At 70.8% G+C, this 98877-nt stretch carries 81 protein-coding genes and 2 pseudogenes (1 of these 83 cut by a window edge); 36 read left to right on the forward strand and 47 right to left on the reverse strand.

Annotated elements, in window-relative coordinates:
* The 4 genes from ACFVJQ_RS28510 to ACFVJQ_RS28525 all read right to left on the reverse strand — a co-directional run.
* Window positions 1-49, reverse strand: partial view of a lysine N(6)-hydroxylase/L-ornithine N(5)-oxygenase family protein gene (locus ACFVJQ_RS28510; protein WP_385788179.1) — the 5' portion only. It extends 1256 nt beyond the left edge of the window; only the first 49 of its 1305 coding nucleotides appear in the window; it begins with the start codon at window positions 47-49; its stop codon lies beyond the left edge, outside the window.
* Window positions 6-1448 (reverse strand): lysine decarboxylase DesA, encoded by a 1443-nt coding sequence (desA, locus tag ACFVJQ_RS28515; protein WP_385510181.1) that lies wholly within the window; start codon window positions 1446-1448, stop codon window positions 6-8. The genes ACFVJQ_RS28510 and desA overlap by 44 nt, the downstream gene beginning before the upstream one ends.
* 154 nt (window positions 1449-1602) lie before the next feature.
* Entirely contained in the window at window positions 1603-2460 is an 858-nt protein-coding gene (locus ACFVJQ_RS28520) for a siderophore-interacting protein (protein WP_385510182.1), read from the reverse strand.
* Between the two features lie 132 nt (window positions 2461-2592).
* The gene (locus ACFVJQ_RS28525) at window positions 2593-3639 is read right to left on the reverse strand and encodes an ABC transporter substrate-binding protein (RefSeq protein ID WP_385788184.1); all 1047 of its coding nucleotides are present in this window, start codon (window positions 3637-3639) and stop codon (window positions 2593-2595) included.
* A 758-nt stretch (window positions 3640-4397) separates the two neighbouring features.
* Here ACFVJQ_RS28525 and ACFVJQ_RS28530 point away from each other — a divergent pair.
* Window positions 4398-4517 (forward strand): annotated as a pseudogene (locus ACFVJQ_RS28530) (threonine/serine dehydratase); the annotation flags it as partial.
* Window positions 4518-4564: 47 nt separating this feature from the next.
* The gene (locus tag ACFVJQ_RS28535) at window positions 4565-4828 is read left to right on the forward strand and encodes a hypothetical protein (protein ID WP_385788380.1); all 264 of its coding nucleotides are present in this window, start codon (window positions 4565-4567) and stop codon (window positions 4826-4828) included.
* A 231-nt stretch (window positions 4829-5059) separates the two neighbouring features.
* On the opposite strand, the gene ACFVJQ_RS28540 is transcribed toward ACFVJQ_RS28535, so the two are convergent.
* The 5 genes from ACFVJQ_RS28540 to ACFVJQ_RS28560 all read right to left on the reverse strand — a co-directional run bounded on the left by ACFVJQ_RS28540 (window position 5060) and on the right by ACFVJQ_RS28560 (window position 11717).
* Window positions 5060-5962, reverse strand: a complete 903-nt coding sequence (locus ACFVJQ_RS28540; RefSeq protein ID WP_385510186.1) for a hypothetical protein — start codon at window positions 5960-5962, stop codon at window positions 5060-5062.
* 102 nt (window positions 5963-6064) lie between these two features.
* Complete coding sequence (locus ACFVJQ_RS28545; RefSeq protein WP_385510187.1) at window positions 6065-7225, reverse strand: acyl-CoA dehydrogenase family protein; 1161 nt, start codon at window positions 7223-7225, stop codon at window positions 6065-6067.
* Window positions 7226-7231: 6 nt separating this feature from the next.
* Window positions 7232-8179, reverse strand: coding sequence for a hydroxymethylglutaryl-CoA lyase (locus tag ACFVJQ_RS28550; RefSeq protein ID WP_385510188.1), 948 nt, complete (start codon window positions 8177-8179; stop codon window positions 7232-7234).
* Window positions 8176-10092, reverse strand: a complete 1917-nt coding sequence (locus ACFVJQ_RS28555) for an acetyl/propionyl/methylcrotonyl-CoA carboxylase subunit alpha (RefSeq protein ID WP_385788188.1) — start codon at window positions 10090-10092, stop codon at window positions 8176-8178. Before ACFVJQ_RS28555 ends, ACFVJQ_RS28550 begins: the two co-directional genes overlap by 4 nt.
* 8 nt (window positions 10093-10100) lie before the next feature.
* Window positions 10101-11717, reverse strand: a complete 1617-nt coding sequence (locus tag ACFVJQ_RS28560) for a carboxyl transferase domain-containing protein (protein ID WP_385510191.1) — start codon at window positions 11715-11717, stop codon at window positions 10101-10103.
* A gap of 86 nt (window positions 11718-11803) precedes the next feature.
* Here ACFVJQ_RS28560 and ACFVJQ_RS28565 point away from each other — a divergent pair, with 86 nt between their 5' ends.
* The 3 genes from ACFVJQ_RS28565 to ACFVJQ_RS28575 all read left to right on the forward strand — a co-directional run bounded on the left by ACFVJQ_RS28565 (window position 11804) and on the right by ACFVJQ_RS28575 (window position 14576).
* The gene (locus ACFVJQ_RS28565; RefSeq protein WP_385510192.1) at window positions 11804-12394 is read left to right on the forward strand and encodes a TetR/AcrR family transcriptional regulator; all 591 of its coding nucleotides are present in this window, start codon (window positions 11804-11806) and stop codon (window positions 12392-12394) included.
* Window positions 12395-12510: 116 nt separating this feature from the next.
* Window positions 12511-13668, forward strand: a complete 1158-nt coding sequence (locus ACFVJQ_RS28570; protein ID WP_385510193.1) for an acyl-CoA dehydrogenase family protein — start codon at window positions 12511-12513, stop codon at window positions 13666-13668.
* Between the two features lie 35 nt (window positions 13669-13703).
* Window positions 13704-14576: an acyl-CoA thioesterase gene (locus ACFVJQ_RS28575; protein WP_385510194.1), complete on the forward strand. Its 873-nt coding sequence runs from the start codon at window positions 13704-13706 to the stop codon at window positions 14574-14576.
* Here ACFVJQ_RS28575 and ACFVJQ_RS28580 read toward each other — a convergent pair.
* Window positions 14569-15357, reverse strand: a complete 789-nt coding sequence (locus ACFVJQ_RS28580; protein WP_385510195.1) for a phosphatase — start codon at window positions 15355-15357, stop codon at window positions 14569-14571. The two genes, ACFVJQ_RS28575 and ACFVJQ_RS28580, sit on opposite strands and share 8 nt — an antisense overlap.
* A gap of 76 nt (window positions 15358-15433) precedes the next feature.
* A complete protein-coding gene (locus ACFVJQ_RS28585; RefSeq protein ID WP_385510196.1) occupies window positions 15434-17029 on the reverse strand; it encodes a PucR family transcriptional regulator ligand-binding domain-containing protein in 1596 nt (531 codons plus the stop codon).
* A 182-nt stretch (window positions 17030-17211) separates the two neighbouring features.
* Between ACFVJQ_RS28585 and ACFVJQ_RS28590 the strand changes: the two genes are divergently transcribed.
* From ACFVJQ_RS28590 to ACFVJQ_RS28600, 3 genes are all read left to right on the forward strand, one after another.
* The gene (locus tag ACFVJQ_RS28590) at window positions 17212-18669 is read left to right on the forward strand and encodes a sodium:solute symporter (RefSeq protein ID WP_385510197.1); all 1458 of its coding nucleotides are present in this window, start codon (window positions 17212-17214) and stop codon (window positions 18667-18669) included.
* 65 nt (window positions 18670-18734) lie between these two features.
* Window positions 18735-19703, forward strand: a complete 969-nt coding sequence (speB, locus tag ACFVJQ_RS28595) for an agmatinase (protein ID WP_385261177.1) — start codon at window positions 18735-18737, stop codon at window positions 19701-19703.
* Window positions 19700-21385 carry a thiamine pyrophosphate-binding protein gene (locus tag ACFVJQ_RS28600; protein WP_385510200.1) on the forward strand — a complete coding sequence of 562 codons (1686 nt, stop codon included), beginning with the start codon at window positions 19700-19702 and terminating at the stop codon, window positions 21383-21385. The genes speB and ACFVJQ_RS28600 overlap by 4 nt, the downstream gene beginning before the upstream one ends.
* A gap of 6 nt (window positions 21386-21391) precedes the next feature.
* On the opposite strand, the gene ACFVJQ_RS28605 is transcribed toward ACFVJQ_RS28600, so the two are convergent.
* The 5 genes from ACFVJQ_RS28605 to ACFVJQ_RS28625 form a co-directional block, all read right to left on the reverse strand.
* Window positions 21392-21751, reverse strand: coding sequence for a peptidase inhibitor family I36 protein (locus ACFVJQ_RS28605; protein WP_385788196.1), 360 nt, complete (start codon window positions 21749-21751; stop codon window positions 21392-21394).
* Window positions 21752-21950: 199 nt separating this feature from the next.
* Entirely contained in the window at window positions 21951-22754 is an 804-nt protein-coding gene (locus ACFVJQ_RS28610) for an endonuclease I family protein (RefSeq protein ID WP_385788199.1), read from the reverse strand.
* Window positions 22755-22921: 167 nt separating this feature from the next.
* Window positions 22922-23764 (reverse strand): alpha/beta fold hydrolase, encoded by an 843-nt coding sequence (locus ACFVJQ_RS28615; protein ID WP_385510203.1) that lies wholly within the window; start codon window positions 23762-23764, stop codon window positions 22922-22924.
* Window positions 23761-24354, reverse strand: a complete 594-nt coding sequence (locus ACFVJQ_RS28620) for a TetR/AcrR family transcriptional regulator (protein WP_385510204.1) — start codon at window positions 24352-24354, stop codon at window positions 23761-23763. The genes ACFVJQ_RS28615 and ACFVJQ_RS28620 overlap by 4 nt, the downstream gene beginning before the upstream one ends.
* A 136-nt stretch (window positions 24355-24490) precedes the next feature.
* Window positions 24491-24862 carry a hypothetical protein gene (locus ACFVJQ_RS28625; protein WP_385510205.1) on the reverse strand — a complete coding sequence of 124 codons (372 nt, stop codon included), beginning with the start codon at window positions 24860-24862 and terminating at the stop codon, window positions 24491-24493.
* 139 nt (window positions 24863-25001) lie between these two features.
* On the opposite strand from ACFVJQ_RS28625, the gene ACFVJQ_RS28630 reads away from it, so the two are divergent.
* From ACFVJQ_RS28630 to ACFVJQ_RS28650, 5 genes are all read left to right on the forward strand, one after another.
* Window positions 25002-25856 carry a serine hydrolase gene (locus ACFVJQ_RS28630; RefSeq protein WP_385788203.1) on the forward strand — a complete coding sequence of 285 codons (855 nt, stop codon included), beginning with the start codon at window positions 25002-25004 and terminating at the stop codon, window positions 25854-25856.
* Between the two features lie 76 nt (window positions 25857-25932).
* On the forward strand, window positions 25933-26949 hold the full coding sequence (locus ACFVJQ_RS28635) for an esterase-like activity of phytase family protein (protein ID WP_385788206.1): 1017 nt from the start codon (window positions 25933-25935) through the stop codon (window positions 26947-26949).
* 77 nt (window positions 26950-27026) lie between these two features.
* Window positions 27027-30746, forward strand: coding sequence for an ABC transporter ATP-binding protein (locus ACFVJQ_RS28640; protein WP_385788209.1), 3720 nt, complete (start codon window positions 27027-27029; stop codon window positions 30744-30746).
* Between the two features lie 80 nt (window positions 30747-30826).
* Window positions 30827-31219 carry a hypothetical protein gene (locus ACFVJQ_RS28645; protein WP_224734606.1) on the forward strand — a complete coding sequence of 131 codons (393 nt, stop codon included), beginning with the start codon at window positions 30827-30829 and terminating at the stop codon, window positions 31217-31219.
* A gap of 95 nt (window positions 31220-31314) precedes the next feature.
* A complete protein-coding gene (locus tag ACFVJQ_RS28650) occupies window positions 31315-32733 on the forward strand; it encodes a S28 family serine protease (RefSeq protein ID WP_385510209.1) in 1419 nt (472 codons plus the stop codon).
* Window positions 32734-32759: 26 nt separating this feature from the next.
* Here the strand turns inward: ACFVJQ_RS28650 and ACFVJQ_RS28655 are convergent, their stop codons facing one another.
* The 3 genes and pseudogenes from ACFVJQ_RS28655 to ACFVJQ_RS28665 form a co-directional block, all read right to left on the reverse strand.
* A complete protein-coding gene (locus tag ACFVJQ_RS28655) occupies window positions 32760-33395 on the reverse strand; it encodes a hypothetical protein (protein ID WP_385788214.1) in 636 nt (211 codons plus the stop codon).
* 130 nt (window positions 33396-33525) lie between these two features.
* Window positions 33526-35364: a glycoside hydrolase family 3 protein gene (locus ACFVJQ_RS28660; RefSeq protein ID WP_385788217.1), complete on the reverse strand. Its 1839-nt coding sequence runs from the start codon at window positions 35362-35364 to the stop codon at window positions 33526-33528.
* 287 nt (window positions 35365-35651) lie between these two features.
* Window positions 35652-35875, reverse strand: a pseudogene (locus ACFVJQ_RS28665) (LysR family transcriptional regulator); the annotation flags it as partial.
* A 262-nt stretch (window positions 35876-36137) separates the two neighbouring features.
* Between ACFVJQ_RS28665 and ACFVJQ_RS28670 the strand changes: the two are divergent.
* Window positions 36138-36764, forward strand: a complete 627-nt coding sequence (locus ACFVJQ_RS28670; RefSeq protein ID WP_385788220.1) for a GNAT family N-acetyltransferase — start codon at window positions 36138-36140, stop codon at window positions 36762-36764.
* Window positions 36765-37504: 740 nt separating this feature from the next.
* On the opposite strand, the gene ACFVJQ_RS28675 is transcribed toward ACFVJQ_RS28670, so the two are convergent.
* The 5 genes from ACFVJQ_RS28675 to ACFVJQ_RS28695 all read right to left on the reverse strand — a co-directional run bounded on the left by ACFVJQ_RS28675 (window position 37505) and on the right by ACFVJQ_RS28695 (window position 40954).
* On the reverse strand, window positions 37505-38305 hold the full coding sequence (locus ACFVJQ_RS28675; protein ID WP_385788223.1) for a sugar phosphate isomerase/epimerase family protein: 801 nt from the start codon (window positions 38303-38305) through the stop codon (window positions 37505-37507).
* A 31-nt stretch (window positions 38306-38336) separates the two neighbouring features.
* A complete protein-coding gene (locus ACFVJQ_RS28680) occupies window positions 38337-39278 on the reverse strand; it encodes a GNAT family N-acetyltransferase (RefSeq protein WP_385788226.1) in 942 nt (313 codons plus the stop codon).
* 76 nt (window positions 39279-39354) lie between these two features.
* The gene (locus tag ACFVJQ_RS28685) at window positions 39355-39954 is read right to left on the reverse strand and encodes a dihydrofolate reductase family protein (protein WP_385510216.1); all 600 of its coding nucleotides are present in this window, start codon (window positions 39952-39954) and stop codon (window positions 39355-39357) included.
* A gap of 96 nt (window positions 39955-40050) precedes the next feature.
* On the reverse strand, window positions 40051-40476 hold the full coding sequence (locus ACFVJQ_RS28690) for a nuclear transport factor 2 family protein (RefSeq protein ID WP_385788229.1): 426 nt from the start codon (window positions 40474-40476) through the stop codon (window positions 40051-40053).
* 73 nt (window positions 40477-40549) lie between these two features.
* Window positions 40550-40954: a winged helix-turn-helix transcriptional regulator gene (locus ACFVJQ_RS28695; RefSeq protein WP_385510218.1), complete on the reverse strand. Its 405-nt coding sequence runs from the start codon at window positions 40952-40954 to the stop codon at window positions 40550-40552.
* Between the two features lie 132 nt (window positions 40955-41086).
* On the opposite strand from ACFVJQ_RS28695, the gene ACFVJQ_RS28700 reads away from it, so the two are divergent.
* On the forward strand, window positions 41087-41935 hold the full coding sequence (locus ACFVJQ_RS28700) for an NAD(P)H-binding protein (protein ID WP_385788232.1): 849 nt from the start codon (window positions 41087-41089) through the stop codon (window positions 41933-41935).
* A 212-nt stretch (window positions 41936-42147) separates the two neighbouring features.
* Here ACFVJQ_RS28700 and ACFVJQ_RS28705 read toward each other — a convergent pair whose 3' ends face one another.
* Entirely contained in the window at window positions 42148-43194 is a 1047-nt protein-coding gene (locus ACFVJQ_RS28705) for a LacI family DNA-binding transcriptional regulator (RefSeq protein WP_385510220.1), read from the reverse strand.
* 321 nt (window positions 43195-43515) lie between these two features.
* Between ACFVJQ_RS28705 and ACFVJQ_RS28710 the strand changes: the two genes are divergently transcribed.
* Window positions 43516-44667, forward strand: a complete 1152-nt coding sequence (locus ACFVJQ_RS28710) for a Gfo/Idh/MocA family protein (protein WP_385788235.1) — start codon at window positions 43516-43518, stop codon at window positions 44665-44667.
* Between the two features lie 34 nt (window positions 44668-44701).
* Here the strand turns inward: ACFVJQ_RS28710 and ACFVJQ_RS28715 are convergent, their stop codons facing one another.
* Entirely contained in the window at window positions 44702-45898 is a 1197-nt protein-coding gene (locus ACFVJQ_RS28715) for an RNA-guided endonuclease InsQ/TnpB family protein (RefSeq protein ID WP_385788238.1), read from the reverse strand.
* Window positions 45899-45927: 29 nt separating this feature from the next.
* On the opposite strand from ACFVJQ_RS28715, the gene ACFVJQ_RS28720 reads away from it, so the two are divergent.
* The 6 genes from ACFVJQ_RS28720 (at window position 45928) to ACFVJQ_RS28745 (ending at window position 54260) form a co-directional block, all read left to right on the forward strand.
* A complete protein-coding gene (locus ACFVJQ_RS28720) occupies window positions 45928-46086 on the forward strand; it encodes an Arc family DNA-binding protein (RefSeq protein ID WP_385510223.1) in 159 nt (52 codons plus the stop codon).
* An 84-nt stretch (window positions 46087-46170) separates the two neighbouring features.
* Complete coding sequence (locus tag ACFVJQ_RS28725) at window positions 46171-47340, forward strand: dihydrodipicolinate synthase family protein (RefSeq protein ID WP_385510225.1); 1170 nt, start codon at window positions 46171-46173, stop codon at window positions 47338-47340.
* 32 nt (window positions 47341-47372) lie between these two features.
* A complete protein-coding gene (locus ACFVJQ_RS28730) occupies window positions 47373-48173 on the forward strand; it encodes a sugar phosphate isomerase/epimerase family protein (protein ID WP_385510397.1) in 801 nt (266 codons plus the stop codon).
* Window positions 48174-48304: 131 nt separating this feature from the next.
* Window positions 48305-49159, forward strand: a complete 855-nt coding sequence (locus ACFVJQ_RS28735; RefSeq protein ID WP_385510226.1) for a hypothetical protein — start codon at window positions 48305-48307, stop codon at window positions 49157-49159.
* Complete coding sequence (locus ACFVJQ_RS28740) at window positions 49156-53517, forward strand: caspase family protein (RefSeq protein WP_385510227.1); 4362 nt, start codon at window positions 49156-49158, stop codon at window positions 53515-53517. Before ACFVJQ_RS28735 ends, ACFVJQ_RS28740 begins: the two co-directional genes overlap by 4 nt.
* 5 nt (window positions 53518-53522) lie before the next feature.
* Window positions 53523-54260: an MOSC domain-containing protein gene (locus ACFVJQ_RS28745; RefSeq protein ID WP_385510228.1), complete on the forward strand. Its 738-nt coding sequence runs from the start codon at window positions 53523-53525 to the stop codon at window positions 54258-54260.
* Window positions 54261-54497: 237 nt separating this feature from the next.
* Here ACFVJQ_RS28745 and ACFVJQ_RS28750 read toward each other — a convergent pair whose 3' ends face one another.
* A complete protein-coding gene (locus tag ACFVJQ_RS28750; protein ID WP_385788244.1) occupies window positions 54498-55091 on the reverse strand; it encodes a DinB family protein in 594 nt (197 codons plus the stop codon).
* 65 nt (window positions 55092-55156) lie between these two features.
* Between ACFVJQ_RS28750 and ACFVJQ_RS28755 the strand changes: the two genes are divergently transcribed.
* Entirely contained in the window at window positions 55157-55597 is a 441-nt protein-coding gene (locus ACFVJQ_RS28755; RefSeq protein WP_385788247.1) for a GNAT family N-acetyltransferase, read from the forward strand.
* Between the two features lie 198 nt (window positions 55598-55795).
* Here ACFVJQ_RS28755 and ACFVJQ_RS28760 read toward each other — a convergent pair whose 3' ends face one another.
* The 6 genes from ACFVJQ_RS28760 to ACFVJQ_RS28785 all read right to left on the reverse strand — a co-directional run bounded on the left by ACFVJQ_RS28760 (window position 55796) and on the right by ACFVJQ_RS28785 (window position 62683).
* On the reverse strand, window positions 55796-56773 hold the full coding sequence (locus ACFVJQ_RS28760; protein ID WP_385788250.1) for a helix-turn-helix domain-containing protein: 978 nt from the start codon (window positions 56771-56773) through the stop codon (window positions 55796-55798).
* A 60-nt stretch (window positions 56774-56833) separates the two neighbouring features.
* Window positions 56834-57223: a D-ribose pyranase gene (rbsD, locus tag ACFVJQ_RS28765; protein WP_385510232.1), complete on the reverse strand. Its 390-nt coding sequence runs from the start codon at window positions 57221-57223 to the stop codon at window positions 56834-56836.
* The gene (locus ACFVJQ_RS28770) at window positions 57220-58122 is read right to left on the reverse strand and encodes a ribokinase (RefSeq protein WP_385510233.1); all 903 of its coding nucleotides are present in this window, start codon (window positions 58120-58122) and stop codon (window positions 57220-57222) included. Before ACFVJQ_RS28770 ends, rbsD begins: the two co-directional genes overlap by 4 nt.
* 70 nt (window positions 58123-58192) lie before the next feature.
* Window positions 58193-60142: a substrate-binding domain-containing protein gene (locus tag ACFVJQ_RS28775; RefSeq protein ID WP_385788253.1), complete on the reverse strand. Its 1950-nt coding sequence runs from the start codon at window positions 60140-60142 to the stop codon at window positions 58193-58195.
* Window positions 60132-61652: a sugar ABC transporter ATP-binding protein gene (locus ACFVJQ_RS28780; protein WP_385510235.1), complete on the reverse strand. Its 1521-nt coding sequence runs from the start codon at window positions 61650-61652 to the stop codon at window positions 60132-60134. The genes ACFVJQ_RS28775 and ACFVJQ_RS28780 overlap by 11 nt, the downstream gene beginning before the upstream one ends.
* Window positions 61649-62683 carry a LacI family DNA-binding transcriptional regulator gene (locus ACFVJQ_RS28785; RefSeq protein WP_385510237.1) on the reverse strand — a complete coding sequence of 345 codons (1035 nt, stop codon included), beginning with the start codon at window positions 62681-62683 and terminating at the stop codon, window positions 61649-61651. The genes ACFVJQ_RS28780 and ACFVJQ_RS28785 overlap by 4 nt, the downstream gene beginning before the upstream one ends.
* Window positions 62684-62861: 178 nt before the next feature.
* Here ACFVJQ_RS28785 and ACFVJQ_RS28790 point away from each other — a divergent pair, with 178 nt between their 5' ends.
* Both ACFVJQ_RS28790 and ACFVJQ_RS28795 read left to right on the forward strand, forming a co-directional pair.
* Complete coding sequence (locus ACFVJQ_RS28790) at window positions 62862-65120, forward strand: ATP-dependent RecD-like DNA helicase (protein ID WP_385788257.1); 2259 nt, start codon at window positions 62862-62864, stop codon at window positions 65118-65120.
* A gap of 197 nt (window positions 65121-65317) precedes the next feature.
* Complete coding sequence (locus ACFVJQ_RS28795; RefSeq protein ID WP_224736656.1) at window positions 65318-66607, forward strand: citrate synthase; 1290 nt, start codon at window positions 65318-65320, stop codon at window positions 66605-66607.
* A gap of 623 nt (window positions 66608-67230) precedes the next feature.
* Here the strand turns inward: ACFVJQ_RS28795 and ACFVJQ_RS28800 are convergent.
* Together ACFVJQ_RS28800 and ACFVJQ_RS28805 are read right to left on the reverse strand one after the other, a co-directional pair.
* On the reverse strand, window positions 67231-69495 hold the full coding sequence (locus ACFVJQ_RS28800) for a heavy metal translocating P-type ATPase (RefSeq protein ID WP_385788260.1): 2265 nt from the start codon (window positions 69493-69495) through the stop codon (window positions 67231-67233).
* 107 nt (window positions 69496-69602) lie between these two features.
* Window positions 69603-69842 carry a heavy-metal-associated domain-containing protein gene (locus ACFVJQ_RS28805; RefSeq protein ID WP_129802521.1) on the reverse strand — a complete coding sequence of 80 codons (240 nt, stop codon included), beginning with the start codon at window positions 69840-69842 and terminating at the stop codon, window positions 69603-69605.
* Between the two features lie 148 nt (window positions 69843-69990).
* Here ACFVJQ_RS28805 and ACFVJQ_RS28810 point away from each other — a divergent pair, with 148 nt between their 5' ends.
* Entirely contained in the window at window positions 69991-71034 is a 1044-nt protein-coding gene (locus ACFVJQ_RS28810; protein ID WP_385788264.1) for a zinc-dependent alcohol dehydrogenase family protein, read from the forward strand.
* 19 nt (window positions 71035-71053) lie between these two features.
* Here ACFVJQ_RS28810 and ACFVJQ_RS28815 read toward each other — a convergent pair whose 3' ends face one another.
* Window positions 71054-71254 (reverse strand): helix-turn-helix transcriptional regulator, encoded by a 201-nt coding sequence (locus tag ACFVJQ_RS28815; protein WP_385788267.1) that lies wholly within the window; start codon window positions 71252-71254, stop codon window positions 71054-71056.
* 331 nt (window positions 71255-71585) lie between these two features.
* Between ACFVJQ_RS28815 and iolC the strand changes: the two genes are divergently transcribed.
* From iolC to mmsA, 5 genes are read left to right on the forward strand one after another with little or no spacing between them, the layout of a single operon-like run.
* Window positions 71586-72554 (forward strand): 5-dehydro-2-deoxygluconokinase, encoded by a 969-nt coding sequence (gene iolC / locus ACFVJQ_RS28820; RefSeq protein ID WP_385788270.1) that lies wholly within the window; start codon window positions 71586-71588, stop codon window positions 72552-72554.
* Window positions 72551-73432: a deoxyribose-phosphate aldolase gene (locus tag ACFVJQ_RS28825; protein WP_385510243.1), complete on the forward strand. Its 882-nt coding sequence runs from the start codon at window positions 72551-72553 to the stop codon at window positions 73430-73432. The genes iolC and ACFVJQ_RS28825 overlap by 4 nt, the downstream gene beginning before the upstream one ends.
* A gap of 7 nt (window positions 73433-73439) precedes the next feature.
* Window positions 73440-74261, forward strand: coding sequence for a 5-deoxy-glucuronate isomerase (iolB, locus tag ACFVJQ_RS28830; protein WP_385510244.1), 822 nt, complete (start codon window positions 73440-73442; stop codon window positions 74259-74261).
* Window positions 74258-76135, forward strand: a complete 1878-nt coding sequence (gene iolD / locus ACFVJQ_RS28835; protein WP_385788273.1) for a 3D-(3,5/4)-trihydroxycyclohexane-1,2-dione acylhydrolase (decyclizing) — start codon at window positions 74258-74260, stop codon at window positions 76133-76135. The genes iolB and iolD overlap by 4 nt, the downstream gene beginning before the upstream one ends.
* 14 nt (window positions 76136-76149) lie before the next feature.
* Entirely contained in the window at window positions 76150-77652 is a 1503-nt protein-coding gene (gene mmsA / locus ACFVJQ_RS28840) for a CoA-acylating methylmalonate-semialdehyde dehydrogenase (protein WP_385788276.1), read from the forward strand.
* 71 nt (window positions 77653-77723) lie between these two features.
* Here the strand turns inward: mmsA and ACFVJQ_RS28845 are convergent, their stop codons facing one another.
* Window positions 77724-79151 (reverse strand): condensation domain-containing protein, encoded by a 1428-nt coding sequence (locus tag ACFVJQ_RS28845; protein WP_385788279.1) that lies wholly within the window; start codon window positions 79149-79151, stop codon window positions 77724-77726.
* Between the two features lie 259 nt (window positions 79152-79410).
* On the opposite strand from ACFVJQ_RS28845, the gene ACFVJQ_RS28850 reads away from it, so the two are divergent.
* The 3 genes from ACFVJQ_RS28850 to ACFVJQ_RS28860 all read left to right on the forward strand — a co-directional run bounded on the left by ACFVJQ_RS28850 (window position 79411) and on the right by ACFVJQ_RS28860 (window position 83934).
* Window positions 79411-82059: a CocE/NonD family hydrolase gene (locus ACFVJQ_RS28850; protein WP_385788282.1), complete on the forward strand. Its 2649-nt coding sequence runs from the start codon at window positions 79411-79413 to the stop codon at window positions 82057-82059.
* Window positions 82056-82919, forward strand: a complete 864-nt coding sequence (locus ACFVJQ_RS28855; protein WP_385788285.1) for an ABC transporter permease — start codon at window positions 82056-82058, stop codon at window positions 82917-82919. The genes ACFVJQ_RS28850 and ACFVJQ_RS28855 overlap by 4 nt, the downstream gene beginning before the upstream one ends.
* Before the next feature lie 214 nt (window positions 82920-83133).
* Window positions 83134-83934, forward strand: a complete 801-nt coding sequence (locus tag ACFVJQ_RS28860; protein WP_385788288.1) for a chaplin — start codon at window positions 83134-83136, stop codon at window positions 83932-83934.
* 112 nt (window positions 83935-84046) lie between these two features.
* Here the strand turns inward: ACFVJQ_RS28860 and ACFVJQ_RS28865 are convergent, their stop codons facing one another.
* Together ACFVJQ_RS28865 and ACFVJQ_RS28870 are read right to left on the reverse strand one after the other, a co-directional pair.
* Complete coding sequence (locus ACFVJQ_RS28865) at window positions 84047-85312, reverse strand: NAD(P)-binding domain-containing protein (protein ID WP_385788371.1); 1266 nt, start codon at window positions 85310-85312, stop codon at window positions 84047-84049.
* Window positions 85313-85314: 2 nt separating this feature from the next.
* Entirely contained in the window at window positions 85315-86571 is a 1257-nt protein-coding gene (locus ACFVJQ_RS28870; protein WP_385788291.1) for an ATP-grasp domain-containing protein, read from the reverse strand.
* Window positions 86572-86739: 168 nt separating this feature from the next.
* Between ACFVJQ_RS28870 and ACFVJQ_RS28875 the strand changes: the two genes are divergently transcribed.
* Window positions 86740-87951, forward strand: coding sequence for a glycoside hydrolase family 26 protein (locus ACFVJQ_RS28875; RefSeq protein ID WP_385788294.1), 1212 nt, complete (start codon window positions 86740-86742; stop codon window positions 87949-87951).
* A 32-nt stretch (window positions 87952-87983) separates the two neighbouring features.
* Here the strand turns inward: ACFVJQ_RS28875 and ACFVJQ_RS28880 are convergent, their stop codons facing one another.
* Genes ACFVJQ_RS28880 through ACFVJQ_RS28915 form a run of 8 tightly spaced genes read right to left on the reverse strand, consistent with a single transcriptional unit; the run spans window position 87984 to window position 97406 of the window.
* Window positions 87984-88637, reverse strand: coding sequence for a lipopolysaccharide biosynthesis protein (locus ACFVJQ_RS28880; RefSeq protein ID WP_385788297.1), 654 nt, complete (start codon window positions 88635-88637; stop codon window positions 87984-87986).
* On the reverse strand, window positions 88634-89788 hold the full coding sequence (locus tag ACFVJQ_RS28885) for a glycosyltransferase (RefSeq protein WP_385788300.1): 1155 nt from the start codon (window positions 89786-89788) through the stop codon (window positions 88634-88636). Before ACFVJQ_RS28885 ends, ACFVJQ_RS28880 begins: the two co-directional genes overlap by 4 nt.
* Before the next feature lies 1 nt (window position 89789).
* Window positions 89790-90554: a polysaccharide deacetylase family protein gene (locus ACFVJQ_RS28890; protein WP_385788302.1), complete on the reverse strand. Its 765-nt coding sequence runs from the start codon at window positions 90552-90554 to the stop codon at window positions 89790-89792.
* Window positions 90538-92220: a lipid II flippase MurJ gene (locus ACFVJQ_RS28895; RefSeq protein ID WP_385788305.1), complete on the reverse strand. Its 1683-nt coding sequence runs from the start codon at window positions 92218-92220 to the stop codon at window positions 90538-90540. Before ACFVJQ_RS28895 ends, ACFVJQ_RS28890 begins: the two co-directional genes overlap by 17 nt.
* Window positions 92217-93560 carry an O-antigen ligase family protein gene (locus ACFVJQ_RS28900; protein WP_385788308.1) on the reverse strand — a complete coding sequence of 448 codons (1344 nt, stop codon included), beginning with the start codon at window positions 93558-93560 and terminating at the stop codon, window positions 92217-92219. Before ACFVJQ_RS28900 ends, ACFVJQ_RS28895 begins: the two co-directional genes overlap by 4 nt.
* 5 nt (window positions 93561-93565) lie before the next feature.
* Window positions 93566-94993 (reverse strand): exopolysaccharide biosynthesis polyprenyl glycosylphosphotransferase, encoded by a 1428-nt coding sequence (locus ACFVJQ_RS28905; RefSeq protein ID WP_385788311.1) that lies wholly within the window; start codon window positions 94991-94993, stop codon window positions 93566-93568.
* Window positions 94990-96279 (reverse strand): glycosyltransferase family 4 protein, encoded by a 1290-nt coding sequence (locus tag ACFVJQ_RS28910; protein ID WP_385788314.1) that lies wholly within the window; start codon window positions 96277-96279, stop codon window positions 94990-94992. The genes ACFVJQ_RS28905 and ACFVJQ_RS28910 overlap by 4 nt, the downstream gene beginning before the upstream one ends.
* A gap of 50 nt (window positions 96280-96329) precedes the next feature.
* Complete coding sequence (locus tag ACFVJQ_RS28915) at window positions 96330-97406, reverse strand: DUF3344 domain-containing protein (RefSeq protein WP_385788317.1); 1077 nt, start codon at window positions 97404-97406, stop codon at window positions 96330-96332.
* A gap of 350 nt (window positions 97407-97756) precedes the next feature.
* Between ACFVJQ_RS28915 and ACFVJQ_RS28920 the strand changes: the two genes are divergently transcribed.
* Entirely contained in the window at window positions 97757-98389 is a 633-nt protein-coding gene (locus ACFVJQ_RS28920; protein ID WP_385788320.1) for a hypothetical protein, read from the forward strand.
* Window positions 98390-98877: the final 488 nt, after the last annotated feature.

Raw genomic sequence — 98877 nt, forward strand, 5'->3', positions numbered from 1 at the left:
TGGTGTCAGGAAGCGCGGTCAAGGGATTCTCCCAGGTACTGCTCGGCATGGCCGGCGATCAGATCGAGGACGGCGGCGATGTCGGACGCCTTCGTCTCGGGGTTGAGCAGGGTGAACTTCAGGTAGTGACGGCCGTTCACCTTGGTGCCCGCGACGATGGCCTCACCGGAGGCGAACAGGGCCTTGCGGGCGTAGAGGTTGGCGCGGTCGATCTCGGCGGGGTCGGTGACGGCCGCCGGGATGTAGCGGAAGACCAGGGTGGACAGGGTCGGCTCGACGACGACGTCGTAGCGCGGGTCGGCGGCGAGCAGTTTCCAGCCCTCCTCGGCCAGGTCGCAGACCTCGTCGAAGAGCTGCCCGATGCCGTCGGCACCCATCACCCGCAGCGTCATCCACAGCTTGAGGGCGTCGAAGCGGCGGGTGGTCTGGAGGGACTTGTCGACCTGGTTGGGAATACGTTCCTGCACCATGCGGCGCGGGTTGAGGTACTCCGCGTGGTAGGTGGCGTGGCGCAGCGTGGCCGCGTCGCGGACCAGGACCGCCGACGAACTCACCGGCTGGAAGAAGGACTTGTGGTAGTCCACGGTGACCGAGTCGGCGCGCTCGATGCCGTCGAGGAGGGCGCGGCGGGTGAGCGAGGTGAGCAGTCCGCAGCCGTAGGCGGCGTCGACGTGCATCCAGGCGCCGTACTGGGCACACAGCTCGGCGATCTCGGGCAGCGGGTCGATGGAGCCGAAGTCGGTGGTGCCGGCGGTGGCGACCACTGCCATGGGGACGAGACCGTCCCTCTTGCAGCGCTCCAGCTCATGGGCGAGCGCGACCGTCTGCATGCGCTTGTCGTGGTCGACGGGGATGGAGACCACGGAGTCCTGGCTCAGGCCGAGCAGTTTCGCCGACTTCTTGACGCTGAAGTGGCTCACCTCGGAGGCGAAGATGCGCAGTTTGGCGAAGGAGTCGGTCTTGGCCTCCTCGCGGGCCAGCAGCAGCGCCTGGAGGTTGGACTGGGTGCCGCCGGAGGTGAACACACCGTCGGCGGCCGGGCCGAGGCCGATGCGCTCGGCGGTCCAGTCGATGAGCTTGCGCTCGATGAGGGTGCCGCCGGCCGACTGGTCCCAGGTGTCGAGGGAGGAGTTGACGGCGGAGAGGATCGCCTCGCCGAGCACGGCCGGGATGACGACCGGGCAGTTGAGGTGGGCCAGGTAGCGGGGGTGGTGGAAGTAGATCGCGTCCCGGAGGTAGACGTCCTCCAGTTCGTCCAGGACCGCGGCGGTGTCGTGCAACGGCTTGTCGAGGTCGATCTGCTCGATGCGGGGAGAGAGGGCGTCGACCGTGACACCGGTGAACGGACGGGTGGTGGTGGCGAGTTTGGCCGCCACCCGCTCGACTCCCTCGGTCACGGAGCGGCGGTACTGCTCCGCGGTCGTGTCATTGAGCAGGTGCGAGCGCATGTGGGGGTCCTCCGGTGGGGACGGTCCGTGCGGGACGGGTGAGGGGCGGAGCCCGCGGGGATCAACTTAGGTTAGCCTAACCTAAGTATCGTTTACGAAACGTCAGCCCCACCGTGATCACGATCACTCCGGACCGCGGCCTGCGGGGCAGCAGTTACTCGCCCTGCTCGCGCAGCTGCTCCTCGGTCAGCCCCTGCCGCCAGTAGCCCACGAACGTGACCCGGCGGCGGTCGATGCCGCGTTCGCCGACGAAGTGCCGGCGCAGCTGCTTCACGCAGGACGACTCGCCCGCGATCCACACGTACGGGTGCTCGGCGGGCGGCAGTTGGGCATCCCTGAGCGCGGCGAGGGCCATGGGGGACCCCTCGCCGCGCGACTCGTCCTGGACGAGCCAGGTGACCTCGGCGTCGGCCTCGGTCACCAGGTCCTGGATGTCCTCGGCATGGTGCACCTCCAGCCAGACCCGGGCGCGGGTGCCGGCCGGCAGCGACTCGAGGATGGCGGCGGCGGCCGGTACGGCGGTCTCGTCACCCCAGATCACCACCAGGTCGGTGTCCTCCGGCGGCCGGAACCGGATCGCCCGGTTGTCCGCGATCGCCGGGCCGAGCAGCAGGACCCGGTCACCGGCGGCGGCCCGCGCGGCCCACCGGGAGGCGGGACCGGCGGGCACGGCGGCGGCGGCTTCGACACCGTGGAGCACGAAATCGATGTCGATCTCATCGGGGTCGCGGCGCAGCGCCCGAAGCGTGTACGAACGCATCACCGCCCGCACGTCATCGGGCAGTGCGCGCCAGCCCTGCCACCAGTGATCACCGAGCTCGATGGGAACCTGCGGCTCACTCTGCCCCGGGTGGGGCAGGAACAGCGACAGGGACTGGTCACACCCGTCGGAGTGGAAGTCCCTCAGATCGGACCCGCCAAAGGTGACCCGGACGAGAGACGGCCCGAGCCGCCTCGTCCGTACAACGTGAAGAGAAAAGAAACGGAACGGGTCGGCTACGCCGGTCGGCATCAAGGCTCCTGAGTCATGTCAGGGGGTTGGTCGCGCCCCTCAGGGGCGCGGGGCTGTTTCGATATGCGGCTCCGCCGCGTGGGCGCGACCAGCCACAACCGGCCCGCACTTCCCCCACAACCGCACCCCCGCTCAGCTGACCTTCTTCGCCTTCTCGATCGCCTCGGCCAGACTCGTCAGCAACGGCGTGCACTTGTCGTACGACAGAATCGGCTCGGGCGAACGCGCGATGACCTGCCTGGCCTTGACCGCGGGCAGCTTCTTCCAGGTGCTCTCGGTGATGTCGGCGGGCTGGATGGTGGAGGAGCGGTCGTCCATGATGATGATGTCGGCCGGGTACTTGTCGACGTTCTCCCAGCTCAGGGACTCGAACCAGCCGCCGGTCGCCTCCTTGGCCTTCTCCGAGGGCTCGACGAAGTTCACGCCGAGAGCCTTGAAGTACTCCAGGTCGATGGAGAAGTTGGTGCCGGAGACGTAGAAGAGCTGATCGCTTGCGGAGCCGGCCAGCACCTTGATGTCGGGCTTGGCCTTGGCGGCGGCACGCAGCCGGGCGGCGGCCTCCTCGAACTTCTTCTTCGCCTGGACGGCCTTGTCGGCCTTCATGTCCGCGCCGAGCGACTCGGCCAGCTCCCACATGCGCTGCAGCGGCTCGGTCATCTGGCGGTCGTAGACGGAGATGGCGACGCTCGGGGCGAGCTGGGCGATCTTGTCCTTGGACTCCTCGGGCACGGACCAGAGCGTGCCCGCGTCGTCGAACGTCGTGGTGATGAGAACCTCGGGCGAAAGGGTCGCGTACTTCTCTACGTTGAGCTTGCCCCACTCGTTGCCGAGGACCGTGACCTTGCTGACGTCCAGATCACCGGCCTGGACGTCGGGCTTGCCGTCCGTGGTCGTGGTCGGGCCGAAGACGCCCTTGACCTGGATGCCGTAGTCGTAGAGGGCGGCGGCGACACCGGTGAACGCGACGATGTTCGCGGGCACCTTGTCGAGCTTCACCGTCTCGCCGCGGTCGTCCTTGAACGACCAGGGGCCGGACGCCTTGGCGGACGCCGTCGAGTCCGAGCCGCCGCTGTTCGTGTCTTCGTCGCCGCAGGCTGCGAGCACGGCGCCGAGGCCGAGGGCACCGCCGGCGGCGAGGATGCCGCGGCGGGTGAGGTGGGTGGCACGGGCGTTGGGCATGGGTGTGGCTGCTTTCGAACAGGGCGGAGCGCCGCCGGACAATTCGAAAGGTAGGTTAGCCTAACCTCAGATCTTGTCCAGGGGTGGGCCCTGGCAATCGAAACCTGTGATCCCTCCATGGGCTTCACAGCTTCCCGGGACAAGGCCCAACTCCATTGCAATCAATGGCCGTTGGGATTCTTGGTCGCCTTTCCCGCCTCGACCAGGGCCTGGCCCGGCTGGAGCCGTTATTGCCGCAGGGCATCAAGCCGGGCCGTCCGCCGGTGTGGACGCGGCAGTTGATGGATGGCAACGGTGTGACCGGTGAGCCCGTGCCCGCCGGGTGTCTGGCAGTCGTGTCGGGTCCCCATTGCGTGGCCGGAGGGAGAGTCCGTCGCGGCAGTTGGTCGGGGCACGACTGCTTGCCACGGCGCGTTTGGGCGTCACGGCGGTCCTGCCTGGATGAGTCGCCCGAAGAGCTCATGACGCACTGTGAGGAGTATCGGCAGGTGACAGCCCAACACCTGCTCCGGGCGCTGTGGCACCCATGGCAGACGCGGTTGCGGATGCGCGCGTACCTTCGCGCGGTGCGCCAAGACGTCGACGCGCTCCATCGTAGACAAGAAGCGGCGATGTCCGTCCTGGCTCAGCCGGGGTACAGCGATGCCCTCGCCGAGCGACTCGGTCGCCTTTCGGGTCAAGACCCATAACGCAGCAACAAGGGGTGAAGGTCCGGTGGACCATGGCCGCTCGGGCAGGCCACCGTGGCGGCCGAGATCGTGGCCGACGCACCCGGTGTCGACGCGATCGCGACGGCCGTCGGCGGCGGTGGTCTTGCAGCCGGTACCGCACTCGGGAGTGCCGGGCGCCGCGTCGTCGCCGTCGAACCGGAGCGCTGCCGCTGCCTGCACGACGCGCTCGCCGCGGGAGAGCCGGTGACTCGGCCGTGGACTCCGTCGCCGCCTCCGCGACCGGTGCGAGCCGGGTCGGAGTGGTCCCCTTCAGTGTGCTGGCCGCGCACGACGTGTCGTCCGTGCTGGTCGGCGATGAGGAGATCCTTGAGGCACGCGACCGGCTGTGGGAGGAGTGCCGGATCGCGGTCGAACCGGCTGCGGCCGTCCCGTTCGCCGCGTGGCTGGCCGGCCGGGTTCCCGGAGACCTGCCATGCCTGGTCCTCTGCGGCGCGAACGCCGACTGGACCGCCGAGTGAGGGGACGTTCACGCACCGGGGAGGTACGGGTGGGTGGCGCACCCGGCCGGCGACTGGAGGACGGCCCGGTCACCTGGGTCAGCCGCTAGGAGATGAACTTTCTTCCTGACTGGGCTTGTTCTTAACCTCCGGCCTCGAACGGCGCCTCGATACCTCGGTAGACAAACGCAAGCCAAGCGGCAGCCGTCTGCTTACGGGACCGGCGCCTTGGCTGCGTTACGGCGCTTGCGGCTACGCCTCCCCGAACAGCTCTTCCGCACTGGCGGCGGTGAGCGCCCGGTCGAACCAGGTGCCGAGGGTGTCCAGGTCGGTGCAGCTGGTGATGCGCTCCCGGGCGGCTTCGGGGATGTCGATGCCGCGGAGCTGGAGGATACGGAGGATGTCCTCGGCGCGGCTCTCGGCGCGGCCCTTGGCCTTGCCCTCGGCGATGCCCTTGTTGATGGATTCCTCGATGATTGTGCCGCGGCCCGGGAAGCGGGGGGTGTACGTGGCCATCAGGTGCCTCCAGAATGCGCGGGTCTGGGCGTCGCCCAGGCCGATCTCGGTGTATTCCGCCCAGTCCTGCGCGGTCTCGCCACCGGTGTTGACGAGCGCCGTCGCCAGCGCGTCAAGTATCGCAGGGAGGGCGGGGTCCTTGGCGTGGGTGAGGGCGGAGAAGACGGAGAGGGGGATGTCGTGCGCCGCAACGTCCGGGTCGGTGATTGCCGGGAGGTTGTCCGGGCCCAGGACCAGTGGGAAGACCGCCATGCTGGTGCAGGTGGGCAGGCCGATACGGATCGGTTCCGCGGCCCAGGACGCGGTGGCCTTGTCCTGACACATGACCAGGAGGATCGGTGGCAGTTCGTACTTGGCGTAGAGGTGTGCCAAGTAGTACGTCCAGCTGTTGAGCTTGTCCGGGTCCTTCCTGCCCTGGGACTCCACGGCGAGCAAATAGCTTCCGGCGTCCGCGGTGTCGAACCGGAACAGGGTGTCCACACGGCGTTCCAGCGGCTTGATCTCCGTGAGATCGGTGTCCAGACGCTGGATCGCCATGGGCTCCGGGAAGGCGATGCCGGCCTTCGGGAGGGCCCGGGCGAGCAGGCCCGGGTCCTCCCTGAAGATCTGGTGCAACGCCTCGTGTGCTGAGCTGACCATGTGACGGAACGTAGTGGGACGCGTGCGTTCCGGCGGGTGAACGGAGCAGGTTCAGCCGTACGGGTGACTTTGCCTGTGGTCTATGCCGAGGCCGCTGGGTGTTCAGCCCGCCAGCCCCAACTCCCGCGCGATCAGCATCCGCTGCACCTCGCTCGTTCCCTCCCCGATCTCCAGGATCTTGGAGTCGCGCCACATACGGGCCACCGGGTACTCGTTCATGAAGCCGTAGCCGCCGTGGATCTGGGTGGCGTCGCGGGCGTTGTCGACGGCGATCGTGGAGGAGTAGAGCTTCGCCAGGGCCGCCTCCTTCTTGAAGGGTTCGCCGGACACCAGGCGGGACGCCGCGTCGCGCCAGGCCAGGCGGGCCGTGTGGGCCTTCATCTCCATGTCGGCGATCTTGAACTGGATGGCCTGGTTGGCGCCGATCGGGCGGCCGAAGGCGTGGCGTTCCTTCGCGTAGGTCACCGACTCGTCCACACAGCCCTGCGCCAGGCCGGTGGCGAGGGCCGCGATGGCGATCCGGCCCTCGTCGAGGATGCGCAGGAACTGGGCGTAGCCGCGGCCCGGTTCGCCCAGCAGGTTCGCCGCGGGCACCCGGACGTCGGCGAAGGACAGCTCCCGGGTGTCCGAGGCGTTCCAGCCGACCTTCGAGTACGGGGCCGCGACCGTGAAGCCAGGGGTGCCGGACGGGACGATGATCGCCGAGATCTGCGGCTTGCCGTCGGGCTCCCGGCCCGTCACCGCCGTCACTGTCACCAGACCCGTTATGTCCGTACCCGAGTTGGTGATGAAGCACTTGGTGCCGTTGATCACCCATTCGTTCGTCGACTCGTCCAGCCGGGCCGTCGTACGGGTCGCGCCCGCATCCGAGCCGCCGTCGGGTTCCGTCAGACCGAAGGCGCCCAGGATCTCGCCCGTGCACAGACGGGGGAGCCACTGCCGCTTCTGCTCCTCGCTGCCGTAGCGGAAGATCGGCATCGCGCCCAGCGAGACACCCGCCTCCAGGGTGATGGCCACCGACGAGTCGACACGGGCCAGTTCCTCCAGCGCGACGCCCAGGGCGAGATAGTCGCCGCCCATGCCGCCGTACTCCTCCGGGAACGGCAGCCCGAACAGGCCCATGCGGGCCATCTCGCGGACGATCCCGTACGGGAACTCGTGCCGCTCGTAGTAGTCGCCGATCTTGGGGGCGACCACATCGTGTGCGAACTCCTCGACGGTGCGGCGGAGTTCTTCCAGCTCGGGTGAGAGTCGGTGGTCCATGGTGCGTCACTGCTCCTGGTGGGAGAGGGCTCGTACGGTGCGGGACGGGCTGGGTCGGCCCAGGTGGTCGGCCATCCACACGCTGGTGGCGGTGAGGCGGCCGAGGTCGACGCCGGTGTCGATGCCGAGGCCCTGCAGCATCCACACGAGGTCTTCCGTGGCGAGGTTGCCGGTGGCGGACTTGGCGTACGGGCAGCCGCCGAGGCCGCCCGCGGAGGCGTCGACGGTGGTCACGCCGTGCTGGAGGGCGGCCAGGGTGTTGGCCAGGGCCTGGCCGTAGGTGTCGTGGAAGTGCACGCCGATCGCCGAGGTCGGCACGCCCTCCTCGTTCAGCTGGGACAGCAGGTCCTGTACGTGCGCCGCCGTCGCCACGCCGATCGTGTCGCCCAGGCTCAGCTCGTCGCAGCCCATGTCCATCAGCGCCTTGCTGACCCGTACGACCTGGTGGATGGGGACCGGGCCCTCCCACGGGTCGCCGAAGCACATGGACAGATAGCCGCGGACGTGCACCTTCTCGGCCTTCGCCCGCGCGACCACCGGCGCGAACATGGCCAGCGCCTCGTCGACCGTGCGGTTGAGGTTGGCCTTCGCGAAGGATTCCGTGGCACTGGCGAAGACGGCGATACGGGTCGCGTTCAGCGCCAACGCCCGGTCGAGTCCGCGGGCGTTCGGCACGAGGACCGGGAGCTCGACCGGCACATCCCGGACGAGCGGGAACAGCTGCTCCGCATCCGCCAGTTGGGGCACCCACTGGGGATGGACGAAGCTCGTGGCCTCGATGGTGGTCAGGCCCGCGTCCGCCAGGCGGCGGATGAACTCCGCCTTCACCTCCGTCGGGACGGCGCCCTTCTCGTTCTGCAGTCCGTCGCGGGCGCCGACCTCGTGGATCCGCACCCGGGCGGGCAGGTCCGGGGCCGGTACGACCATGGGGAGGCCCAGTTCCGGGGTGCTCATGGCGTCTCCTCCGCTGCAGGGGCGATGACCGCCAGCACCTGGTCCATGGCGACCGTCGTGCCGGGCGTGACGTCGAGTTCGGTGACGGTGCCGGCGTGCGGGGCGGAGATGACGTGCTCCATCTTCATCGCCTCTACCACCAGCAGGCTCTGACCGGCGCTCACCTCGTCACCGACGGCGACCTTCACCACCGTCACCGTCCCCGGCATGGGGGCGGTGAGCGAGTCGGCGCCGGAGTGGGCGGCGCGGATGAGGGATGCAGCGACCGGGTCGTGGTCGCGTACGTGCCAGGCGTCGCCGTCGCGGCCCAACCAGTCGGCGGCGCGGTGGAAGGTGTGGCGTACGCCGTCGAGGGCGACGGAGACCTGGTCCTCGGCGACGATGTGGGTGCCGCGCGGGACGTACTCCACGGGCTCGGAGACCCGCAGATGGAAGCCGACGGGCTTCGGTGCGCCGCCCAGGCGCCAGCCGCTCGGGACCGAGAACGGGTCCTCCCAGCCCTGTGCGCGAGGCTTCAGCGCATCGAGACGTACGGCCGCCGCCGCCTCGTACACCTCCTCCGGCACCTCCGTCGAGATCAGCCCCTCGACCTCCCGCTCGACCAGCCCGGTGTCCAGGTCGCCGCTGACGACCGCCGGATGGGCCAGCAGCCGCCGCAGGAAACCGGCGTTGGTGTGCACGCCCAGCGTGACCGTCTCCGCGAGGGCGGCACGGAGCTTCCGCAGCGCGGTCGCGCGGTCCGGCCCGTACGCGATCACCTTGGACAGCATCGGGTCGTACAGGCTGCCGACTTCCGTGCCCTCGCTCAGCCCGGAATCCGTACGGACACCGTCGCCCTGCGGTTCGCGCAGCCTCAGCACCGTGCCGCCGGACGGCAGGAAGCCGCGGGTGGGGTCCTCGGCGCAGATCCGGGCCTCTATGGCGTGGCCGGTGAGCCGGATGTCGTCCTGTGCGTACGGCAGTCGTTCGCCCGCCGCGACCCGCAGCTGCCACTCCACCAGGTCCAGGCCCGTGACCAGCTCGGTGACCGGGTGCTCCACCTGGAGGCGGGTGTTCATCTCCATGAAGTAGTACGACGACGGGTCGACGCCCGGGACGATGAACTCGACCGTGCCCGCGCCGACATAGCCGCAGGAGCGTGCCGCCTGGACCGCCGCTTCACCCATCGCCGCGCGCGTGGCCTCGTCCAGGAGCACGCTCGGCGCCTCTTCGATGATCTTCTGGTGCCGCCGCTGCAACGAGCACTCGCGCTCGCCCAGGTGGACGACGTTGCCGTGGCCGTCGGCCAGGACCTGGATCTCGATGTGCCGGGGCCGGTCGATCCAGCGCTCCACGAGGAGGGTGTCGTCGCCGAAGGATGCCGCGGCCTCGCGCCGGGCCGCCGCGATCTCCTCGTCCAGCCGGCTCAGGTCCCGCACCAGGCGCATGCCCTTGCCGCCGCCGCCCGCGCTCGGCTTGAGCAGCACGGGTGCGCCCAGCTCGCGGGCCGCCTGGGCCAGTTCGGGGTCGCGGCCGCCGGGGACGACCGGCACGCCGGCCGCCTTCACCGTCTCCTTGGCGCGGATCTTGTCGCCCATGAGGGCGATGGCGTCGGCGGGCGGTCCGATGAACACCAGCCCGGCGTCCGCGCAGGCGCGCGCGAAGCCGGCGTTCTCGGCGAGGAAGCCGTAGCCGGGGTGGACGGCCTGGGCGCCGGTCCGAGCCGCCGCCTGAAGGATCCGCTCCACCGACAGATAGCTCTCGGCCGCCGGCGCCGGACCGATCCGTACCGCCGTGTCGGCCTCGCGCACATGGCGGGCGTCGGCGTCGGCGTCGGAGAAGACGGCGACGGAGCGTACGCCGAGCGAGCGCAGCGTACGGATGACACGGACGGCGATCTCGCCGCGGTTGGCCACAAGAACGGTGTCGAACATCGGTCCCCTCACATCCGGAAGACGCCGAACTGGGGCTCGCCCAGGGGCGCGTTGGCGCACGCGGTCAGGGCCAGGCCGACCACCTGCCGGGTCTCCAGGGGGTCGATCACCCCGTCGTCCCAGAGGCGGGCCGTCGCGTAGTAGGCATTCCCCTGACGCTCGTACTGCGCACGGATCGGGGCCTTGAAGGCCTCTTCCTCCTCGGCGGGCCAGGACTCCCCGCGCCCCTCGATCTGGTCCCGCTTGACCGTGGCCAGCACGGAGGCGGCCTGCTCGCCGCCCATCACGGAGATCTTGGCGTTCGGCCACATCCACAGGAAGCGGGGGGAGTAGGCCCGGCCGCACATGGAGTAGTTGCCCGCGCCGTACGAGCCGCCGACCACCACCGTCAGCTTCGGTACGCGCGTACAGGCGACGGCCGTGACCATCTTGGCGCCGTGCTTGGCGATGCCCCCGGCCTCGTAGTCCCTGCCCACCATGAACCCGGAGATGTTCTGCAGGAACAGCAGCGGGATCCCGCGCTGGTCGCACAGCTCGATGAAGTGGGCGCCCTTCTGCGCGGACTCGGAGAAGAGGATGCCGTTGTTGGCGACGATGCCGACCGGGTGGCCGTGGATCCGGGCGAAACCGGTGACGAGGGTCTGCCCGAACTCGGCCTTGAACTCGGCGAAACGGGAGCCGTCCACCACGCGCGCGATGATCTCGCGTACGTCGTAGGGGGTGCGGGGGTCGGCCGGCACCGCGCCGTACAGCCCGTACGGGTCCACCTTCGGTTCGACGGCCGGCTGCACCTCCCAGGGCAGCTCCCCGCGCGCGGGGAGGGTGGAGACGATCGTGCGCACGATCCGCAGGGCGTGCGCGTCGTCCTCCGCGAGGTGGTCGGTGACACCGGACACACGCGCGTGCACCTCGCCGCCGCCGAGCTCCTCGGCGGTCACGACCTCACCGGTGGCCGCCTTCACCAGTGGGGGGCCGCCCAGGAAGATGGTCCCCTGGTTCCGGACGATCACGGCCTCGTCGCTCATCGCGGGAACGTACGCCCCACCGGCCGTGCACGACCCCAGCACCGCGGCAATCTGCGGGATGCCGGCGCCGGACATCCGCGCCTGGTTGTAGAAGATCCGCCCGAAGTGCTCACGGTCCGGAAAGACCTCGTCCTGCATGGGCAGGAAGGCGCCGCCGGAGTCGACCAGATACACACACGGCAGGCGGTTCTCGTACGCCACCTCCTGTGCCCGCAGATGCTTCTTCACCGTCATCGGGTAGTACGTCCCGCCCTTGACGGTGGCGTCATTGGCGACGATCACACACTCCCGGCCGCTCACCCGCCCGATCCCGGCGATCACGCCGGCCGCGGGGGCCTGGTCGTCGTACATCCCGTCGGCCGCCAGCGGGGCCAGCTCCAGGAACGGCGAACCCGGGTCCAGGAGGGTGTCGACGCGGTCGCGCGGCAGCAGCTTGCCGCGCGCCGTGTGCCGGGCGCGGGCCTTCTCGCCGCCGCCGAGCCGGGCGGCGGCCAGCTTGGCACGCAGCTCGGCGACGAGGGCGCGGTGCGCCTCCTCGTTGGCGCGCCAGGCCTGCGACGCGGGATCTGCCGCGCTGTGCAGCTCCGGTGCCTGAAGCATCCTGCGGTCCCCTCACCTTGTTAATGAGCGTTAACGCATTTCCTTCAGGTTAACGAGCGCTAACCTCCCTGTCTAGAATTGAGTCCATGGCCACCAGAACCGACGCCCCCACCCGCCGCGAGCAGATCCTCAAGGAGGCCGCCCGGCTCTTCGCCGAGCGCGGCTTCCACGGCGTCGGGGTCGACGAGATAGGCGCCGCGGTCGGGATCAGCGGCCCCGGCCTCTACCGGCACTTCGCGGGCAAGGACGCGATGCTCGCCGAGCTGCTCGTCGGCATCAGCGGTCAGCTGCTGACCGGCGGGAAGCGCAGGGTCGCCGAGGCGGACGGGAACCCCGAGGCGGTCCTCGACTCGCTCATCGAGGGCCATATCGACTTCGCGCTCGACGACCGCCCGCTCATCACCCTGCACGACCGTGAGCTGGACCGCCTCCGGGACAGCGACCGCAAGCTGGTCCGCCAGCTCCAGCGGCAGTACGTCGAACTGTGGGTGGAGGTGGTCCGCGAGCTCTACCCGAGCCTGTCCGAACCGACGGCCCGCTCGGCCGTCCACTCGGTCTTCGGCCTCCTGAACTCGACACCGCACCTGGGCAGGCCCGGCTCGCTCCCGGGGCGGGGGGCCACGGCGGAGCTGCTGCACCGGATGGCGCGGGGGGCGTTCGCGGCGGCGGGGGAGTAGCGCCGGGCAGGGCGTGACGAGCGTTACGGGGGGCTCACTCTGGACGCGGGTTCGTACTCGCCGGTACGGTTGAGTGAGCAAGCGCTTAGACATGTACCCGTGTGGAGGTGGCGGCGGTGCGCCGTACGGTGTTCAACGAGGATCACGAGGCGTTCCGGGAGACCTTGCGCGCCTTCATCGAGGCCGAGGTCGTACCGGTGTACGACGAGTGGTTCGCCGCGGGGCAGGCGCCGCGCGAGTTCTACTACAAGCTCGCCGAGCTGGGTGTCTTCGGCATCCGTGTGGACGAGGAGTACGGCGGCGCCGGCATCGACTCGTACAAGTTCGAGGCCGTGCTCTACGAGGAGACCGCCCGCGCGGGCGTGACCTTCGGCGGCTCCGGCGTGCACGTGCTGCTCGGTCTGCCATACATCAAGATGCTCGCCACCGACGAGCAGAAGAAGCGGTTCCTGCCGAAGTTCGTCTCCGGTGAGGAGATGTGGGCGATCGCGATGACCGAGCCGGGCACCGGCTCCGACCTCGCGGGCATGAAGACCACCGCCAAGCTGAGCGAGGACGGCACGCACTACGTCCTCAACGGCGCCAAGACCTTCATCACCGGTGGCGTCCACGCCGACCGCATGATCGTCTGCGCCCGCACCGCCGCGCCCACCGCCGAGGACCGCCGCCACGGCATATCCCTCTTCGTCGTGGACACCAAGGCCGAGGGCTACTCCGTCGGCCGCAAGCTCGACAAGCTCGGGCTCAGGACCTCCGACACCGCCGAGCTGGCGTTCGTCGACGTCAAGGTGCCCGTCGAGGACCTGCTCGGCGAGGAGAACAAGGGCTTCTACTACCTCGGCCACAACCTGGCCTCCGAGCGCTGGGGCATCGCCTACGGCGCGTACGCGCAGGCCAAGGCCGCTGTCCGGTTCGCCAAGCAGTACGTGCAGGAGCGGACCGTCTTCGGCAAGCCGGTCGCCCACTTCCAGAACACCAAGTTCGAGCTGGCCGCCTGCCAGGCCGAGGTGGACGCGGCCGAGGCCGTCGCCGACCGCGCCACGGAGGCCCTCGACGCCGGTGAACTGACCCCGGCCGAGGCTGCCAGCGCCAAGCTGTTCTGCACCGAGGTCGCGCACCGCGTCATCGACCGCTGCCTCCAGCTCCACGGTGGCTACGGCTTCATGAACGAGTACCCGATCGCCCGCCTGTACGCGGACAACCGCGTCAACCGCATCTACGGCGGCACCAGCGAGATCATGAAGACGATCATCGCAAAGGACATGGGCCTGTAAGGTTCCGGAAATTACTGGCCAGTAGAAAAGTGGCCATGAACCAGGCACTTCAGTCTCTCCTCGATCTGCTCGATCTGGAGCAGATCGAGGAGAACATCTTTCGCGGCCAGTCCCGGTCCGCCGTCGTCCCGCGCGTCTTCGGCGGACAGGTCGCGGCCCAGGCGCTCGTCGCCGCGGGACGTACGGTCCCCGAGGACCGGCCCCCGCACTCCCTGCACGCGTACTTCCTGCGCACCGGCGATCCCGGCGCGCCCATCGTCTACACCGTCGACCGCATGAACGACGGTCGCTCCTTCACCACCCGCCGGGTCGTCGCGATCCAGCACGGGCAGCCGATCTTCGCCCTCTCCGCGTCCTTCCAGAAGTACGAGGAAGGCTTCGAGCACCAGGCCCCGATGCCCCCGGCCCCCGACCCCGTCACGCTCCCCACCTCCGAGGAACGGCTGAGCGGGTACGGCCACATCGACCCGCAGGTGGTCGAGAAGTTCCTCGAGGCGCGCGCCGCCGTCGACCTGCGCTACGTCGATGAGCCGCCGTACGGGCAGTTCGGCGAGCCACGCGAGCCGCACTCGCAGGTCTGGTTCCGTGCCAACGGCAAGCTCGCCGACGACCCCCTCCTGCACATCGTCCTCGCCACGTACGTCTCCGACATGACGCTCCTCGACTCCGTGCTGCTCGCGCACGGCCGCGGCGGCTGGGCCGTCGGTGACGTGGTCGGGGCCTCGCTGGACCACGCGATGTGGTTCCACCGCCCGTTCCGCGCCGACGAGTGGCTCCTGTACGACCAGGAGTCCCCGTCGGCGTACGGCGGCCGGGGCCTCGGCCAGGCCCGCATCTACACCCAGGACGGCCGCCTCGCCATCTCGGTGATCCAGGAAGGTGTCGTGCGGGCACCCAGGGCTAGGTGAGCCCCGCCTCCGACAGCAGATACGCCGTCATCGGGTCGTAGTACCGGGGGCTGACCACATGGTCGTCGAGGGGGACCGTCACCTGGACGGTCCCCTCCGCCTCCGCGAGGAACAGCGCCGGATCGTTGCTGTCGGCGTAGCCGACGGAGTCGATGCCGTGCTGGCCGGCGTAGCCCGCCCAGCCGTGGTCGGCGACGACCAGGTCGGGCAGGGCGCGGCCGTCGCGTTCCATGGCGGTGAGGATGGCCTTCATCGGCTCGCCCGAGTGGGTGTGCCACAGGGTCGCGCCGTGCTCCAGCACCGCCACGTCCGCGAACTGCATGACGTAGCCCTCGTCCGTCTGCAGCCCGTCCGGGATCACCACGATCTCGCAGCCGGCGGCGCGCAGTGCGGCGGCCGTGGCGCGGTGCACGTCGAGCAGGCCGCCGGGGTGGCCGGTGGCGAACAGCACCCGCTGCTTGCTGTCCGCCGCCTTGCGCAGCCGCGCCGCGAGCCGTTCCAGGGCAGCCACGGTGAGCTCGGGGTCGATGGTGTCCTGGCCGTACCGGTACTCGGGGTCGTCGTTCACGCCGACCCGCTCGGCCATCACCGCGAGCACGTCCTGCTCGTCGGTCCAGCGGTCGCCGAGCTCCAGGCCGAGCCAGAAGTTGCGGACGCCGTTCGACAGTTGACGGTAGTGGGAGAGGTTGTTCTCACGCGGGGTGGCGACGTCGCCCGCGATACGGGTCTTCACAAGGTGCTCGACGAGCTCGGCGCGGCTGGGTGTCCCGGGTATCGGCATGGCTCCCATTGTGAGGCACGTCCCTGTGCCAGTCCCCGACGTCCCGCACGCTGGGACGTGGGTCACTTACCGCAGTTCACACCTGCCGCAGCGCGAACCACAGCTCCATCCGTACGTCCGGATCGTCCAGGTCCGCCTCCAACAGCGCCGCGCACCGGGCGATGCGCTGCCGCACGGTGTTGCGGTGCACCAACAGGGCCACCGCCGTGCGGTCCCAACTGCCGTGCAGGGACAGCCAGGTGCGCAGCGTCTCGGTCAGGGCCGGGGTGGTGGTGATGGGGGCGAGAAGGGTACGGGCGTGGGCTTCTGCCTCGGCCGGAGGGACCAGGCCCGTCAGGCCGGGGCGGGTGTCGTGGCGGAGCAGGGCGGCGCGGGTGGCGCGGGCGCGGGCCAGGGCGCGGGCGGCCTGGGCGTCGGCGGCGGGCCAGTCGTGCGGGGCGACGGGGGCGCTGACGCCGAGGGTCCAGCCGGGGTGCGGGGCGGGTTCGCGGTCCGCCGGCAGCAGGATCCGTACGACGTCCCTGGCCAGGTCGACCAGCGGCGAACCCAGCGCCGCGCCCAGTGCGGAGGCGGCCACCTGGTCGGGAGCGTGTGCGTCCGGCCGGGCGTGCACGACCAGCCACCGCTCCCCGCCGAGCAGCGGCGCGACCGTCTCCGGCTCGGCGCCCAGCAGCAGCCGTACCAGCGCCGACGACCTGGCCGCTCCCGTACCGCTCTGCTGCTCGCCGGTGAGGAGGGAGAGCAGCACGGCGGCGACCGAGGCGATGGCGTGAGCGCCGGGTTCGCGGTGGGGCGCGGCGACACCGAGGACGAAACCCTGGCCGGCACCGAGGGCGTAGGCGGCGAGGTGGGTGCCGGCGACGGTGTCGGTGGCCGAGGTGGGGGTGGCCCGGCCGGTCGTGGTGGCCGAGGCGGGGGTGGCGCGGCCGGTCGCGGCGGCCGGGGGCGTGGTGCGGGCCGGGGCCGAGTGGCCACCTGCCGTTGCCGGCGGGCTTCCCGGCGCCTTGCCCGGCGTCGCGCGCATGCCGTCCGGACGTACCACCGCCGCCAGCTCCGCCAGCGCCCCGCGCACCCCGTCCCCCGGAGCCCGGCCCGCCTCGGCGATCCGGGACCCCTCCGGCCCGTACAGCACCGCCCACCCGCCGATCCGCTGGGCCAGCTGTCGCAGTACCGACGCCACGGGGTCCGGGCGGGACGCCGCCGCGGCCAGGCTCTGCTGGGCCTCGGTGACGCGGCGCAGTTCGGCGAGCCGGGCCTGGGCCATCAGCTGCCAGACCGCGCGGGCCACGCCGGAGAAGGTGGTCTGCGGCGGGACCTCGAGGAGCGGCAGCTCGTAGGTGTCGCAGGCCGCGACCAGCGCCCGCGGCACCGTGTCGTGCACGGGCGCCAGCCCGAAGCCGAGCGCCGCGCCGCCCGCCGCGACGATCCGGGAGACGTAGTCGTCGAAGTACGTCCCCGAGCCCGCCGCCTCCGGGATGTGCACGCCGGCCGTGAGCAGCAGCTCGCCGCCCAGGAGGTACGGATACGGGTCCGACATCTCCGAGGTGTGCGCCCAGTGGATGACGATGCCGGGACCGGACGGCCCGGCGATCTGGCGCAGGGCCAAGTCGTCGCGGGCCAGGAGTGAAGCGAGGGGCACGGGTGGCGTGGGGGGAACCGCTGGGTCCGGCATGGTGTGCGTTCCCTCCATCCCGTTCGGTCCGGATGGATGAAACGTACACTTCGCAGTCGCTTTCCGGCCACCTAGTGTCGGTCCGGACCAGTGGCCGCGGGTACGGGCGGATGTCCCCGCGAGGAGCCACCGCACACCCCATCTGCACGACACGCCACCGAGAGCGCGTGAAGGAGGCCCCCATGGCCGTCGACTACATCGTGATCGTCGTCTATCTGGCCGGCATGCTGGCCATGGGCTGGTGGGGCATGCGCCGCGCCAAGTCGAAGAGCGAGTTCCTGGTCGCGGGCCGCCGCCTCGGCCCGTCCATGTACTCCGGCACCATGGCGGCGATCGTCCTCGGCGGCGCGTCCACCATCGGCGGCGTCGGGCTCGGCTACCAGTACGGGCTGTCCGGCGCGTGGATGGTGTTCACCATCGGCCTCGGCCTGCTCGCGCTGAGCATCTTCTTCTCCGCCCGTATCGCCCGCCTGAAGGTCTACACCGTCTCTGAAATGCTGGATCTCAGATACGGCGGCCGGGCCGGCGTGATCTCGGGCGTGGTCATGTGGGCGTACACCCTCATGCTCGCCGTGACGTCGACCATCGCGTACGCCACGATCTTCGACGTCCTCTTCGACATCAACCGCACCCTCGCGATCATCCTGGGCGGCTCGATCGTCGTCGCGTACTCCACGCTCGGCGGCATGTGGTCGATCACGCTGACCGACATGGTGCAGTTCGTGGTCAAGACGATCGGCGTCCTGCTGCTCCTGCTGCCCATCGCGGTCGTCAAGGCCGGCGGCTTCAGCGAGATGAAGGCGCAGCTGCCCACGGAGTACTTCGACCCGCTGGGCATCGGCGGCGAGACGATCTTCACCTACGTGCTGATCTACACGTTCGGCATGCTCATCGGGCAGGACATCTGGCAGCGCGTCTTCACCGCGCGCAGCGACACGACGGCCAAGTGGGGCGGCACGGTCGCCGGCACTTACTGCCTGGTGTACGCCCTCGCCGGCGCCGTCATCGGCACCGCGGCCAAGGTCCTCTACCCCAACCTGGCCAGCGCCGACGACGCCTTCGCCACCATCGTCAAGGACGAACTCCCCGTCGGCGTGCGCGGGCTGGTGCTGGCCGCCGCGCTCGCCGCCGTGATGTCGACGTCCTCCGGCGCCCTCATCGCCTGCGCCACCGTCGCCAACAACGACATCTGGTCGCGGCTGCGGGGCATCGTCCGACCGGACGGCGAGCACGACGAGGTCAAGGGCAACCGCGCCTTCATCCTCCTCATGGGCCTCGCCGTGATCGGCACGGCGATCGCGCTCAACGACGTCGTCGAGGCGCTGACGGTGGCGTACAACCTGCTCGTCGGCGGGCTGCTCGTACCGATCCTCGGCGGGCTGCTGTGGAAGCGCGGCACCGCCCAGGGCGCCCTCGCCTCGGTCGCCGTCGGCGGCCTCGCGGTGATCGTGCTGATGGCGACCTTCGGCATCCTCGCCAACGAGCCCGTCTACTACGGCCTGCTGTCCTCGCTGGCCGCGTACCTGATCGTCTCCCTGGCCACGCCCGCCACCGACGAGGCCGTCCTCGCCGCCTGGCGCGAACGACTGGCCGGGCGGGCACCCGAACCCGTGGCCGAGGCGGTCCCGGCACACCAGTAGAGTCGTATGGCAGTAGTACATAGCTGTACATACGCGACAAAGCGTAAGAAAGAAGGCAGTTCCCGATGAGCAGCAACGAGACGCCCCGCGGCCCCGTCGACTCGTCCCGCATCCCGCGGTACGCCGGTCCCGCGACCTTCGCCCGGCTGCCGCGCCTCGACGAGGTCGGCCGCGCCGACGTCGCCGTGGTCGGCGTGCCGTTCGACTCGGGTGTCTCCTACCGGCCGGGCGCCCGCTTCGGCGGCAACGCGATCCGCGAGGCGTCCCGGCTGCTGCGCCCCTACAACCCGGCGCAGGACGCCTCCCCGTTCGCCCTCGCCCAGGTCGCCGACGGCGGCGACATCGCCGTCAACCCGTTCAACATCAACGAGGCCGTGGAGACCGTCGAGGCGGCGGCGGACGAGTTGCTGGGGACGGGGGCGCGTCTGATGACCCTCGGCGGAGACCACACCATCGCGCTGCCGCTGCTGCGCTCGGTGGCGAAGAAGCACGGCCCCGTCGCCCTGCTGCACTTCGACGCCCACCTCGACACCTGGGACACGTACTTCGGCGCCGAGTACACGCACGGGACTCCCTTCCGGCGTGCCGTGGAGGAGGGCATCCTCGACACGTCGGCGCTGTCGCACGTCGGTACGCGCGGCCCGCTGTACGGCAAGCAGGACCTGGACGACGACGCCAAGATGGGCTTCGGCATCGTCACGTCGGCGGATGTGATGCGGCGCGGCGTCGACGAGATCGCCGACCAGCTGCGCCAGCGCATCGGCGACCGCCCGCTGTACATCTCCATCGACATCGACTGCCTCGACCCGGCGCACGCGCCCGGCACCGGCACCCCCGAGGCCGGCGGCATGACCTCCCGCGAACTCCTCGAGATCCTGCGCGGGCTGGCATCCTGCAACCTGGTCTCGGCGGACGTCGTCGAGGTGGCCCCCGCCTACGACCACGCCGAGATCACGTCGGTGGCGGCCTCCCACACGGCGTACGAACTGACCACGATCATGTCCCGTCAGATTGCTGAGGCGCGCTCGAAGTGACCCACGACCACGACCTGGTACTCCGCCCGACCGCGGCCCAGACGGAGGCCGCGCTGAACCCTCCCCCCGGCCGCAACGGCGGAGACCTGGTCGTGGAGACGCTGGCCGGGCTCGGCGCGACGACCGTCTTCGGCCTGCCCGGCCAGCACGCGCTGGGCATGTTCGACGCGCTGCGCCGCTCGGATCTGCGGTACATCGGTCTGCGGGTGGAGAACAACGCCGGGTTCGCGGCGGACGCGTACGGCCGCATCACCGGTGAGGCGGCGCCGCTGCTGCTGTCGACGGGGCCGGGCGCGCTGACCTCGCTGGCCGCGCTCCAGGAGGCGGCGGCTGCCTCGGCCCCCGTGCTGGCGATCAGCAGCCAGATCCCGACGGCGGGGCTGGGCGGCGGCCGACACGGCTATCTGCACGAACTGCCCGACCAGGCGGCCTCGTTCCGGGGCGTGGTGAAGTCCGTCCACACCGTTCGCACCCAGTCGCAGATCCCGTCCGCCGTCGAGGCGGCCTGGAAGTCGGCGCTGACGGCCCCGCACGGGCCGGTGTGGGTGGAGATCCCGCAGGACGTACTGCTGGCCGAGACGGCGATCCCGGTGGTGACGGGCGGCGACGCCTTCCCCGAGGAGCTGTCCCCGCGCCCCGAACTGACCGCTGTGGCAGCCGACCTGCTGTCCCGTGCGCAACGTCCGGCGATCATCGCGGGTGGGGGAGTGGTACGGGCGGACGCCTCGGGCAAGCTGAAGCAGCTGGCGGAGAGGCTCCAGGCACCGGTCGTCACGACCCCCGGCGGCAAGGGCGCGTTCCCCTGGACGCACCCGCTGTCGCTCCAGTCCTGGATCGAGGACCGGTACACCACGGACTTCCTGGAGGACGCGGACGTACTCCTGGTGGTCGGCTCGGGCCTCGGCGAACTGTCCTCCAACTACCACACGTTCAAGCCCCGCGGCCGGGTCATCCAGATCGAGGCGGACCTCGGGAAGCTGGAGTCCAACCACCCGGCGCTGGGTATCCACGCGGACGCGCGCCTCGCTCTGCAGGCGCTGCTGGAGACGGTTTCGGTGCGGGAGGACGACACGGCCCCGGAGCGGGTACGGGACCTGCTGTCCCGTGTGGGTGAGCGCATCGCCGCCCAGGAACTCACCCTGGAACAGGACGTGTTGGCGTCGGTCCGCCGGGCGCTCCCGCCGCAGTCGCCGTCCTTCTGGGACATGACGATCCTCGCGTACTGGGCCTGGTCGGCCTTCGACCCCAAGGCCCCCAACACCATGCACTCCGCCCAGGGCGCGGGCGGCCTCGGCTACGGCTTCCCGGCGGCCCTGGGCGCGGCCGCCGCCGACCCCACCCGCCCGGTGCTGGCGGTGTCGGGTGACGGCGGCGCGCTCTACTCGATCGCCGAGCTGGCGACGGCCCGCCAGTACGACCTGAACGTCACCTGGCTGATCGTCGACGACGGCGGCTACGGCATCCTGCGCGAGTACATGACGGACGCCTTCGGCCAGGCCACGGCGACGGAGCTGACCCGCCCCGACTACGTCGCACTGGCCGAGTCCTTCGGCGTCCCGGGCGTCCGCACGACCCCCGAAACACTGGAGCAGGACCTGGCGAAGGCGCTGGCGTCACCCGGACCGTCGGTGGTCGTCCTCCCGGCGGTACTGCGGATGTTCGCACCGACGCACCTGGGCTGACGCGCGCTAACAGGCGCCCGGACCGACCCCGTCGATACGTCCGCCGAAGTCGCCGAGGTAGCGCGAGCGCCAGTCGCCGTTGAAGACGTCGCGCTTCTCGACCGGGCTCCAGTTGATGAAGCAGGCGCGGGTGCTCGCGACGGCCGAGCCGACGTGGTCGTGCAGGCTGGGCGGCATGTCGCGATAGCCGCTGCGCGCGGTCCACTCCCAGTAGCTGCCGCGGAAGCCCTCGCCGCTCCAGAAGCACACCGACCCGTCCGGGCAGGCGGGCGGGGCGGCGGCTTCGGCCGCGCCGGCACCGTGGGACGGCAGGACGAGGGCGGTCAGGGCGAGGGCGGCGGCGACGGACCAGGAACGAAGCTTCATGGCACTCCTCGGGAACTCCGGTGCGCCCCGGCGGAGTTGCCGAGGCACTGCCATGCTCCCGGCGAGGCGGGTCGGCTTGCCCGGGTTTGTCGCCTACACCACCTCTTGGAGCGAAACCGAAGCTCGACGAGGTGATCTTCCCGGCGGAGCAGGCGCCGGTGCGCGGGCGCGCGGGCCCCGTGGCACCGGCGCCCGCGGGTCACCAGATCGCCTCGACCCACTCCGGGTGGTCGATGAACGGGTTGCGGTTGCCCTGGTAGGTGTCGTAGATGAGCTCGTTGCGGCGCTCCTCGAAGGCGTCCGGCGGGTCCTCGTCGTTCCAGGCCTTCAGGACCGAGAGACGGCCGTGGTACGGGACGCCACCGTTGGTGACGGCATCGTTGGGCTCCAGGTCGGGCCAGCTGTCGTCGCCCTCGTAGCGGACGGCCATGTAGAGGATCATGCGGGCCACGTCGCCCTTGACGGCGTCGCGGGGCTCGAAGGAGTTGGAGTCGGTCAGGCTGCCGCCGCTGTTGGTGAACGAACTGCCGCCGTTGTCGAAGTCCTTGTTGCCGCGGATGGAGTTGACCTGCACGTCCTCGGGACGCAGATGGTGCAGGTCGGTGCCGGGGCCGGCGGAGGTGCCGAAGTCGCCGTGGGACTGGGCCCACACGTGCTCGCGGTTCCAGTTGCCGGTGCTGCCGCCGTTGAGGGACTTGCTGCGGGAGATGCCGGAGTACAGCAGGATCACATTGCTGCTGTTGTTCGGGTCCTGGTCGGTGACCTTCAGGGCGTTCCAGACGGCCGAGTACGAGATCGTAGTCTGTTCGCTGATGATCGTGTGCAGCGAGTCCTTCAGGGCTGTGCCGGTCTTGCCGATCGCGTCCTGGTAGTACGTGTCATCGTAGGCGGTGGTCGTCGCAGCGGCCGGGGTCGCGGTGAGCGCCGGGGTGGTGAGGCCGACCAGGACGGCGGCGGTGGTCAGCGCCACTGACTTCCAGCTGCGTATGCGTGTCGCCAGCATGTGGGGTGTCCCATCTACGCGGGTTGAATGAGGCGGCAAACGGGAGAGTGGCATGCACATGTCGGCGGCGTCGAGGGTCGGTACGTGTCCATTGGGTGACGGGAATCGGCAAATCGCCTCTTATTTACGCGAGTTGACGCGCCGACCGGCACCAGGGCGAGTGGGATTCAGGCCTTGGCGCGGAAGGTCTTCCTGAGGAGTTCGCCGAACTCGGCGGGGTGCGTGGTCAGGCCGGTGTGCCCGCCTGGGAAGTGCTGGAGTTCCGTGCCGAGACGCTCGGCCAGGAAAGCGGCCGGACGGTAGGGCAGCTCGCCGCGTGAGTCCTGGCCGCAGGCGAGCACGAGTCGGCCCGACAGCGCCTCCAGCCGGTGGACGTCCGGGGCATAGGACATGAAGCTGGGCACGATGCGTCCGACGAAGTACGGCAGGTTGGCCATCGTCTGCTCGGCCCGCGCCGCGGCTTGGGGCGGAAGCTTGATCTCGGCCTTCGGCTCGGTGGTGTCGCCGTCTTTCTTCAGACCCGCAGCGAACATGGCCATCGCCGGCATGAGCCCTTGAGCGTGGAACGTCTCCTGCACGCGCGCGATGAGCGCGCGGTGTTCGGAGGCGTCGGGCAGGACCTCCACCGCCGGCGGCTCGTGCGCCACGACGCATGCGATGCGTTCGGGATGGGTGATGAGCAGGTGCAGGGCGGCGATCGCGCCGGAGCTGGCGCCGAACACCCGGGCGGGCTCACCGGGCGAGAGCAGTTCCAGCATTCGGAACGCGTCATCGGCGTGCTCGGCCACTCGCTGCTCGGCCTCGGGGTCGTCCAGTGTGCTTCGGGACATGCCGCGCGGGTCGTAGCTCGCGACGGTGTATTCAGCGGCCAGGTCGTCGGCAATGCCGTCGAAGGAGGTCGCGCCGCCCGTCCCGCCGGGGATCAGCAGCAGGAGCGGGCCCTGGCCGCGTACTTCGTAGTGCAGGGTAGCGCCGTTCACGCGCAGGCTGCCGATGGTCGGGTCGGTCATGCGGAGTCTCCTTCTCGGGAGGTGGGCCAGTGCTCCAGCACGGTGTGCAGGGCGTCGAGGGCGCGGCTCCAGGACTGCTGCGGAGAACGCTCGTGCGCGAAGCCGCCCGCGGCCTCCAAGGCGACGAACCCGTGGAACGTGCTGCGCAGCAACCGGACCGCGTCGGTCAGGTCGGGCTCGGCCAGTCGGTAGCCGCGCAGCATGCCGTAGGTCAGCTCGACCGCACGCCGTGGTCCGGGCGCTTCGGCGGCCAGCTCAGGGTCGATCTGGATCGGGGTCTGCGTCGCCATGTAGCGGCCCGGATGCTGGTGGGCGTAGTCCCGCCAGGCGTTCGCAAACGCGACCAGCGCGTCCTTGCCCGCCCGCCCGGCGGTCGCCTCCGCGATACGGATGGTCTTTTCGTCCGCCGCCAACAGCGCGATCCGTCCGCGCAGATCCTCCAGGCTGCGGACGTGCGTGTAGAGGCTCGCATCCTTCACGCCGAGCCGCCGCGCCACCTGCGACATGGTCACCTGCTCGAGCCCGACCTCGTCCGCCAGTTCGGCGCCCGCGATCGTCACCCGCTCCGCTGTCAGTCCGGCCCGCACCATGTGCCCTCCTCAGGTCTCCTAGGGCCTCTAACTACAACCTAGGGACCCTAGGAAAGCCTAGCGGGGCGCATTCACGCAGGTGCTGCTGTTGCACATGACGGGGAATCAGGACTGGTCATCAACACAAGTGGCCTGGTCATGCCCCCAGGAGCCGGCCGAACTTCTCCGCGTACTTGGAGCGTTGTTCGTCATATCCGTCCGCGAAGGCCCTTTGCTTGTCCGGGCTCATGGTCTTGTCAGGCACCTGGCCCGCCGGGAGGAGGTCGGGGATGTCGCGGAACACCTCGACCGCGGCCTTCCATCGGTCGCCTCCCAGCTTCCTCGCCCTCATGAGGTGATTCGCCATGGACGGCAGCAGCTTGCCGAGACTCTCCGAAGGCTGCTTCTTCGCGAGGAGTTCGTCCCGCTCGGGAGGTGTCTCGTCCGACTGGGCCAGGAGGCGCAGTGTCCACAGCGCGGCGAGCAGCCTTCCGGACGAGGAGTGATCGAGTAGCTCTTCTTTTGCCATGGTCAATTCATTGCCATGAGTCGGGCTCTCGAACTCTCGCCCCGAGGGCGTGTGCACAACTTTCGGCCACCTCGGCGAGTCAAGGGGAGACGAGCGTGCACGGATGCGCTCGACACGCTCAAGGGGATGGGGAACGTCCATGACTCGCCGGATATCCAGACGCGTCAGAGTCTTCGCCGCAGGCGCCGGTGCCGGGGTGCTCATACCGTGCGTCGCGGCCGCCTCGCCCGCCGCCGCGGCGACCACACCCACCGTCAGCTGTACGTCCGCCAAAGCTGGTCTCGCCGACAAGCTGAAGAAGGACATCACCGCCGCCCTCGCGGGCCGCACGGGCACCATCGCGGTCGGCCTCCACGACCGTTCCACGAACACCACCTGCGCTCTCAGGCCCTCCACCGCCTACGACTCCGCCAGCGTCGTCAAGGTCACCGTCCTGGCGACGCTGCTGTGGGACGCGAAGAAGCAGGGCCGCTATCTCACCGACCGCGAGGTCTCCCTCACCAAAGCCATGATCACCAAGTCGGACAACGCCGCGACCAGCACGCTCTGGAAGCAGCTCGGCCTGACGAAGATCAAGGGCTTTCTCACCGCCGCCGGCATGACCCAGACCAAGCCCGGCGCGAACGGCTACTGGGGCCTGACCCAGATCACCGTCACCGACGAGCAGAAGCTCCTCAAGCTCATCACCGCCAAGAACACGGTGCTCAGCGACAACTCCCGCGCGTACACCCTGAAGCTGATGGGCCAGGTCGTCTCCTCGCAGCGCTGGGGCACACCGTACGGAGCGCCTTCCACGGTCTCCGTGCACGTGAAGAACGGCTGGCTGCAGCGCGCCACCTACGGCTGGCGGGTGCACAGCGTCGGCGCCTTCAAGGGCGGTGGGCACGACTACACGGTCACGGTGCTCACCCACGGCAACAGCACCATGAACTATGGCATTGCGACCATTCAGGGCGTCGCCAAGGTCATCCACCGGGACCTGGCCGCGAGCTGACGCCCCGAGCTTCGTGAGTACGACGTTTCATGAGGACGCCGCCCCTCCGTCACCGACCCGCCCTACGGTGGCGCGCATGCGCCTGAGAACCGTACTCGCGACCGCCGCCGCGGGCCTGACCGCGGCCACCTGCCTGACCGCCGTCGGCCCGGCGAACGCCCATGAGAGCAACGCCTGTTCACCCTCCGTCTCCATCGAGGGCTTCTCCGACGCCCTCGACAAGACGACGTACGAAGGAACTTACGTCGGCAACTTCTCCGCGCTCGCGGTGAACCGGGATGGTTCCCTCGCGGCCCTCTCCGACCGCTCCTCCCTCTTCGGCCTCGACGGCAGGACGCTCGCGCCGAAAGGCGTCGTCCAGCTCGCCGACGAGAGCGGTGCCGCGCTCGACGCCGAGGGTCTGGTCGTCGACCGGGACGGGACGTACCTCGTCTCCTCCGAGACCGAGCCGTCCGTACGCCGCTACTCCCGCGACGGCCGGATCCTCGACCGGCTCCCCGTCCCGGACGCGCTCCGGGTCGCCCCGGCCGGGCGGGCCGTCGGCAACGGCACCTTCGAGGGGCTGACCATGCTGCCCGGCGGCCGTACGCTCATCGCCTCCATGGAGTACGCGCTCTCCGGTGACAGTGCGGGCATCGTCCGCCTCCAGACCTGGAAGCGTCACCACGGAAGCTTTGCGCTCGGCGCCCAGTACGCCTACCGCGCCGACACCGGCCTCGGCGTCCCCGAGGTCACCGCGACCCCCGACGGCCGTCTGCTCGTCCTGGAGCGCGGCTTCACCGCCGGCGTGGGCAACACCGTCCGCCTGTACCTCGCCGACCCGCGCCGCGCCACGGACACCAGCGGGATCGACCACCTGACGGGACAGGACGGCGTACGACTGATCAAGAAGACGCTGCTGGCCGACATCGCCGACTGCCCCGACCTCGGCGCCACCGCCAAGCAGCCCCAGCCGAACCCGCTCCTCGACAACATCGAGGCCATGACGATCACGGGCCACCGCAACGGCCGCCTGAACGTCCTCCTGGCCAGCGACGACAACCAGAACGCGGTCCAGACGACGCGGTTCTACTCGCTGCGCGTGCGTACGTGATCGTTTCGGAGGGATGAAATCCGCTTCTGTCGGCGTTGGTGCCTTCCGGAAGATCAGATCTGCAGGAGGGCACCGGCGTGGCACCGCAACGGGGATGGGCACGGAGACTGTGGGGTTACGCCTGGCGATATCCCAAGGACGTCGTCCTGGCTCTCGGCTCCTCGCTCGCCGGCATGGCCGTCATGGCCCTGGTCCCCCTGATCACCAAGGTGATCATCGACGATGTGATCGGCGACCGGACCCGGGGCATGGCCCCCTGGGCCGGCGCCCTCATCGGCGCCGCACTGCTCGTCTACGTCCTCACCTACATCCGCCGCTTCTACGGCGGCCGCCTCGCCCTGGACGTCCAGCACGACCTGCGGACGGAGATGTTCGGGACGATCACTCGGCTCGACGGCCGCCGTCAGGACGAGCTGTCCACCGGCCAGGTCGTAGGCCGGGCCACCAGCGACCTCCAGCTGATCCAGGGCCTGCTCTTCATGCTCCCGATGACCATCGGGAACGTCCTGCTCTTCCTGATCTCCCTCCTGATCATGGCGTGGCTGTCGCTCCCGCTCACGCTGGTCGCCCTGGCCGTGGCCCCCGCCCTCTGGTTCATCGCGAAGCGCTCCCGCTCCAAGCTCCACCCCGCCACCTGGTACGCCCAGGCCCAGGCCGCCGCCGTCGCGGGCGTGGTCGACGGTGCCGTCAGCGGCGTCCGCGTGGTGAAGGGATTCGGGCAGGAGGACCAGGAGACCGGCAAGCTGCGCGAGGTCGGCCGGAAGCTGTATGCAGGGCGGCTGCGCACCATCCGTCTGAACAGCAAGTACACCCCGGCCCTGCAGGCCGTCCCGGCGCTCGGCCAGGTCGCGATGCTCGCGCTCGGCGGCTGGCTGGCCGTGCGCGGCCACATCACGCTCGGCACGTTCGTCGCCTTCTCCACCTACCTCGCCCAGCTCGTCGGCCCGGTCCGCATGCTGGCCCTGGTCCTCACCGTCGCCCAGCAGGCCCGCGCCGGCACCGAACGCGTCCTGGAGCTGATCGACACCGAGCCCTCGCTGGCCGACGGCACCAAGGAACTCCCCGCCGACGCCCCCGCGACCGTCGAGTTCGACGACGTCTCCTTCGCCTACGACGACTCCAAGCCGGTCCTCGAGGGGCTCAGCTTCGAGATCCGCCCCGGCGAGACCCTCGCCGTCGTCGGCTCCTCCGGCTCCGGCAAGTCGACTGTCTCCCTCCTTCTCCCGCGCTTCTACGACGTCACCCGCGGCGCCGTCCTCGTCGGCGGCCACGACGTCCGTGAGCTGACCCTCGACTCGCTCCGGTCCGCGATCGGGCTGGTCCCCGAGGACTCGTTCCTGTTCTCCGACACCGTCCGCAACAACATCGCGTACGGCCGCCCGGACGCCACCCAGGAGGAGATCGAGAACGCCGCCCGCGCCGCCCAGGCGGACCGTTTCATCGCCGAGCTCCCCGACGGCTACGACACCAAGGTCGGCGAGCACGGCCTGACCCTCTCCGGCGGCCAGCGTCAGCGCATCGCGCTCGCCCGCGCGATCCTCACCGACCCGCGTCTGCTCGTCCTCGACGACGCCACCTCCGCCGTGGACGCCCGCGTCGAGCACGAGATCCACGAGGCGCTCAAGCACGTCATGCAGGGCCGGACCACGCTCCTCATCGCGCACCGGCGCTCCACCCTCAACCTCGCCGACCGCATCGCCGTCCTCGACGCCGGCCGCCTCGCCGACCTCGGCACCCACGAGGAGCTCCAGCGGCGCTCGGCCCTCTACCGCCGCCTGCTCACCGACCCCGACGGACTCGGCGGCGTCTCCCCGGGCCACGCCCAGCCCGCCGTCCCCCAGGAGGACACCTCCGTACGCGACGAACTGGACGCCGAGTTCGACGCCGAGCGCGGGGTCACCCCCCGCCTGTGGACCGGCGACCGCGAGCCGAAGGACACCGCGCTCGCCGGGACCCCCGCCACCCCCGAACTCCTCGCCCAGGTCGACGCCCTGCCCCCGGCCACCGACACCCCCGAGGTCGACGAGGCGCGCGCGGTCCGGCCGGAGGAGTCGTACGGGCTGAAGCGGCTGCTGAAAGGCTTCGGACTGCCCCTGCTCGTCAGCCTCGGCCTCGTCGCCGTCGACGCCGGCATGGGACTGCTGCTGCCCGTGCTGATCCGGCACGGCATCGACAGCGGCGTGACCCAGGCCGCCCTCGGCGCCGTGTGGGCGGCCTCGCTGCTGGCGCTGCTCGCGGTGCTCGCGCAGTGGGGCGCGCAGATCGGCGAGACACGGATGACCGGCCGGACCGGCGAACGCGTGCTGTACTCGCTCCGGCTGAAGATCTTCGCCCAGCTCCAGCGGCTCGGACTCGACTACTACGAGCGGGAGCTGACCGGCCGGATCATGACCCGGATGACGACCGACGTCGACGCCCTGTCGACGTTCCTGCAGACGGGCCTGGTCACGGCGTTCGTCTCGGTCGTCACCTTCTTCGGCATCATGGTCGCCCTGCTGGTGATCGACGTACAGCTCGCGCTGGTCGTGTTCGCCACGCTGCCACCATTGATCATCGCCACCTACTTCTTCCGCCGCGCGAGCGTGAAGGCGTACGAACTCGCCCGTGAGCGCGTGTCGTCGGTCAACGCCGACCTTCAGGAGACGGTGTCCGGGCTGCGGATCGTGCAGGCCTTCCGCCGTGAGCGGGACGGCGGGCAGCGGTTCGCGGAGCGCAGCGACAGCTACCGGCAGGCCCGTATCCACGGCCAGTGGCTGATCTCCGTGTACTTCCCGTTCGTGCAGTTCCTGTCGTCGGTCGCCGCGGCGGCGGTGCTGATCGCGGGTGCCGGGCGGGTCGAGGCGGCCACGCTGACCGCGGGCGCGCTGGTCGCGTACCTGCTGTACATCGACCTGTTCTTCGCTCCCGTCCAGCAGCTCTCCCAGGTCTTCGACGGCTACCAGCAGGCGTCCGTCTCGCTCGGCCGCATCCAGGAGCTGCTGCAGGAACCGACGTCCACGAAGCCGGCCGGCGAACCCCGCGACGTCCGCTCCCTGCGCGGCGACATCGCCTTCGAGGACGTGCACTTCGCCTACGGGGACGAGGAGGAGGCCCTCAGCGGCATCGACCTCACCGTCCCCGCCGGGCAGACCGTCGCGTTCGTCGGCGAGACCGGCGCGGGCAAGTCGACCCTCGTCAAGCTGGTGGCGCGGTTCTACGACCCCACCAGCGGCCGGGTCACCGTCGACGGCCAGGACCTGCGTGCCCTCGACCTCACCTCGTACCGGCACCGTCTCGGCGTCGTCCCGCAGGAGGCGTACCTCTTTCCCGGCACCGTCCGCGACGCCATCGCCTACGGCCGCCCGGACGCCACCGACGCCGAGGTCGAGGCGGCCGCCCGAGCGGTCGGCGCGCACGAGATGATCGCTCAGCTCACGGGCGGCTACCTGCACGAGGTCGCCGAGCGCGGCCGCAACCTCTCCGCCGGGCAGCGGCAGTTGATCGCGCTGGCCCGCGCCGAGCTGGTCGACCCGGACGTGCTGCTCCTCGACGAGGCGACGGCCGCACTCGACCTGGCGACGGAGGCACAGGTCAACCAGGCGACGGACCGGCTGGCAGGACGCCGTACGACCCTCGTGGTGGCGCACCGTCTGACCACCGCCGCCCGGGCCGACCGGGTCGTGGTGATGGACCACGGCCGCGTCGTGGAGGACGGCACGCACGAGGAACTGCTGGCGCGCGGCGGACGGTACGCCGAACTGTGGCGGACGTTCGTCGGCGCACCGGAGCCGGAAGAGCCGGTAGCCGCGTCCCACTGACGGTCGTGCAACCATCCGACATACGTCGCGCGTCCGTACACCCGTACGCCATGTGTCGCGGTACGGGAGGGACGGGCGAAGTGGACAAGGGAGCGACAGGGATACGGCGGGGGCTCGCGCTCGGCATGGCCGTACTGACCGCGTCCGGACTGCTCGCACTCGCGGCACCGGCCGAGGCACAGGCGGCCGCCTCCTGCACCGGCCGCAAGGTCAGGACACTCCCGTTCTCCACCGGCACCGTGCACGTCTACAAGCAGGGCCGCTACGTCTGCGCCGTCACGCTGGCCAAGAACCCCGGCCGCGAGCGGACGATGTCGGTCAGCGTGCAGGCGCGCGGCCACCGCCCGGTGGTCCGCAAGGACAAGCGCACCCGCCGCATCAGCACGCCGCTCGTGTACGTGGGGAACCGGTGCGTGTGGGTCAAGGGCTCGGTGAGCGGGGGCTCGGTGAGTTCGGGCTGGATCCTCTGCTGAATCCCTGGTCAGGCGCGGGTGCCTGAAACCCCCCTGGTGTGAACGGAGTTGCTCCGATAGCTTCCGGCGCACATCTGTTCTCACAGGGAGGGTGCATGCGCAAGGCGCTCAGATGGCTGCTCGCGCTCACCGTGCTCATAGGCACGTTGAGCACGGCGGGGGCGGCCACCGCCGCTCAGCCGGAGGCCACGGATATCAAGGACCGGCTGCTCTCCATACCGGGGATGCGGCTGGTCGAGGAGAAGCCGTACACCGGCTACCGCTTCTTCGTCCTCAACTACACCCAGCCGATCGACCACCGCAGGCCCTCCAAGGGCACGTTCGAGCAGCGGATCACCGTGCTGCACAAGGACGTCTCCCGCCCGACGGTCTTCTACACCGGCGGCTACAACGTCTCCACGAACCCCAGCCGCCGCGAACCGACGCAGATCGTGGACGGCAACCAGGTCTCCATGGAGTACCGCTTCTTCACCCCGTCCCGGCCCAGCCCGGCCGACTGGACGAAGCTGGACATCTGGCAGGCCGCCAGCGACCAGCACCGCATCTTCAAGGCGCTCAAGCCCATCTACGACAAGAAGTGGATTTCCACGGGCGGTTCGAAGGGCGGCATGACCGCTACGTACTACGAGCGCTTCTACCCGCGCGACATGGACGGCGTCGTCGCCTACGTCGCCCCCAACGACGTCGTGAACAAGGAGGACTCGGCGTACGACGGGTTCTTCGCGAACGTCGGTACCGAGGAGTGCCGCGACCGTCTGAACGGCGTCCAGCGCGAGGCGCTCGTGCGCCGGGAGCCGATGGAGAAGAAGTACGCGGCGTACGCGGCCGAGAACGGCTACACCTTCAACACCGTCGGCAGCCTCGACAAGGCCTACGAGGCCACGGTGCTCGACTACGTGTGGGGCTTCTGGCAGTACAGCCTGCTGTCCGACTGCGACACGATCCCCGCGGACGCCAAGAACGCCACCGACGAGGAGATCTGGAACTCGATCGACACGATCGCCGGGTTCTCCTTCTACACGGACCAGGGCCTGGAGCCGTACACGCCGTACTACTACCAGGCGGGTACCCAGCTGGGCGCGCCGACGATCGGGTTCCCGCACATCGAGAAGAAGTACATCCGCTACGGCTACCTGCCGCCGCGCTACTTCGTGCCGCGGGACATCGAGATGCGGTTCCAGCCGGGTGTGATGCGGGACGTGGACAGCTGGGTCCGCCACAACGCGCACCAGATGCTCTTCGTCTACGGCGAGAACGACCCGTGGGGTGCCGAGCCGTTCCGCCTCGGCAAGGGCGCGCGTGACTCGTACGTGTTCACCGCCCCCGGCGCCAACCACGGCGCCAACGTGGCCGGCCTCGTCGCCGACGAGAAGGCGCTCGCCACGGCAAAGATCCTGAAGTGGGCGGGCGTCGCGTCCGCCACCGTCCAGTCGGACCCGGCGGCGGCCAAGCCGCTGGCCAAGTACGACGCGAAGCTGGACAAGCGCGGCGCGGAGCGGACGCTGCGTCCGTAACGCCGGTGCTGCGCCCGCCTCCTGGCTCACAAGGGGCGGGCGCAGCCCACCGGGTTCTCGCCGCCCAGTTCGACGTAAAGGGCCGTCGACGCCGGGCAGTCGGCGCGGGTGGTGACGGCCTCGGTCACCTCGTACTCCGGCTGCTGCTTGCCCCTGCCGTTGCACGCGGTCTCCCGGACCTGGCCGCCGCCGGAGTCGTAGACGCAGTCGCCGACGATGGTGCGGGGGCCGCCCCCGCCGCCGGGGTCGCCGGGGTGCGGCGGCTGGAGTTTGCGCATACAGGCGTAGCCCTGCGGGATCGCGCCGTCGCCGTCCTCGTCGTGCGAGGGGCGCTGTTCGCTGATGTGCAGCACGAAGTCGGTGGTCGCCGGGCACGCCGGCCCCTCGCTCACCCTGCCGTCGTGCCGCGCCACGACCCGCGCCGCCGCCCGCTCACTGGTGCAGGAGACCTCGGTGAAGCTGCTCGTGCCGAAGGAACTGCACTCGTCGACCGCGAGGAACACCGCCCCGAACCCGGAGGGCCGCATCGCCGAGGCCGACGCCGTCCCCTCACCACCCGGCGAATCGTCCTCGGACCCTCCGCTCGCAGTACCCTGACAGCCCATCAGCGCGGCCGCCAGCAGGACCGGCAGAGCCACCCCCACCGCACTTCTCCCACGCATGGTCATTCCCCCACCCCCGTCCAGCGTGACCCGCCGCGGCGGGCCCACGCCAGACAAGCAGAGTGCTTTGCGTACGTTGGGGGTGGTGCGTCGGGTGTGCGACGTACCGTGTCCTACGTCCAATTGACGGCTAGTACGTCAGCCCGTGTCCGATGGGATACAGCACCCGTGCCGGATCGTCGGCCCGCTGCACCGGCACCGGCAGCTTCCCGCGCGGCTCCACCCGCCCGGCGATCACCCGGGCGGCCGCCCGCAGCTCGACGTCCGTCCAGGAGTACGCGGCCAGGCAGGCGCGCACACCGGGGAGTCGGGCCACGTCGTACGGATTGCGGACCGCCACCGCGACCACCGGCTTCCCGGTCGCCAGCAGCCGCTCGACCAGCGTCTTCTGCGCGCTGCTCGCCGTGACGTTGTACGTCCCGACCACCACGGCGTCCGCGTCCCCGGCCGCCGTCACGGCCCGGTCGATGGCCGTTGCCGACGGATTGATGCCGGTCGACAGGGCGGTCGCCGCAAAGCCCAGCTCGGTCAGGGCGCCCGCGAGCACACCGGTGGGCGGGCCCGTGGTGCCCGACGGCGAGGCCGGGTCGGCGCCGACGACGAGCAGCCGGGGGTGCTCGCGCCGGGACAGCGGCAGCAGCCGCCCCTCGTTGACCAGCAGGGTCGTCGTACGCTCGGCGATCCGGTCGGCCGCCGCCAGGTGCGCCTTCGTTCCCACCGTGCGGTCGACGCCGCGCGCGCTGACGTACGGATCGTCGAACAGCCCCAGCTTCGCCTTCAGCCGCAGCACCCGCAGGATCGACTCGTCGAGCCGCTCCTCGGTCAGCTCGCCGTCCTGCACCGCCCCCAGGACCGCGTTCCAGGCGACGTCCAGCTTGGGCGCGTTGAGCAGCAGGTCCACGCCCGCCTTCAGCGCCAGCACCGGCACCCGGTCGTCCCCGTACTTCGTCCGTACGCCCGCCATGTCGAGGGCGTCGGTGACCACGACCCCGTCGTAGCCCAGCTGCTCGCGCAGGATGCCGGTGAGGATGGGGCGGGAGAGGGTGGCCGGGTCGCCGGAGTCGTCCAGCGCGGGCACCAGGATGTGCGCGGTCATGATGGAGTCGATGCCGGCCTCGATCGCCGCGCGGAAGGGCGGAGCATCGAGCGTCTCCCACTGTTCCCGGGTGTGCTTGATGGTGGGGAAGCCGTAGTGGCTGTCGACCTCGGTGTCACCGTGCCCGGGGAAGTGCTTGGCGGTCGCCGCGACCTTCGAGCGCTGGTATCCGGCGACCTCGGCGGCGACAAGGCCGGCCACCGCGGCCGGGTCCGCGCCGAAGGAGCGCACGCCGATGACCGGGTTGGCGGGATTGACGTTCACGTCGGCGACCGGCGTGTAGTCCTGCTGGATGCCCATCGCGCGCAGTTCCTCGCCCGCGATCCGGCCGAGCGTACGGGCGTCGGAGCGGGAGCCGCCGGCGCCCATCGCCATCGCGCCGGGGAACAGCGTGGCCGGCTTGCCCACCCGGGCGACGATGCCGTGCTCCTGGTCCGTGGAGACGAGCGCGGGCAGCCCGCGCGGCAGTGCGAGGGACGCCCGCTGGATGCCGTTGGAGAGGTCGGCGATCTGGTGCGGGTCGCGGGTGTTGTGCGCCCACACGAAGTAGATGACGCCGCCCAGGCGGTACTTGGCGATCAGCTCGGCGGCCGTCCGCACGCCGAACTCCCTGAGATTGGCGTCGATGTCGGCCTGGTCGGGGGCGGTCGCCGAGTGGCCGTAGACCCGGGAGACGAAGAGCTGACCGACCTTCTCCTCCAATGTCATACGGGAGATGAGGCGGCGCAGGTGGCGGTCGTCGTCGTGGGCGTGGGCGCGGGGGCCGACTGTGAGGGCCGCGGTCACACCCGCGGTGGCGGCGAGGAGGGTGCGTCTGGAGGGGATCGCGGTGTTTCCCGTGCTTCCCGTGCTTCCCGTGCTGGTGTGGTGCACGTGCGCTCCTTCCGGAGGAGGTCCGCTGAAGGAAACTTCCAAAGTGCCACCAATATCCGGGAAGTTTCTGCCGGTCAAGGGGACGCACAGGGAAGGCCCTGGGGGCCGCCATCGGCGCATGGGAGGGGGGCGCGCCGATGGCGGCGGGGCGCCGGCCGCGGTACGGCGGAGAGGGTGGTCAGCGTTCGCAGCCAGCAGCGAGGCCGACACCGCACCGAGGAGACTCATCCGGCAGCCTGGCCATTGGACGACGGCGGTACGGGGCGGGTTCCCCGCACCGCCCGGTTTCACGGAAGGTGGGACGCGGGTTCCCGACGGGGCCGCTGCGCCGACACCTTGGCCCAGTGCTCCTGCAGGGTGCGCACGGTCTCGGCGATCGCCGGCCGGCCCGCCGCCCCGTGCGCCACAGGGCGTACAGCCGCCGTACGGGGGTCGGATCGAGCGGCACCTCCACCACCCCGTCGGGCAGCGGGCCGCGACCGAGGCGGGGGATGAGGGCGATACCGGGCCCGTGACACCGCTCCGCTGGTGCGCGGCGGTGCTGCTGGTGGGTGGAGTGGCGCTGACGTCGCCGGCGCCGAGGCGAACGGCAGTGGTCCACCCCGTGGACTCACCGGCGCCGGAGGCGGCCGTCGGCCGATCATGAGGGCATCTCCCTCGCGGTGACCCGCCCTGCGGGTGCCGGGCAATTCGTTCGACGATCCCGGCTGCGTACGGAAGACTCTCCCGGGCTTTCACGAGGCGTTCGAGGCGTGCCGAAGGGACATCGGGGTGTGAGTTTCCAGCTGAAGGGACCGGTCCTGGAGGGCGCGCTGGTGCGCCTGGAACCGCTCGAACACCGGCACGCGGCCGATCTGGCGGTGGCGGCGGAGGAGGACCGGGGGACGTACGAGTTCACCTGGGTGCCGAGAGCGAACGAGGTCGGCGCCTATATCGACGCGCAGCTGTCCCGCGCGGCGACAGGTCGGCTCGCGCCGTATGCGCAGGTGTCGAGAGCCTCGGGACGCGCGGTCGGCGCGACATCCTTCTGGGAACCCCGCTGCTGGCTGACGGACGATCAACTGGACGCCGTCGAGGTCGGCTTCACCTGGCTGGCCCGCTCGGCCCAGGGCACCGGCGTCAACGCCGAGTCCAAGCTGCTCCTGTTCCGCCACGCCTTCGAGGAGTGGGGCGTATCCCGACTGGACCTGAAGACGGACGCCCGCAACACCCGCTCCCGCACAGCGATCGCTGCCACCGGCGCCCACTTCGAGGGCGTGCTGAGGAACTGGTCCCGCTCGTGGGCGCCGGGAGAGGACGGCCGGTTGCGGGACTCCGCGATCTATTCGATTACGGCGGGGGAGTGGCCGAAGTGCAAGGTGCGGCTGGAAGGCAGGCTGGCCAGGGCGTTGGCGCCCTGAACGGAGTTGGGCGGTCGCCGTGGGGCCGCCCGCTTCTTTGTCAGTGTCGTGCTTCCACGAGCCGAGTAAAGGGCGCTGCGCGTCGGCTGCGCCGATCGGCCTGCGGCCGACCCTTGACTCGGCTCGTTCCAGCACGGGTGAGAAGTGAGCGAGCGGCCCGGAAAGGCGGGTGTCCCAGGTCGGCCGGCCATGCGGGTGGGTTGGGGGGTGGCCGGGGTTGGGGGCGCGTCAGTGCCTCGCATGCACGCCGGGTGGGCTTGGCGGCCTGCGGGCGGTGGGTGGCTGGGGCGCGTCGGCGGGGTGGGGGCACGCCGGGTCGGCTCAGCGGCGTGCGGCCCGGTGGGCGGGTGGTGACGGCCGCATCAGCCGGATGGGGGCACGCCGGGCGGGTATGGCGGCTTGCGGGCGGCGGACGGTGACGGCCGCATCCGGGGTCGTTGTCCGGTAAGCCGCCCTCGGCTCCGATGCCAGGCGCTGGCACTGGCGCTGGACCAGTAATTGGCCGCTTTGGGCCACCCAGCGGGAGAGAAAGCCCAGGTGGGGACTGTCTGCCCGTGAGCCAAATCGACCAATTACCTCCTGGGGTGCGGCCCACGGGGCTGGTGGGGTTGGTGTGCGTCTGGGTTCGCGTCCTCAGCGGTTGACCAACTCGGCTGCTGTGGGACGCAGTTGTTCTCGCACCGCCGCCAGCGCCGGACTTCGGTGATCCCCTCGCCCTCCCCACCGACATCCTCCCCGGCCTACGCCGACTCGTTGAGCAGGCGGGCCAGATGCTCGCGCCCAGCCCTCAGCAACTCCGGAAGCGGCTCGGCCGCCTCGTACCAGCGCTTCTCGTACTCCCAGCACAGCCAGCCGTCCCAGCCGTGCCGGGAGAGGATCTCGACGCACTCGGCGAGCGGGAGGACGCCCGCGCCGAGGGGGAGCGGGGTGGTGTCGGTGGCGGAGGCGATGTCCTTGACCTGGACGTAGCCGAGGTAGGGGGACAGGGCCGCGTAGCTCTCCGAGGGCTGCTCGCCGCCCAGCCAGGTGTGCATCACGTCCCACAGGGCGCCCACCTGGCGGTGGCCGACCTGGCCGAGGACGCGGATCGCGTCGGCGGCGGTGCGGTGCGAGTCGTGGGTCTCGAGGAGGATGCGCACGCCGGCGTCGGCGGCGTACTCGGCGGCCGTGCCCAGGCGGCGCGCGGCGGTCGCGTCCGCCTCGGCGGGCTCCTGGTCCGGGCCGCCTCCGGGGAAGACCCGGATGTACGGGGCACCCAGATCGCGGGCCAGGTCGAGGAGGTCGCGGATCTCGGCGAGCACGGGCTCGTCGTCGCCCGGCGCGGCCACGCGCGCGTACCCGGCGAGGCCCAGGATCTCGACGCCGGCCGCCTTGAACTCGGCGACCGTGTCGGCCCGTGCGGTGAGGTCGAGGCCGGGGTGGACCGGTTCCTCCGGGTGTGCGCGCAGCTCGACACCGTGGTAGCCGTGGGCGGCCGCGAGCCGGGCCACCTCCGGTACGGGGAGGCCGGGGACGCCGAGGGTGGAGAACGCCAGTTTCATGTACCCAGCTTCATACACACCGGCGTTCCCGTCACTCCGGTGTCGCGCGCAGATCCAGCCGCCAGTCCTGGCCGACCAGGTCCTTGCCGAAGGAACGGTGCGGTTTCTCGGCGACCAGGACGAAGCCGTGGCGCTGGTAGATGCCCCGGGCGGCGGTCAGGACGTCGTTCGTCCACAGCACCAGGTCGCGGTAGCCGACACCGCGGGCGAAGTCCACGACGGCCGTGACGAGCCGGTCCCCGATGCCGAGGCCACGCGCGTCCGGCTCGACGAGCAGCAGCCGTAGCCGGGCGGTGCCGGGCGCCTCGTCCCGTACGCACATCACACACCCCACCGGCCGCCCCTCCAGCTCGGCGATCCACGCCCGCTCCAGATGCGGATCGTGGTCCTCCGCGAAATCGGCGACGATCCTCGCCACCAGGCCCTCGTAGTCGGTGTTCCAGCCGAACTCGGCGGCATACAGCGCGCCGTTGCGCTGCACGATCCAGCCGAGGTCGCCGGGGCCGGGTTCGCGCAGCACGACGTCCTCGGGGGCCTCGGGGCGCGCTGCCCGGCCGCCGCCCAGGATCGTACGGACCGTCCGCATCGCCTCCGCGAGCCGCGGCCGGTCCTCCGGCGGCACCGTGGCCAGCAGCGCCCCGACCGTCTCCCGCGCCCGCTCGTCGAGCAGACCGGCCGCCTCCCGGCCGGGCGCGGTGAGGGTGATACGGCGGCGGCGCGGATCCCGCTCCGACGGTCCGCGCTCGATCAGCCCGTCCTTCTCGAACCTGTTCAGGATGCGGCTCAGGTACCCCGCGTCCAGATGGAGTTCGGCACGCAGATCGGCGGCGTCCGTGCCCGCGGAGTGCGCGAGCTCGTACAGGACGCGGGCCTCGGTGAGGGTGTACGGGGCGTAGAGATGGCGGCCGTAGTCGAGGGCGCCGATGACGTTGGTGTAGAAGCGGTTGAAGGCGCGGATGTCCTGGACGGTCATGATCGTCGACCCTCCGGATCGTTGACTCAGTCAGAGATACCGTCGGGTCGAGCGTAGGACTCCCGCGCCCCCGCGGCTACCCCTCGGCGGCCGGCCGGTAGACGCACACGTTCACGCCCGTCTTCCCGGTGACCGTGGAGACCAGCTCGAACGGCCGCTTCCCGCCGTCCTCCGGGAAGATCGACTTGCCGCCGCCGAGCAGCACCGGCATCACGATCAGCTGGAGCTCGTCCACCAGGCCCTCGCTCAGCAGCGTCCGGACCAGCGTGGGGCTGCCCATCATCGCCAGGTCGCCGCCCTCGGCCGCGCGCAGTTCCCGGATCCGGGCCACGGCCTCGCCGCCGGGGATGAGGGTGGAGTTGTTCCAGGTTAGGTCGGCGTCGGTGAGGGTGCTCGAAACGACGTACTTCTTGAGGGAGTTCATCTGGTCGGCGAACGGGTCGTCGCCCGCCCGCTCGGGCCACGCCGCGGCCATCGTCTGCCACGTACGCCGCCCGAACAGCAGCGCCTCGGCCCTGCTCAGCCCCCCGTCGAAGACCGGGCCGAGCACCTCCGGGTCGAAGTACGGGTGCGACCAGCCGCCGTGTGTGAACCCGCCGTCGGTGTCCTCCTCGGGCCCACCGGGCGCCTGCACGACTCCGTCGATGCTGATGAACTCGGTGACCACGATGCGCATGGGGCTCACTCCTTGAGCTGTCCGGGCCGGTTGCGGCAATGACAGCACTGATGACTGCCGCACCGCCCGGAAATCATCGCGCGGTGGACGGATTTTTCACCGCTGACGTACGACCGGCGGCGGCCCCTGAGTCCACACCGGTCGCACCGCGACCCGACTGAACCGCCAGCCGTCCGGAGTGCGGCGCAGGTCGGCCTCGAAGCGGCCGCCGACGGTGAACAGCGTGTCGTCGTCGTACACATGGGTCATCAGGGCGTTCCAGGAGGCGGTGCCTCCCTCCTCGTCGACGTCGACGAGGAGCCCGGAGGCCATGTGCTGGGTTCGCGCGAACCGCCCGACCGCCTCCTCCGTGAGCCTGGTGGCGGCCTCGAGGCCCTCCTCGACACCGACGGGCGCCTCCAGGCGTACGTCCGGCGTGACGAAGGGGCGCATCCAGTCCGGGGCGAAGTCGCGGGCGTCGAGGGTGCGGAAGTAGTGGTGGACGAGGGTGTGGATGTCCATGGTGCTGTTGTGATCGGTCATGGGGAGAGGGTCGTACGTCAAGTGGACTTGAGGTCAAGGACGCGACTCCCGAACCGAACCCCACGCAGGCCTGCTAGCTGGCAGCCGGTTCTGCGTCGTAGTCGTGCCGGGCCTGTTCGACCCTGTCCAGATTCTCGGCGGCCCATTCGGCCAGGTGCGCGAAGAGCGGGGCGAGGCTGTGGCCGAGTTCGCTGATCTCGTACTCGACCCGAGGGGGGACCTCCGGGTGGTACGTGCGCACGATCAGGCCGTCGCGCTCCAGTTGCCGCAGCCGCTGCGTCAGCACCTTGGGTGTGATCTTCGCGATGCGCCGCTCCAGTTCGACGAAGCGCTGCCGGCCGTGGGTGTGGAGCGTCCACAGGATCGGGGTGGTCCAGCGGCTGAAGACGATGTCCACGACCGGGCTGATCGGGCAGGCGAGTTCCGGTTCGGCGGCCCCGGCCGGCGTCCAGGTCGTCGTGTCGGGCGCCATGCGCATCCCCCTGGGGTAGCCACTTTCCTATAGGTACCTACTATACCGACGGTGTTAGCGTCCTTCCATCGCCCGGAGAGTCGGCCTCCGGGGCCCTTTCAGCAGATTCAAATGCGCTGCCAAATACGGGAGTTGGACATGATCGTAGTGACGGGTGCGACCGGCAACGTGGGACGTTCGCTCGTACGGACCCTGGTCGCGGCCGACGAGCCGGTGACCGCGACCTCGCGCAGGATCGCCGACGCGGATCTGCCTCAGACGGTGCTGCGGCGACCGGCGGATCTCGTCGACGCGGAGAGCCTGCGGCTGGTCCTCGACGGCGCCGACGCGCTGTTCCTGCAGAACGGCGGCCCCAGTGCGCACCTGCTCAGCCCTCGGGACCTCGTGGACGTCGCCAAGGCGGGCGGAGTGCGGCGGATCGTGCTGCTGTCCTCCCAAGGGGTCGCGACCCGGCCCGGATCGGCCTCGCACGGGGATGTCGCCCGGGCCATCGAGAACGCGGTACGGCAGTCCGGGCTGGAGTGGACCGTCCTGCGGCCCGGCGGCTTCGCCTCCAACACCTACGCCTGGGCCGAGTCGGTCCGCACCCGGCGGACCGTCGCCGCGCCGTTCGGCGATGTCGGTCTGCCCGTCATCGACCCGGACGACATCGCCGAGGTCGCCGCGGCGGCGCTGCGCGAAGGAGGCCAACATGCGGGGCAAGTCTACGAGTTGACCGGTCCCGCCCTCATCACGCCCCGGCAGCAGGCCGAGGCCGTCGGGGCCGCGCTCGGCGAACCCGTCCGCTTCGTCGAGCAGACCCGCGACGAGGCCAGGGCCCAGATGCTGCGGTTCATGCCCGAACCGGTGGTCGAGACCACGCTGAGCATCCTGGGCGAGCCCACGTCGGCCGAGCAGCGGATCAGCCCCGACGTCGAGCGGGTCCTCGGCCGTACGCCCGGCACGTTCGCGGACTGGGCGCGGCGCCACGTCGCCGCCTTCCGCTAGGGCCTGTCCGGCGGATCAGGCCGGCTCCAAGGAGCGGCGACCGACGACAACGCCGCAGATGTGCGTGCCGGGCCCCGCGATTCCGGCGTGATCCGCCGGACAGGACCTAGGCGCTGCCCGAAGTGCCGGCCTTTGGCTGCCGGTAAGCGGACGGATCCGCCGCCCGGGGCCTCCGCCCGGGCGGCCGCCCTCGGGCCTGCGGCCCCCGGCCCTCAACCCCGCGGCACCCCCGAAGACCCCCGCACCATCAACTCCCCGCGCACCGTCGCGATCCCCCCGGGCGGCGGCTCCTCCCGCCCCATGGCGATCCGCCCGGCTCGCGCCCCCGCCTGCGCGAGCGGCAGCCGCACCGTCGTCAGCGAAGGCACCGCGTCGATGCTGAACGGCAGGTCGTCGAAGCCGGCCACCGAGACGTCCTGCGGGATCCGCAGCCCCGACTCCCGCAGCGCCGCGCACGCCCCCAGCGCGACGGAGTCGTTCGCGGCGACGACGGCCGTCAGGGACGGGTCCCGGCGCAGCAGCTCCAGGGTGGCCTCGTAGCCGGACCGGCGGTCGTAGCGGCCGTGGACCGTCCAGCGCGGGTCCTCCTGGATCCCCGCCGCCTCCAGCGCCGCCCGATGCCCCTCCAGGCGGTGGCGGGTGGTGGTGCGCTCCTCCGGGCCCGCGATGTAGCCGAGCCGCCGGTGGCCGAGGCCGATCAGGTGCTCGGTCAGCTGCCGGCCCCCTCCCCGGTTGTCGAAGGTCAGCGCGACCGCGGACGTGTCCGGCGCCGGCGGCCGGCCGCACAGCACCACCCGCGTCCCGGCGTCCGTCAGCTTGCGCAGCTTCGCGGACACCGCCGCCACATGCGAGGCGTCCTCGATCGCACCGCCGGTCAGGACGACCGCCGCGGCCCGTTGCCGCTGGAGCAGGGTGAGGTAGGTCAGCTCGCGCTCCGGGGAGCCGCCCGTGTTGCAGACGACGGCCAGCCGCTCACCGCCCGCGCGCCCGCCCGGCCCGCCGATCTCGGACTGGATCGCGCTCGCCATGATCCCGAAGAAGGGGTCGGCGATGTCGTTGACCAGGATCCCGACCAGGTCGGAGGTCGCGGCGGCGAGCGCGCTGGCCGGGCCGTTGAGCACGTAGTCCAGCTCGTCGACCGCCTTGAGCACCCGCTCCCGGGTGGAGGCGGCCACCGGGTAGTTCCCGTTCAGCACGCGCGACACCGTCGCGGGCGAGACCTGCGCGCGGGCCGCCACGTCCGCCAGGGTCACCGTCATCTCGTCGTCCTCCGGTCGCGCGTCTTGTCGTACGTCGTCATACACATGCGGTGGTCGTACGTCGTCATACGTACGTCGCCATACACGTGCAGTGCACGGGCCACGGTTTCGTGCAGACCATAAGGCCCAGAACCCCGCTTGTTCGCCCCCTCGAACAACTCGAGACGGTCACGGCCTTGTCTCGACCGCTGGTCAGAGGCTAGCTTCTCATGGGATAGAAAGCGCTTGCTGCACGGCTTGCCAGTAGCACCGGTGACATCAGTGAATCCGGGGAATCCAGACGCTCAACAGGGCGGACCAGCCGCCCACGAAGGGAACGACGTGACACGCAAGACGGTGCGTATCGCCATGAACGGTGTGACCGGGCGCATGGGCTACCGCCAGCACCTCGTCCGCTCCATCCTGGCCATCCGCGAACAGGGCGGCCTCGACCTCGGCGACGGCACCGTGCTGTGGCCGGAACCGATCCTCATCGGCCGCCGCGAGCACGCCCTGAAGGCGCTCGCCGAGCGGCACGGCCTGGAACACCTCTCCACGGACGTGGACGCGGTCCTCACCGACGACACCGTGGACATCTACTTCGACGCCCAGGTCACCTCGGCCCGCGAGGAGGCCATCAAGAAGGCGATCGAGGCCGGAAAGCACATCTACACGGAGAAGCCCACGGCCACCGGACTCGAGGGTGCCCTGGAGCTGGCCCGCCTGGCGGCCGGGAAGGGCATCAAGCACGGCGTCGTCCAGGACAAGCTCTTCCTCCCGGGCCTGCTGAAGCTCAAGCGGCTCATCGACGGCGGCTTCTTCGGCCGGATCCTGTCCGTGCGCGGCGAGTTCGGCTACTGGGTCTTCGAGGGCGACTGGCAGCCCGCCCAGCGCCCCTCCTGGAACTACCGCGCCGAGGACGGCGGCGGCATCGTCGTCGACATGTTCCCGCACTGGGAGTACGTCCTGCACGAACTGTTCGGCCGGGTGCGCTCCGTCCAGGCCCTGACCGCCACCCACATCCCGCAGCGCTGGGACGAGAACGGCAAGCCCTACGACGCCACCGCCGACGACGCCGCGTACGGCATCTTCGAGCTGGAGGGCGGCGCGATCGCCCAGATCAACTCGTCGTGGGCCGTGCGCGTCAACCGCGACGAGCTGGTCGAGTTCCAGGTGGACGGCACGGAGGGCTCGGCGGTCGCGGGCCTGCGCAACTGCCGCGTCCAGCACCGCAGCGCCACCCCCAAGCCGGTCTGGAACCCGGACATCCCGGCCACCTACTCCTTCCGCGACCAGTGGCAGGAGGTCCCGGACAACACCGAGTTCGACAACGGCTTCAAGGCCCAGTGGGAGCTGTTCCTCAAGCACGTCTACGCCGGCGCCCCCTACCACTGGGACCTGCTCGCCGGCGCCCGTGGCGTCCAGCTCGCCGAGCTGGGCCTCAAGTCCACGGCCGAGGGCCGCCGTATCGACGTACCGGAGATCGCGCTTTGACCGCTCCCCTCCCTTCAGGGAGGGGATTCCTGGCTCAGGCTGCCTCCGGGAGCTGCGCTCCCGGAGGTCTTACGCCCTCGACACCAGCCGGGTTCAGACCAGCCCGGGCGAGCATCACGCGGGCGGAGTTCTTGTCCCTGGAGGACGCGACTCCGCACACGGTGCAGGTGTATATGCGTTCCGAAAGAGGAAGTGCGTGCTTGGTTCTCGCTCCGCACGATGCGCAGTCCATGGTGGTGTGCGCGGGATGCACGAGACGGATGTCCCGTCCGTGCTTGCGGCCCATCTCAATCAGAGCCTTTTTCGTGGCACCGATCGCGGCGTCCGCCGCCTTGCGCGCCAACGAGGACCTGGCGAGGAATTTCGGCTTGAAGTCCTCCACAGCGATGGCATCGTGGTCGGTCACGACCTTCTTCGCCCACTTGCGGCTGGTGTCCTGTCGCTGCCGGGCGATCTTCGCGTAGGTCTTCGCCCGCCGCTTCTTCGCCTCGCGGTAGCCCTTCGAGGTGGCCTGCCCCTTCTTCGGTTTGCGGCGGGCCATCATCCGGTCGTACCGGGCCAGCTGGGCCTTCTTCCCATGCTGGGCGTGCGGGAGGTCGTGGGTGTCAGAGGTGGTGGTCGCGGTCTCCTTCACACCCCAGTCCACGCCAAGTACCCGGCCGGTCTCAGGCAGCGGCTGCACTTCGGTGGGAACCACGAACGAGGCGTACCAGTGCCCGACGCTGTCCTGGTATACCCGCACCGAGGAAGGGTCTGCGGGCAGGTTCCGCGACCACACCACTGTCAGCACGATCCCGCCCGCAAGGTGCAGGCGATCGTACTTCAGCCGGAACCCGCGCCGGGTGTAGTTCAGCGTCGGCAAGGCTTCGCGCTTCGTCTTGTACTTCGGCATTCCGGCCCGGCGATGTACCGGCAGCCGTTCCTTGATGTCCTTCTGCGCCTTCGCGCGGGACTTGCCGAAGTCCCGGATGAGCTGCTGCTGCGGCACCGAAGAACCTTCAGCCAACCACGGTGCCATCGACCGGGCCTCGGTCAGCATCCGGTCCAGCCGGGCCGGGCCGCACGGCTCACCCTCGGCGTGGGCCTTCTTCGACCGGGCCACACACTCGTTCCAGAGCCACCGGCACCGGTCCCATTCTGCGCGAAGCGCCGCGCGAGCCGTCGAGGACACACGAAGCCGGTAGGTGTACCGGGCATGCCCGGTTTCTCCAGTCGACTTTGGTGTCGTCATGACACCACGCTAGCACTACAGTTGAGGTCATGGACCATGAAGTACGCATCACGCTCAGGCTGCCCGCCGACCTTCACGAATGGCTGGTCGCTCAGGCCAAATCCGCCCGCCGGTCTCTCAACTCCGAGATCGTGTATCGCTTGGAAGGCGAGCGCGCCGCTGCTGAGACGGACGGCGAATCGCGCTGACAGCGATTCGCCTTTCCCTTCCCTGCTCTGCAGGGGCCCGATTCCCCCCCGGCCTGAAGGCCGAGCCAACCTCGGAGGTTCCCGGTGACCATCCAACTCCCCACCTTCAAGGGTGGCCTGCGGGCGTACGAGCCCCACCAGGAGTCTCTAGCCCTCACCCCGGGCGCGCCCTTCACCTCCCGTACGGTCTTCTCGGCGGCGCACGTCGTCGCCGACCCGTACGCCGACGTGTCACCCGACTCACCCGCCGCCGTCGACTGGGACGCCACCCTCGCTTTCCGCCGCCACCTGTGGTCCCACGGGCTCGGCGTCGCCGAGGCCATGGACACCGCCCAGCGCGGGATGGGCCTGGACTGGGCGGGCGCGGCCGAGCTGATCCGGCGGTCGGCAGCGGAGGCCCAGAGTGTGGGCGGTCGTATCGCGTGCGGCGTGGGCACGGACCAGCTGACCGTCATCGAGATCGGGTACCCCTACAGCCTGCAGGAGATCCGCGCCGCGTACGAGGAGCAGCTCGCGGTCGTGGAGGAGGCGGGTGCCCAAGCGATCCTGATGGCCTCCCGGGCGCTCGCGGCCGTCGCCAAGAGCCCCGAGGACTACCTGGAGGTCTACGGCCACCTGCTCCGCCAGGCGTCCGAGCCCGTCATCCTGCACTGGCTCGGCCCCATGTTCGACCCGGCTCTGGAGGGCTACTGGGGCGCCACCGACCTGGACCCCGCCACCAGCACCTTCCTGGAGGTCATCGCCGCCCACCCGGACAAGGTCGACGGCATCAAGGTCTCCCTGCTGGACGCTCAGCGCGAGATCGACATCCGCCGCCGCCTTCCGCAGGGCGTCCGCTGCTACACCGGCGACGACTTCAACTATCCCGAGCTGATCGCCGGTGACGACCAGGGCTTCAGCCACGCCCTGCTCGGCATCTTCGACCCGCTGGGGCCGTTGGCGGCGGAGGCGGTCCGGGTGCTGGACACGGGGGACGTTGCCGGGTTTCGGGGGCTGTTGGACCCGACGGTCGAGCTGTCCCGGCACCTGTTCCAGGCCCCGACCCGCTTCTACAAGACGGGCGTAGTGTTCCTGGCCTGGCTGGCCGGCCACCAGTCCCACTTCACGATGGTCGGCGGCCTGCAGTCGGCCCGCTCCCTCCCGCACTTCGCCCGCGCCTACGAACTCGCCGACGGACTGGGCCTGTTCCCGGACCCGAAGCTGGCGGAGGACCGGATGAAGAACCTGCTCGCACTGTACGGGGTGACCCAGTGACCAGTGACCTCTCCCGCTTCTCCATCAACCAGATGACGGTGAAGCAGCTGTCGATGCCGGAACTGGTCGAGGCGTGCGTCGAGCTGGAGGTCCCCGGGGTGGGCCTGTGGCGCGAGCCGGTCCGGTCGTACGGCCTGGAGGCGACGGCGAAACTGGTCCGGGACGCGGGCCTGACGGTGACGACGCTGTGCCGTGGCGGCTTTTTCACCGCGATCGACCCGGACGAGCGTGCCCACGCCCTGGCCGACAACCGCCGCGCCGTCGACGAGGCCGCCACCCTCGGCACCGACACCCTCGTCCTGGTCTCCGGCGGCCTGCCGCCCGGCTCCAAGGACCTGCACGGCGCCCGGGAGCGCATCGCGGACGCGCTGGCGGAGCTGGGCCCGTACGCCGAGTCGCACGGCGTACGCCTGGCCATCGAGCCGCTCCATCCGATGTACGCAGCCGACCGCTGCGTCGTCTCCACCCTCGCCCAGGCCCTGGACCTCGCGGAACGCTTCCCCGCGCACCAGGTCGGCGTCACGGTGGACACGTACCACATCTGGTGGGACGACACCGCCCCCGCGCAGATCGCCCGCGCGGGGGCCGGCGGCCGGATCCACACCTTCCAACTCGCCGACTGGATCACCCCGTTGCCGGAGGGTGTCCTCAACGGCCGCGGTCAGATCGGCGACGGCGCGATCGACATGCGGGAGTGGAAGAGCTACGTCGAGGCGGCCGGGTACACCGGTCCCATCGAGGTCGAGCTGTTCAACGAGGAGCTGTGGGCCCGGGACGGACGGGAGGTGCTGGCGGAGACCGCCGAGAGGTTTGCACAGCATGTGATCCCGTGAGCCAGAGCGATGCGCCCGCCTCCCGAGGAAGGCGAGGCAGGCGCATCGCTACACAGGGCGGACTGTGACAGAGCTCACTCGCCGCTACCATAAGCGGCACGCTTATCGGCACAGTGCGGGGGAGATGGTCCATGGCGGCAGTGGTCCTGGTTCACGGCATCGGCAAGCAGTACCTGGGGCCGCAGGCGCTGCACGGCACCATTGCATCCGCCATGGTCGACGGTGTCCGGTTGGCAGAGGGGCCACCGCTCGCGCCGGAAGACATCAAGGTCGCGTTCTACGGCGACTTGTTCCGTAAGTCCGGCGCCAAGGGCAGCGCCGGCTTGCCGACCGACCCGTACGAAGCGGAGCTGCTCCATGCGATGTGGGCAGAGGCAGCCCGCGCCGAACCCGATCGTGTCCCACCTCCGCCCCGCCCTGATGAGCGTTCCAAGGCGCCGGTTCCGCGGACCGTCCAACGAGCCCTGTACGCGCTGAGTCGTTCGCGCTTCGTTGCTCAGACCGCTGACCGTTTCCTGATCGGCACCCTCGCGCAGGTGCGTCGCTATCTCACCGAGCCGGAAACGCGTGAGCGGGTGCAGGACCAGGTCGCCGCGGCGATCACTGAGGACACCCGGGTGCTGGTGGGGCACTCACTCGGCTCGGTGGTGGCCTACGAAGCGCTCTGCGCTCATCCGGAGTGGCCGGTCACCACGTTCGTCTCCATCGGTTCCCCGCTCGGCATCCCGCGTCTGGTCTTCGACCGGTTGCGGCCGACGCCTCAGAACGGCCGGGGACACTGGCCGACCGGGGTCGAGACGTGGACAAACCTGTGCGACCCCTACGATTTCGTCGCGCTTGTCAAAGAGCTCGCCTCACTCTTCGGGAACGGGGCGCAGAAGGTGAACGACGTGCCCGTCCGCAACGGCTGGAAGGCCCACGCGATCGAGCATCACCTGACCGCACGGGAGACAGGAGCGGCTATCGCTGCGGGACTGACGGGATGAGCGACGAAGCTCAACGGGTCGCTCTGCTCGGCGGTACGGCGAACTACGCCCACCAGGACAACCTCGAGGCTGTCCCGCGCGACATCGCCGTCGTCGGGGAGGTCTTCGCTCGGCTCGGCTACCAGGTCGGCGGACCACTGCTCGATCTCACCGCCGACAGTTTCAAGGGCGCGCTCATCTCGTGGGCCGAAGAGGCGGACCGAACCGACCACGCTGCCGTCCTCTACTACACGGGCCACGGCGATTACGACCACAAGAACCAGCACTATCTGCTGTTCACCAACAGCCGCACGGGCAAGCTGACCGGTACGGCACTGGCCACGGATGATGTGATCGGGATCGTCACCGAGAACGGCATCCGTCGGCTGCTGCTGATCATCGACACATGCTTCGCCGGGCACGGTGGTGCCGACGCCGTCCGCGACACCGCACAGCGAGTTCATGCACAACTCAATGCGAGCCGGGCGGCCGACTTCAACCACGTCACCGACTTTTCCGTGATCGTCGCGGCCCGTGCCTGCGAAGAAGCGGCCGACGGAGCCTTCGCCAAGGCCTTCGCTGAGGCGGTCGACGACCTGCTGCTCGGCGGCAACAGACAGCGCTGCCTGCACCTTCCGGAACTCATCAAGGGCGTCAACACCCGCCTGAGAAACAGCCAGCACGCCGCCTACGGCACACCGTACAGCGAGGGATTCGACTTCTTCCCCAACCCTCGATACGTCCCCGATCTGCCCGACCAGGGCGAGGCCCCGATGGACCTCGCCGAACAGAGAACCTGGCTCAGCCCCGAAGGACAGCGCAGACGCGCCGAACTTCTCGCCCATTTCGACCCGCGAGGGCGAGGCGCGGACGCGATGGGCGGCGGCTCTTACTTCACCGGCCGAGCGGTCGCTCTCGCGCACCTCGTCGACTGGTTGAACAACACGTCGGTTGCCTCGGACGGCAACCTCGTCGTCACCGGCGGCCCCGGGGTCGGCAAGTCCTCCCTGCTGGGACGGCTGGTGCTGCTCGCCGACAACGGTCGGCGGGAGACCCTGCCCGATGTGCCCGCCGACATTCCGCTGCCGCACCGCGCCGTGGACGTCGCCATCCACGCACGCAACTTGCTGCTGGAGGACGTCGTCTCGGGCATCGCTGACGCCGCCGGGCTGTCCGCCGAGGGCCCGGCCGAGCTGCTGGAGGAGCTTCAGCGCCGAACCGAGCCGCTCTTCGTCCTCATCGACGCACTCGACGAGGCCGGCACGGTGGGCGGTACCGAGCCGACACGTATCGCCGCCTCTCTGCTGCGGCCGATGGCCGAGCTGGAGTGCGTACGGCTGCTGGTCGGCGCCCGGCCGCACGTCGTGGACCGGCTCGGGCCCGGTTTCGCCAAACTGGACCTCGACGAGCCCCGATGGACCAGCACCGGCGACATCGAGACGTACGCGCGCAAATTGCTGCTCGCCCCCAACGGTCCTGCCAGCCACAGCCCTTACGCCACGGCTGCCTCCGCCCTGGCCGAAGCGGCCCGGGAAATCGCGCACCGGGCGAGCGGTGTCTACCTGGTCGCCCGGCTGCTGGCACGTGCTCTGGCCCAGCAGGACCAGGACGTGAACGTGCGCGAAGCTCGCCGGCTCGACCGGCTTCCCGCACTCGGGGGTGCCGATGGCGTCGGATCGGCCTTCCGCTGGGCCCTGCGAGTACGACTGGGTGCCCGCGAGGCACATGGCCGCGCTCTCCTCGCCGCGCTGGCCTTCGCGGAGGGCGCGGGTCTCGCTGGGGCGGTGTGGCTGGCGATCGCTGGGGCCCTCACGGACGAGACCCTCACCGAGGACGACTTGCGCTGGATCCTCCGCGAGGGCGCGCCGTACATCGTGGAGCAGTCCGACGCGCACGGGCGGTCGGTCTACCGGCTCTATCATGAGGCCTTCGCCGAAGATCTCCGCTCAGGCCTCGGCCCCGAAGCAGGGCTACGTGTCGCCCGTGCCCTGCTCGCCGCAGTCCCTCGGCACTCCGAGACGGGCACTCGGGACTGGCCGGAGGCCGACCCGTATCTCCACGCCCACCTGGCCACCCATCTGTCCGAGCACGGTCTGCTGCCAGAGGTCCTCGCAGACCCCCTCTTCCTGCTGACTGCCGACGACGTCTCACTCCGTCGCGCACTCGCCACCGCCCTGCCGGACCTGCGGAACGATCCGCGACACCAGCACGCGGTGGAAGCCGCCGACACCTGGCTTCGCTGCGCTCCGCACCTCCGAAGGCAGCCAGACCTCGACGCCAAAGCAGCGCAACTGAACCTGGCGGCAGCACAGACACACGCGGCCCAACTCTCTCTGCTCCTGAAGCAGCGATTCCCGCGCCTGCCGTTCGACGTCCAGTGGGAAAGCCTCCAGGACGCCGCTCCCTACCGCGCGATCGGAGGGTTCGACAGCCGGGTCGTGGCGACTGCGGCGTTCCGTCTGGACGGACGTCTGGTGATCGCGACAGCGGAGACCCCGAACCGGGTCCGGCTGTGGGACTTCGAGACGGGCGAGGAACTGTACGAACTGCCCGTCTCCCGGGAGGAAAGCGGTTCTGTCAGGGAACTGGCCGCCTGTGACGACGGCGACCGGGCGTGGCTTCTCGTGCGCACGGCGAAAGCGGTGACCGTGTGGGACGTCAAAGAGCGGAGCCCGGTGGGGCCGGCATACCGGAAGAGATCCATCGCGCACAGTCGTCTGACTCTGCTGAACGGCTCACCGATCGCTGTGCTGTTGGGCAGCAAGACCAGCGTTCACGTGGTGGATCCGGGCACAGGCCGGGCCAGATTCGAGGCCAGTGGCACGTCTGCGCGGATCGACAGCTCGGCTGTCGCCTGTGGCACTCATGAGGGGTTTCTCATTGTCGCGGAGGCTACCTCTTGGTCCGATGTGGTGGACCACCCTGACGGAAGCCCTGACGGAATGCACCAAATGGTTTTCGGCCATCAGGTCACTCGGTACACGATTGACCCAAAAACATGGAAGGAAGTCGACTCGCGCGCGGTGGGGAAGTACTTCAGAGAGGAAGTCCACGACCTGACCGTGTGGGGAGAACAGGTCTATGTGACCACCAGTGGCAGTAGTGGGCATACGCCGACGCCCAAGCCATGGCTGACGGAAATCGACTGTGGTTGGGATCCGCAGGTACAGGTGGCGGGAGTCCTGCCGGGCGAAGGCGGCCCGTTGATGGTGGGATCCATGGACGCGGCTGTCGTCGTGTCACGGGGAGCCCCCAGGGAAGAGAAGCTCGTGGCTTCCGTGCCAACGGACGACCGGGCGCAGCCGGTGATCCAGTTCCCTCTCGACCCTGAAAGGACAGTGGTCATCACCTCGACCGCCCCAGGAGGGGGGACCCTGAAGGCGTGGATCGTCCCGTTGGACGGGAAGCAGACACCTACCGCCCGGCCCCCGGTCGGTCACGGAAAGCAGAAGTCCTCTCTGTCCGTCGGTTGGGCGCAGGGCAACAAACTGTTACTGGCGCGTCGAGCCGGAGAGTGGATCGCCCTGGATCCAGAGTCCGGGCATTCGGTCGCTCCTTGGCCCTTCTCCAAGAGCATCGACGGCCTGGTGACGTCGGAAAGCCCCGATCTTCCGGCGGTTGCCCGCCTGCAGGTGACCAATCGCTCACAGGAGATCTGCTACTTCGCTGACGTTCACTCCTCTCTCACTTCGCGCCGGATGCGGATTCGGAAATCGCGGCCCGTTGCACTGGCTGGGAGCCGCGCAGAGCGTCATCTACTCGTCACTTACACAGGTTTCGGCTTCGTTGTCTGGGACCTCTTGAGCGGGAAGCGCCTCATGAGGAAAACCATGTGGCGGAATTTGCTCTTCCTCCCCAACACGGTGCCCACACTCGATGTCGCCTCGATCGGAGACCGGACATTCGCCGCTCTGGGGCACTCGCCCAAGCGACCGATCCACGTGTACGAGATTCCCTCGGGTGCCCGAGCCGGTGTCGTGTGCCCCGAATCGGCCTTGAACAGGAGGGATTCGGACGAGCTCGCCGTGGCCATCGGCGACTGGAGCAGCCGACCTGTCGTCGCCCAAGCACACCGAGACGGATCCGTCACCGTCCACGACGCACGCACGGACACCCGACTCCTGCACTGGCAGGTCCCCGACGGCAACGCCGCCGTCGGCTTGCGCCCCCTGATGTCCGACGGTCGGCAAGGCCTCCTCGTCCTCTGCTCCGACGACAGCTTCGTCCTCCTCGACGGCACCGATGCGGCACCGGTCTGTCACATCCGGCTTGCTACCGGCGTCCAAGCGTGGACCCTGATCTCGCCCCAACTCGTCGCTGTACAAACCGCCGCGGGACCGCTGTGCCTACGCCTGCCGCCGCTCCCCATGCGACCCTGAGATGCATGAACACCACGCTGGGCACGGTCACCGCACTCTGGCGCTACCCCGTCAAGGCCATGCTCGGCCAACGCCTCCGCGCCGCCGATCTCACCGCCGATGGCCTGGCGGGGGATCGGCGGTTGGCGTTGCTGGACCCGGAGAGCGGGCAGGCCGTCACCGCGATCCAGGCGCGGCTGTATCAGACGTTGCTGAGGTGCACCGCGACCGTGGACGAGCACGGCGGCACCCGGATCGCGCTGCCGGACGGCGGCGGCAGCACGCACAGCACCGGCCCGCACGTCGACACCGTGCTCTCGGCGTACGTCGGCCGGCCCGTCACCCTCGCTCCCACTCCCACGTCCGCGTCCATCTTCGAAGGCGCGCCGGTGCATTTGCTGACCACCGCGACCCTCAAACGCCTGGCCGCCGAGAACCCGCGCGGGCTCGCCGAGATCGAGCGGTACCGGCCGAACATCGTGGTGGACACCGGCGGTGACGGCTTCGTCGAGAACGACTGGATCGGGCGGGACCTGCGCATCGGCGACGAGGCCGTACTGCGCGTGGCCGCCGGCACGCCCCGCTGCGCGATTCCGACCCTCGCCCACGGAAGCCTGCCGCGCGACCCGCACGCACTGCGCGTCGTCACCCGCGCCAACAGCCTGCCCGCCCAGGCCGGGCGGGACCCGGAGCCCATCGCGGGCGTGTACGCGGAGGTGGTGCGGGTGGGGAGGATCGCCGAGGGCGACTCTGTACGGGGGTGAGGGACGGCCCCTCAGCTGATGACGCCCTCCTTGACGGCGGTCACGAACAACGTCTAGCAGCCGTCGGGTCAGCTCCTCACGGCCGAAGAAGTGCCGGGCGTCCGTGGTGCCGAAGGGCTCCATGCCGGGGCAGGGGCAGGGAACGTCGGCCGGCGGTTCGTGGAGCACACCGCGTAGCGATTACCGGGTGGCCCGCCCGTAGCGGAATGCGGGTCACCCGGGGGTCGGCCGCCGACGTCACTCGTGCCGGTCGGCTTCCCGAGCTGCGCGTTCCAGCTGGTCCCGATAGCTCTCCCACCACGCCGCGTCACCCGGCGGCATGCTGTCGTTGCCCTTGTTCATCCCGACGGCACCGTCCGTGAGTTCCCGGACGATGTCGGCCTGCCCGGCGTGCCGGTGCGTGTCGGCGATCACGCGCACCACGGCATGATGCAACGTCATTTCGTTTCTGTCGGCCGGCCACCACGGCACCTTGCCGACCGTGTCCAGCGGCAGCGCGTCGATCGTCGCGTCCGCGTGCGTCCACGCCCGGCGGTAGAGCCCCACGATGTCCTCGCGTGACTCGTCGGCGGTGACCCACATGTCCGCGTTCGACTCGGCAGCGTCCTCGAGCCAGGGCAGCGGCTCGCCGGACGGCCGTCCGAAGGTGTCGCCGAGGTAGCCCAGTTCCATGGTGGCCACGTGTTTCACCAGGCCCAGCAGATTCGTGCCGGTCGGCGTCCGCGGGCGGCGGATGTCGTACTCCGAGAGTCCTTCGAGCTTCCAGAGCAGGGCATCGCGGGCGGACTGCAGGTAGAAGTGGAGGTCTGCCTTGGGATCCGATGCGGTCATGGGGCCAGTCTGCCGCTCGCGCGATCTTTGTCCACTGCCTTTGCCTGCCCGGTAGCGTGGCGATCATGGCGGACTGGGACATTCGGCAGGCGTCGGCGTCGGACGTCGAGGCCGTGGCCGAGTTGCGTGCCGTGGCGCTGCGGGCGGACCTGGAACGGCTCGGGCGGTACGACGAGCAGCGGGTGCGGCAGCGGCTGCGGAACGGATTCGACCCGGCCCACACCTGGGTGATCGAGGTGGGCGGTGCGTTCGCCGGCTGCGTGGCGCTGCGACCGGCCGAGGACGCCCACTGGCTGGAGCACTTCTACCTGGCCCCGCATCTGCAGGGCAGCGGTATCGGTTCGGGCGTGCTGCGCGAGCTGCTGGAGCGGTGTGACCGCCGCGGTGTCCTCGTCCGGTTGAACGTGCTGCAGGGCAGTCGGGCCCGACGGCTGTACGAGCGGCACGGGTTCACGGTCGAGACCGAGGATCCGGTGGACGTGTTCATGGTGCGCAGGCTGGACTGATGGTCATGGTCGGCAGCAGCCCGGCGTGCGGTGCCGACCGTCGACGCCGACTACGACGGCCTCGGTACCGCACGCCGGTCCCCCCGGTGCTTCCCCGCCGTGCACGCCCTTCAGCTGTGCACACGCGCAAGGATGACAAGGACGGGCCCTTGATTCCTTGGCCGCGCGTGCACGGATCTTGACAATTCCTGCATATCGTCATGCGTTCCGGCGCTGGTCGTGGTGCCGGTAGTCCCTCGGCGTCGTCCCGTAGGCGCGGCGGAAGAGCCGGCTGAAGGTCGCGGGGTCGCCGAAGCCCCAGCGGGCGGCCACGGCCTGGATGGAACGGCCGTGCAGGCGCGGGTTGGCCAGGTCGCGGCGGCAGCGTTCCAGGCGGCGGTGCCGGATCCAGGCCGCCGGTGTCGCGCCCTCCTCCGCGAACAGCTGGTGGAGGTGGCGCACCGAGATGCCGTGGGCGGCCGCGACGGTGGCGGGGGACAGGGACGGATCGCCGAGGTTCTGGTCGATGAAGTCCCGGATGCGTACGTGCAGGGCACGCCGGCGTGATTCCGGGGTCATCGCGTCCTCGACGTCCAGGCAGCGGCCGAGCACGGTGGCGAGCAGATCCGTCGTCACCGACGCCAGCGCGGGGGCGTCGGCCGACGTGAACTCGTCGGCGCGGGTGGCGACATCGGCCAGCCAGCGGTACAGGGCTCCGCCCATGCCGTGACCGAGCGGGACGGGGGAGGCCAGTACCCGCCGGATCGTCCTCGGCGGCAGCGGCAGCAGAGCATGGGGGAGCGTGACGATCACGCACGACAGGGGCGCGGACATCCCGGTGAGCCGTGCCTCGTACGGCAGGCTGCTGTCGACGAGGACGAGGTCACCTTTGCGGAACGTGCTCTCGCGTCCGTCCTGCGCGGCGCATCCCTCGCCCCTGAACTGACAGTTGACCTGGAAGACCTCCGGGTCGGACCGCCGGATGCCCCGGCCCGTGCGCACCGTCTCCAGCTGAGGGAAGCGCAGTTCGGCGATCTGTACGTCGCCGAGCGGCAGTACCCGCATCGTCGCGAGGAAGTCGTCCTCCCGCTCGCTGCGCAGCAGGTTGGGCAGGTGAGTCCGCCCGGCGATGTCCTGCCACAGGTCCCATCGCTCGTCGGCCGGCACGACCTCGGTCCGGAACTCCTGCACCAGCATGAGAACAGGGTAGGGAGGCGGGGCCGGAATAAACCCGGAGAGAATGCGAAGCCGTGGGCGTCAGAAGAACACCCCGCACCGCAGCAGCACATTCGCGTACGGCCGGGCCTCCCCGGTCCGTACGACCAGCCGGGCGCCCGCCGACAGCTCCTTGAGCCTGTCGTGGGAGACCAGCGTCAGCTCGGGGAAGTGGCCGTCCAGCAGCGCTGATGCCGCCGGGTTGGCTTCCCGCACCTCGGTCGCGGCGGTCGCGCCCTCGATCACCAGCTCGGCCAGCAGGCCGTCGAGGACCTCGGCGAAGGACGGGACCCCGGCCCGGAAGGCCAGGTCGACGACGCGCGGCCCGCCGGGTATCGGCATACCGGCGTCGCACACCAGTACCCCGTCGCCGTGGCCCAGTTCGGCCAGCGCACCGGAGAGATGACGGTTCAGGATTCCGGCCTTCTTCACAGCGCCGCGACCTCCGCCGCGGTCGGGAAGGACTCCTGCGCGCCCTGCTTCGTGACGGCCGCCGCCCCGACGCGGGCCGCGTACGCCGCCGCCTCGGCCAGGGACGCGCCCGCGCCCAGCTTCCAGGCCAGCGCCGCGGTGAAGGCGTCGCCCGCACCCGTCGTGTCCACGGCGTCCACCTTCACGGACGCCACCCGCGTCACGCCATCAGCAGAGGCCACCAGCGAGCCCTCGGCTCCCAGCGTCACGACCACCGAACGCGGGCCGCGCGCCAGCAGGATCCGCGCCCAGTCCGCGGGGTCGTCGCCGACCAGGGCGTCGCCCAGGATCACCTTCGCCTCGTGCTCGTTCAGGATCAGCGGATCGCAGGCCGCCAGCACCTCCTGCGGCAGCGGCCGCGGCGGGGACGGGTTCAGCACGAACCGGCTGTCGGGCCCCAGGCTCCGTACCGCCTCCACGACCGTCTCCAGCGGGATCTCCAGCTGCGCCGACACCACCCGCGAGGCGTGGAAGAGGCTGCCCGCCGCCCGCACGTCCTCGGGCGTGAGCTTTCCGTTCGCCCCCGGCGACACCACGATGCTGTTGTCGCCGGACGGGTCCACGGTGATCAGCGCGACGCCGGTCGGCGCGCCGCCCACCAGGACGCCCACCGTGTCGACGCCGGCCGCCCGCTGCGAGTCGAGCAGCAGCCGGCCGTGCGCGTCGTCACCGACCCGGGCCAGCAGGGCCGTACGGGCACCGAGCCGGGCGGCCGCGACCGCCTGGTTCGCGCCCTTGCCGCCCGGGTGAACGGCCAGGTCGGAGCCGAGCACCGTCTCACCGGCCGCCGGCCGCCGCTCGACCCCGATCACCAGGTCGGCGTTGGCCGACCCTACGACCAGCAGGTCGTAGTCGTACATCACATGTCTCCCCTGGTAGGTGACTTGAGGCGGGCGCCCCCGGTGAGGGGCGCCCGCCCGTTGCCCGGTGTCAGCCGCCGAAGCCGGCCACGTTCTCCTTCGTGACCACCTTCACCGGCACCTTCACCGTCTCGCTGACCTTCTCGCCCTCGGCGGCCCGCAGCGCGTTGTCCACCGCGATCCTGCCCAGTTCCTTCGGCTGCTGTGCCACGGACGCGTACAGCGTGCCCGCTTCGACCGCCTTCAGTCCGTCCGGCGTGCCGTCGAAACCGACGACCTGGACCGACTTCCCGGCCTTCGATCCCAGTGCCTTGATCGCGCCGAGCGCCATCTCGTCGTTCTCCGCGAAGACGCCGTCGATGTCCGGGTGGGCCTGGAGCAGGTTCGTCATCACGTCGAGGCCCTTGGTGCGGTCGAAGTCGGCGGGCTGCTTGGCGACGACCTTGATGCCCGGGTAGGCCTTCAGGCCCTCGGCGAAGCCGGCGCCGCGCTCCCGGCTGGCGGAGGTGCCGGCCTGGCCCTGCAGGATCACGATCGTGCCCCGGCCGCCGAGCTTCTCGGCGAGCGCCTTGGCGCCCAGTTCGCCGCCCTCGACGTTGTCGGAGGCCACCAGGGCCGCCGTGTCCGCCTTGTTGACGCCTCGGTCGACGCCGACGACGGGGATGTCCGCCTTGTTGGCGGCCCGTACGGCCGGACCGGCCGCGTCCGAGTCCACCGGGTTCACGATGATCGAGGACAGGCCCTCGCTGGTGAAGTTCTGCAGCTGGTTGGCCTGCTGCGAGGCGTCGTTCTGCGCGTCGGTGACGGTGAGGTCCACGCCGAGCTTCTTCGCCTCCGCCTCCGCACCCGACCGGATCTGCACGAAGAACGGGTTGTTGAGCGTGGACAGCGACAGCCCGACCTTCTGCGTCGTCGACGAGGAGCCGCTGTGCAGCAGCGAGGTCGCGCCCACGATCGCCGCGGCGACCACGGCGGCGAGTACGTACGTCAGCGCCTGCTTGCCCTTGTTGCCGCCACCGGCCCCGGCCGGTGCCGCAGTCGCCCCCGCCTTGCGCCGCACCGTGTCGAGCAGCACCGCCAGCGCGATCACGACACCGATGACGACCTGCTGCCAGAAGGCGGACACGGACAGGAGGTTGAGGCCGTTCCTCAGCACCGCCAGGATCAGCGCACCGATCAGCGTGCCGGACGCCTTGCCGGTACCGCCCGCGAGCGAGGCACCGCCGATGACGACCGCGGCGATCGCGTCCAGCTCGTAGCCCTGCGCGGCCTGCGGCTGCGCGGAGGACAGCCGGGAGGCGAGCACGATGCCCGCGGCCGCGGCGAACAGCCCGGAGAACGCGTAGATCGCGAGCTTCTGCTTCTTCACCCGCAGCCCCGACAGCCGGGCCGCCTCCTCGTTGCCGCCGATGGCGTACATGGAACGCCCGATGTACGTCCGGCCGAGCACGAACGCCGTGAGCAGGCCCATGACGATCATCACGAGCACCGGCACCGGCAGCCAGCCGCCGAGCGTGTCACCGAGGTGCGACACCGAGTCCGGGAAGGCGATCGGCGAGCCCTGCGAGATGACCAGCGACAGACCGCGGGCCACCGACAGCATGGCCAGCGTCGCGATGAACGGCGGCAGCTTCCCGTACGAGATCAGGAAGCCGTTGACCAGGCCGGCCGCGATGCCGGTCCCGATCGCCAGCAGCACCGCCAGCACGACCGGGACACCCTCGTTGGTGGCACTCCAGGCGAGCACGGTGGCGGAGAGGGCGGCCACCGAACCGACCGACAGATCGATGCCCGCCGAGACGATCACGAAGGTGACGCCGAAGGCGAGGATCGCGGTGACGGCGGCCTGGACGCCGATGTTGAGCAGGTTGTCCGTCGTCAGGAAGTCGCCGGACAGCGCCGACAGCGCGACGACGAGGACGATGAGCGCGGTGAGAGCGCCGTTGTCGAGCAGCAGCCGGCGCAGTCCGCCGGAGGCGCCACCCGCGCCCGCCGTGCTCTTGAGCGTGTCAGTGGCCACGGGAGGCCTCCGTTTCAGTCGTAGGAGTGCTGACGGCAAGCGCCATCACGGCGTCCTGGGTCGCCCGGTCGGCGGGGAGTTCGCCCGCGATCCGGCCCTGCGCCATCACCAGCACCCGGTCGCTCATACCGAGCACCTCGGGCAGATCGCTGGAGATCATCAGGACGGCGGCGCCGGCGGCCGTCAGTTCGTTGATGAGCTGGTAGATCTCGACCTTGGCGCCGACGTCGATCCCGCGCGTCGGCTCGTCGAGAATGAGCACCTTCGTGTCCGCGAGCAGCCACTTTCCGATGACGACCTTCTGCTGGTTGCCGCCGGAGAGGGTGCGCACATGCTGGCCGAGGCCCGCCATGCGCACCCCGAGCTGCCCGGCGATCCGGGCGGCCGCCGCACGCTGGCCCTTGAGGTCGACGAGCCCGCCGCGGGTGGCCGAACGGAGCGTCACCAGGCCGAGGTTCTCCTCGACGGAGGCGTCCAGGACCAGCCCCTGTCCCTTGCGGTCCTCGGGGACGAGCCCGACCCCGGCGGACATGGCGGCGCCCACGTCATGCCGCCTGAGCTGCGCGCCCGCGACCTTGACGGCCCCCTTGTCGTAGGGGTCGGCCCCGAACACGGCCCGTACGACCTCGGTACGGCCGGCGCCCACGAGGCCCGCGATGCCGACGACCTCACCGGCGCGCACCTCGAAGCTCACGTCGTGGAAGACGCCGTCCCTCGTCAGCCCCTCCACCTTGAGAAGGGCCTCCCCGGTGTCGGTCCGCTCCCGCGGGTACTGCTGCTCGATCGACCGTCCCACCATGAGGCGTACGAGCTCGTCCTCGGGCGTGGCGGCGGGGACCTGCCCGACGCTTTTGCCGTCGCGGATGACGGTGACCCGGTCGCCGAGAGCGGCGATCTCCTCCAGGTGGTGGGTGATGAAGACGATCCCGACCCCGTCCGCACGCAGCGCGCGCACGATGGAGAAGAGCTTCTCGACCTCCTCGGAGGTGAGCACGGCGGTCGGCTCGTCCATGATCAGCACACGGGCGTTCAGGCTGAGCGCCTTGGCGATCTCGACCATCTGCAGGCGTGCGATACCGAGTTCACGCACCCGCGCGCGCGGGGACACGTCGACGCCGACCCGCTTCAGCAGTTCGGCGGCCTCGGCCTCCATCCGCTTGCGGTCGATCATCCCGAGTCGGCGCGGCTGCCGCCCGAGGAAGATGTTCTCGGCGACGGTCAGGTCGGGAACGAGATTGAACTCCTGGTAGATGGTGGCGATCCCGAGCCGCTCGGAGTCCTGCGCACCATGGATGCGCACCTGCTCACCACCGACCAGGATCCGCCCGGAGTCGGGCGTGTAGGCACCGGACAGCATCTTGATGAGCGTGCTCTTGCCGGCGCCGTTCTCGCCGAGCAGTACATGCACCTCGCCCCGGCGCAGATCGAAGTCGACGCCGTCGAGGGCGACCACACCGGGGAACGTCTTGCGTATGCCTTCGATGCGCAGCAGCTCGTCCGGGTTGCTCACGGCTGCCTCCTGTTCGTTACGGGGGACGGCTCTTGGGGAGCGGACTCGCCGCACGAGCGGCGTACGACGAGACGGGCGGGGAGGGTGACGGACTGCGGGGGCCGGCCCTCGATCCGGTCGACCAGCGCACGGACGGCGGCCCGCCCCAGCTCACCGGTCGGCTGGGCGATCGCGGTGATCGGCGGATCGGTGTGCACGAACCAGCGGATGTCGTCGAACGCGGCGAGCGCGATGTCCTCGGGAATCCGCAGCCCGCGCGCGCGTACGGCGTCCAGCGCGCCGAGCGCCATCAGGTTGTCGGCGGCGAAGACGACCTCGGGCGGCTCGGCCAGCTCCAGAAACCCCTCGGTGACCCGGCGTCCGCTGTCGGCCTGGAAGTCGCCCTGCCCTATGTAGGCGTCGGGGAGGGGAAGCCCGTACTCGGCCATGGCGTCCCGGAAGGCCTCGACGCGCTCGCTGCCGGTGGTGGTGGCGGCGGGCCCGGCGATGATGGCGAGCCGCCGGTGCCCCAGCCCGTGCAGATGCGCGACGAGATCCCGTACGGCGGCCCGGCCGTCCGCCCTGACGACGGGCACGTCGACCCCCGGGATCCACCGGTCCACGAACACCATGGGCGTCCCGGCGCGCGCGGCGTCCAGCATGAGCGGGGAGCCGCCGTCGGTGGGGGAGACGAGCAGCCCGTCGATCCGGCGATCGAGCAGGGTCCGTACGTGATGGTCCTGCAACTCGGGCCGCTCGTCGGCGTTCCCGATGATGACGCTGTACCCGAGGGCGCGGGCCTCTTCCTCGACGGAGCGGGCCAGTTCCGTGAAGTACGGGTTCAGTACGTCGCTGATGACCAGCCCGAGGGTCCGGGTCTGATCGGTGCGCAGCGAACGGGCGACGGCGTTCGGCCGATACCCCAGTGTCTCGACGGCGGCCAGCACACGCGCGCGTGCGTCCGTGCTCACCGACGGATGATCGTTCAGGACGCGCGACACCGTGGCGACGGATACCCCCGCCTCGGCGGCAACGTCCTTGATACTCGCCATCGCCGCTTCCACCTCCTCGTGGAATCGATTACACCGAGGATTGGAATCGATTACACGCGGGTTGGCAAGAGCCCGAGACCGGATCGTGATGGTCGCGCTCGGATGAGCGCTCACAGGCCGCAGGGCCCGCCGGCCCTTGTCCCGGCGCCGTGTCGGACCCGCGCTGTACCTTCGGATCATGTCCAACCAGGCGGGGAACGGGGAGCGACGACTGGCCGTACTCGAAGGCGTGCTGGAGCGGATCACGTACGCCAACGAGGAGAACGGCTACACGGTCGCCCGCGTCGACACAGGCAGAGGCGGCGGCGACCTTCTGACGGTCGTCGGCGCGCTGCTCGGCGCCCAGGTCGGGGAGTCCCTGCGCATGGAGGGCCGCTGGGGCAGCCACCCCCAGTACGGCAAGCAGTTCACCGTCGAGAACTACACGACCGTCCTCCCGGCCACCGTCCAGGGCATCCGCCGCTACCTGGGCTCAGGACTGGTCAAGGGCATCGGACCCGTCTTCGCCGACCGCATCACCCAGCACTTCGGCCTGGACACCCTGAAGATCATCGAGGAGGAGCCCAAGCGGCTCATCGAGGTGCCCGGCCTCGGCCCCAAGCGGACCAAGAAGATCGCCGACGCCTGGGAGGAGCAGAAGGCGATCAAGGAGGTCATGCTCTTCCTCCAGACCGTCGAGGTGTCCACCTCCGTCGCCGTGCGCATCTACAAGAAATACGGCGACGCCTCCATCTCCGTCGTGAAGAACCAGCCCTACCGCCTCGCCGCCGACGTCTGGGGCATCGGCTTCCTGACCGCCGACAAGATCGCCCAGTCCGTCGGCATCCCGCACGACAGCCCGGAAAGGGTCAAGGCGGGCCTGCAGTACGCCCTTTCGCAGTCCGCCGACCAGGGGCACTGCTACCTCCCCGAGGAGCGCCTGATCGCCGACGCGGTCAAGCTCCTCCAGGTGGACACCGGCCTCGTCATCGAGTGCCTCGCCGAGCTGGCGGCGCCCCCCGACGACGGCGACGAGCCCGGTGTCGTACGGGAGAAGGTGCCGGGTCCGGACGGAGGGGAGCCCGTCACCGCCGTCTACCTCGTCCCCTTCCACCGCGCCGAACTCTCCCTCTCCGCCCAGCTGCTGCGCCTCCTGCGCACCGAGGACGACCGGATGCCGTGCTTCCGGGAGGTCGCCTGGGACAAGGCGCTGACCTGGCTGAAGGGCCGTACGGGCGCCGACCTCGCCCCCGAGCAGGAGGCCGCCGTCAAGCTGGCGTTGACGAAGAAGGTCGCCGTCCTCACCGGTGGCCCGGGCTGCGGCAAGTCGTTCACGGTGCGCTCGATCGTGGAGCTGGCCCGCGCCAAGAAGGCGAAGGTCGTCCTCGCCGCCCCCACCGGCCGGGCCGCCAAGCGCCTGGCAGAACTGACCGGCGCCGAGGCCTCCACCGTCCACCGCCTGCTGGAACTCAAGCCCGGCGGTGACGCGGCGTACGACAGGGACCGCCCCCTGGACGCCGACCTCGTGGTCGTGGACGAGGCCTCCATGCTCGACCTCCTCCTCGCCAACAAGCTCGTCAAGGCCGTACCGCCCGGCGCGCACCTCCTCTTCGTCGGCGACGTCGACCAGCTCCCCAGCGTCGGCGCGGGGGAGGTCCTCAGAGACCTCCTGGCCGACGGCAGTCCCGTCCCCGCCGTCCGCCTCACCCGCGTCTTCCGTCAGGCCCAGCAGTCGGGGGTGGTGACGAACGCCCACCGGATCAACGCGGGACAGCACCCCCTGACCGACGGCATGAAGGACTTCTTCCTCTTCGTCGAGGACGACACGGAGGAGGCCGGCCGGCTCACGGTGGATGTGGCAGCCCGTCGTATCCCGGCCAGATTCGGTCTGGACCCGCGCCGGGACGTGCAGGTCCTGGCGCCCATGCACCGGGGCCCGGCGGGCGCCGGCACCCTCAACGGGCTGCTCCAGCAGGCCATCACGCCGGCCCGCCCGGACCTGCCCGAGAAGCGGTTCGGCGGCCGGGTGTTCCGCGTCGGCGACAAGGTCACCCAGATTCGCAACAATTACGAGAAGGGGAACAACGGTGTCTTCAACGGCACCGTGGGCGTGGTCACCTCGCTCGACCCGGTCGACCAGCGCCTCACGGTGCTGACGGACGAGGACGAGGAGGTTCCGTACGAATTCGACGAACTGGACGAACTGGCACATGCCTACGCGGTGACCATCCACCGCTCGCAGGGAAGTGAGTACCCGGCGGTCGTCATCCCGGTGACCACGGGCGCCTGGATGATGCTGCAGCGCAACCTGCTCTACACGGCGGTCACCCGCGCCAAGAAGCTGGTCGTCCTGGTCGGTTCGCGCAAGGCGATCGGCCAGGCGGTGCGCACGGTGTCGGCGGGACGGCGTTGCACAGCCCTCGACTTCAGGCTCGCGGATCCCCTCCGCAAAAAATGATCGATCAAACGAGTCGCAAACGTCACACAGTACTTCCGGATAGGGAATCAAGGGGGCAGGATGAGCAGGTTGGCGGCACTGAGTGCCGCCAATAAGCCCAATGGTCGACCCCGAGTGCACTCTCCTGAGCCAAATGGGGGATGGTAGAGACAGTCAGGGCACCTCGAAGATGAGGCACTACGTCGGTGAGGGAAGACGTGAGCGACAACTCTGTAGTACTGCGGTACGACGGCAGCGAGTACACCTACCCGGTGATCGACAGCACCGTCGGGGACAAGGGCTTCGACATCGGCAAGCTCCGGGCCCAGACCGGTCTCGTGACCCTGGACAGCGGTTACGGGAACACGGCCGCCTATAAATCCGCCATCACCTACCTCGACGGCGAGCAGGGCATCCTCCGGTACCGCGGCTACCCGATCGAGCAGCTGGCCGAACGCTCCACCTTCCTGGAGGTGGCCTACCTGCTGATCAACGGTGAGCTGCCGACGGTCGACGAGCTCACCCGGTTCCGGGACGAGATCACGCGGCACACCCTGCTGCACGAGGACGTCAAGAACTTCTACAAGGGCTTCCCGCGCGACGCCCACCCGATGGCCATGCTGTCGTCGGTCGTCTCGGCGCTGTCCACCTTCTACCAGGACAGCCACAACCCGTTCGACGAGACGCAGCGCAACCTCTCCACGATCCGTCTGCTCGCCAAGCTCCCGACGATCGCGGCGTACGCGTACAAGAAGTCGATCGGCCACCCGTTCGTCTACCCGCGCAACGACCTCGGTTACGTCGAGAACTTCCTGCGTATGACCTTCTCGGTGCCGGCTCAGGAGTACGAGCTGGACCCGGTCGTCGTGGCCGCGCTCGACAAGCTGCTGATCCTGCACGCGGACCACGAGCAGAACTGTTCGACCTCGACCGTGCGCCTGGTCGGTTCCTCGCAGGCGAACATGTTCGCCTCGATCTCCGCGGGCATCTCCGCCCTGTGGGGCCCGCTGCACGGTGGCGCCAACCAGTCGGTGCTGGAGATGCTCGAGGGCATCCAGGCCTCCGGCGGCGATGTCGACTCCTTCATCCGCAAGGTGAAGAACAAGGAGGACGGCGTTCGCCTGATGGGCTTCGGCCACCGGGTCTACAAGAACTTCGACCCGCGCGCCAAGATCATCAAGGCTGCCGCGCACGATGTCCTGTCGGCCCTCGGCAAGTCCGACGAGCTGCTGGACATCGCGCTGAAGCTGGAGGAGCACGCGCTCTCCGACGACTACTTCACCGAGCGCAAGCTGTACCCGAACGTCGACTTCTACACCGGCCTGATCTACCGGGCCATGGGCTTCCCGACCGAGATGTTCACGGTCCTGTTCGCCCTCGGCCGGCTGCCGGGCTGGATCGCCCAGTGGCACGAGATGATCAAGGAGCCGGGTTCCCGCATCGGGCGCCCGCGCCAGATCTACACGGGCGTGGTCGAGCGCGACTTCGTTCCGGTCGAGGAGCGCTGAGCAGCTTCTAGTCGCCGGGCGAGCTGGCCGTTCACTGCAACTGGCCCGGCGAGTGAGCCGAAGGGGCGCGCCCCGGAGGCGAACCGAGCCTCAAAAAATACAGAAGGCGCCCTGGCGCCGGTCCCCCCACGGGCCGACGACCAGGGCGCCTTCCCATGTCCCGGTGCGGATTCCCCCCACGGGATCCGGCCGGGCGCCTGTGAGACCAGCGCCTGAATCGCTGTGAGCACAATGAGCAAAACTCTTTGTGCTCGGGTGGTGCGAACTGTACGGCTGCTGCGGTCTGCCGGGACAGCGCACTCTGGGAGGGCCGCTCAAAGCTCCCCGGTGTACGTGCCCCGGCAACGCATCTCTGAGGAAGTCCCCCAAGACATCCCCAGATGCCAGGTGGCGCCCCCCAAGACGCCCTCTGACATCGCCAACTTAGACCTTCGAACCCCTTCGATGGTTACGTTCACATCACTGTGATCTGCGTCTCTTGCATATGTCCCATTAGATACGCAAGAGGCCCCGTATGGCGAACGGGTCTCAAGCGTAAGGAAGATGCGCGAGCCTTGTGAAGAGCTTATGTGAGGCTCGTCTCGGACTCCAGGGGGCCCTGCTTCGGTTTCGTTCCTCCGGCTTCAGCGGAACGTACGCAGCCGGAGGCTGTTCGTCACCACGAAGACCGACGAGAAGGCCATCGTCGCCCCGGCGATCATCGGGTTGAGCAGCCCGGCCGCGGCCAGCGGCAGCGCGGCCACGTTGTAGCCGAAGGCCCAGACGAGGTTGCCCTTGATCGTGGCCAGGGTCCGGCGGGACAGCCGGATCGCGTCCGCCGCGACCCGCAGATCCCCGCGCACCAGGGTCAGGTCGCCCGCCTCGATCGCCGCATCGGTGCCGGTGCCCATCGCGAGCCCGAGGTCGGCGGTGGCGAGCGCGGCCGCGTCGTTGACGCCGTCGCCGACCATGGCGACGGTGCGCCCCTCGGCCTGCAGCCGCCTGACCACGTCCACCTTGTCCTCGGGCAGCACCTCGGCGATCACCTCGTCGACCCCGACGGTGTCCGCCACCGTCTCCGCGACGGCCCGGTTGTCCCCGGTCAGCAGCACGGGCGTGAGCCCCAGCGCGCGCAGCTCCCGCACCGCCTCGGCGCTGGTCCCCTTCACGGCGTCCGCGACGGCGAGCACCCCGCGCGCCACCCCGTCCCAGCCGACGACGACGGCCGTACGGCCGCTTCTCTCGGCCTCATCCTTGGCGCGGGCCAACTCCTGCGGAAGCTCGCTGAACAGGCGCCCCACGGCCACCTCGTGGCCGGCCACCCGTCCGCGTACGCCCCGCCCGGGCACGTTCTCGAACCGCTCCACCCCCGGCAGCGCCCCGACCCGCTCCTCGGCACCCGCGGCCACCGCCCGGGCGACGGGATGCTCGGAGGCGTGCTCCAGGGCGCCCGCGAGCCGCAGCACCTGCTGCTCGTCGGCGCCCTCGGCGACGTACACCTCCTGGAGGGTCATGCGACCGGTGGTCACGGTGCCGGTCTTGTCCAGGACGACGGTGTCGACGCGGCGCGTGGACTCCAGCACCTCGGGGCCCTTGATGAGGATGCCGAGCTGCGCCCCGCGCCCGGTGCCCACCATGAGCGCGGTCGGGGTGGCCAGGCCCAGCGCGCACGGGCAGGCGATGATCAGCACCGTGACGGCCGCGGTGAAGGCGGCGACGGCGTCGCCGGTCGCGCCGAGCCACGCCCCGAAGGTGGCCGTGGCGATCACCAGGACGACGGGTACGAACACGCCGGAGATCCGGTCGGCGAGCCGCTGTACCTCCGCCTTGCCGGTCTGCGCCTCCTCGACGAGCCGCGCCATCCGCGCGAGCTGGGTGTCGGCGCCGACCCGGGTGGCCTCGACGACGATGCGGCCCCCGGCGTTCACGGTCGCGCCGGTCACCGCGTCCCCGGCGGTCACGTCCACCGGCACGGACTCGCCGGTCAGCATCGACGCGTCGACGGCGGAGGCGCCCTCGACGACGGTTCCGTCGGTGGCGATCTTCTCTCCGGGGCGTACGACGAACCGGTCGCCGACGGCCAGGTCGGTGACGGGAATGCGGATCTCGCGCCCGTGGCGGAGCACCGCCACGTCCTTCGCGCCGAGCTCCATCAGCGCCCGCAGGGCGGCGCCGGCGCGGCGCTTGGAGCGGACCTCCAGATAGCGGCCGAGGAGGATGAACGCGGTGACTCCGGCGGCGACTTCGAGGTAGATCGTCGAGGCGCCGTCGGTGCGCGAGACGGTGAGGTCGAAGCCGTGCCGCATGCCCGGCATGCCCGCGTCGCCGAAGAACAGCGCCCACAGCGACCAGCCGAACGCGGCCAGCGTGCCGATCGACACCAGCGTGTCCATGGTGGCCGCGGCATGCCGGGCGTTCGTCCACGCGGCCCGGTGGAACGGCGCACCGCCCCAGACCACGACGGGGGCGGCGAGGGTGAGGGACAGCCACTGCCAGTTGTCGAACTGCAGGGACGGGACCATCGCGAGAAGGACGACGGGCAGGGCGAGCAGCGCGGAGACGATCAGACGGTGCCGCAGGGCCGCCAGTTCGGGATCCGCGTCACGGGCTGGCGGGGCCTCCTGCTCGCGTACGGGCTGCGGGGGCGGGGGCTCCTCGGCGGTGTAACCCGTCTGCACCACGGTGGCTATCAGATCGGCGACCTCGGTTCCGGCGGGGTAGCTGATCCGCGCCTTCTCCGTCGCGTAGTTCACCGTGGCGGTGACGCCGTCCATCCGGTTGAGTTTCTTCTCCACGCGGGCCGCGCAGGAGGCGCAGGTCATCCCCCCGATGAGCAGCTCCACCTGGGAGACGTCCGGGGCGGGGGTGGATATGGCGGGCTGGGCGGGGATCTCTGCGGTGCTGGTCATGTGCGGACTCCAGACGACGTCCAGACGGCGGACCGGACCGTATGGGCCGGGGTCGGGTGCGGAGTGCGACCGCCGGCCGGTACGGCCCGGTGCCGGGAAAGTGGGTTTCAGGCGCGCCCGGCCAGCTCGAAGCCGGCCTCGTCGACGGCGGCGCGCACGGCTTCCTCGTCCAGCGGTGACTCGGAGACGACGGTGACCTCGCCGGTGGCGGCGACGGCCTGCACCGAGCTGACGCCGGGGATCTCGGAGATCTCGCCGGAGACGGCGCCCTCACAGTGTCCGCAGCTCATCCCGCTCACCTTGTAGACGGCGGTGACGGAACCCGGGGTGTCGGTCTGGGCGGTCATGTCGTTACTCCTCGTCGAGGCGTATGGGGTTGACGGGGCCCACGAGGGTGCCCGTATACCTCACACTATACCCCTAGGGGGTATGAATCCAAGGCTGGGTGGTGATCGTGGGGTGGCGGGGCGCGATCGATCAGGAGAGGAACGGCAGATGCGGGCTGTGGTGTTCGAGCGTTTTGGGGAGCCGGCCGAGGTGCGGGAGGTGGCCGACCCGCAGCCCGCCGAGCACGGTGTCGTGGTGCGGGTCGAGGCCACCGGGCTGTGCCGCAGCGACTGGCACGGCTGGCAGGGTCACGATCCGGACATCACGCTGCCGCACGTCCCCGGTCATGAACTCGCCGGTGTCGTCGAGGCCGTCGGCGCCCGGGTGACCGGCTGGCGGCCCGGCGACCGGGTCACCGTGCCGTTCGTGTGTGCCTGCGGCACCTGCCCGTCCTGTGCGGCCGGCGATCAGCAGGTGTGCGAGCGGCAGACGCAGCCCGGGTTCACGCACTGGGGATCGTTCGCCCAGTACGTGGCGCTGGACCACGCCGACGTGAACCTCGTCGCTGTCCCCGACGGCATGGCCTTCGCGACGGCCGCCTCGCTCGGCTGCCGCTTCGCCACGGCGTTCCGCGCGGTCGTGCAGCAGGGTCGGGTGGCGGCGGGGGAGTGGGTGGCGGTGCACGGCTGCGGGGGAGTGGGCCTGTCGGCGGTGATGATCGCGGCGGCGTCCGGCGCGCGGGTCATCGCCGTGGACGTGTCGCCGCAGGCCCTGGACCTGGCACGGAGGTTCGGGGCGACGGAGTGCGTCGACGCGCGCCGGACGCAGGACACGGCGGAGGCGATCCGTGACCTGACGGGCGGCGGCGCCCATCTCTCGCTGGACGCCCTCGGCTCCCCCGCCACCTGCGCCGCCTCCGTCGACGGCCTGCGCCGCCGTGGCCGCCACATCCAGGTCGGCCTGCTCCCCTCACCCACGGGCGCGACTCCCGTCCCCATGGCTCGCGTCATCGCCCTGGAGCTCGAACTCCTCGGCAGCCACGGCATGGCCGCCCACACCTATCCGCCGATGCTGGAACTGGTGGGCGCGGGAGCCCTCCGCCCCGACCTCCTCGTGACCTCCACCATCCCTCTGGACGCGACCCCGCAGGCGCTGGCGGCTCTGGGTACCGCACCCGGCGCGGGCGTGACGGTCATCGAACCGTGGAGCTGACCTCGAAGGGCTCGCGCGGTCACTCCGTTCTGCGGCCTCGGTTGCCCGGCCGGGAGGCGACCCAGGCGCGGACGGTGTCCGCGTACCAGTAGGGCTTGCCGCCCTCGATGTGGTCGGGCGGAGGCAGTAGTCCGTGCTTGCGGTACGACCGCACGGTGTCCGGCTGCACCCGGATGTGCGCCGCGATCTCCTTGTACGACCAGAGCCTTCGGTCGGTCATGAGCTGTACCTCCCTGCGCTGCCGCGGCGCCGGCCGGGAACGGCCGTCGGGGGAGCCGGGCAGTGCACTGGCGATCACCAAGCCTGTGTCCGGTCAACGACGCAGAGTGAGCGCGGGGAAGCGCCTGTGGGCCGGGTGTGACCCAGGGCCCGCGTACCCGCGACATGTGTGACAAGGGAGTGGCTTTTGTGACACAGGTGCAGCAGAGGCGTATACGAGATCTGCCCACTGGTCCGAATGTCTGGACAAACTATTGACAGGCTCCCGTGCGGAGACTAGAAACCGGAGAGAACCGCCGACGACGGCGCGACGGGAACGCGAAGGGATCTCGATGGCGTACGACCTGATCACCATGGGGCGGATCGGCGTGGACCTCTATCCGCTCCAGACCGGTGTCCCGCTCCCGCAGGTGTCGTCCTTCGGCAAGTTCCTCGGCGGATCGGCGACCAACGTCGCGGTCGCCGCCGCCCGCCTCGGCCGCCGTACGGCGGTGATCACCCGCACCGGCGACGACCCCTTCGGCACCTACCTGCACGAAGCACTGCGCGACTTCGGCGTCGACGACCGCTGGGTCACCCCTGTACCCGGACTGCCCACGCCGGTCACCTTCTGCGAGGTGTTCCCGCCGGACGACTTCCCGCTGTACTTCTACCGGCAGCCCAAGGCCCCCGACCTGGAGATCGACGCCCATGACCTCGATCTCGACGCCATCCGCGAGGCGGGCATCTTCTGGGTCACCGGTACCGGGCTGAGCGAGGAGCCCAGCCGTACGGCGACCCTCGCGGCCCTCGCCCACCGGGCGAAGGCGGGCACGACGGTCTTCGACCTCGACTGGCGTCCGATGTTCTGGACCGACCCCGAAGCGGCCCGCCCCTTCTACGCCGAAGCCCTGCGCCACACCACCGTCGCGGTCGGCAACCTCGACGAGGTGGAGGTCGCCACCGGCATCCGCGAACCGCACGCCGCCGCCCGCGCCCTCCTCGACGCCGGTGTCGAGCTCGCGGTCGTGAAGCAGGGGCCCAAGGGAGTCCTCGCCGTGCATCAGAGCGGCGAGTCCGCCGAGGTCCCCCCGCTCCCGGTCACCGTCCTCAACGGCCTCGGCGCCGGCGACGCCTTCGGCGGCTCCCTCTGCCACGGCCTCCTCGCCGACTGGGAACTGGAGAAGATCATGCGCCACGCCAACGCAGCCGGCGCCATCGTCGCCTCCCGGCTGGAGTGCTCCTCCGCGATGCCGACCCCGGACGAGGTGGCAGCGGCCCTCGCGGCAGGAGCCGTAGGCACCACGGGGGCCGGACAGTGAGCGTCGACGTCGCGGATCTCGTCCGCACCCGCACCCACCACCCCGAGGCGATCGCCGAGGCCGCCGCCCGCCGCGTCCGACGCCCGCTGCTCGGCGAGAGCGGCCGGCTGATGATCGTCGCCGCCGACCACCCCGCCCGCGGCGCCCTCGGGGTCGGCGACCGCAAACTGGCCATGGCCAACCGCGCCGACCTCCTCGAACGTCTCTGCCTCGCGCTCGGCAGACCCGGCGTCGACGGCGTCCTCGCCACCGCCGACATACTCGACGACCTGCTGCTGCTCGGCGCCCTCGACCACAAGGTCGTCATGGGCTCGATGAACCGCGGCGGACTCCAGGGTGCCCGCTTCGAACTCGACGACCGCTTCACCGGCCACCGCCCCGAGGATCTGCAGCGCCTCGGCTTCGACGCCGGCAAGCTGCTGCTGCGGATCGACTACGACGACCCGGGCTCCCTGAACACCCTGGAGTCCACCGCCCGCGCCATCGACGAGATGGCGGCCCGCAGACTCCCCGTCTTCGTCGAGCCGTTCATCTCCCGCCGGGACGCCGACGGGCGGCTGCGCAACGACCTGTCCGCCGACGCCGTCACCCGGTCCATCGCCATCGCCTCCGGTCTCGGCGGCAGTTCGGCGTACACCTGGCTGAAGGTGCCGGTCACCGACAACCCCGACGACATGGCCCAGGTCATGGAGACGACGACGCTGCCCGCCGTGCTCCTCGGCGGCGAGGTCGGGGACGACCAGGACGGCGCGTACGAGAAGTGGCGCGGCGCGCTGCAACTGCCCACCGTGCGGGGCCTGGTGGTCGGCCGTTCGCTGCTGTACCCGGCGGACGGCGATGTGACCGCCGCCGTGGACACCGCCGTAGGACTGCTGTGAGGGCCGCATGAGCAACGAGTTGTACGTCCCGAAGGGCACCACCGCCGACGCGTACTACACGCTCGACATCGACCCGAAGTTGGCCGGCTGGACGCACAGCAGCCTGCGGATCGTCGAGTTGGAGCCGGGTGGCACCCATACCTTCACCACCGGGGACAGCGAGTGGATCGTGCTGCCCCTGCAAGGCGGTTGTACGGTGCAGGTCATGGACGAGGTGTTCCGCCTCCTGGGGCGGGACAGCGTGTTCGCCTCGGTCACCGACTTCGCCTACGTGCCTCGCGACGCCCAGGCACAGATCTCCTCCGGCGCGGGAGGCCGCTTCGCCCTGGCAGGAGCGAAGTGCGAGCGACGACTCCCCGCCCGCTACGGCCCCGCGCCGGAGGTCCCCGTCGAGCAGCGCGGCAGCGGCACCTGCACGCGCCACGTCCGCAACTTCGCCTCGGCCGACGCCTTCGAGTGCGACAAGCTCATCGCCGTCGAGGTGGTCACGCCCGGCGGCAACTGGTCCTCGTACCCGCCGCACAAGCACGACGAGCACCGGCCGGGCGAGGAGTCGCAACTGGAGGAGATCTACTACTTCGAGATCGACGGCCCGGACGGTTTCGGCTATCAGCGCGTGTTCCCCTCGCGCGACGGCGGATCCGACGTCCTCGCCGAGGTCCGCTCCGGTGACGCCGTCCTCGTCCCCGACGGCTGGCACGGCCCGTCCATCGCCCAGCCCGGCCACGACATGTACTACCTGAACGTCATGGCGGGACCGGGTGAGACCCGGGAGTGGCGGATCTGCTTCCACCCCGACCACGTCGAAAGCACAGGGGGTTACCGATGACCACCAGGCTCACGGTCGCACAGGCGCTCGTACGCTTCCTCGCCGCCCAGTACACGGAGCGGGACGGCGTACGGCAGCGGCTCATCGGCGCCACCTGGGGCATCTTCGGCCACGGCAACGTCGCCGGGATCGGCCAGGCGCTCGTCGAGTACGCGGACGTCATGCCGTACCACCAGGGCCGCAACGAACAGGCGATGGTGCACGCGGCGGTCGGCTACGCCCGCCAGTCGGGCCGCCTGTCCACGCACGCGGTGACGACGTCGATCGGCCCGGGCGCCACCAACCTGGTCACCGGCGCCGCCCTCGCGACCATCAACCACCTCCCGGTCCTGCTCCTCCCTGGCGACATCTTCGCCACCCGCCCCGCCGACCCGGTCCTCCAGCAGCTCGAAGTGCCGTACGCGGGCGACGTGTCGGTCAACGACTCCCTGCGCCCGGTGTCGAAGTACTTCGACCGGATCACCCGGCCGGAAGCCCTGATCCCGGCGGCGCTGCAGGCCATGCGCGTGCTCACCGACCCGGTCGAGACGGGAGCGGTCACGCTCGCGCTGCCCCAGGACGTGCAGGCCGAGGCGTACGACTGGCCGGAGGACTTCTTCGCCGAGCGCACCTGGGTCGTACGCCGTCCGGGCGCCGATCCGACCGAACTCGCCGAGGCCGTACGGACCATCAGGCAGGCCCGACGACCGCTGCTGATCGCCGGCGGCGGCGTCCACCACAGCCGTGCCGAGGGCGCCCTCGCCGAGTTCGCCGAGACCACCGGCATCCCCGTCGCCTCCACCCAGGCCGGCAAGGGCTCCCTGCCCTACGACCACCCCCAGGACGTCGGCGGCATCGGCCACACCGGCACGGCCACCGCCGACGAACTGGCCCGCACGGCCGACCTGGTGATCGGCGTCGGCACGCGGTACACCGACTTCACCACCGCCTCCGGCACACTCTTCACGGGCCCGGACGTCCGCTTCCTCAACCTCAACATCGCCGCGTACGACGGCCACAAGCTCGCCGGGATGCCCCTGATCGCGGACGCCCGTACCGGCCTGGAGGAGCTGACCGAGAGGCTGGAGATGCACGACCACCGGGTCGCGCCGTCGTACGTCACCGAGTACACCGAGGACAAGGAGCGCTGGGAGCAGCGCGTCGACGCCTGTTACGAGGCGGACGAGCCGGACGTACGGCCGACGCAGCCGCAGGTGCTCGGCGCGCTGGACGCGATCGTCGACGAGTCGGACGTGATCATCAACGCAGCCGGTTCGCTCCCCGGCGACCTGCACAAGCTGTGGCGGGCGCGGTCGTACGACCAGTACCACCTGGAGTACGGCTACTCCTGCATGGGCTACGAGATCCCGGCCGCGATCGGCGTGAAGCTCGCCGCCCCGGACCGGCCGGTGTGGGCGCTGGTCGGCGACGGTACCTACCTGATGATGCCGACGGAGATCGTGACCGCCGTGCAGGAGGGCATCGCGATCAAGGTACTGCTGGTGCAGAACCACGGGTACGCGTCGATCGGAGGCCTGTCGGAGGAAACGGGCGGCGAGCGCTTCGGCACCGCCTACCGCTACCGCAACGACGACGGGGCCTTCGCCGGCGCCCCGCTCCCCGTCGACCTGGCCGCCAACGCGGCCAGCCTGGGCATGCGGGTGCTGCGGGCGAAGACCGTACGCGACCTGCGGGCGGCGCTCGCCGAGGCGCGGGCCGCCGACACTCCCACATGTGTCTACGTGGAGACCGAAACGGCAGACACAGTGTCGGGCGCGCCTCCGGCGCAGGCCTGGTGGGATGTACCCGTGGCCGAGACCGCGACCCGAGCGTCCGCGGTCAAGGCCCGTGAGCTGTACGAACGGCACGTCTCGACCCGACGCCGCCATCTGTGAAGGAGCAACTGGGCATGACGAAGATCGTCAACCACTGGATCGGCGGCAAGTCCGTCGAAGGCGCGTCGGGCACGTACGGTCCCGTCACGGACCCGGCGACCGGCGCGGTCACCACGAAGGTCGCGTTCGCATCCGTCGACGAGGTGGACGCGGCGGTCGCGGCGGCGAAGGAGGCCTTCGTGACCTGGGGCCAGTCCTCGCTGGCCCAGCGCACGTCCGTCCTGTTCAGGTTCCGGGCGCTGCTGGACGAGCACCGTGACGAGATCGCCGAGCTGATCACCGCCGAGCACGGCAAGGTGCACTCCGACGCCCTCGGTGAGGTGGCGCGCGGCCTGGAGATCGTCGACCTGGCCTGCGGTATCAACGTGCAGCTGAAGGGCGAGCTGTCCACGCAGGTGGCGAACCGGGTCGACGTGGCCGCGATCCGGCAGCCGCTGGGTGTGGTCGCCGGCATCACGCCGTTCAACTTCCCGGCGATGGTGCCGATGTGGATGTTCCCGCTGGCCATCGCGTGCGGCAACACGTTCGTGCTGAAGCCGAGCGAGAAGGACCCGTCGGCGTCGATCCGCCTCGCCGAGCTGCTGGCCGAGGCCGGGCTGCCGGACGGCGTCTTCAACGTCGTGCACGGCGACAAGGTGGCCGTCGACCGCCTCCTGGAGCACCCGGACGTCAAGGCGGTGTCCTTCGTCGGCTCCACCCCGATCGCCCGCTACATCCACACCACCGCCTCCGCGGGCGGCAAGCGCGTCCAGGCCCTCGGCGGTGCCAAGAACCACATGCTGGTCCTGCCGGACGCCGACCTCGACGCGGCGGCGGACGCGGCCGTGTCCGCGGCCTACGGCTCGGCGGGCGAGCGCTGCATGGCGATCTCCGCGGTCGTCGCGGTCGGCGCGATCGGTGACACGCTGGTGGAGAAGATCCGGGAGCGCGCCGAGAAGATCAAGATCGGCCCGGGCAACGACCCGGCCTCCGAGATGGGCCCGCTGATCACCGCGGCCCACCGCGACAAGGTGGCGTCGTACGTCGAGGGCGCGGCGGCGGAGGGCGCCGAGGTCGTCCTGGACGGCACCGGTTACACGGTCGACGGCTTCGAGGACGGCCACTGGATCGGCATCTCGCTGCTCGACAAGGTGCCGACCAGCGCGAAGGCCTACCAGGACGAGATCTTCGGCCCGGTGCTGTGCGTGCTGCGCGTGGACACGTACGAGGACGGCGTGGCGCTCATCAACAACTCGCCGTTCGGCAACGGCACCGCGATCTTCACCCGGGACGGCGGCGCCGCCCGCCGCTTCCAGCTGGAGATCGAGGCCGGCATGGTCGGCGTGAACGTCCCGATCCCGGTCCCCGTCGGCTACCACTCCTTCGGCGGCTGGAAGGACTCCCTCTTCGGCGACCACCACATCTACGGCAACGACGGCACGCACTTCTATACGCGTGGCAAGGTCGTCACCACCCGCTGGCCGGACCCGGCGGACGCCCCGGCGGGCGTCGACCTGGGCTTCCCGCGCAACCACTGAGGAAGCAGCGGCCACCTTAAGGCCGTACGGCCGCCGAGCGGGGGATCAGCCCTGCTGCTCGGCGGCCCTCTTCACCTGTCGGCGAGGTGACCGGCGCCTGCGGCCGACGGTGCCGAACCGCGGGCCACCAGGACGATGAGGTCGCGCAACTGCTCGGCGTACAGCCGCATGTTCTTGTACGCGATGTCGGTGTCCGGGTAGCGGCACGTGAACCACAGGCCCTCGTGGAGCCTGTTGAACCACACGCACACCTGGTCGCCGTACGACACCCGGATCAGTGCGTACGCCGCCAGCTCGGACCAGCGCCCGGAACCGGGGATGCCCCGGGCGTCGACGAACGAGACGATCGAGTACAGGTCGGGCGACGTCGGGCGGAAGTCAGAGCCGAGCAGGCGGAGCACCCGGGCGATGGGCATCCGGGCCAGCGGCCTGCTGGTCTGCAGCTGGCTGCGCACGGTCTTCAGGAGGGTGGCGAAGTCGGCGGCCGGCACCAGGGGAACCTCGATCGGCGCGCCGCCGACATACCAGCCGACCGAGTCCGACCACTGGGACTTCACCCTGGTGTGGAACGGCACGACCGTGCGATACACGGACTGCCCGCCGATCTCCCGGACGATGATGCTCGTGGCCGCCAGAACGCCGACCAGGCTTCCGCCATAGGGCCGGCAGTACGCCTCGAAGGCGGCGGCGTCGTCCGGGCTCACGAGCATCTCGGACATGAGCTTCTGGGCGGGCAGCCGGCCGCCGGGAACCACACCGAGATCGACGGGGAAGCTCGGCAGCCTGCCGCCGCATCGGTGGATGAACTCCCGCCAGCGAGCGACGATCTCATGGGTCCCGTCGATCCGGTCCGCGTCCGCCCGCTCGATCTCGCAGAAGTCGATGTAACTGCCGGCCGGCGTCTGCTCCACGGCACGGCCCGCGACGTTCGCCGCATACAGCTCATGGACCTCGGCGGGGATGCGCTGGATCGAGTAGGAGTCGACGTTGCTGTGGTCGAAGGCCATGTACACGCTGGTGCAGTCGTCCCGGACGACCGCCGTGTAGATGAGGTTCGGCCAGCCGAGCGCGTCCGCCGCGACGTCGAAGCGGTCCTGCAGGTGCCGGACCAGGTCCGCCGGTTCGGAGAAGTCGCCGACGACCTCGCGATGCAGCGACACCGCCCCGGTGCTGAGCGTGAACCGGCGCATCTCGCCGTCGCGCAGACGGAAGCCGCTGCGCAGCGTCTCGTGGCGGAGGGTCCAGCTGCGCAGTGCGTCCTCCAGCGCGTCCAGGTCGATCCTGCCCGGGATGTCGAACGCCGTGCCGAGCCAGGTCGGCACGAACAGGCCGTCCTCACGCACGGACCGGGCGGTGCGGATGTGCGACTCCTGGATGTACGCCGGTGGCCGGGAGTCGTCCGGCAGGTCCGCCGCCGCCTGAACGGTCGCCGGACTGAGCGTCCACTCGACGAGCCGTCCGGGCCGGACCTCGCACCGCTGGATGTCTGTGATGCGCACAGGGCGTCTCCGTTCGCAGAGGGGCAGATCTTCAAGGATCAGATGCGGATACGCCAGAAACGTGCTGCTTTGCGGCTTTTCATGCGGCTTTTCAGCGGAACGGATGGTGTCTCGAACGCCAGTGCCCGGCCCGGTGGGCGGTGGGGCGGGCGTACCACGGCCGCAGTACGTGGGAGAGGGCGCGTACCTCCGTGGGAGGGGTGGGGGTTCGGTCTCCGGTCGATAACTTGCCGACAGGTTCGCCCCGTACCGTTGACGCATGGATCTTCGACTGCCCGCATGGCGTGGGCTACGGCGGCCGCGGCGGATCGTCGCGGCCGCGGCCGCGGTCGTGGCGCTCGCCGGTGCCGGTACGTGGACGGCCGTCGCCGACGACGACGCGCCCGCGGTGCGCCGCGCCGACCGGGTGATGGCCATGGGTGACGGGGTGCGCATCGACACCTCGTACTTCATCTCGGGCTCGGCCGGCCGTCGGCCCGCCGTCCTGCTGGCGCACGGCTTCGGCGGCAGCAAGGACGACGTACGGCAGCAGGCGGAGGACCTGGCGAGAGACGGGTACGCGGTGCTGACCTGGTCGGCGCGCGGGTTCGGCGACTCGACCGGGAAGATCGGGCTGAACGGTCCGGACGCCGAGGTCGCCGACGTCTCCCGGCTGATCGACTGGCTGGCCGAGCAGCCCCAGGTACAGCTCGACAAGGGCGGCGACCCGCGCGTGGGCATGGCGGGAGCGTCGTACGGCGGCGCGATCTCCCTGCTCGGCGCCGGGTACGACAACCGGGTGGACGCCATCGCCCCGGCGATCACGTACTGGAACCTCGCGGACGCCCTCTTCCCGAACGGCGTGTTCAAGAAGCTGTGGGCCGGGATCTTCGTCAACTCCGGCGGCGGCTGCGCCGAGTTCGAGCCGCGGCTGTGCGAGATGTACGAGCGGGTCGCCACGTCCGGCACCCCGGACACCGAGGCGCGGGACCTGCTTCAGGCCCGCTCGCCCTCGGCGGTCGGCGACCGCATCAAGGTGCCGACCCTCCTGGTGCAGGGCCAGTCCGACTCCCTCTTCCCGCTCGGCCAGGCCGACGCGGCGGCCAGGGCCATCAAGGCGAACGGCGCCCCCGTCGACGTCGACTGGATCGCCGGCGGCCATGACGGCGGCGACATGGAGACGAGCCGCGTCCAGGCGCGCGTGCAGTCCTGGTTCGACCGGTACCTCAAGGACGACAAGGACGCCGACACCGGCCCCGCCTTCCGGGTCACCCGCACCGGAGGCGTCGACTCCACCGACGGCGAGGCCCTGCTGCGGGGCGCGAGCGCGGACGCGTACCCCGGCCTGGAGAGCGGACAGCGCTCGGTGGAACTGACCGGACGCGAGCAGACCTTCGACAACCCGCCCGGCGCCGGCCCGCCCGCCGTCTCCGCCCTCCCCGGCCTCGGCGGTGCCGGCGGCCTCGCCCAGCTGTCCTCGCTGGGCGTAGGAGTGTCCCTCGACTTCCCGGGCCAGTACGCCCGCTTCGAGTCGGCGCCCGTCGGCGACGACCTGCGCATCACCGGATCGCCGACGGTGACCGTCCACGTGCAGTCCAGCAGCGACGACGCGGTCCTGTTCGCCAAGGTGTACGACGTCGGAGCCGACGGCACCCAGCAGGTGCTGCCCTCCCAGCTGGTGACCCCCCTCAGGGTCGAGGGCGCCAGGTCCGGCAAGGACGTGACGATCACACTCCCGACGATCGACCACGAGGTCGACAAGGGCCACCGGCTGCGCCTGGTCCTCGCCTCGACCGACCTCGCGTACGCCTCCCCGGCCGCCCCGGCGACGTACACCGTCTCCCTGAAGAGCGACCTGACGATCCCGACGGCCCCCGCCGTCACGACCGCCGCCGCCCCGCTGCCGGCCTGGGTGTGGTGGCTGCCGCTGACCGGCGCCGGGATCGCCCTGGCCCTGCTGCTCTCGGCCCGCCGCCGCACCGCCACGCCGGCACCGGACCCCGCCCTGTCCGACGTCCCGCTCCAGATCACCGACCTGAGCAAGCGGTACGCGAATTCGGCGGACCGGTACGCGGTCAAGGACCTGTCCTTCCACGTGGAGAAGGGCCAGGTGCTCGGCCTGCTCGGCCCCAACGGCGCGGGCAAGACGACGACCCTGCGCATGCTGATGGGCCTGATCAAGCCGGACGGCGGCGAGATCCGCGTCTTCGGCCACGCGATCCGCCCCGGTGCGCCGGTGCTGTCCCGGGTGGGCGCCTTCGTCGAGGGCGCGGGCTTCCTGCCGCACCTCTCCGGCCGCGAGAACCTGGAGCTGTACTGGCAGGCCACCGGCCGCCCGGCCGAGGACGCCCACCTGGACGAGGCGTTGGAGATCGCCGGGCTCGGCGACGCGCTGGCCCGCGCGGTGCGCACGTACTCCCAGGGCATGCGCCAGCGCCTGGCCATCGCCCAGGCCATGCTCGGCCTGCCGGACCTGCTCATCCTCGACGAACCCACCAACGGCCTCGACCCGCCCCAGATCCGTGAGATGCGCGAGGTGATGATCCGGTACGCGGCGGCCGGCCGTACGGTGATCGTCTCCAGCCACCTCCTGGCCGAGGTCGAGCAGTCCTGCACGCATCTCGTGGTGATGGACCGGGGCAGGCTCGTCCAGGCGGGCCCGGTCGGCGAGATCGTCGGCTCCGGCGACACCCTCCTCGTCGGCACCGCCGTGCCCGTGGAGGAGCCGGTCGCCGAGAAGGTCGCCGCCCTGCCGGGCGTCGCCTCCGCCGTCCTCACCGACGACGGACTCCTCGTCCGCCTCGACCCCGACGGCAGCCCGGCCCGCCTGGTCGCCGAACTCGTACGGCTCGAAGTGCCCGTCGCGTCGGTCGGCCCGCACCGCCGCCTGGAAGACGCCTTCCTCACCCTGATCGGAGGTTCCGCATGAGCACGCTCACCGAGCGCACCGAGGTCGCCTCCGGTTACCGGGCGGGCCGTACGCTGCCCCTCCGGGTCGAGCTGGTCCGCCAGTTGAAACGGCGCCGCACGCTGGTCATGTTCGGCATCCTCGCCGTCCTGCCGTTCGTGCTGGTCGTCGCGTTCGCGATCGGCGGCGAGCCGGATGCCGGCGGCGACCGGATCACGCTGATGGACTCGGCGACCGCGTCCGCCGCCAACTTCGCCGCGGTCAACCTCTTCGTCTCCGCGGGCTTCCTGCTGGTGGTCCCGGTGGCCCTGTTCTGCGGGGACACGGTCGCCTCGGAGGCCGGCTGGTCGTCCCTGCGCTATCTGCTGGCGGCGCCCGTGCCGCGGGCCCGGCTGCTGTGGTCCAAGCTGGTCGTCGGGCTCGGCCTGAGCCTGGCCGCGATGGTGCTGCTGCCCCTCGTCGCGCTGGCCGTCGGCAGCGTCGCCTATGGCTGGGGCCCGCTGCAGATCCCCACCGGCGGTGCGCTCGACGCGGGCACCGCGGCCCAGCGACTCGTGGTGGTCGTGGCGTTCATCTTCGTGTCGCAACTGGTCACCGCCGGGCTGGCGTTCTGGCTGTCGACCAGGACCGACGCCCCCCTGGGCGCGGTCGGTGGCGCGGTCGGCCTGACCATCGTCGGCAACGTCCTCGACGCGGTGACCGCCCTCGGCGACTGGCGCCACTTCCTGCCCGCGCACTGGCAGTTCGCCTGGGCGGACGCCGTCCAGCCCAGCCCCGAGTGGTCCGGCATGATCCAGGGCACCGCGATTTCCATTACATACGCACTCGTGCTTTTCGCTTTGGCGTTCCGGGGTTTCGCCCGCAAGGACGTGGTCTCGTAAGCGCGCCAACCGGGTGAACCTGCGAAACCAATTCTCGGGTGTCGTGTTGATGAAGCCGTAGGGCTAAGGACTCCTCGGACCGGGCCAAGTGCAAGAACGACTGACCGCCCAACGCACCAGCTTCCCGGCTGTGTCCTGGCCGGCCTTGGACGAAATCTCCGTTCCGAGGCCGGCCTTCCCAGTGCTTCATTCTTCGAGCAGGAAGACAACGACATTGCGACAGACCCTGAGCAGGGGAGTGTTCGCGGCGGCCGCCGCCACGGGCATGCTCTCCCTGTACGGCACGTCCGCCATCGCTGACACCCAGGCGGAAGCAGTCACCAAGGATTCTCCCGGTGTGCTGTCCGGGAACGCCGTGCAGGTGCCGATCAAGGTGCCGTTGAACCTGTGCGGCAACACCGTCGATGTGGCCGCGTTGCTCAACAAGGCGTTCGGCAACAGCTGCGCCAACACCTCGGACAAGAAGGAGGACGGGTCGGCCAAGTCCTCTTCTGAGACGTTCGACAAGTCCGGTAAGTCCAGCGGATCCGGCAAGTCCAGCAGCTCCAGCAGCTCCGGCGACTCCGACGGCTACGGCGACGACACCTCCGGCGCGCACGCGGAAGGGGTCGCCAAGGATTCTCCCGGTGTGCTGTCCGGGAACAGCCTGCAGGTGCCGGTCGACTTGTCGGTGAACGTGTGCGGCAACGCCGTCGATATCCTCGCGGTGTTCAACGAGGCGGCAGACGACACCTGCTCGAACCGTGACTACGGCTACGGCACCGAGGTGGACACGCCTGCGAAGCCGAGTGCGCCGTCCACGCCCGCCACCCCGGCTCCTCCGCGCGTCAAGGAGGCGCCGCGTCCCACGCCGCCGAGCGAGCTGCCGCCCATGGCCGAGGTGCTGCCCGGCGAGGTGCCCCAGCTGGCCGAGACCGGCAGCGGTGCGCTGATGGCGGCCTCGGCCGCCAGTGCCGCACTGCTCGCGGGCGGGGTCCTGGTGTACCGCCGCAGCCGCGCCACCTCCCACCGGTAGGTGCCCCTGCCGGACGCAACCCGCCCGGCACCCGAACCGGGAGGAAACGCCGCTCGGGGCCGCTGACGACGAGGGAGTCGTCAGCGGCCCCGAGCGGCTTCGCGTTGCTTCGTCAGCGGCGTACCGGCGACGGCGTTTCGGTTCGGCGGCCGCCTCCCGGTACGGGGACCGTCGCGCTCGTCGGGGTCGACCTGAGCCGGCGGCGTACCCCTCGGACGAGGGTCTCCGCCGTGAAGGACGCGCCCTGGACGAAGCGCATGGCCGGGCCGAAGCCGGAGGCGGTCACCAGGCCCGCGAGGAACAGTCCGGGCTGGGAGGACTCGAAGTCGCGCCCGACCACCGGGGAGCCGTCGGGCAGGGCCGCCAGCGTTCCGCGCAGCTCGGGCGAGAGCAGTCCGAGCCGGTCGCAGCGCGGCCGGAACCCTGTGGCGGCGATGACATGTTCGGTTTCCAGGGCGCTCCGGACGCCCGCGCGGCTCACCATGTCCAGCCGCAGGCCGCCCGGTACCGCACAGGCCGCGGTGACCTCATGACCCGGCAGCAGCTCCACCACGCCTTCCACCCGGTCCCGCACCCACCACGCGCCCGCCGGACCCAGCGCCGTGGTCGCGATGCGGGCCCGGGTCGACTCCGGCAGGCGCCGGAAAAGGCCGGGGCGCTCGGCGTAGAACCAGTTCCGCCAACCGGGGCCGAGGCCGCTGTGCGGGGAGCGGAGCGACTGCCACCAGGGGCGCTCCCAGGGCGGCGGCACGTCGTTCCACCGCAGCCCGTCGGCCCGCGCCAGCACACGTACGGACGTGCCCTGTTCGGCGAGCAGCGCCGCGGTCTCCAGGGCCGCCTGGCCGCCGCCGATGACCGTGACGTCCTTGCCGCGGAAGCGGTCGAGGTCGCTGTGGTGGCTGCTGTGCGTCACCAGTGAGGGGTGCAGTCCGCGCAGCGCCTGCGGGATCTCGACGAACGGCATGACACCGACCGCCAGCGCCACCGCCCGCGCGTACAGCGCCTGTCCGTCCTCGGTGACCGCCGTGAAGCCGCCGGGGCCGGACACCACCCGGGTGATCGTGCGCTCGTCCACCTCCGGCACGGCATGGCGCGCGAACCACAGGCCGTACGACGCGAACGCCTCGACCGGGATCGGCTGCGCATGACGTGCCGTCAGGCCGTGCTCGGCGCAGTAGACGTCCAGGCGCCAACGCCCGGCCGGGTCGGAGAGGTTGGACGCCCAGGGCTCCGACTTCAGGAACATGCCGCGGGGCATGTGGTCCCGCCAGGACGCCATGGGCCGGCCGAACACGCGCAGGTTCAGCCCGGCGGCCGCGGCGTGGGACGCGATCGACAGGCCGTACGGGCCTGCGCCCACCACCAGAAGGTCGTACATCATCAACTGCTCGCTTTCTCGTTATCGGTCAGGGAGGGCGAGGACGCCCGGGGAATGAGCCGCGGCGCCGCCGGTGCCGCCGCCGTCGCGCCCAGCCGCTCACGCAGCCGGCGGGACACATGCCTGCACCACAGGCCCCACATCGCCCATCCGGGCGCGCGGTCGTCCGGGGCGTACCAGGCCAGTTCGCGCCCGCCCGGCGCCGCACGCAGTGCCGCGAGGGGCGCGTAGTTCTCCACCACGAACGTCCGCCCGGCCATGGGGGCCCCGTCCGGCAGCGGACGGCCCGTCAGGTCCAGGTGCAGGGCGCGTACGACGTCCAGTCCCGCGCTGTCGGCGAAGAGCCGGAACTGCGCGCCGGGGCGCGGGTTGAAGTCGAGCAGGTGATAGCTGCCCGTCGTGCCGCAGCGGCGGAAGTCGAGGTCGAAGATGCCGCGGTAACCCAGCTCGCCGGTGAGCCGCTCGGCCAGCGCCTGCACCTGCGGGTTGGGTGTCCAGCAGCCCACCGCGGTCAGCCCCGCTCCCCGCGGCCAGTCCAGCCGCTTGCGGCCTGGCCCGCCCGCGCGCAGGGTGCCCGAGTGGTCGGCGTAGCCGTGGAAGAACCAGTCCCGGTTCGGCCCCGGCGGCAGGTACGCCTGCAGCAGCAGCCGACTGCCCGCCTCCTCGGTGCGCAGATACAGCTCGCGGGCCTGCTGCACGGAGCGCACCAGCACCGTGCTGCGCAGCCCGCTGCCGGCCGGCAGCAGCCAGGGCCGGCTCCACTTCGCCACCAGCGGCAGCCCGAGCTGCCGCGCGTCGGCGGCGGCCCGTGCCGCACTGTCCGGGACCAGCGTCATCGGGTGGGGGACGCCCGCGGACGCGCACACGGCGGCCAGTTCCGCCTTGTCGGCCACGCGTTCGGGCAGCGTGCCCGGCATCGTCGGCAGCAGGTAGGAGGGCGCGAGTTCGGTCCGCATCCGAGCCACGGCGACGGCGCACGCGTCGTCCATCGGGACCAGGACGGCCGGACGCGCGATCCGGTCGGCCACGCGGCGCAGCACGCCGAGGATGTCGTCCGGGGAGGCTCCCGGGAGCGGCGGGGGATGCATCTGACGCACGTAACGCGACACATGGACCGGACTTCTCGCTGAATCGGCGACGACATGCACCTCCACTCCCGCTCTGCCGAGCGAACGCACGGCTCCCAGCGTGCCGTGGTGAAAAGGGTTCCGGTCGATTCGTAGCAGTACGGCAGGGACGCGGGTGTCGAGTAGCGGCACGAAATCTCTCTTTCTAACGGATTGGCTCACCCGCACGGGCGGGCGCAGCACTCGAAAGCCGCAATGGCAGTGGCACCATTGGTTTTTCTGTGCCTGACTTCATGTGACGGTTGGTCAATAAGCAGGAACTGCGGCGGAAGGCCGGAGGAGATTGAGGAAAGGAACAGCATGGCCCCTCACCACAAGCGGATCCGGGTCCGCTGGCTGGCCGCGGGCGCGGTGGCGGTCGCAGCCGCGTCGGCAGTCCTGGCGTCCGGTCTCCCGGTGGAGGTGAGGGTGGTGCCGAGCGACGATGCTCGCCCTCCGGCGCCGGTCCCGGCGGCTCCCGCCCCCGAGGTCCCAGGGCCCTCGTCGGGCAGTAAGGCTCTGACCTTCGGTGCCTTCCTCGGCTCCGACGCCCGTGGCGTGGCCCGCATGCCGCGGTTCAGCCACTGGCTGGGCGGTGCCGAGCTCCGCGTCGGCCACACCTACCTGCCCGGCAACAGCTGGCGCGACATCGAGGGCGCCCCCGGCTTCCTCAACGTGTGGGCGAACTGGCGCAACCAGGAGGACGACCGGATGCTCATCCTCAACGTCCCCCTGCAGGAGCGCAACGAGGCGGGCGTCTCCGACGCCGAGGTCCGCAAGCTGTTGCGGCGGGGCGCGGCCGGGGAGTTCGATCACCACTTCCGTGCCCTCGCCGAGCGGCTGGTCCAGCTGGAGGTGCCGGACACGGTCCTGGTGCTCGGCTGGGAGATGAACGGCACCACGTACACCCATCGCTGCGGTCCGGACCCGCAGGCCTGGAAGAAGTACTGGAACAGGATCGTCACCACCATGCGTTCGGTGCCGGGCCAGAAGTTCCGGTTCGAATTCACGCCGAGCCGTGGCAGGGACGCCATCCCCTGGACGGAGTGCTATCCGGGGAATGACACGGTCGACATCATCGGCATGGACGCCTACGACCAGCCGGTCGGAAAGTCGTTCGACCAGCAGGTGAATGAGCCCTACGGACTTCAGGACCATGTGGATTTCGCGAAGGCCCACGGAAAACCCATCTCGTATCCCGAATGGGGACTCTTCCGCAACGGCGACAATGCCGAGTACATGCGGCGCATGCTCGCGTGGATCGGCGAGCACCGGCCGCTCTACAACACGCTGACCGACTACTGTCCGCACGGTGTGTGGAGTTGCGAGGACAACCCGAGGTCGTCCGACCTCTACCGGTCCTTCTTCGGCGGCATCGACGAGGCGACGCCGCCCCCCACACCACCCACGCCGGAGCCGACGCCGCCCCCCACACCGCCGGCCCCGGAGGAGGAGTGCACGCCGGTGGACCTGGGCAGCTGGCTGGAGGAGGCGCTCGGCGGGAAGCTCTGCCTCCGCTTCGACTGGTGGTAGTGCCGCCGGGAGTTCGACCGCTTCCACCGCCGTCACCGCTGTCCGCGCACATCGGCGGCGGCGGCCGGGCCCGGCACCGAGGCGGCCGGGAGCGGGTCGTCGTCCTGGCGGGCCTGCCTCGGCCGCGCCAGCAGCGCCAGACCGCACAGCAGCCCGCCCGCGCTCGCGCCCACCAGAGCGGTCACCGCCGGCGACGTGGACGTCGGCTCGGTCGGCTTCACCGCCCGCGAGAACTGCACCAGCCGCACCTGGGTGCTGCTGCTGGTGTCGTCCGCGTGCCGGGTCAGCGCACGGGAGACCGCGTTGGCCATGTCGACGGCGAGGCCGGGACGTGAGGAGGTGGCCGTGACGGCGACCATGGGCGCGTCCGGCGAGGTCGCCGTGCGGACGCTGTGCTGCAGTGTCCGCACCGGCACGCGCGCCCACACCTGTGCGTCCCCGAGCACGGCGAGCTGCGTGGCGGCCCGGCCGTACGCCTGCGCGAAACCGAGCGCGGATTCCGGGCCGCCCTTGTCGGTCGGTACGGCGATGACATAGCTGGTGGCCGTGTACTTGGGGGGTGTGACCAGGCCGTACGTGACGCCGAGCAGGCCGCCGAGGAGGGTGCCGGCCGCGAGCACGGACCAGGACGGCAGCTTCCTGAGACGGGCCAGGGACAGGCGCTGACGGATCGGAGTGGTGGTCATGACGGGCTGGCTCCCAGAGGTGAGAGGGACGACGACGAACTGGAGAGCGCGGCCGCATACACGTCCATGAGGCGGGCTGCGCTGCGGGTGATGCTGTAGCGGTGCGTGACCTCCGGTGCCGTGCGCGGCCGGGGGCCCGCCGCGCGGACCTCGGCGATCGCGCGGGCGTACGCCTCGGCGCCGCCCCGCACCCGCCGGGCGCCGGCGACGGCCGACGGCGGCAGGTCCTCGATCGCCGGGCAGGAGGCGTAGAGCACGGGCAGGCCGGACGCCAGCGCCTCCACGGCCGCGAGGCCGAAGGACTCCTCCATGGACGGGGACGCGAGCAGGTCCATCGCGGAGGTGAGCGAGGGCAGGTCGGGGCCGGGGGAGCCGTCGGGGACGTAGGGGCGTTCGCCGGTGAACAGGACGCGGTGGGCCACGCCGGCCTCGTGGGCCGTGCGGCGCAGGATGGGCTCGTCCGGACCGCCGCCCACCAGCAGCAGCCAGTGGTCGTCCGGGAGCCGGGTGAGCGCGTGCACGAGGACGTCGAACCGCTTCCCCCGGGTGAGCCGGCCGATGCCGCCGATGACGTACGCGCCCTCCGGCAGGCCGAGGCGCCGGCGGGTGCGCTCGCGCCGCTCCGGGTCGAAGCGGAAGCGGTCCACGTCGATGCCGTTCGGGACGACCTCGATGCGGGGCGCGGGCACGCCCCAGCGCTTCAGGCGGTCGGCCACCGTTGCGGAGACGGCGACCGTCGACGAGCCGAGCCGCTCGCTGGCGAGGTACAGCGCGCGTACGCCTGGCGTCAGCCTGCGGCCCTCCATCTGCGAGTCGCCCAGGGAGTGTTCGGTGGCGACGACCGCGCGGACCCCGGCGAAACGTGCGGCGGGCCGGCCGTAGACGCAGGCCCGGTACAGGTGCGTGTGCACCAGGTCGTAGCGGCCTGCGCGGATCACCCGGGCCAGGCGCGGGAGGGCGGTCAGGTCGCGGTTGCCGTCCATGCCGATGTGCACGACGCGGACGCCGTCGGCGGCGAGGCCCTCGGCGACCGCACCGGGGTTGGTGAGCGTCACGACGTCGCAGTCGACGGGCAGATGGCGCAGCAGCAGGCGCAGTTGCTGTTCGGCGCCGCCGACGCCGAGGCCGGTGATGATGTGCAGAGCCTTCATCTCACAGGCCCTCCACCGGGCGGTGGCGCAGCCGGTGCAGCCGGTGCTTGAGGTGCAGGCGCCAGGTCGTGTCGTTCTGGCCGACGTGCACCCGCGGCAGGGCGTGCGGACCGGTCAGCGGGCCGGGGTCGATGGCGCAGGCGTAGGCGTATCCCGCTTCCCGTACGGCCTCGACGGCGCGGGCGTCGACCGTGCCGTACGGGTAGCAGAAGCCGTCGACCCGGGCGCCGGTCAACTCCGCGATCAGCGCGCGGCTTTCGACCACCTCGGTCTTCAGGGTGAGGTCGTCCGCCTTGGTGAGGTCGACGTGGGTCAGCCCGTGCGAGCCGATCTCCACACCCTCGGCGGCCGCGCGCCGGATGCCGTCCGCGGTCAGCAGTGGCTTGCGCGGGCCGAGCGGGTCCCAGGCGTTGTCGCCGCCGAGCCGGCCGGGCAGGACGAAGAGGGTGGCCCCGAAGTTCCAACGGCGCAGGAGCGGCAGGGCGTCGGTGACGAAGTCGGCGTACCCGTCGTCGAAGGTGAGCCCGACCAGTCCCCGCCGCCCGCCCCGGGAGCGGGCGGCGAGCAGCTCGGCCACGGACACACCGCGCAGTCCGCGCCGGTGCAGCCAGGCCAGCTGTCTGTCGAGCCGCTCGGGCGTGACCGTGATGCGGTAGGGGTCGTCCGTGCAGTCGCCCACCGAGTGGTACATCGCCACCCACGGGACCGGGCCGGGGCGCGGGGCGGGGAGTCTGCCGGTGTCGAGGAAATCAGTGGAAGCGGCCATGTGTGAGCCTTCGTGTGACGGTGCGTACGGAGCGCAGTGCGGATGCGACAGGGCCTAGGGCCGAGATGAGCGGAACGAAGACGGCGGTCACGGTCAGACAGCCCGCCGCGAGGCCCGCCACCGGGGACTGAAACCGGCTCGCGACGAACGCGCCGGCTGCGGTGGCGGCGACCGCGGCGAGCACCGGCCTGCTCAGCTCGGCCAGGACCTTCGGAAGGCGGATCGAGACGCTGTGGGGGTTGCTGCGCCGGGCCGTGCGCAGGCCGGCGAGGAGCAGGGCGGCCGTGACGGTGATGCCGATGGCGTTGGCGGCGGCGATCCCCTCCACGCCCCAGGGGCGCACGGTCGCGGCGCCGATCGAGGACGTCACGGCGATGCCCACGGTCATCACGGCGACGGGGTACCAGCTGGGCCGGCCCGCCGAGAAGTACGAGCGGACCAGGGCGCCCACCAGGGTCTGGCCCAGCAGTCCGAGGGCGTACACGCGCATGACGGCCGCCGTCGCCGCGGTGTCGCCCGCGGTGAACGCGCCGCGCTGGAAGAGCAGTTCGATCATCTGCGGGGCGCAGGCGATCACCGCGCACATGCCCAGCAGCACCACACAGGAGGCCAGCACCAGATCCCGCTCCACTCGGCTGCGGGCCCGTGCGGTGTCGCCGTCCGCGAGCGCCCGCGCCACCACCGGGAAGGTCACCGTGCACAGCATCAGCGACAGCGTCATCGGGAGCTGGGCGACCTTCTGCGCGTAGTTCAGGTGCGAGATGGCCCCGGCGGGCAGGGACGAGGCGAGGAAGCGTTCGACGAGGACCTGCGACTGGCGGCACAGCGCGAAGAGGAGTACGGCGGCGATCAGGGCGAGTTGCATCGGCCGCTCCCCGACATCGGCCCCGCCCCCGCCAGGAGTCGGCTTGCGCGAGGCCAACTGCCGCCACAGCGACGGCAGTTGCACCGCCACCATCAGACAGCCGCCCACCGCGACCCCGATCGCCGCCGAGCGCACCCCCCAGCGTTCGCCGAGCAGGAACATCACGGCGATGATGCCGGTGTTGTACGCGACGTAGATCGCCGCGGGCGCGAGGAAACGGCGGTGCGCCCGCAGGGCGGCGCTGCAGTACCCGGCGAGCCCGAAGGCCAGCACGCAGGTCGCCGTGAGCCGGGTGCAGTCGGCGGCGAGGCCGGGGTCGGGCAGGCCCGGCGCCAGGGCCCGGACCAGGTAGGGGGCCACACCGGCGACCAGCGCGGCCACCGCGGCGAGGGCCAGGCACAGACGGGGCAGGGTAGCGGCCACCAGAGCGCGGACGGGGTCGTCCGGGGCGCCCCGGGCGCGGCGGGACAGCGCCATGCTGAACGCCGGGATCAGCACCAACGCCAGCCCGTCCTCGATGAGCAGCGTGGCGGCGAACTCCGGCACGGTCCACGCGACCAGGAAGGCGTCCGTGTCGCTCCCGGCACCGAACAGCCGCGCCAGGGACTGGTCGCGCACCAGGCCGAGCAGTGAACCGGCGATGGACAGCGACGCCGTGACGAGCGCGGCCCGGGCGAGAAACCTCCGGGACGCCGAGGCCGGACCGTCGCCGCCCCCGGCCAGGGTGGCGGCACGCGCCGCGGGTACGGCCGCCGCGCCGTCGGTTGCGGATCCGGGGGTCCGCGAAGGCCTCACGGTCATCGCGCCACGGCCTCCTCGACGCGCCGGCGTGCCCCGCCCCGTGGCACGCCGTCCACGCGTTGGTCACCGGCCAGCGCCCACCACGCCACGAGCCCCAGGGCCACAGCGGTCAGGACGGTCGAAGGGCCGCCGATGTCCCCGTACACGAAGTCGGTCAGCAGCCAGACCAGCAGCCCGCAGCCGACCAGTGCGCAGTCGAGTCCCGGTCCGCGGCCCCGGACGCGCAGCAGCCGGCGCAGGCCGCACACCAGCAGCGCCAGCCAGCTCCCGGCGAGCGCGAGCAGCCCGACCAGGCCCTGCTCGCTCAGCAGCAGCAGGTACATGTTGTGCGGCGACAGCAACGGCTGCCGCTGGTACGCCGTCCCCGCGCCCGCGATCTCGCTGCCCGACGACAGCGCCAGGGTGGCGTGCCGGTCCCGGTACTCGGGAAAGCCCTTCATACCGACGCCGGTCAGCGGCTGCTGCCGCCACATGCCGGTCGCGGACGCCCACAGCGTGTACCGGTCGACGACGGACTGGTCGGGGGCGTCGGTGACCTGCGCGATGCTGTCGATCCGCTGCTGCAACAGCGCCGTGCCGACGCCGAACCCGCCGACCAGGATCACGCCGGCGGCGACCGCGGCCGCCGCCACCTTCAGCGCCCGCCGCAGCCCGGTCAGCGCCAGCTGCACGGCGCACGCCAGGGCGGTCGAGATCCAGGCGCCCCGGCTGAAGGAGAGCGCGAGCGGCAGCAGCAGGGCCAGCGCGCACCCGGCGGCGGCCGCCCGCTGCCGTACGGACGCCGGGCCCAGCGCGATCCCGGCCGCACACACCAGGCCGAGCGAGACGACCATCGCCATGCCCATCACGTCATGCGGCCCGAAGGTGCCGACCGCCCGGATGTCCTCGCCCTGGTAGGAGGCGCCGGTCCCGGTGACGTACTGGTGCACGCCCACGGCCCCCTGCCACAGCGCGAGCCCCACGAACGACCAGGCCACCAGCCGGAAGCCGGCCCGGTCGCGGATCAGCAGCAGCACGGCTGCCGGGACGAGCACGAAGATCTGCAGATAACGCCCCAGGCCGGTGAGCCCGGCCTGGGGCGAGGACGCTCCCATCGCGGCGAGCGCGAGCCCCACGACCGGCAGGCCCAGCACCACGGCCGCGACGGGCGACAGCGGACGCCGCCGTTCGCGCAGGAGACGGAGCACGCAGTACACCACCGCCAGCCCGGAGACCACGTCGGCGGGCCCCGCGCCGTCCGGCGTCAGCGGCAGGGCCAGCAGCGCGGGCACGGCCACCACGGGGAGGACCGGCATCAGCGCGGCGGCCCGGCCCGGGAGCGATGTCAGGGCGTGGCTCACGTCTCTCAGCCCCCCGTCGGGCGCACCAGGGTGGCCGCGGTGCGCAGCAGGATGCAGATGTCCTGCCACAGCGACCAGTCGTCGATGTAGGCGTTGTCGAACCGGCAGCGGTCCTCGATCGAGGTGTCACCGCGCAGGCCGTGGACCTGGGCGAGGCCGGTGATGCCGGTCCGCATGCGGTGGCGGACCGCGTAACCGGGGTAGGTCTGGCTGAACTGCGCGACGAAGAAGGGGCGTTCGGGCCGCGGCCCGACCAGGCTCATGTCGCCCCGGAGCACGTTCCACAGCTGGAGCAGCTCGTCGAGGGAAGTGCGCCGCAACATACGGCAGAACCAGCGCATCTCGATCTCGTTCGCCACGCTCCACCGGGTCGCCGACTCGTGCTCGTCGACCGGGCGGTGGGTACGGAACTTCAGCAGCGTGAACGGCTTTCCGTTCTTGCCGATGCGCTCCTGCCGGAACACCACGCCGGGACCGTCGCTGATCCGCAGCGCCACCGCGCACGCCAGGAGCAGCGGACTGACCAGCAGCAACAGCGACCCCGACACGAGAATGTCGAGCGCCCGCTTGCCCACGCCGCCGCGGCGCACCGGGGACATGTCCAGACGCCGGCAGGAGAACCCGGCCAGCCGCTCCCTCGTCGCGTACGACGGGGAGTCGGCGTCGACCTCCCAGACCACGCAGCCCGACTCGGCCAGCGCCCGCAGCAGCGGCCCCTGTTCGGCGCGTACGGAGGGGTGAACGGCCAGCACCGCCCGCACCCCGTTCTGGATGACCGCACGCTCGACCTCCTCGCCGGTCGTCAGCACCGGCAGGCCCTCGGTGCCGTCCGGCTGCCTGGCGACGACTCCCACCGGCCGCACACCGCACCGCGGGTGGCGCAGCACGGCGGCGGCGACACGCTGCGCGGTCGCCACCGGGCCGACGACGAGTGCGGTGTGCGGGTGGCGCAGCAGTGCGGCGCGCCGCCGCCCGTGCACGGCTCCGCGCAGCACACAGCCGACCGTTGCCTGCAGGGCGAGGCCCGTCAGTACGGTGCCGACGGACAACGCGTGCTCCGGCCGGTACGCCGCCGCGAGCGCCGAGAGCGCCAGCCAGGCCACCGCGATGCGGCCGCACACGGCGGGCAGTTCCTCCAGCAGCCCCGGCACCGGCGGCCGGCCGTCGCGCGGACGCAGCAGCAGCGACGCGACGACCAGCAGGGTGACGAGCAGCGGATGGCGCTGCGCCTCGGTGAGCGCCAGTGTGCCCGACAGGGCGGCGACGCCGTCCGCGAGGAGCAGCGGGACCGGTGAGGCCGACCGGGCCGGACGGCGCGGGACGGGGAACCGGAAACCGGTGGCGGTGCCGCGCGGCGGCAGGACCGAAACTGGTGAGAATCCGTGGTCCCGCGGCGGCAGGCCGGGGGAGGGCACGGTACGTTCGGCGGTCACGAGTGACTGGACTCCCTGTGCTTGGTGGGCTCGACGCGCTGTGTTGTCTGGTTCGCCTCGGCGCCACGGCCCGTGCCGGGCGGCTGACCGTGCTCAGCGCCGCGGGCTTCGGCGGTCCCGGCCGCGCGGGACGGGAGCGCCCTTCGGGCGGCGGGCCAGGTGCCGAGCAGGTCGCGGTAGACGTCCGCGAGCGCCTCGGCGGTGTGCCGTACGTCGTGGGTGGACAGCACATGCCGACGGCCGGCCTCGCCGAGCGACGCGCGCAGCAGCGGGTCGAGCAGCAGGTCGCCGACGGCCCCGGCCAGTGCCGCCGGTTTCTCCGGCGGGACCAGGCACCGGGCGGCGAAGGAGGGTGGCAGACTCTCGCGGGCGCCGTCGACGTCCGTGACCACCACGGGCCGCGCGCAGGCCATCGCCTCCAGCGGGGCCAGCGCCATGCCCTCCCAGCGGGACGGCAGGACGACGAGGTCGGCGGCCTGGTACCAGGGGGAGGCGTCGGTGACGGCTCCCGCGAAGAGCACGGACTCCGGGGCGCGTTCGCGCAAGCGCTCGCGGTCCGGCCCGTCGCCGACCAGGACGAGGCGGGCGTCGGGCACCCTGCGTACGACGGCGTCCCACGCCCGGAGCAGGACGTCCTGCCCCTTCTGTCGGCACAGCCGCCCCACGCAGACCGCGAGCGGCGCCGCCGGGGGGACGTCGGCGAGCGGTGCGAGCCCGGCCCGCACGGCGCCGGCGTCGGCCGGGTGGAAGCGCTCGGGATCGATGCCGTTGGGGATGACGGTCCACCGACCGGTGATCCCCGCGCGCACGCCGGTGGCGCGCTCCGCCTCGCTCACACACACCAACCGCGCGGCCCAACGCGCCCCCCAGCGCTCCCACTTGAGCGCCAGGGCCGCGGTGCCCCCGCCGACCGCCTCGAACGACCAGGCGTGCGGCTGGAAGACCGTCGGAATCCGCCCGCGCACCGCGAGCCGCCCGGCGAGCCCGGCCTTCGCACTGTGTGCGTGCAGGAGATCGGGGCGTACCTCGTCGATGACCCGTACGAGGTGCCGTACCTCCCGCACGAGCGACGGACCCGGCGACCGCGTCGCGGGCCAGTGCCGTACGTGCGCGCCGAGCGCCTGCAGTTGCCCGGTGAGCGGGCTGTCGGGGCAGGCCACGGTGACGTCCAGGCCGTCCGCCAGCTGAGCCCGGACCAGGTCCGTCACCACGCGCGCGACCCCGCCGTCCACCGGTTGGGTGAGGTGCAGAACCCGCAGCCGAGGGCTGATGGGTGACAGGTGCATATGCGCGGCTTCCTCGCTCACGACGGCGCTCGGGGCGGGCGGCAACGGGGTCACTGCTGGGCGTCGACAGCGACGAAGAGCGCACCGGCCCACGCGGCGTCCTGCTGGGACCGGAGCCGGAAGGTCAACTGGTCACCGGCGTTCTGCAGGACTCTGCCGAGGTCGAACACATCGGAGTCGTAGCCGAGGGTGTTGGCGTGCGCGGGCACCCGCGCCGCATCCTCTCCCGGCTCACTGATCGTGGAGTTCAGGACGTCGTTCTGGGGGTTGGCGGCGTCGCCGAGGGCGACGGAGGCGGACCCGTTCGTCACGGTGAGCGAGTCGCCGGTGGTGCCGCGGTCGCCGTTGTACGCCACCAGGCCCGAGCGGCCCCCGGCGCCTGCGGCGAAGCGCAGATCGCGCAGCCGGATCTCCTGTCCCGAGCCGGACTTCAGCGGCACGAAGCCGTCCCAGACCGCGAGGTGCCGCAGCGGCTCCGCCGCGTTCTCGTACACCACCACCAACGTCCAGCCGCCCCACGCCCCGGCCGCCGACCCGCCCATGGCCACGTTGACCTGCGCCACGGTGTACAGGCCCGAGCCGCCCTCCCGCACCAGCCGCGTGACGTCCGCCGACGCCTGGAAGGCGTCCGCGCCGTCTGCCACGCGGTGTCCGACGACCGTGTCCGCGAGGAGCTCTCGGTACTCACCGCCGGGTTCGGCGATCAGCACGCGTCCGTTGTCCTCCGGCGGCTTCTGTTCGCCGACGCGCAGGTTTCCGCCCCAGTACAGGCGCGCGTACGTCACTCGGGAGCCGGAGGGGAGGCGGACCTCAGCGCGGGAGGAGTTGTAGGTGTTCGGGTCGCGGTCGACGTCGATGTAGAACATGTCGAAGTCGCCGTTCGCCCCCTGCCCGCCCCCCTGCACGTCCGGGCACGAAGGTGCCGTGCTCTGCCTGCAGGTGATGGAGGAGTTGGCCGCGCGCACGATGCCGCCGTGCTGGTGTGCGCGGTACCGCTGGGCGAACGCGAGGCTCTCCGCTTCCGGTGCGGGAGCGGCAGCCAGGGAGCTGCCGGGTGTCCACATCGCGGCGAGGGTGAGAACGCCGACCGTCGCATGGCGAAGCAGCGGACCCAGGGAATGACGCATGACCGTCGGTGCCCTTTCGGAACAGGTGGCGGTGGCAGCAGCGACACGAGTGCGATGTGTCCGCCCGGAGGGTGTCTCGGAGATGCGTCACTCTAGTCGCTAGCCGGACAAATATGGTGAAAGGCGACACTTGGGATCACGCCATTGGCGGCGCAACTCTCAGGAGCACGTGCCGATGCCGTTCCGCCGAACGAGGGCGGGGGAGCAGTCGGCCTGACGTACCGTCTGATCAGGCAGGACGCGGCGACAGGGGGATCCGCGGGAGCATGAAAAGCCTATGATCGGTTGCGGGAGGCCATGGGCGCTTTCACGGTGGGCTCAGGATCCAACGCCCGTCGAAAGGAATCTCCATGCGTGCTCTGCCCGCACGGCGCATGGCATCCAGCGCACTGTGCGCCGCCCTCCTGGTCGGGATCACCGGCCCCGCCGCCATGGCGGCCGACTCGACCCGCGAGCGCAGCCATACGGCGTCGCCCGATGTGCGGCACCCCGGCGCGGACACGTTTCACGCGCAGGTCAGGAAACTGGGCGTCCTCGGGAGCGAGTTCGCCCCGGTCACCGACCTGCTGAACGCCGTGCTCAAGGCCGAGGACGGTCAACTGCCCGCCGCCAAGGCCAGGAAACTGGGCGCCGCCGCGAAGGCCTCCCTGGCCGAGGCGGCCGCCAAGGCTCCGGCGACCGCGGCCCCAGCGACGGGCGTGCTGCCGCGCGACGCCGACCTCACGGACGACGAGCTGGACGCTGTGGAGGAAGCCATCGACAGCCTTCTGGAGGCGGTCACCTCCGATGACGAAAACCAGGTGCTTCTGTCGGTCGACGACCTGCTCGACCAGGTGGGGAGCCTCATCGACGAGCTGATCGGCACCGGCCTGCCGCCGCTGCCCAGCACGTCGACATCGACGTCGGTGCCCGAGGAGTCGGCCGTAACGCTCCCCGCGAATGCGTCGACGCAGCCCCAGACGGTGCTGTTGACGGTCCCGTGAGCGTCGCACGAGCGTCGTACGGTACGGCTCTCGCCTGTCCAGTCGTGGTGCCGTCCTCCGGGGGGCGGCACCACGACTGTGTCTTTCAGAGACCTCAGCCCTTCAGAGATCTCATATGAGGACTTGCAATCTTCGGCACCTCCGGTTTCCGCCCAGACCACAGCTCGTTAGGCACGGCGACAGAATCCCCTCCGGCAATCTGCGTTGCCGAAGAAAGGAACACGATGAAGTCCCTGAAGGCTGCCGCCGTCGTTGCCGGGTCCTTGATCGCCGCCGGTGCCGCCACTCCCGCGTGCGCCCAGAACGCTCCCGCCATGGCGCCCACCACCTACAACGCACCCGACACGGCGCCCGCCCCCCAGAGTGCTCCGGCTCAGGCGCCGGCTGCCCAGAGTGCTCCGGCTCAGGCGCCGGCTGCCCAGAGTGCTCCGGCTCAGGCGCCGGCTGCCCAGAGTGCTCCGGCTCAGGCGCCGGCTGCCCAGAGTGCG

Source organism: Streptomyces sp. NPDC127197 (assembly GCF_042672405.1).
Classification (GTDB): Bacteria; Actinomycetota; Actinomycetes; order Streptomycetales; family Streptomycetaceae; genus Streptomyces; species Streptomyces flavusporus.

Bases quoted from the DNA above. Each gene is read 5' to 3' on its own strand.
- desA (WP_385510181.1), bottom strand. From the start codon at position 1,448: ATGCGCTCGCACCTGCTCAATGACACGACCGCGGAGCAGTACCGCCGC.
- ACFVJQ_RS28520 (WP_385510182.1), bottom strand. From the start codon at position 2,460: ATGCCGACCGGCGTAGCCGACCCGTTCCGTTTCTTTTCTCTTCACGTT.
- ACFVJQ_RS28525 (WP_385788184.1), bottom strand. From the start codon at position 3,639: ATGCCCAACGCCCGTGCCACCCACCTCACCCGCCGCGGCATCCTCGCC.
- ACFVJQ_RS28540 (WP_385510186.1), bottom strand. From the start codon at position 5,962: ATGGTCAGCTCAGCACACGAGGCGTTGCACCAGATCTTCAGGGAGGAC.
- ACFVJQ_RS28545 (WP_385510187.1), bottom strand. From the start codon at position 7,225: ATGGACCACCGACTCTCACCCGAGCTGGAAGAACTCCGCCGCACCGTC.
- ACFVJQ_RS28550 (WP_385510188.1), bottom strand. From the start codon at position 8,179: ATGAGCACCCCGGAACTGGGCCTCCCCATGGTCGTACCGGCCCCGGAC.
- ACFVJQ_RS28555 (WP_385788188.1), bottom strand. From the start codon at position 10,092: ATGTTCGACACCGTTCTTGTGGCCAACCGCGGCGAGATCGCCGTCCGT.
- ACFVJQ_RS28560 (WP_385510191.1), bottom strand. From the start codon at position 11,717: ATGCTTCAGGCACCGGAGCTGCACAGCGCGGCAGATCCCGCGTCGCAG.
- ACFVJQ_RS28565 (WP_385510192.1), top strand. From the start codon at position 11,804: ATGGCCACCAGAACCGACGCCCCCACCCGCCGCGAGCAGATCCTCAAG.
- ACFVJQ_RS28575 (WP_385510194.1), top strand. From the start codon at position 13,704: ATGAACCAGGCACTTCAGTCTCTCCTCGATCTGCTCGATCTGGAGCAG.
- ACFVJQ_RS28580 (WP_385510195.1), bottom strand. From the start codon at position 15,357: ATGCCGATACCCGGGACACCCAGCCGCGCCGAGCTCGTCGAGCACCTT.
- ACFVJQ_RS28585 (WP_385510196.1), bottom strand. From the start codon at position 17,029: ATGCCGGACCCAGCGGTTCCCCCCACGCCACCCGTGCCCCTCGCTTCA.
- ACFVJQ_RS28590 (WP_385510197.1), top strand. From the start codon at position 17,212: ATGGCCGTCGACTACATCGTGATCGTCGTCTATCTGGCCGGCATGCTG.
- speB (WP_385261177.1), top strand. From the start codon at position 18,735: ATGAGCAGCAACGAGACGCCCCGCGGCCCCGTCGACTCGTCCCGCATC.
- ACFVJQ_RS28605 (WP_385788196.1), bottom strand. From the start codon at position 21,751: ATGAAGCTTCGTTCCTGGTCCGTCGCCGCCGCCCTCGCCCTGACCGCC.
- ACFVJQ_RS28610 (WP_385788199.1), bottom strand. From the start codon at position 22,754: ATGCTGGCGACACGCATACGCAGCTGGAAGTCAGTGGCGCTGACCACC.
- ACFVJQ_RS28615 (WP_385510203.1), bottom strand. From the start codon at position 23,764: ATGACCGACCCGACCATCGGCAGCCTGCGCGTGAACGGCGCTACCCTG.
- ACFVJQ_RS28620 (WP_385510204.1), bottom strand. From the start codon at position 24,354: ATGGTGCGGGCCGGACTGACAGCGGAGCGGGTGACGATCGCGGGCGCC.
- ACFVJQ_RS28625 (WP_385510205.1), bottom strand. From the start codon at position 24,862: ATGGCAAAAGAAGAGCTACTCGATCACTCCTCGTCCGGAAGGCTGCTC.
- ACFVJQ_RS28630 (WP_385788203.1), top strand. From the start codon at position 25,002: ATGACTCGCCGGATATCCAGACGCGTCAGAGTCTTCGCCGCAGGCGCC.
- ACFVJQ_RS28635 (WP_385788206.1), top strand. From the start codon at position 25,933: ATGCGCCTGAGAACCGTACTCGCGACCGCCGCCGCGGGCCTGACCGCG.
- ACFVJQ_RS28650 (WP_385510209.1), top strand. From the start codon at position 31,315: ATGCGCAAGGCGCTCAGATGGCTGCTCGCGCTCACCGTGCTCATAGGC.
- ACFVJQ_RS28655 (WP_385788214.1), bottom strand. From the start codon at position 33,395: ATGCGTGGGAGAAGTGCGGTGGGGGTGGCTCTGCCGGTCCTGCTGGCG.
- ACFVJQ_RS28675 (WP_385788223.1), bottom strand. From the start codon at position 38,305: ATGAAACTGGCGTTCTCCACCCTCGGCGTCCCCGGCCTCCCCGTACCG.
- ACFVJQ_RS28680 (WP_385788226.1), bottom strand. From the start codon at position 39,278: ATGACCGTCCAGGACATCCGCGCCTTCAACCGCTTCTACACCAACGTC.
- ACFVJQ_RS28685 (WP_385510216.1), bottom strand. From the start codon at position 39,954: ATGCGCATCGTGGTCACCGAGTTCATCAGCATCGACGGAGTCGTGCAG.
- ACFVJQ_RS28690 (WP_385788229.1), bottom strand. From the start codon at position 40,476: ATGACCGATCACAACAGCACCATGGACATCCACACCCTCGTCCACCAC.
- ACFVJQ_RS28695 (WP_385510218.1), bottom strand. From the start codon at position 40,954: ATGCGCATGGCGCCCGACACGACGACCTGGACGCCGGCCGGGGCCGCC.
- ACFVJQ_RS28700 (WP_385788232.1), top strand. From the start codon at position 41,087: ATGATCGTAGTGACGGGTGCGACCGGCAACGTGGGACGTTCGCTCGTA.
- ACFVJQ_RS28705 (WP_385510220.1), bottom strand. From the start codon at position 43,194: ATGACGGTGACCCTGGCGGACGTGGCGGCCCGCGCGCAGGTCTCGCCC.
- ACFVJQ_RS28715 (WP_385788238.1), bottom strand. From the start codon at position 45,898: ATGACGACACCAAAGTCGACTGGAGAAACCGGGCATGCCCGGTACACC.
- ACFVJQ_RS28720 (WP_385510223.1), top strand. From the start codon at position 45,928: ATGGACCATGAAGTACGCATCACGCTCAGGCTGCCCGCCGACCTTCAC.
- ACFVJQ_RS28730 (WP_385510397.1), top strand. From the start codon at position 47,373: ATGACGGTGAAGCAGCTGTCGATGCCGGAACTGGTCGAGGCGTGCGTC.
- ACFVJQ_RS28735 (WP_385510226.1), top strand. From the start codon at position 48,305: ATGGCGGCAGTGGTCCTGGTTCACGGCATCGGCAAGCAGTACCTGGGG.
- ACFVJQ_RS28740 (WP_385510227.1), top strand. From the start codon at position 49,156: ATGAGCGACGAAGCTCAACGGGTCGCTCTGCTCGGCGGTACGGCGAAC.
- ACFVJQ_RS28745 (WP_385510228.1), top strand. From the start codon at position 53,523: ATGAACACCACGCTGGGCACGGTCACCGCACTCTGGCGCTACCCCGTC.
- ACFVJQ_RS28750 (WP_385788244.1), bottom strand. From the start codon at position 55,091: ATGACCGCATCGGATCCCAAGGCAGACCTCCACTTCTACCTGCAGTCC.
- ACFVJQ_RS28755 (WP_385788247.1), top strand. From the start codon at position 55,157: ATGGCGGACTGGGACATTCGGCAGGCGTCGGCGTCGGACGTCGAGGCC.
- ACFVJQ_RS28760 (WP_385788250.1), bottom strand. From the start codon at position 56,773: ATGCTGGTGCAGGAGTTCCGGACCGAGGTCGTGCCGGCCGACGAGCGA.
- ACFVJQ_RS28770 (WP_385510233.1), bottom strand. From the start codon at position 58,122: ATGTACGACTACGACCTGCTGGTCGTAGGGTCGGCCAACGCCGACCTG.
- ACFVJQ_RS28785 (WP_385510237.1), bottom strand. From the start codon at position 62,683: ATGGCGAGTATCAAGGACGTTGCCGCCGAGGCGGGGGTATCCGTCGCC.
- ACFVJQ_RS28790 (WP_385788257.1), top strand. From the start codon at position 62,862: ATGTCCAACCAGGCGGGGAACGGGGAGCGACGACTGGCCGTACTCGAA.
- ACFVJQ_RS28800 (WP_385788260.1), bottom strand. From the start codon at position 69,495: ATGACCAGCACCGCAGAGATCCCCGCCCAGCCCGCCATATCCACCCCC.
- ACFVJQ_RS28805 (WP_129802521.1), bottom strand. From the start codon at position 69,842: ATGACCGCCCAGACCGACACCCCGGGTTCCGTCACCGCCGTCTACAAG.
- ACFVJQ_RS28810 (WP_385788264.1), top strand. From the start codon at position 69,991: ATGCGGGCTGTGGTGTTCGAGCGTTTTGGGGAGCCGGCCGAGGTGCGG.
- ACFVJQ_RS28815 (WP_385788267.1), bottom strand. From the start codon at position 71,254: ATGACCGACCGAAGGCTCTGGTCGTACAAGGAGATCGCGGCGCACATC.
- iolC (WP_385788270.1), top strand. From the start codon at position 71,586: ATGGCGTACGACCTGATCACCATGGGGCGGATCGGCGTGGACCTCTAT.
- iolB (WP_385510244.1), top strand. From the start codon at position 73,440: ATGAGCAACGAGTTGTACGTCCCGAAGGGCACCACCGCCGACGCGTAC.
- iolD (WP_385788273.1), top strand. From the start codon at position 74,258: ATGACCACCAGGCTCACGGTCGCACAGGCGCTCGTACGCTTCCTCGCC.
- mmsA (WP_385788276.1), top strand. From the start codon at position 76,150: ATGACGAAGATCGTCAACCACTGGATCGGCGGCAAGTCCGTCGAAGGC.
- ACFVJQ_RS28850 (WP_385788282.1), top strand. From the start codon at position 79,411: ATGGATCTTCGACTGCCCGCATGGCGTGGGCTACGGCGGCCGCGGCGG.
- ACFVJQ_RS28855 (WP_385788285.1), top strand. From the start codon at position 82,056: ATGAGCACGCTCACCGAGCGCACCGAGGTCGCCTCCGGTTACCGGGCG.
- ACFVJQ_RS28865 (WP_385788371.1), bottom strand. From the start codon at position 85,312: ATGTACGACCTTCTGGTGGTGGGCGCAGGCCCGTACGGCCTGTCGATC.
- ACFVJQ_RS28875 (WP_385788294.1), top strand. From the start codon at position 86,740: ATGGCCCCTCACCACAAGCGGATCCGGGTCCGCTGGCTGGCCGCGGGC.
- ACFVJQ_RS28880 (WP_385788297.1), bottom strand. From the start codon at position 88,637: ATGACCACCACTCCGATCCGTCAGCGCCTGTCCCTGGCCCGTCTCAGG.
- ACFVJQ_RS28885 (WP_385788300.1), bottom strand. From the start codon at position 89,788: ATGAAGGCTCTGCACATCATCACCGGCCTCGGCGTCGGCGGCGCCGAA.
- ACFVJQ_RS28890 (WP_385788302.1), bottom strand. From the start codon at position 90,554: ATGGCCGCTTCCACTGATTTCCTCGACACCGGCAGACTCCCCGCCCCG.
- ACFVJQ_RS28895 (WP_385788305.1), bottom strand. From the start codon at position 92,220: ATGACCGTGAGGCCTTCGCGGACCCCCGGATCCGCAACCGACGGCGCG.
- ACFVJQ_RS28910 (WP_385788314.1), bottom strand. From the start codon at position 96,279: ATGCACCTGTCACCCATCAGCCCTCGGCTGCGGGTTCTGCACCTCACC.
- ACFVJQ_RS28915 (WP_385788317.1), bottom strand. From the start codon at position 97,406: ATGCGTCATTCCCTGGGTCCGCTGCTTCGCCATGCGACGGTCGGCGTT.
- ACFVJQ_RS28920 (WP_385788320.1), top strand. From the start codon at position 97,757: ATGCGTGCTCTGCCCGCACGGCGCATGGCATCCAGCGCACTGTGCGCC.